This window comes from Sphingomonas koreensis (genome assembly GCF_002797435.1).
Classification (GTDB): Bacteria; Pseudomonadota; Alphaproteobacteria; order Sphingomonadales; family Sphingomonadaceae; genus Sphingomonas; species Sphingomonas koreensis.
In genome coordinates this window covers 1182501-1297843 of sequence record NZ_PGEN01000001.1, presented here as the reverse complement: position 1 = coordinate 1297843, position 115343 = coordinate 1182501, and the positions used below count along the sequence as shown (strand labels likewise).

General features: G+C 64.2%; 76 protein-coding genes and 5 pseudogenes (2 of these 81 cut by a window edge). 52 read left to right on the top strand and 29 right to left on the bottom strand.

Translation table 11 applies throughout. From position 1 onward, the window contains the following. A protein-coding gene (locus tag BDW16_RS06080) for a response regulator (RefSeq protein WP_231733310.1) crosses the window boundary here: on the bottom strand, positions 1-3023 show its 5' portion. 301 nt of this gene lie to the left of the window's left edge; only the first 3023 of its 3324 coding nucleotides appear in the window; its start codon is at positions 3021-3023; the stop codon falls past the left edge of the window. Between the two features lie 372 nt (positions 3024-3395). On the opposite strand from BDW16_RS06080, the gene BDW16_RS06075 reads away from it, so the two are divergent. From BDW16_RS06075 to BDW16_RS06050, 7 genes are all read left to right on the top strand, one after another. Next, a protein-coding gene (locus tag BDW16_RS06075; RefSeq protein ID WP_100362716.1) for an IS3 family transposase occupies positions 3396-4567 on the top strand; the annotation gives its coding sequence in 2 pieces (ribosomal slippage) (positions 3396-3648 and positions 3648-4567; 1173 coding nt in all). Between the two features lie 420 nt (positions 4568-4987). Further along, positions 4988-7252, top strand: coding sequence for a catalase (locus BDW16_RS06070; RefSeq protein ID WP_081799113.1), 2265 nt, complete (start codon positions 4988-4990; stop codon positions 7250-7252). A gap of 41 nt (positions 7253-7293) precedes the next feature. Further along, positions 7294-7734 carry a BLUF domain-containing protein gene (locus tag BDW16_RS06065; protein WP_157926329.1) on the top strand — a complete coding sequence of 147 codons (441 nt, stop codon included), beginning with the start codon at positions 7294-7296 and terminating at the stop codon, positions 7732-7734. Positions 7735-7763: 29 nt separating this feature from the next. Beyond that, positions 7764-9476 (top strand): FAD/NAD(P)-binding protein, encoded by a 1713-nt coding sequence (locus BDW16_RS06060; RefSeq protein WP_051586985.1) that lies wholly within the window; start codon positions 7764-7766, stop codon positions 9474-9476. Positions 9477-9908: 432 nt separating this feature from the next. Beyond that, positions 9909-10205, top strand: coding sequence for a hypothetical protein (locus BDW16_RS21055; protein ID WP_125958876.1), 297 nt, complete (start codon positions 9909-9911; stop codon positions 10203-10205). A gap of 103 nt (positions 10206-10308) precedes the next feature. After that, the gene (locus tag BDW16_RS06055) at positions 10309-11214 is read left to right on the top strand and encodes an alpha/beta fold hydrolase (protein WP_066581753.1); all 906 of its coding nucleotides are present in this window, start codon (positions 10309-10311) and stop codon (positions 11212-11214) included. After that, entirely contained in the window at positions 11211-11705 is a 495-nt protein-coding gene (locus BDW16_RS06050; protein ID WP_083954475.1) for a hotdog fold thioesterase, read from the top strand. The genes BDW16_RS06055 and BDW16_RS06050 overlap by 4 nt, the downstream gene beginning before the upstream one ends. Here the strand turns inward: BDW16_RS06050 and BDW16_RS06045 are convergent. The 3 genes from BDW16_RS06045 to BDW16_RS06035 are packed head-to-tail and all read right to left on the bottom strand — an operon-like array spanning position 11635 to position 15801. Continuing rightward, positions 11635-13095: an efflux transporter outer membrane subunit gene (locus tag BDW16_RS06045; RefSeq protein WP_083954476.1), complete on the bottom strand. Its 1461-nt coding sequence runs from the start codon at positions 13093-13095 to the stop codon at positions 11635-11637. The two genes, BDW16_RS06050 and BDW16_RS06045, sit on opposite strands and share 71 nt — an antisense overlap. A gap of 10 nt (positions 13096-13105) precedes the next feature. Next, complete coding sequence (locus tag BDW16_RS06040) at positions 13106-14677, bottom strand: MDR family MFS transporter (protein ID WP_066581762.1); 1572 nt, start codon at positions 14675-14677, stop codon at positions 13106-13108. After that, positions 14674-15801, bottom strand: a complete 1128-nt coding sequence (locus BDW16_RS06035) for an HlyD family secretion protein (protein ID WP_066581770.1) — start codon at positions 15799-15801, stop codon at positions 14674-14676. Before BDW16_RS06035 ends, BDW16_RS06040 begins: the two co-directional genes overlap by 4 nt. 125 nt (positions 15802-15926) lie before the next feature. Between BDW16_RS06035 and BDW16_RS06030 the strand changes: the two genes are divergently transcribed. The 4 genes from BDW16_RS06030 to istB all read left to right on the top strand — a co-directional run bounded on the left by BDW16_RS06030 (position 15927) and on the right by istB (position 20767). Continuing rightward, complete coding sequence (locus BDW16_RS06030) at positions 15927-16418, top strand: MarR family winged helix-turn-helix transcriptional regulator (protein WP_066581776.1); 492 nt, start codon at positions 15927-15929, stop codon at positions 16416-16418. Between the two features lie 4 nt (positions 16419-16422). After that, positions 16423-18009, top strand: a complete 1587-nt coding sequence (locus BDW16_RS06025; protein WP_066581778.1) for an ABC1 kinase family protein — start codon at positions 16423-16425, stop codon at positions 18007-18009. Between the two features lie 431 nt (positions 18010-18440). After that, positions 18441-19940, top strand: a complete 1500-nt coding sequence (gene istA / locus BDW16_RS06020) for an IS21 family transposase (RefSeq protein ID WP_066582067.1) — start codon at positions 18441-18443, stop codon at positions 19938-19940. Next, complete coding sequence (gene istB, locus BDW16_RS06015) at positions 19937-20767, top strand: IS21-like element helper ATPase IstB (RefSeq protein ID WP_174532086.1); 831 nt, start codon at positions 19937-19939, stop codon at positions 20765-20767. The genes istA and istB overlap by 4 nt, the downstream gene beginning before the upstream one ends. 69 nt (positions 20768-20836) lie before the next feature. On the opposite strand, the gene BDW16_RS21265 is transcribed toward istB, so the two are convergent. The 6 genes from BDW16_RS21265 to BDW16_RS21260 form a co-directional block, all read right to left on the bottom strand. Continuing rightward, the gene (locus BDW16_RS21265) at positions 20837-20992 is read right to left on the bottom strand and encodes a hypothetical protein (protein ID WP_157926328.1); all 156 of its coding nucleotides are present in this window, start codon (positions 20990-20992) and stop codon (positions 20837-20839) included. Positions 20993-21113: 121 nt separating this feature from the next. After that, entirely contained in the window at positions 21114-21740 is a 627-nt protein-coding gene (locus BDW16_RS06010; RefSeq protein ID WP_066582060.1) for a hypothetical protein, read from the bottom strand. Between the two features lie 2 nt (positions 21741-21742). After that, positions 21743-22264, bottom strand: a complete 522-nt coding sequence (locus BDW16_RS06005) for a hypothetical protein (RefSeq protein ID WP_066582061.1) — start codon at positions 22262-22264, stop codon at positions 21743-21745. Between the two features lie 139 nt (positions 22265-22403). Then, on the bottom strand, positions 22404-24215 hold the full coding sequence (locus BDW16_RS06000) for a MobA/MobL family protein (protein ID WP_157926327.1): 1812 nt from the start codon (positions 24213-24215) through the stop codon (positions 22404-22406). A 191-nt stretch (positions 24216-24406) separates the two neighbouring features. Beyond that, entirely contained in the window at positions 24407-25444 is a 1038-nt protein-coding gene (locus tag BDW16_RS05995; RefSeq protein WP_066582065.1) for a ParB/RepB/Spo0J family partition protein, read from the bottom strand. Positions 25445-25542: 98 nt separating this feature from the next. Continuing rightward, complete coding sequence (locus BDW16_RS21260; protein ID WP_157926326.1) at positions 25543-25686, bottom strand: hypothetical protein; 144 nt, start codon at positions 25684-25686, stop codon at positions 25543-25545. Positions 25687-26354: 668 nt separating this feature from the next. On the opposite strand from BDW16_RS21260, the gene BDW16_RS05990 reads away from it, so the two are divergent. Next, positions 26355-27725: an IS1380 family transposase gene (locus BDW16_RS05990; protein ID WP_066582092.1), complete on the top strand. Its 1371-nt coding sequence runs from the start codon at positions 26355-26357 to the stop codon at positions 27723-27725. Positions 27726-27854: 129 nt separating this feature from the next. On the opposite strand, the gene BDW16_RS21050 is transcribed toward BDW16_RS05990, so the two are convergent. Then, entirely contained in the window at positions 27855-28352 is a 498-nt protein-coding gene (locus BDW16_RS21050; RefSeq protein ID WP_125958872.1) for a hypothetical protein, read from the bottom strand. Between the two features lie 368 nt (positions 28353-28720). On the opposite strand from BDW16_RS21050, the gene BDW16_RS05985 reads away from it, so the two are divergent. From BDW16_RS05985 to BDW16_RS21045, 9 genes are all read left to right on the top strand, one after another. Next, a complete protein-coding gene (locus BDW16_RS05985) occupies positions 28721-29104 on the top strand; it encodes a hypothetical protein (protein ID WP_066581333.1) in 384 nt (127 codons plus the stop codon). A 66-nt stretch (positions 29105-29170) separates the two neighbouring features. After that, positions 29171-30409 (top strand): TolC family protein, encoded by a 1239-nt coding sequence (locus BDW16_RS05980; RefSeq protein WP_066581335.1) that lies wholly within the window; start codon positions 29171-29173, stop codon positions 30407-30409. Beyond that, a complete protein-coding gene (locus BDW16_RS05975; RefSeq protein ID WP_066581336.1) occupies positions 30409-31659 on the top strand; it encodes an efflux RND transporter periplasmic adaptor subunit in 1251 nt (416 codons plus the stop codon). Before BDW16_RS05980 ends, BDW16_RS05975 begins: the two co-directional genes overlap by 1 nt. 11 nt (positions 31660-31670) lie before the next feature. Further along, positions 31671-34838, top strand: coding sequence for an efflux RND transporter permease subunit (locus tag BDW16_RS05970; RefSeq protein WP_066581338.1), 3168 nt, complete (start codon positions 31671-31673; stop codon positions 34836-34838). 148 nt (positions 34839-34986) lie between these two features. Beyond that, positions 34987-35631, top strand: coding sequence for a HupE/UreJ family protein (locus BDW16_RS05965; protein WP_241230610.1), 645 nt, complete (start codon positions 34987-34989; stop codon positions 35629-35631). Positions 35632-35655: 24 nt separating this feature from the next. After that, a complete protein-coding gene (locus tag BDW16_RS05960; protein WP_066581342.1) occupies positions 35656-36288 on the top strand; it encodes a transmembrane anchor protein in 633 nt (210 codons plus the stop codon). Further along, positions 36281-37447, top strand: coding sequence for an acyltransferase family protein (locus tag BDW16_RS05955; RefSeq protein ID WP_125958871.1), 1167 nt, complete (start codon positions 36281-36283; stop codon positions 37445-37447). The genes BDW16_RS05960 and BDW16_RS05955 overlap by 8 nt, the downstream gene beginning before the upstream one ends. 4 nt (positions 37448-37451) lie before the next feature. Then, the gene (locus tag BDW16_RS05950) at positions 37452-38783 is read left to right on the top strand and encodes an MFS transporter (RefSeq protein WP_066581344.1); all 1332 of its coding nucleotides are present in this window, start codon (positions 37452-37454) and stop codon (positions 38781-38783) included. A 4-nt stretch (positions 38784-38787) separates the two neighbouring features. Next, the gene (locus BDW16_RS21045; RefSeq protein WP_125958870.1) at positions 38788-39171 is read left to right on the top strand and encodes a hypothetical protein; all 384 of its coding nucleotides are present in this window, start codon (positions 38788-38790) and stop codon (positions 39169-39171) included. A gap of 12 nt (positions 39172-39183) precedes the next feature. On the opposite strand, the gene BDW16_RS05945 is transcribed toward BDW16_RS21045, so the two are convergent. The 3 genes from BDW16_RS05945 to BDW16_RS05935 are packed head-to-tail and all read right to left on the bottom strand — an operon-like array spanning position 39184 to position 42091. Further along, complete coding sequence (locus tag BDW16_RS05945; RefSeq protein WP_083954451.1) at positions 39184-39870, bottom strand: superoxide dismutase; 687 nt, start codon at positions 39868-39870, stop codon at positions 39184-39186. Continuing rightward, positions 39870-41258 (bottom strand): chromate efflux transporter, encoded by a 1389-nt coding sequence (gene chrA / locus BDW16_RS05940; RefSeq protein ID WP_066581370.1) that lies wholly within the window; start codon positions 41256-41258, stop codon positions 39870-39872. The genes BDW16_RS05945 and chrA overlap by 1 nt, the downstream gene beginning before the upstream one ends. A gap of 11 nt (positions 41259-41269) precedes the next feature. Continuing rightward, a complete protein-coding gene (locus BDW16_RS05935) occupies positions 41270-42091 on the bottom strand; it encodes a chromate resistance protein ChrB domain-containing protein (protein WP_066581345.1) in 822 nt (273 codons plus the stop codon). A 416-nt stretch (positions 42092-42507) separates the two neighbouring features. Between BDW16_RS05935 and BDW16_RS05930 the strand changes: the two genes are divergently transcribed. After that, a complete protein-coding gene (locus BDW16_RS05930) occupies positions 42508-43725 on the top strand; it encodes a tyrosine-type recombinase/integrase (RefSeq protein WP_066581347.1) in 1218 nt (405 codons plus the stop codon). A 270-nt stretch (positions 43726-43995) separates the two neighbouring features. Next, positions 43996-54786: an autotransporter-associated beta strand repeat-containing protein gene (locus BDW16_RS05925; protein WP_066581348.1), complete on the top strand. Its 10791-nt coding sequence runs from the start codon at positions 43996-43998 to the stop codon at positions 54784-54786. Positions 54787-54849: 63 nt separating this feature from the next. Here BDW16_RS05925 and BDW16_RS05920 read toward each other — a convergent pair whose 3' ends face one another. Together BDW16_RS05920 and BDW16_RS05915 are read right to left on the bottom strand one after the other, a co-directional pair. Continuing rightward, the gene (locus tag BDW16_RS05920) at positions 54850-56028 is read right to left on the bottom strand and encodes a winged helix-turn-helix domain-containing protein (RefSeq protein ID WP_066581350.1); all 1179 of its coding nucleotides are present in this window, start codon (positions 56026-56028) and stop codon (positions 54850-54852) included. A 33-nt stretch (positions 56029-56061) separates the two neighbouring features. After that, on the bottom strand, positions 56062-56259 hold the full coding sequence (locus BDW16_RS05915; protein WP_066581351.1) for a hypothetical protein: 198 nt from the start codon (positions 56257-56259) through the stop codon (positions 56062-56064). A gap of 932 nt (positions 56260-57191) precedes the next feature. On the opposite strand from BDW16_RS05915, the gene BDW16_RS05910 reads away from it, so the two are divergent. Further along, a complete protein-coding gene (locus BDW16_RS05910; RefSeq protein WP_066581352.1) occupies positions 57192-57518 on the top strand; it encodes a hypothetical protein in 327 nt (108 codons plus the stop codon). 61 nt (positions 57519-57579) lie between these two features. Here the strand turns inward: BDW16_RS05910 and BDW16_RS05905 are convergent. Continuing rightward, a pseudogene (locus BDW16_RS05905) lies at positions 57580-57975 on the bottom strand (MerR family transcriptional regulator). Between the two features lie 73 nt (positions 57976-58048). On the opposite strand from BDW16_RS05905, the gene BDW16_RS05900 reads away from it, so the two are divergent. Further along, positions 58049-58708 (top strand): cation efflux transmembrane domain-containing protein, encoded by a 660-nt coding sequence (locus BDW16_RS05900; RefSeq protein WP_066581353.1) that lies wholly within the window; start codon positions 58049-58051, stop codon positions 58706-58708. Here BDW16_RS05900 and BDW16_RS21600 read toward each other — a convergent pair. From BDW16_RS21600 to BDW16_RS05885, 4 genes are all read right to left on the bottom strand, one after another. Next, entirely contained in the window at positions 58671-59420 is a 750-nt protein-coding gene (locus BDW16_RS21600; RefSeq protein WP_241230608.1) for a TonB-dependent receptor, read from the bottom strand. The two genes, BDW16_RS05900 and BDW16_RS21600, sit on opposite strands and share 38 nt — an antisense overlap. Before the next feature lie 125 nt (positions 59421-59545). Beyond that, positions 59546-60568, bottom strand: coding sequence for a TonB-dependent receptor plug domain-containing protein (locus BDW16_RS21595; protein ID WP_066581355.1), 1023 nt, complete (start codon positions 60566-60568; stop codon positions 59546-59548). A 336-nt stretch (positions 60569-60904) separates the two neighbouring features. Then, the gene (locus tag BDW16_RS05890) at positions 60905-61834 is read right to left on the bottom strand and encodes a hypothetical protein (protein ID WP_174532081.1); all 930 of its coding nucleotides are present in this window, start codon (positions 61832-61834) and stop codon (positions 60905-60907) included. An 84-nt stretch (positions 61835-61918) separates the two neighbouring features. Then, positions 61919-63163 carry a S8 family serine peptidase gene (locus BDW16_RS05885; protein ID WP_241230607.1) on the bottom strand — a complete coding sequence of 415 codons (1245 nt, stop codon included), beginning with the start codon at positions 63161-63163 and terminating at the stop codon, positions 61919-61921. Between the two features lie 113 nt (positions 63164-63276). Here BDW16_RS05885 and BDW16_RS05880 point away from each other — a divergent pair, with 113 nt between their 5' ends. After that, positions 63277-63759 carry an RNA polymerase sigma factor gene (locus BDW16_RS05880; RefSeq protein WP_066581362.1) on the top strand — a complete coding sequence of 161 codons (483 nt, stop codon included), beginning with the start codon at positions 63277-63279 and terminating at the stop codon, positions 63757-63759. After that, a complete protein-coding gene (locus tag BDW16_RS05875) occupies positions 63756-64454 on the top strand; it encodes an anti-sigma factor family protein (RefSeq protein ID WP_066581363.1) in 699 nt (232 codons plus the stop codon). The genes BDW16_RS05880 and BDW16_RS05875 overlap by 4 nt, the downstream gene beginning before the upstream one ends. A gap of 111 nt (positions 64455-64565) precedes the next feature. Here BDW16_RS05875 and BDW16_RS21590 read toward each other — a convergent pair. Next, positions 64566-64705 (bottom strand): annotated as a pseudogene (locus BDW16_RS21590) (integrase); the annotation flags it as partial. Beyond that, positions 64706-65662 (bottom strand): helix-turn-helix domain-containing protein, encoded by a 957-nt coding sequence (locus BDW16_RS05870; protein WP_066581364.1) that lies wholly within the window; start codon positions 65660-65662, stop codon positions 64706-64708. It abuts the pseudogene before it with no gap. A gap of 578 nt (positions 65663-66240) precedes the next feature. Between BDW16_RS05870 and BDW16_RS05865 the strand changes: the two genes are divergently transcribed. From BDW16_RS05865 to BDW16_RS21920, 13 genes and pseudogenes are all read left to right on the top strand, one after another. After that, complete coding sequence (locus tag BDW16_RS05865; protein ID WP_066581365.1) at positions 66241-70212, top strand: autotransporter domain-containing protein; 3972 nt, start codon at positions 66241-66243, stop codon at positions 70210-70212. Positions 70213-70392: 180 nt separating this feature from the next. Continuing rightward, positions 70393-71427 carry a helix-turn-helix domain-containing protein gene (locus tag BDW16_RS05860; protein ID WP_066581367.1) on the top strand — a complete coding sequence of 345 codons (1035 nt, stop codon included), beginning with the start codon at positions 70393-70395 and terminating at the stop codon, positions 71425-71427. A 741-nt stretch (positions 71428-72168) separates the two neighbouring features. After that, positions 72169-73122, top strand: a complete 954-nt coding sequence (locus BDW16_RS05855) for an ArdC family protein (RefSeq protein WP_100362714.1) — start codon at positions 72169-72171, stop codon at positions 73120-73122. Continuing rightward, positions 73119-73547 carry a DUF2958 domain-containing protein gene (locus BDW16_RS05850; RefSeq protein WP_066581215.1) on the top strand — a complete coding sequence of 143 codons (429 nt, stop codon included), beginning with the start codon at positions 73119-73121 and terminating at the stop codon, positions 73545-73547. Before BDW16_RS05855 ends, BDW16_RS05850 begins: the two co-directional genes overlap by 4 nt. 72 nt (positions 73548-73619) lie before the next feature. Next, on the top strand, positions 73620-74669 hold the full coding sequence (locus tag BDW16_RS21870) for a ParB/RepB/Spo0J family partition protein (RefSeq protein ID WP_307695854.1): 1050 nt from the start codon (positions 73620-73622) through the stop codon (positions 74667-74669). Further along, positions 74602-75270: a hypothetical protein gene (locus tag BDW16_RS21865; protein WP_307695856.1), complete on the top strand. Its 669-nt coding sequence runs from the start codon at positions 74602-74604 to the stop codon at positions 75268-75270. The genes BDW16_RS21870 and BDW16_RS21865 overlap by 68 nt, the downstream gene beginning before the upstream one ends. A gap of 317 nt (positions 75271-75587) precedes the next feature. Beyond that, positions 75588-75941, top strand: coding sequence for a hypothetical protein (locus BDW16_RS05840; protein WP_174532080.1), 354 nt, complete (start codon positions 75588-75590; stop codon positions 75939-75941). A gap of 208 nt (positions 75942-76149) precedes the next feature. Then, positions 76150-78233 (top strand): annotated as a pseudogene (gene rlxS / locus BDW16_RS21925) (relaxase/mobilization nuclease RlxS). Positions 78234-78500: 267 nt separating this feature from the next. Further along, complete coding sequence (locus BDW16_RS05830) at positions 78501-88724, top strand: HYD1 signature containing ADP-ribosyltransferase family protein (protein WP_066581219.1); 10224 nt, start codon at positions 78501-78503, stop codon at positions 88722-88724. Further along, positions 88721-88999 (top strand): DUF6881 domain-containing protein, encoded by a 279-nt coding sequence (locus BDW16_RS05825; protein ID WP_066581221.1) that lies wholly within the window; start codon positions 88721-88723, stop codon positions 88997-88999. The genes BDW16_RS05830 and BDW16_RS05825 overlap by 4 nt, the downstream gene beginning before the upstream one ends. 5 nt (positions 89000-89004) lie before the next feature. Further along, positions 89005-89352 carry a sigma factor-like helix-turn-helix DNA-binding protein gene (locus BDW16_RS05820; protein WP_066581222.1) on the top strand — a complete coding sequence of 116 codons (348 nt, stop codon included), beginning with the start codon at positions 89005-89007 and terminating at the stop codon, positions 89350-89352. A 10-nt stretch (positions 89353-89362) separates the two neighbouring features. Next, a complete protein-coding gene (locus BDW16_RS05815) occupies positions 89363-89704 on the top strand; it encodes a hypothetical protein (RefSeq protein ID WP_066581223.1) in 342 nt (113 codons plus the stop codon). 17 nt (positions 89705-89721) lie between these two features. Beyond that, entirely contained in the window at positions 89722-89976 is a 255-nt protein-coding gene (locus BDW16_RS21920; protein ID WP_371836735.1) for a DUF6118 family protein, read from the top strand. Positions 89977-90188: 212 nt separating this feature from the next. Here the strand turns inward: BDW16_RS21920 and BDW16_RS05805 are convergent, their stop codons facing one another. Further along, entirely contained in the window at positions 90189-91649 is a 1461-nt protein-coding gene (locus BDW16_RS05805; protein WP_066581225.1) for a serine hydrolase domain-containing protein, read from the bottom strand. Between the two features lie 274 nt (positions 91650-91923). Between BDW16_RS05805 and BDW16_RS05800 the strand changes: the two are divergent. The 6 genes and pseudogenes from BDW16_RS05800 to BDW16_RS05775 all read left to right on the top strand — a co-directional run. Then, a pseudogene (locus BDW16_RS05800) lies at positions 91924-92103 on the top strand (transposase); the annotation flags it as partial. 315 nt (positions 92104-92418) lie between these two features. After that, positions 92419-93198 carry a hypothetical protein gene (locus BDW16_RS05795; protein ID WP_125958873.1) on the top strand — a complete coding sequence of 260 codons (780 nt, stop codon included), beginning with the start codon at positions 92419-92421 and terminating at the stop codon, positions 93196-93198. 109 nt (positions 93199-93307) lie between these two features. Further along, positions 93308-94624: a metal-dependent hydrolase family protein gene (locus BDW16_RS05790; RefSeq protein WP_241230616.1), complete on the top strand. Its 1317-nt coding sequence runs from the start codon at positions 93308-93310 to the stop codon at positions 94622-94624. Between the two features lie 95 nt (positions 94625-94719). Further along, entirely contained in the window at positions 94720-95235 is a 516-nt protein-coding gene (locus BDW16_RS05785) for a DUF308 domain-containing protein (protein WP_157926325.1), read from the top strand. 7 nt (positions 95236-95242) lie between these two features. After that, on the top strand, positions 95243-96313 hold the full coding sequence (locus BDW16_RS05780) for a linear amide C-N hydrolase (protein ID WP_083954440.1): 1071 nt from the start codon (positions 95243-95245) through the stop codon (positions 96311-96313). 526 nt (positions 96314-96839) lie between these two features. Further along, positions 96840-97605: pseudogene (locus BDW16_RS05775) on the top strand (IS5 family transposase). A gap of 208 nt (positions 97606-97813) precedes the next feature. Here BDW16_RS05775 and BDW16_RS05770 read toward each other — a convergent pair. Continuing rightward, positions 97814-98917 carry a LacI family DNA-binding transcriptional regulator gene (locus tag BDW16_RS05770; RefSeq protein WP_083954441.1) on the bottom strand — a complete coding sequence of 368 codons (1104 nt, stop codon included), beginning with the start codon at positions 98915-98917 and terminating at the stop codon, positions 97814-97816. Between the two features lie 147 nt (positions 98918-99064). Between BDW16_RS05770 and BDW16_RS05765 the strand changes: the two genes are divergently transcribed. From BDW16_RS05765 to BDW16_RS05755, 3 genes are all read left to right on the top strand, one after another. Next, the gene (locus BDW16_RS05765; RefSeq protein ID WP_241230614.1) at positions 99065-101494 is read left to right on the top strand and encodes a glycoside hydrolase family 3 protein; all 2430 of its coding nucleotides are present in this window, start codon (positions 99065-99067) and stop codon (positions 101492-101494) included. A gap of 19 nt (positions 101495-101513) precedes the next feature. Continuing rightward, complete coding sequence (locus tag BDW16_RS05760; protein ID WP_066581236.1) at positions 101514-104126, top strand: TonB-dependent receptor; 2613 nt, start codon at positions 101514-101516, stop codon at positions 104124-104126. Between the two features lie 89 nt (positions 104127-104215). Beyond that, on the top strand, positions 104216-105445 hold the full coding sequence (locus BDW16_RS05755; protein ID WP_083954442.1) for a glycoside hydrolase family 6 protein: 1230 nt from the start codon (positions 104216-104218) through the stop codon (positions 105443-105445). A 104-nt stretch (positions 105446-105549) separates the two neighbouring features. On the opposite strand, the gene BDW16_RS05750 is transcribed toward BDW16_RS05755, so the two are convergent. Beyond that, positions 105550-105747: a heavy-metal-associated domain-containing protein gene (locus tag BDW16_RS05750; protein WP_066581238.1), complete on the bottom strand. Its 198-nt coding sequence runs from the start codon at positions 105745-105747 to the stop codon at positions 105550-105552. 152 nt (positions 105748-105899) lie between these two features. Here BDW16_RS05750 and BDW16_RS05745 point away from each other — a divergent pair, with 152 nt between their 5' ends. Both BDW16_RS05745 and cueR read left to right on the top strand, forming a co-directional pair. Then, positions 105900-108434: a heavy metal translocating P-type ATPase gene (locus tag BDW16_RS05745; RefSeq protein ID WP_066581239.1), complete on the top strand. Its 2535-nt coding sequence runs from the start codon at positions 105900-105902 to the stop codon at positions 108432-108434. Next, positions 108431-108928, top strand: a complete 498-nt coding sequence (gene cueR / locus BDW16_RS05740) for a Cu(I)-responsive transcriptional regulator (protein ID WP_066581240.1) — start codon at positions 108431-108433, stop codon at positions 108926-108928. Before BDW16_RS05745 ends, cueR begins: the two co-directional genes overlap by 4 nt. Positions 108929-108946: 18 nt before the next feature. Here cueR and BDW16_RS05735 read toward each other — a convergent pair whose 3' ends face one another. Further along, positions 108947-109390 carry an Lrp/AsnC family transcriptional regulator gene (locus BDW16_RS05735; protein ID WP_066581241.1) on the bottom strand — a complete coding sequence of 148 codons (444 nt, stop codon included), beginning with the start codon at positions 109388-109390 and terminating at the stop codon, positions 108947-108949. Beyond that, positions 109390-111309: an isoaspartyl peptidase/L-asparaginase gene (locus BDW16_RS05730; protein WP_066581242.1), complete on the bottom strand. Its 1920-nt coding sequence runs from the start codon at positions 111307-111309 to the stop codon at positions 109390-109392. The genes BDW16_RS05735 and BDW16_RS05730 overlap by 1 nt, the downstream gene beginning before the upstream one ends. 153 nt (positions 111310-111462) lie before the next feature. Between BDW16_RS05730 and BDW16_RS05725 the strand changes: the two genes are divergently transcribed. Continuing rightward, positions 111463-114198, top strand: a complete 2736-nt coding sequence (locus BDW16_RS05725; protein ID WP_198585771.1) for a TonB-dependent receptor domain-containing protein — start codon at positions 111463-111465, stop codon at positions 114196-114198. A 42-nt stretch (positions 114199-114240) separates the two neighbouring features. Here BDW16_RS05725 and BDW16_RS05720 read toward each other — a convergent pair whose 3' ends face one another. Beyond that, a protein-coding gene (locus tag BDW16_RS05720) for a serine hydrolase domain-containing protein (RefSeq protein ID WP_198585770.1) crosses the window boundary here: on the bottom strand, positions 114241-115343 show its 3' portion. Its footprint extends 136 nt past the window's final position; the window shows 1103 of its 1239 coding nt (coding positions 137-1239); its start codon lies beyond the right edge, outside the window; it ends in the stop codon at positions 114241-114243.

Below are 115343 nucleotides of genomic sequence, written 5' to 3'. Positions count from 1 at the left end.
GTCAGTGCGCCGCGGGGCTCCAGAACGCTGGTGAGCGAGTAGACGTTGCGCACGTCATCCTCGACGATGAGGATGCGGCGGCCTTCGAGCGCCGCATCACGGTGACGCGCTTTCTCGATCATCTGGCGCTGTTCGGCAGGCAAGTCGGAAACGACCTGGTGCAGGAACAGCGAAACCTCGTCCAGCAGGCGCTCGGGCGACTTGGCGCCCTTGATGATGATGGAACTGGAATAACGACGCAGGCGCTGCTCCTCGTCGGCCGAAAGGTCCCGCCCGGTGTAGACGATTACCGGAGGAAGCGGACCCTCGCCTTCCTCGCTTAGCGTCTCGAGCAGGGAAAAGCCGGTGGCATCGGGCAGCGCGAGGTCGAGGACCATGCAATCGTACTGGCCGCCGCGCAGTTCCTCCAGACATTCGGCGACCGTGCCGACGCCGACAGTCTCGACATCCTGCGATCCGAGCAGCTGACTGACCGCCTCACGCTGGACCGCGTCGTCCTCGACGATGAGCACACGCCGAACGCGCGATGCCAGTTTCTGCTGCAGCATGGCCAGCACCTCTGCCAGCCGTTCGCGGGGGGCGGGCTTTTCAAGGAAGCCGATCGCACCCAATGCCATCGCTGTCTGGGCCTGGTCCGAACCGGAGATAACGTGGATCGGTATGTGCCGTGTCCTGTCTTCATGCTTGAGCCGGTCCAGAACGGTAAGGCCCGACTGATCGGGCAGACCGATGTCGAGCACGATGGCGCTGGGCCGGTACTCGCGGGCAAGGTCGATCGCTTCCTGCGCGGTGCCGGCCACGAGGCATTCGAAACCCATTTCGCGTGACAGGTCGCACACGATACCGGCAAATCTGCTGTCGTCCTCGATCACGAGCAATACGCGCTTGTCACCGGACAGGACCGCCCGGTCGTCGTCGATGACCGGCCCCTTGGGTGTCGTATTGGTCCGGCCCTTCGGCCTGGTCGCGGCTTGTACAGTTGCCGGGGCTGTTGCCGGCGGTTCCTTACCCGCCGGCGCGGCAGCGCGCGGCGCGACGGTGGCGGGATCGTAAGTGGCAGGCACGTCCACGATGAACGTGCTTCCCTTGCCTTCTTCGCTCGTGACCCGGATCGTTCCGCCCAGCAGGCGGACCAGTTCGCGCGAAATCGAGAGGCCGAGCCCGGTGCCGCCGAACTTGCGGCTGATTGTGCCGTCGGCCTGGCGGAAGGCGTCGAATATCGCGTCGCGCTGCTCCGGTGCGATGCCGATCCCGGTGTCGGCGACCGCGAATTCGATCTGGTCGTCATCCTTGCTGGAGATCGACAGGGTAACGCTGCCCCGTTCGGTGAACTTGATCGCGTTCGAAAGCAGGTTCTTGAGTACCTGTTCCAGCCGCTGTCGATCGGTCTCGATGGAACGCGGCGCATCGTCGGCAAGCGCGATGTCGAGTTCCAGCCCACGCTGCTGCGCCAGCGGCTCGAACATCTTTCGCAGGTCCGAAGCGAGCCGCTCCGTGGAGACCTGGGTCGCCTGGATCTCGACGTGACCCGCCTCGATTTTCGACAGATCGAGGATGTCGTTGATAAGGGTCAGGAGGTCGTTGCCCGAAGATTCGATCGTGCGGGCAAACTTGACCTGTTCGGCCGAAAGGTTGCCGTCGGCATTGTCGCCCAGCAGCTTGGAAAGGATCAGCAGCGAATTGAGCGGCGTGCGCAGCTCGTGGCTCATGTTGGCAAGGAAGTCAGACTTGTACTGGCTGGCCTGCTCAAGCTCGCGAGCCTTAAGCTGCAGCGAGGCAGCGGCGCGCGAAAGCTCGTCACGCTGGCCCTCCAGAGCCTGCGCTTGTTCTTCAAGCTGGCTGTTGGTCTGTTCCAGTTCGACCTGCTGCAGTTCCAGCCGGGCTTGCGTTTCCTTCAACGCATTCCCCTGCTCCTCCAGTTCCTCGTTGGAGACCCGCAATTCCTCGCTTTGCGCCTGCAGTTCGCTAGCCTGGCGCTGCGTTTCCTCCAGCGCGTCCTGCAGGCGCTCGCGGAAACGCGCCGAGCGCAGGGCGACGCCGATCGAGCCTGAAACGGTATCGAGCAGTTCTCGTACCCGGTCATCCACCGCATCGAAAAATCCGAGTTCGATGACGGCATTGACCGAACCTTCATTGAAAGCCGGGGCGACCACGAGATGGCGCGGCGTATCGCTGCCAAGTGCGGAACCGATCTTGAGATAACCGTCCGGGATATCCGCAAGCTCGGTCGGGTGTCCGTCTGCCGCCACCTTGCCGAGCAAGCCTTCGTTGAAGGCAAACGTTTCGGGCACCGCTGCCGCGTCGGTCACCCCGAGCATGGCTGCACGGTTGAACGTGCCTCCTTCTCCCTTGAAGATCGCGCCTGCGTTAGCCCCGGTCCTCTCGGCGAGGAAGGCAAGCACCGCGGCGCCCAGCTGCGGGACAGTCTTCTCGCCGCGCATCGCTTCGCTAAGCTCCACCTGCGCGGTTTGCAGCCAACGCTGACGTTCGCGCAGGCGGTTTCCGCGCATGAGCAGCAGGAATATCGCGATGGTCAAGGCGATGCCAATAAGGCTAGTGACCATGGCGCTGACGAGCGTTGCACTGGACGCCGCAGCCAGTTCGGCGATGCGCTGCTGGCGCTCTGTCGTCTCCGCGCGGTTTCTCTGCGCCATCTCCAAACGGATCGCATCCATCGCGATCTTGCCCTGGTCGCTGTCGATCATCGCGATCGCCGGATCGAAGCCCTGATCGCGACGAGTCTCGATGGCCAACCGGGAGAAACGGAGTTTTTCGTCGATCAGGGTCCGGAGCCGGTCGAGGTCCTCATCCTCGGCGGCATTGTCATTTGCAAAAGCTTCCAACTTCCCCAGGTTTTGTCGCGCGCTGGCAGCTCCGGTTCGATAAGCTTCAAGATATTGGTCTTTGCCGGTCAGGACATAGCCTCTGCTACCAGTTTCCACGCCGAGCACCGCTATCATGAGCTCATCGAGCGACGTCAGCACCTCGTGCGTAACGCGGATCCGTTCCTCGTTCTCGCGCATGCTGAGGACGTTCGAATACGAAAGGATCGCGCTGACCAGGAAGAAGCCGATCCCGGCAACGAGGCCGACGATAGACCACCAGGAATTCGTGTCGCGGAATTTCCGCTTGGAGGCAGCATCTTGCAAGAGTTTGAAATCCTTTAGTCGTGCCAAGGCCATAACGGCGGACGATAATTCGAAGCAACCTCTTCCTCAGTCTCTAATGGCATGTAGCGTCAGTTTGCACCTTTTTGATGAGCGTCGCGATTGTATCGAGCCTCTGGATGCCGAGCCGTGATCAGATCGCTGTGTGCCGCCCTTGGAATAGTGACGTGACCCCCGATTTTCCTCCACGCTGGATTAGAGTCCGCCCCTGAGAGAAGGACGGACGAGATGAAGCGAACGAGGTTTTCTGAAGAGCAGATCATTGGCGTGCTGAAGGAAGCGGAGGCGGGGGCGAAGACCGCGGACCTGGCCCGCCGACACGGTGTGTCGGAAGCGACGATCTACAACTGGAAGGCGAAGTACGGCGGACTGGAGGTGTCCGAGGCAAAGCGGCTGCGCTCGCTCGAGGATGAGAACGGCAGGCTCAAGCGCTTGTTGGCCGATGCGATGCTGAACAACGCTGCGCTGAAGGATCTTCTGACAAAAAAGTTCTGACGCCCGCCGCGAAGCGGGAAGCTGTTGCTCATCTCCAGGATTGTCACGGGATGAGCGAGCGGCGGGCGTGTCATGTGATCGGAGCCGACCGTAAGAGCGTGCGATATCGCTCCCAGCGGGCTGACGATGCCGAGCTTCGCGAGAAGCTGCGCGAGCTGGCGAACCAGCGACGCCGGTTCGGCTATCGTCGCCTGCATATCCTGCTGCGCCGGGAGGGGGTGATGATCAACCGCAAGAAAACCCAGCGTCTTTACCGTGAGGAGGGATTGGCGGTCAGGCGACGCCGGAGCCGCAAGCGTGCTGTTGGAACACGGGCGCCTGCTCCGGTGCTGGCCCTACCGAACCAGCGCTGGAGCCTCGACTTCGTGCACGACCAAATGGCGTCAGGACGACGGTTCCGCGTGCTGAACGTGGTCGATGACGTGACCCGGGAGTGCCTTGCGGCGGTGCCCGACACATCGATCTCAGGCGGCCGTGTCGTGCGCGAGTTGACGGAGCTGATCGCACAGCGCGGCAAACCGGGGATGATCGTCAGCGACAACGGGACCGAACTCACGAGCAATGCGGTGCTGGCATGGTGCGGGGAGATCGGCGTTGAGCGGCACTACATCGCGCCGGGCAAGCCGGTGCAGAACGGCTACGTCGAGAGCTTCAACGGCCGCATGCGCGACGAACTGCTCAACGAGACGCTGTTCCTCAGCCTTGCCCACGCCCGGGTCGAGATCGCCGCCTGGGTCGAGGACTACAATCGGGAGAGACCACACTCATCCCTTGGATACGCAACACCGGCGGCGTTCGCCGCCGAACTGGATAAGCAATGGACTGATTCGCTACGCCCTCCGGGCTCCGCTACGCAGCCCATTGCTTCAACCGCGCTCAAGCGCAAAACAACCGCGCGGCTCTAATCCCAGTTGGGGGAAAGCCGGGGGTCACGTCACGAACTGCCAGACAATTGACAGCGCTAACTAACAGATAATTCCGACTGCGGCACCTTTTCCTATCCGCCGAAAGCAAAGGCTCGAGATCGGTCGCTAGGAAACCGAATAGCAAGGAGCCGGGAAGGCCTTCTACAATGCGACATTCCAATTCCCTCGCGATGGCAAGTTTGGCGTCACCGCATGGAGCGGGAGCGTTCTGATCGGCGGGCGGTATGGCATCGCACTCCTTTTTTCCGTTATGGCCGAAAAGATGAGTCGCTCCATGTGCGAAGGCCGCTAAGATCTTTGCAGCTAGCGTATCTTGATCGACGATCGCTGGATATCGGGACCCCTGCGGGCACTTTATCGATGTTGCCCCGACCCGGGGCAAAAATTAGAGGATGAACGATGGCTAAAAAAGTTCAGACGACCGCCCATGACATCAACCCCGACCCGATCATCGTGAAGCCAGTTCCCAACGTGGACAAAACCGGTCCTTTCGGTGGCCGCGCGATCGACAAGGGGGAGCGGCCACGCGGCCCGGCGGGCGACAATTCGCTGCACCACCACAACCCGGGTCTGGGCGAGACCGATTTCGACACCGAGCTGGGCAATGCTGGCGAAGTGCATCAGCAGGTGCCCGATAGCGGCGATCATAGCGATACGGTGGCGCATCTCACCGACAACCACGGCCATCGCATTGCGGACAACCAGAACAGCCTCAAAGCCGGCGCGCGCGGGCCGACACTGCTGGAAGACTTCGTTCTGCGCGAGAAGATCTTTCACTTCGATCACGAACGTATCCCCGAGCGTATCGTCCACGCCCGCGGTTCCGGCGCGCACGGCGTGTTCGAAGTCACCAAGGCGATCCCCGAACTGACCAAGGCCAAGCTATTCTCCAAGGCCGGCAACAGCTGCCCCGTGTTCACCCGTTTCTCCACCGTCGCGGGCGGCGCTGGATCGGTCGACACCCCGCGCGACGTGCGCGGCTTTGCGGTCAAGCTCTACACCGAAGACGGCAACTGGGACCTGGTCGGCAACAACATCCCGGTGTTCTTCATCCAGGACGCGATCAAGTTCCCCGACCTCGTCCATTCGGTGAAGATGGAGGCCGATCGCGGCTATCCGCAAGCGGCCAGCGCGCATGACACGTTCTGGGATTTCATCAGCCTGATGCCCGAGTCCATGCACATGATCATGTGGGCGATGTCCGACCGCGCGATCCCGCGCACGCTGCGCAACATGGAAGGGTTCGGCGTCCACACCTTCCGGCTCGTCAATGCCGAGGGCAAGGGCAGCTTCGTCAAGTTCCACTGGAAGCCGGTGCTGGGCCTTGCCTCCACCACTTGGGATGAGGCAGTGAAGCTGGCCGGGGCCGACCCCGATTTCCACCGCCGCGATCTCCACGAAGCGATCGATGGCGGGCACTATCCGGCATGGGACCTGGGCATCCAGGTGTTCGACGAGGCGTGGGCCGCCAAGCAGCCCTATGACGTGCTCGATGCGACCAAGCTGATTCCCGAAGAGGAAATCCCGGTCGACATCATCGGGCGCATGACGCTGAACCGTAATGTCGACAATTTCTTTGCCGAGACCGAGCAGGTCGCCTTCCTGCCCACCAATGTGGTGCCGGGGATCGATTTCTCGAACGATCCGCTGCTGCAAGGGCGGCTGTTCAGCTATCTCGACACGCAGAAATCGCGGCTGGGCACGACCAATTTCCACCAGATCCCGATCAACGCGCCCAAGTGCCCGTTCCACAATTTCCAGCGCGACGGGATGATGCAGACGCTGGTGCCCACGGGCCGCGCCAATTACGAGCCCAACAGCCTTGCCGAAGCGGGCGAGGACGGCGGCCCGCGCGAATGCCCGGAAACCGGCTTCACCAGCTTTGCCGCCAATGACGAACGCAACGATGGCGGCGAGAAGCTGCGCATCCGTGCGGAAACCTTCGCCGACCACTACAGCCAGGCACGGCTGTTCTATCGTTCGCAGACCGATAACGAACAGGCGCACATCTGCTCGGCTATCGTGTTCGAGCTGTCGAAGGTGACGCTGGAGCATGTCCGCAACCGGGTGATGAGCCGTCTTCGCAATATCGACGAGGATCTGGCCAAGCGCGTGGCCGCCGGTCTGGCGATGGACCTCCCGGAAAAGGCCAAGGCCGCGAAGGAACCGATCGATATGGCGCTGTCCGATGCACTGTCGATCCAGAAGCAGGAAAAGCCCGTGTTCGAGGGCCGCTGCGTGGGCATTCTCTACGCCGAGGGTTCGGACAAGGCGATGATCGACGAGATCAAGGCGGGCGTCGAAAAGGACGGCGGTACGGTTAAGCTGGTCGCGCCCAAGGTGGGCGAGATCAAGGTCAAGGGCGGCACACTCAAGGCCGATGGCCAGCTCGCGGGCACGCCTTCGGTGGTGTTCGATGCGGTGGTCGCCATCCTGATGCCCGACCAGGCGCAGGAACTGGCCAAGGATGTGGGCGCGGTCGCCTGGTTTGCCGACGCCTGGTATCACTGCAAGACCATCGGCGCCTGTGGCGGCACGCGCGAGCATATCCTGCCCAAGGCGAATATCGAGCCTGACGCGGGCGTGCCCAAGCCGGAGGACTTCCTCAAGGTCGGCACCAAGCGCCACTGGGATCGCGAACCCAAAGTCCGCGACCTGGCCTGACCCACGCGCGGTGCCGGATCATGGAGGACAACGATCCCGTCATGGCCGGCACCGCCGATGTCTGCACGCTGTCCGAGGCACCGCTGCGCGTGCTGATCTATCTCAGCACCGCCGGCGCGCAGGAAAACGCGCAGGCCGACACCGCGCTTGCGCTCGCTCACGAAGTGCAGGCGGGCAATCGGCGCAAGGGCCTCACCGGCCTGCTGCTGGGCAACGGCAATAGCTACATGCAGGTGCTCGAAGGCAGCCCGGAGGCGGTTGGCCAGATGTTTGCCACGGTCAACCGCGATCCGCGTCACCGCGCGCTCGATGTCGTGCTTGATCAACCTGCGACGGAGCGGACATTCCCCGACACCGCCATGCTCGGGCTCGATCTCGACGCCAGCCCGCTGGACCGCCGCGCCGCGATCGAGGCGCTGATCCCGGCCGGGGCGGATCGCGATGTGCGCGAAAAGCTGCTCGCCTTCAGCGTGTTCGATTGAGGAATACGAACAAGCCAACGCGGCCGCGCGTGGCGATCATCGGGGCCGGGCCGAGCGCGGTCTATGCCCTGAAGCGGTTGATCACGTCAGAGGCACCGCTGGCGATATTGATCTTTGAATCCGGGGCGCGGCCCGGTGTGGGTACGCCCTACGATCGCCAGCAGAACTCACCGGCCATGCTGTCCAACATCGCCAGCATCGAACTGCCGCCGGTGTGCGAGACCCTGCTCGACTGGTTGCAGCGGATCCCGCCCGAAACCCGCCATGGCTGGGGCATCGGGGATGCCGACCTGCACGAACGACACTTTTTTCCGCGCGTGGTTCTGGGCGATTATTACGCCGACCAGTTTGGCGCGCTGGTGAATGAAGGCGCGGCGCGCGGCCACCGCATCACGCTGCACACGCGCACCCGCGTCAGCGATATTGTCGCGCATGAGGGCGGGGTCTGGGTGACGAGCGATGCTGTCACTCAGCAGGCCGCGCTCGCGTTCGATCATGCGATTCTGGCCACCGGGCACTCGGTGCCCAAGACACACGGGGCCGACCCGGCGGCCCTGGGGCGCAGCGTCGAGCCAAATCTTTCGGCGGACGCGATTCGGCTCGGTATCCTTGGCACCTCTCTGAGCGGAATCGACGTGGCGATCGATCATGCAATGCGGATCGGCCGTTTCAAGTCCGTGGACGGGCGCCTGACCTTTGCGCCGACCGACCAATGCGACCGGGCGCAGGGTCCGCTCATCACCATGATGTCGCGCGGCGGGCTGCTGCCCGAAGCCGATTTCTTCTGCCCGATCCCCTATCAGCCGCTGGATCTGTTTACCGACGACCGGCTGGCTGCAATCGTCATGGGCAAGGATGGCGATCTGGACCGGGCATTCGGCCTCTTCCTCGACCAGCTCGAGCGGCTCGACCCGGCGTTCCTACGATCGCTCGGGCCGGGATGCACGACGCCGGAGGGCTTTTCCAAGTGCTATGCGCAGCGCCGCAGCGACTTCGATCCGTTGGAATGGGCGCGCGGCAATCTGCTGGAAGTGCACTACAACGCGCGGCATCACCGCACCGTGCCTTGGCGTTATGCGCTGCTGCGCATGCACGAGCCGTTCGGCGCCATTGTGAAGGACTTGTCGGACGGCGACCGCGCCCGCTTCAACCGCTCGCTGAAGCGCGTGTTCGTGGACAATTATGCGGCTGTTCCGCCGCTCTCGATCGAACGGCTGATCGCGTTGCACGATGCCGGTATCCTTGCAATCCATGCGCTCGGTTCCGACTATACGATGGAGCGGGACGACAAAGGCGCCGGCTGGCACATCGCTGCGCGCGGAGTGACGCACCACTTCGATTCCATCGTCGACGCACGCGGGCAGGCCGTTCTGGGGCAGGAGGAATTTCCCTTTCCAACGCTGCGCATGCAGATCCGCGCCCTGGCCATCGCGCGGTCGGCAAGCCTCGATGAAATCGTCACCGGGAAGGGCTTCAAGCTCGGGCAACCCGGCAACCCGCTGGAACGCGTGCATTGCCTGTCGTTGCCATTTCTGCTGGGGCGCAACCCCTTCGTACAGGGGCTGACCGCTGCAGAGGAGCTGGGAACCGCGGCTGCGCATGCCATCCTGAGCGCGCTCGCCGCGAACAGCGAGCGGGGCCTGCCGATTGATATCGAAGGGGCCCTGGCATCGCTTGGCGGGCATGTGGTTTACCTGTTCGCAAGCCAAGGCCAAGCTGTCCTCGAAGCGCCGCGCAGTTAGTTGCCTTGGTGTGCTATGTAGAAAGCTGGCTCCATCGATTGAAAAACTAGCCGGCTTACCTGTCAACGAAAAATTCAATAAATCTTGCAGTAAGAGCTTAGGCCTGAAAAGGATAAGGGCCATTTAATTGCACGAAAATTCGTGACAGGTGTGCGCATACTGCCCTATGCTTATTATAGTGCGGCATTCCTACAGGTTTTTTCGCGTGAATAAGGCCGTCTGTGGGCCAGAAACACGAACGGCTGATTGCGGCGCGCAACGATGCCATGTTGGCCCGCCAGAAAGTGTGGCTGATTGAGCTAATCGATGGAACGCGCAGACAGTCGGCAAGCAAGCTATGAACCGCGCCGCCTCGTTTTGATGCGCGAACGAATGGCGGCTTTCGGTTTAAATCCGAAGGGTTCGGAATGACCGATATTAGGGCGTATTGTGTTGAAAAAGTCAAAGCTGACGACCCAGCGGCCAGTTTTTGGCAATAATGATTCAGGTCAGTCTCGCCGCTTGAATCATTGCTGCGTCGAACGGCCCGTCAAGATTCGATTATTGCTGACCAAAACGCGCGGCAGACTTTTTCAACACAATAAGGGCGCAAAGCTGACCGGCTGGAAGTGGGCCGGAAGCGGAAAGGCAGCTTTTATATCTTTGAGCGGATTAAGCGGACAGCGACTGCTGACCGAATCGCAAGCCGGTGCATTAGAGCATGGTCTGGAGAAACCCCTCTTGGCATAGACTTTTGCCGTCGTTGAAACGCCCTGCAGGACAGCCAACACGGAGCCGAGAGCCACAAACTAAATCGGTTTACTATTTAGCGCGCCTTTCCTACCATCCAGAGATGGCGAGAGAAACCTTTACGATTGAGGGCGCAGGCGCGATTTCTCTTACAGCCGAGGCTGAGGGGGATGCCTACGCTAAACCCGTCCTTCTTGCGCACGGCGGCGGGCAGACACGGCGCGCGTGGAGAAGGGTGGTCAGCGAGCTGGCTCAAGCCGGCTTTCGCGCAATCGCCTTCGACATGCGCGGTCACGGAGACAGCGATTGGTCGCCATGCGGAGCTTATGAAATGCGCGACTTCGCGGCGGATCTGGTCGCTGCAGCGTCGCGCCTGGACCAGAAGCCAGCGCTGGTCGGCGCTTCACTGGGCGGGCTCGCTGGACTGATTGCCGCTGGGGAGCTTGCTCCAGGTAGCTTTGCTTCACTCACATTGGTCGACATTGCCCCGCGCATGGAGCCCAGCGGTGTGATGCGCGTGGTTGGTTTCATGGAAGAGCATGTCGATAGCGGCTTCGCCTCACCAGAGGAGGCGGCCGACGTGATCGCTCGCTACATGCCGCATCGTCCCAAGCGGGGCGCGAGCGATGGTCTGAAAAACTATCTGCGGCAGAAGTCGGATGGGCGCTTCTATTGGCACTGGGACCCGGTGTTTATCCGTAATATAATGTCAGCCAGACAAGGCGACCCAGACAGCCAAGAACGTCAATCGGCAATGCTGAGCCAAGCTGCGGCGAATCTCACGCTTCCGCTTCACCTCATCCGAGGCGGCTCTAGCGATCTTGTTTCCGAAGAGGCCGTTTTGCATCTGCGACAACTCGCCCCCCATGCAGAATACACCGATATTGCCGATGCCACGCACATGGTCGTGGGCGATGCGAACGATGCCTTCTCCGCCGCTATCGTCGATTTCCTAGGGCGCCATCACTCATCCGATACGGCTCAGCCACAGGGGACGAGGGAGCTATGATCGATCGAGAGCGCTTGCAGGAAATGCTGCATATCGCGCCGTTTCACCGATGGCTTGGGCTGGAGATTGCGACATGCTCCGACCAGTCAATCGCGATCACCATGCCATGGCGCGAAGAGATCGTGTCGAACCCTATGATTGGGTCGGCGCATGGAGGGATCCTGGCTTCACTGGTCGACCTCACCGGGCTTTATACTCTGCTTGCCGGGGGCGTCGCGGCGAGAGCGAAGGCCGATCTGCATGTCGATTACCACCGTCCTGCAACCTCAGGACCTCTCACTGCTCACGGACAGATCGTGAAGATCGGGCGACAGATTTCGGTGGCCGAAACCCGGGTTCTCGAGCCCGACGACAAGTTGGTCGCCAGCGGCAGGGGCGCCTACTTCTCGTCAACCGGATCAATTGATCAGCGCGGCGGGACTATTGATCTCGAACAGGCTCTTGCCACCCAAGGCCCAGCGACTTCTGCAGCGCAATCCACGACAGGGTAAGGGCGCCTCTTGCCCGGACGAGGTCTCCTGAGGCCTGCTGCTGTTCTCGCAGGGCCCGGTTGAGGTCAGCCTTCGAGATCGCTCCTGCGGCAAAACGTTGGCGGTTCAGGTCCGCCGCGTCGTCAGCCTGCTTCTTGATTTGCATACTGGCAGCGAGCGCAACACGCTGCTGGCCGAAGCGAGCCAAGGCACGTTCGGCGTCTTGCAGTGCCAGAAGCACCGTCTGCTGGTAATTGGCGACTGCTTCGTTGCGCGCGGCCCCGGCTTGGTCGATCGCAGCGTCTACCCTGCCGAAATCCAGAAAATTCCACTGGAGGCGCGGGATCGCGAGTGCGGAGAATTCGCCGACATCGACAACGTCGTCCAACGAGGATCCGCCGAGGCCCAGGATCCCTGTGAAGGACAATTTCGGGAACCGCGCCGCCTCGGCCACCCCGATCCGCGCCGTCGACGCGGCAAGAGACCGTTCGGCCGCCCTTATGTCAGGCCGACGCGCCACCAGGCTTGCCGGATCGCCGATCGCGACCTGCTCTGGCGGCATGGGAATGGAGCGCGCAGTCGTGAGCGCTGCATCAACTGATCCCGGCACCTGTCCGGTCAGTATAGCGAGCGCATCAGACAGGACTGCGATATCCGCTTCAGCTTCGGCAAGTTGTGACTTGAGCATCTCCAGTTCGGCATTCGCGGTGCTTACCGGGAAAAGCGGCAATGCACCGCGCTGATAGCGTTGGTATGTCAGCGCCAGGATCTCTTCCTGCAACGAAATCTGCGCCTCAAATTGCTCTGCGCGGAATTGGGCCTCCCGCAAATTGACGTAGGTGCTGGCCACTTGGGCAGTCAACTGGACCTTTGCGTCCTCTGCGTTGGCCACCGTTGCAGCAGCTTGGGCATTGCTGGCCTCAATGCGCCTGCGCGAGCCACCGGCGAACTCCAGCTCCCAGTTCGCGTTAAGGCCCACATTGTAAAAGCTGAGCGAGTCATCGGTTTCTGCGTCGGAATTGGTTTGCTCTGACGGGGGGGGCGCCCCGCCTTGAAGGTCGAGACCAGGAAGCCGGCCCTGCACGGTGGTGGCCTGTGCCCCAAGCGATGGCATTCGACCCGCACGGTCTTGCCTGATGGATGCCCGTGCCTGGGCAATGCGCGCCTGCGCTGCGGCGAGCGAGGGGTTGCCGGACAGCGCAGCCTCCACCAGCCGCGTCAACTCGGGATCGCCAAGCAGCAGCCACCATTGAGCGACAACCGGATCAGATGCGCTCACATCACTGCCAGCGCGCACAAAGCGAGTGCCCGTGTCTGCTGACACAACTTCCGGGGGGCCTGCATAATCGGGCCCTGCCGTGCATCCAGCTAGCAAGGCGATAGTGACAAGCAGAGGTAGCAAGTGGCGCATCGTGTAGGGCTCAGTGCATCGAAAGGGAGACATTTTTTGGAAGCGGCCTCAGGAAGAGGACCAGCGGAACCGTCGCGAGGGTCAGAATCCCCATAACCAGGAACACGTCATTGTAGGTCATTATGAACGCCTCGCGTTGGAGGGTGCGGCTCAGGACGGCCATCGCCCCCTCCATGCCGCCGAAGTTTCGCGCCAGCCCTTCGAGATAGTCCTGTAGCGAAACGCTGTTCGCATTCAGGGTCTCTTCCATCCGCCGGCTATGATGCCAGATCCGCTGGTCCTGGAACGAAGCGAGGGCCGAGAGGGCGAATGATCCGCCAAGATTGCGGGCCGCGTTGAAAATGCCCGAGGCATCGCCCGCGTCTTCCTTGGCCACCGAAGCCACCGTTGCCTGATTCAGGAACATCATCGCAAGGATCATTCCGGCCCCGCGGATAAGCTGACCTTCAGTGAAGACAGCGCCGCCGGATTCGGCGGTCAGACTCGTGCTGACAAAGCAGCTGATCGCCATCAGCAGCATTCCGGTGCCGACGGCAATGCGGATGTCCACCTTGCGGATCATCAGAGGCAGAACCGGCATCAGGAGAAAGGCCGGGACACCCATCCAGAAGATGACCACTCCCGTCTGAAAAGCATTATAGTCAGAAATGATCGCGAGGAACTGCGGAATGACATAGGTCGAACCATACATCACCATGCCCAGGGCGAGCGCCATGATCGCGACGCTGGCGAACTGTCGATTGAACAGGAGCTGCAACTTCAAGACCGGCTTGCGTGCTTTCACTTGTCCGTAAATCAAACAGGCAAAGCCGATAATGGTCACCACCGTTAGCCAGCGAATGAGTGAGGACTCGAACCATTCCTCACGGTGCCCTTCCTCGAGTACAACAGTCAGACCGCCCAGTCCGAGGATCAGCCCGAGAATGCCAGCCCAATCGGCGTCCGTGAGATATTCCCACTTGGGCTTCTCGTGAGGCAGCCCGATAAACAGCAGGAGCAGCAGGATTGCGCAGACTGGCACATTGACGAAAAAGGCATAGTGCCAGCTCAGGTTCTCGGTCAGCCAGCCGCCGATCAATGGCCCCATCACGGGGCCAAGAACCACAGTCATGCCGAACAGCGCCATTCCGATTGGCTGTTGGTGCGGCGGCAATCGTTTAGCCACAATAGTCATTGCGGTCGGAATGAGGACTCCGCCCATGAAGCCCTGGCCCGTGCGGCCGATGATCATGGTCGTAAGGTCGGTGGCTACACCGCATAGCACAGAAAATGCGGTGAACGCGCTGACCGCGATGATGAGGAGGGTTCGCAGACCGAACAGCCGTTCGAGCCAAGCGCTCAGTGGAATGACGACAATCTCAGCAACGAGAAATGACGTAGCAATCCAGGTGCCTTCGGCGCCTGTGGCACCGATCTCGCCCTGAATGACGGGGAGTGCGGAATTGACGATTGATATGTCCAGCGTCGCGAGCATGGCGCCGAGCGCGCCCGCGGCCACAGCGACCCAGGCAGTAACGTCTGCGTTCTTTCGGCTCCCGGCCGGCCCGATCGAAGTGTCCTGCGCTGCCAGTATCTCGGTCATTGAGTCCGACTCGAGATCTCTTCCAATTCGCCGGCAGCATTCCGGGTGTCGACCGTAGCCACTACCGACATGCCGGGAACGAGCAGACGCCGCACTTCAGGGGGAGCATCGATAGCGATGCGGACGGGTATCCGTTGAACGATCTTGGTAAAGTTGCCGGTGGCATTTTCGGGGGGGAGGATGGAAAATTCCGCGCCCGTTCCCGGCGATATGCTGACCACTCGTCCCGCGATCTCAAGGTCGGGCAGGGCGTCAACTTCGAGCCTGACGCTCTGGCCGGCCCGGATCAGGCCGACCTGCGTTTCCTTGAAGTTTGCCGTCACGTAGATCGCCCTCACCGGAACCACCGTCATCAAACGTTGACCCGGTTGCACGAACTGGCCCACCCTCACCGAGAGATCGCCGACGCGGCCGGCCTTGCTGGCGCGCAGCAAGGTCGATTCAACCGTAAGGTCGGCTGTTTCCAGCTGAGCGCGAGCAGCGTCCGCCTGCGCCTGGGTCTGGCTGATCTGCTCGAACAGGGTCCCCCGGCGAGCGGTCGCGGCAGCGACCGCCGCCTGCGCAGCGGCGAGTTCGGCCCGCGCCTGCCGCGCCTGCGCCTCATACTGATCGAGCTTTTCCCGCGGTTCGGCTCCTGTCGCGGCAAGGGGCCGATATCGCGCCACCTGGTCGTTCGCGAGGTCGAGTGCTGCGCGCGCGGCGGCGAGTTGGCCCCGCGCCTGGCGAATGGCTGCATCCTGTTCAGCTACCTGAGAACGGATTGTGTCGGCACCGGCCAGGGTCGCAGCGATCTGTGCGCGCGCCTGTTGCGCTTGCGCCTGATAATCCCGCAGATCCAGTTGTACGAGGGCTCCGCCGAGAGCAACCTGCTCGTTCTCCCCCACGAAGACCTCTTCGACGTATCCCGCTACCTTGGAAGAGATAACGACGCTGTCGACAGCGACATAGGCGTTATCGGTCGACTGCATGTATTGTCCGTAGCTTACGTGCCGGTAGTACCACCAGATCCCGCCAAGCAGCACGGCAAGACCAACGAGGATTAGCACGATGCGCAAGCCACGCCGCGATTGCGGTTTCGTTGGGGTTGTGCCCTCCTGCTCCGGTTGGTTGGAGTTATCGGTCATCTGACTCTTTCGGCAGCCTCAGTAAAAGGTGAACGCGTCTCGCGCCCTATGAGCCGTGAGCCAGATAGTAAAGGCATTTAGCAGTTTGCATTTGGGCATCCGAGGCTATCCGACTACACAGCGCTATGGATGAAAAACCAGATACCATGTCACGGTCTCAGCGTCGGCAGAAGGTCATCACCGATGATGACCGCATTCTCTATCTTATGGACGAGATCAGTCGCGGCGCGCGCAGAGTGTACGATGCGAGGGTCGCCAGGATCGGTCTCAATCAGACACAGTGGAGGATCATCGGACAACTTCTTCGCGATCCTGCCCTTACGCAGGCTGAAATCGCCAAGAAACTGGAACTGGAATCGGCGACCATCGGCCAGGCGGTTGCAGGTCTTTGCGCACGCGGGCTGATGAAAAGGCTTCGAGCTGAGACGGATCGGCGAGCGTGGCAGCTCATCCTCACGGAGCAGCTTGACGATCTGCTGCCCGAACTGAGAGGCTCCGCGGATAGGCTTCATGGTCTGCTTTGGCGCGACATTGCCGCCGACGAGAAGCAAACGTTGCAGCAGATTCTTGCAAGGGTATCAGAAAATCTGGACCAACTCCGGGCCGAGGCTGAGTAAAATCATGGCATCGCCCCCGGAAAAGCCTATCAGCAGCATCGCTCGCGCCGCGGAGATCGGCCAAATCCTATTGAGGCACGGTGCGAAGAATCTTGCCGGAGCCCTCGGATTTATTCCCTCTTCGAGCAATGTCATCGATCCTCGCGAATTTCGTCCGGCCGCAGTTGTGGCGTTCCTCCGTGACATCGGGCCAGTTGGTATAAAGCTGGGGCAGCTCCTCGCCACACGAAGCGATCTGTTTACCGAACACTGGATCACGGCATTCTCAACCCTGCACGATCAGGTGTCGCCAGTACCCTTCGCAGATATCGAGCCCGTACTTGCTTCAAGCTGGGGTGAGGACTGGCGGAACGACTTTGCGCAGTTCGACGAACAGCCTTTGGCGTCCGCCTCGATTGCACAGACCTATTCCGCCAAGCTACGGGACGGTAGCGAGGTCATCGTGAAGGTTCGCCGCCCGGGCACCGCCGCGCGCATGGAAGCCGATGTGCGCCTGCTTGTGCGTCTTGCCGAGATCGCAGAAGCACGCTCGCCTGACATCGCGCGTTACCGGCCAGTCGAGTTTCTGCGGACCTTCGGCCGCAATCTTGCCTGGGAGATGGACCTCGCTGCGGAATCCCGAGCCTGCGAGCGGATCGGCGCATATCTCGATACCATCGGCGTCAGGACCCCGGCCATCCATTGGGAACTGACCGGGCTGCGGGTGAACGTTCAGGAACGCCTGTACGGCAGGCCCGCGTCTTCGCTGGGCAGCCCATCCGGCGACCCGCGGGTGGCGGCTTTCGCTAAAAGCTATGCCAACGCTGTCCTGCGCATGATCATCCTGAACGGCGAATTCCACGGCGACCCTCATCCCGGCAATGTTTTCCTGATCGGCGAGCAGGATGTCGGCTTCATCGACTTCGGATCAGTCGGGACGCTCACCAAGACGAGGCGCGACGAGATCGTTCGGCTCGTGCTTGCGATCGCTGGCGAGGAAACGAGCGAAGTCGCGGATGTCCTGCTCGCATGGGCGGGGGCGCCGAAGGTGGATCGCGATGCGCTCGCGGTGGATCTCGATCATTTGATCGGAGAGTTCAGGGGGACCGTGCTTTCTGGAATCGAGTTCTCGCAAATTTTCTCCCGCGTTTTCGATCTTTTGCGGGATTATCAACTGGTCCTGCCACCCGATCTGGCTATCCTTCTGCGTACCTTGCTTACGGCAGAGGGTGTCGTCCGATCACTGGCACCCGACTATAACATTGCCGAGGACACCCGGCCGATCATGACGGAGCTTCTCGCCGAGCGGTTCTCGCTCGGCAGCGCTCGGTCGGGTTTGAAGAAACTTCGCGGTCAGCTGCTGGGGTTGTCGGCGTCCTTGCCCGACATACTTGCCACTGCGAACTCGATCGCAAAGTCTGGATATGTGCCGGTTCAGCTCGATCCCCTCAGTATCGAGCAGCTCGCTGGACTTCGCAATGAGCGTCAGTCCTTGAAAGGCCCTCTAGCTGCCGCATTGATCGTGGCTAGCGCGTTGCTTGTCGATCAATCCTGGCCTCTGGCTGGCGGCGCGCTTGCGATTGCTGGGGTGGTGCTCGTCCGAAAATCATAATGACGGCGCAACTTAATTCGTGCACGGTCACGTTACGGCAAAGCCGAACTTAACGAGGATTTCATACGCCTCACTTCAGCGACCAAGACGCATCGCGAAGAAAATTTTTCGACCTATTGCGATTGAAGGCTCATTTTCCTCAATCAGACGAAACTTTGGAACGGCAGCTTTCAGGCTTGTCCTCGCCTGACTTTATGGCCGCTATTGGGGCGCATTGCTGCCTTAGCCCAGCGCAATAGGCCTGTCGCAGCGAGCTTAATGACTGAATGGCACCTCCCCACAAACCAATCCTGAGCGGACCCTTGTTACTGGACAAAGTGATCTGTGCAGGGCGGTGACAAACCAGGCCACTGGAGCGCCGGTGATTTGCTGAGCGCGGCGGTGTAAAAGCCGGCCATTGGATAAGGTTGCTCCTTTTGGAGCGGCCAGGGATGTTTGCCGTGGAGGTCTACGCAGCGGTTCGTCGTTTTGTGTTCGTGGAAGGGAACAGCCAACGGGAAGCGGCGAAAGTGTTCGGCCTGAGCCGTGAAACGATTTCGAAGATGTGCCGGTTTTCGCTGCCGCCGGGCTACACGCGCACGAAGCCCGTGGCGAAGCCGAAGCTGGGATCGTTGTTGCCGGTGATCGACCGGATCCTGGCGGAAGACCGGACGGCGCCGATGAAGCAGCGGCACACGGCCAAGCGGATTTTCGAGCGCCTGCGCGACGAGCATGGCTACGGTGGCGGCTACACGGTGGTGAAGGATTATGTCCGGCAATGCCGGGCGCGCGGCCGCGAGACGTTCGTACCGCTGGCGCATCCACCGGGCCACGCGCAGGTGGATTTTGGCGAGGCGGTGGGCGTGATCGGCGGCGTCCGGCAGAAGGTGCATTTCTTCTGCATGGACCTGCCACAATCGGACGCCTGCTTCGTGAAGGCCTATCCGGCGGAGACGACCGAGGCGTTTCTCGACGGGCACGTGTCGGCGTTCGCTTTCTTCGGCGCTGTGCCGCGCTCGATCCTGTACGATAATACCACGATCGCGGTCGCGAAGATTTGCGGCGACGGTAAGCGCGAGCGCACCCGTGCGTTTACCGGTCTGGTCAGCCATTACCTGTTCACGGATCGCTTCGGTCGCCCCGGCAAGGGCAACGACAAGGGGAAAGTCGAAGGGCTGGTGAAGCACGCCCGAACGCACTTCATGGTGCCGATCCCGCACGCGGCGAGCTACGATGCCTTCAATGCCGAACTGGAACGCCGCTGCCGCGCCCGGCAGGAAGAGCGGGCTGGGCGGCACAGCCAGACGATCGGCGAACGGCTCGTGGCCGATCTCGCGGCAATGTGTCCTGTGCCGGTCGGGACGTTCGAGCCGTGTGAAACCAGGGCTGCGCGCGTCTCCTCGACCGCGCTGGTGCGCTACCGGACCAACGACTACTCGGTTCCGACCCGCTACGGCTTCCAGGACGTGGTGGTGAAGGGCTTCGTCGATCAGGTCGTCATCTTGTGCGGCGGCGAGGAGATCGCCCGCCATCCGCGCTGCTATGGCGAAGCCATGTTCGTGGCGAACCCACTGCATTACCTGGCGCTGATCGAGAGCAAGCCTGGAGCCCTTGACCAGGCCGCCGCACTTCAGGGCTGGGATCTGCCCGAGGTGTTCCAGCATCTGCGCCATCTTCTGGAGGCGCGGATGGGCAACAAGGGCAAGCGCGAGTTCATCCAGGTGCTGCGCCTTCTGGAAGCGCTCCCGATGGAGGTGGTCACCTTCGCGGTGAACGAGGCGATCCATATCGGTGCGATCGGCTTCGATGCGATCAAGCAGATCGCGCTTGCGCGCATCGAGCGTCGGCCTGCCCGGCTCGATCTAACCGCCTATCCGCACCTGCCCAGGATGGAGGTGAAGACGACGCGCGCCGCCGACTACGCCGCTCTCCTGCCGGAGCTGGCGGCATGAGCCGGGCGGCGGACGACAAGATGCCGCCCGGTACGACGGCGGGCACGCCGCAGGTTCTGCTGGCGCATCACCTCAAGCAGCTCAAGCTGCCCACGGTCCTGCGCGAGTATGAGAAGCTGGCCCGGGAATGTGCGCGCGATGGCGTTGATCACACCCGCTACCTGCTGCGTCTCATCGAACTGGAGCTGATCGACCGGGAGCGCCGCACGGTCGAGCGCCGGATCCGTGCTGCCCGGTTCCCGGCGGTGAAGAGCCTCGATACCTTCGACTTCACGGCCATCCCCAGCCTCAACAAGATGCTCGTGCTGGAACTGGCACGCTGCGAGTACATCTTGCGCCGGGAAAACATCATCGCGCTTGGCAACAGTGGCACGGGCAAAACGCACGCCGCGCTCGCCCTGGGACTGGCCGCCTGCCAGAAGGGCTTCACGGTCGCGTTCACCACCGCCGCAGCGCTGGTGAACCAGTTGCTGGAAGCCCGCGACGAAAAGCGGCTGCTCAAGATGCAACGCGAGCTTGCCGCCGTGAAGCTGCTGATCGTCGATGAACTGGGCTACGTTCCGCTCTCCCCCACGGGCGCGGAACTGTTGTTCGAGACCTTCTCACAGCGTTACGAGCGCGGATCGACCATCGTCACCTCCAACCTGCCGTTCGAGGACTGGACGCAGGTCCTCGGGTCCGAGCGGCTCACCGGAGCGCTGCTCGACAGGCTCACTCACCACGTCAGCATCCTGACCATGAACGGCGACAGCTACCGCCTGAAGCAATCCGCCCACCGTCGCCGCGCTGCCAGGGCGGAGCAAAACCAGGCCACCCCCGCCGACTGACCCGCCGCAAAACGGCAAATATGCAAAGGGCCCCGATCGGGGCCCTTTGCATATAGTCCGCGTTCATCCTCAATGGCCTGCTTTTACTCCGCCATGCTGGCCTGAAATCCGACCGCCGTTGACATCAGCCGCGACGATCGAGGCGCGCTGCGCGCATGCGGCCGGCATCACGCAGGGAACCATGGCGCTGACGGTTTCGAGCGTCTCGTTAACTAAGATGGTCATGTAACAATATCCTTGATTGAGTTGGTCCACGCGCCCCTGGTTTTCTCTCCAGTCCCAGGGACACAGCCCCTTCCGTCCTCATGAATTTCCGGGCTGGCTGCGCGGCAGCCAGCCCGCCCCGTCAGGCTCCGATACTGACGAGGGCGTCCCGAACCTTGCGCCAATCGGTCTCGAACGCTCGGTGCATTTGCGCTGGTGAGTCATCGAATATTGAGTGCACTTCGCCAAAGCCTGACAGACGATGCGTTCGGGCGAGCGTCAGTACATGAACGTGCGGGGCACGGACGGATCGAGCATCACTCGGCATATGCTGCACTATGATGCTGCTGAGCCGCTTGGGCTGCAGGGACATGGCGGCATACATATATGCCGCATGCATCATGGCGTGGCGCGGGAGGTCGGCGTCGAAGCGCAAGGTCTGAACGATCGCGAGCAGGTTTTGACCTCCCTCCGCGCGATCGTAAGCCTCGGTCAGTTCTCGCGCGCTTATGTCCGGCACCCCCCTCGCAAGAACAAGGCGATAGTCGCATGCGGTGGTTGGCCACCCCGCAGTCTGCGAGGCCAGAGCGTTCGTACCAGGTTTGCATGGTTGAAGTTTGGCGCGGGCAAGGTCAGCGACACTGTGATCGCGCCCCTTCCCATCGCTCGCCCACAGGATCGCAAAGCCGAAGTCGCTGTCGGAACCCACGCGTGCCGGATCATCGAAAACCATGTTCATCGCTGCGCTGGGGCTGATCCACTTGGCCATCGTCAGCCCTCCACCGCAGTGTCGATGAGCAGACGCGCTTCGGCTAGCCCGCGCCGACGGTCGCCCTCATCATGATAGGGCCGCGGGACCGCGTTGAGCCGACCGCCTCCCAGCCGAAACGAAGGCGCGAGGAGCGATGCAACATCGGGAATGAGCCACAGGTCATCTCCTTCGCCAAGCCACGGAAGGAACGGCCCAAACCAAAGCACCTGGCGCGACGACCAGATTGCAAGGTCAGCGGAAGCCTGTCGCTCGCCATCACGGCTCTTGCGGATGGTGATCACCATCGCGTCACTGCGGGCCTCCTGCACGGCTCGCGTAACGGGGAATCGTGCGCCGACGCTCGCATTGATGCTGGGCACCAGCAGCAGCTCGGGTTCGGGAAGGTAAAGGTAATTCCAGAAGCTGGGGGCTAACGATACCTGCGCGTTCTTCTGGATGGTCCATCCCGCGTGCTTCACGAGAGCAAGGCTCGCTCCGATCACTTCGGCTTCGGACAGCCGTTGGGCATAATTCTGATTCATGTGGTTCTCATTTGGCCCTTTCGCCGTCGACTGCAGACGAGGAGGAGGGCAGGAAAAATTTCACCTTTCGGCACAGCCGCAGGCAATTCCCAATTCCCTTCGATCCATGATCGTGGCGCCGTAGCGCGCCGGCACGGCCCTAACGTTCGGCGCCGTCCGGGCGTTTGGTCGGATATTCATGGTGTTGCGGGCGCAACACCTGGCATTCCATGGCTTCGGTTGGCGGTTCCATGACGCTGCTCACAGGCAGTGACGTCAGTTCGGCCTTCTGGCGGCGCTCGCGTGCCCGCCACTCGGTCCAGAACAGCCGCACACGCTCGATCATCGCAACGAAGTCGGCATCTTGAAGCATCAATGCAATTGCGCGTTGCAAATACTCGTCTCGCGCCCCAAAGTCCTTCATGAACAGATCTTGATCCGGCGCGAGCGGCGTATTGCGACCCCGGGTGATCATCGTCTCGGCGGTATCGATAGACTGGCGCCGGGCGGCGGCAAATGCGGTCTGAATTTGGTCGTCATCCTCAAAAGGTGCGACCGCGTTGAACAGGTCGCTTCGGCGATCGAACCGATCCAGTGGTTCCAACCTGTAACGGGGGGCGCCCCCATCCACACTTGGGTCGCCTTGGATGAGTGGCAGATGGCGCTCAGCACCCAAGCGAGCCACAAGATCGGAGATCGTCTGCATGCGGGCGGGATCTTGGCGATGATCAGGCATCACGTACGGGTAGGTTGGCAACCCATCCGACGGGGCGCGAGGTCCCTTTGCGATGCTGGCTACCGAGCGGCTCGGGACCTGTCGATCAATCCGAACTCGTTCCTTGCGCGCGAGATGGTTGGCCTCCTGCACGAAGTCTCGCACAGGCCACGATGCGATGCGTCCGGTCAGGGCAAGCAACCGCGCGAATTCGGATCGCAGGCTGGCCATGTAATCGCGCTCGGCGCGCATGAGCGCGAGATCGCGTTTCTTGCGTTCGAATGCCTTCTTGCCCGGACCCGATTTACCTTCCGCTTTCGTCATTGCCGGCAGGCCACGCGCGGCTTTGCTCAGGTGCGTGAAACGCCGTGAATGACCCGCACTGGCCATCGAGCGATTGAGGATCGCCGCGATCTCCTCGCGCATCTGGCCGATGAAGCTGGCATCGTTGAGATCACTATGTTTTTCGGCCGAGAAGGCGAAGGCACCCATACCACGCACCTCGATCGGACGCATCGAGAAGAGCAGATGTGCATGGAAGTTACGCTGGTCGCCCTCGGCGTCCGGTGCATGCAGCACGCCGACGTGACCGAGATCGTGACGGGCAAGGATGGCGCAAATGTCGCGCAGCACCTGTTCGCGCTCGGACGAGGTAAGTTCGTGAGGCAGGCTGATGACGGCCGACATATAGACCATCGCGTTCGAGCGGTCGTTGCGTTCGAAATCCTCGATCGCTTGGAAGAATCCGGCGAGCAACTCCGGGTCGTCGCTAATATTGCTGACGAGGCCGCCTTCCGGGATTTCGCGCGCGGCCGCGCGGACAATGTAGCGCAAGCATTTCACGGTTTCGCCAGCACGGAAGATATGGGCGCGGTTCTGGCGACGCTCGCCGAATCCGCGCGAACGGACCTTGAAGTGGAAGCTGCTCAGCCCGTCGCCGCGCTTCACCGAAGCACGCGTAAAGGTCAGCCCCAGCAACGCCTCGAACTGCCGGTCGCGGCTCTTCGAGTCGCGACCGGGCAACGGCTGGACAGCCGCACGGATGGTCTTTCGAAACTGCCGCTCCTGTTCGCGCACTGCGCGACGGATGGCGGCGCCGACCTTGCGGTGATCCGCCTCGGCCTTGAAGCGCGCCTGCATCTGCTCGCGCAACACCCTGGCGCGCTTTTTCTTCTCCGCCCGTTTTTCAGCGAGCGCGAATGCGATGTCGGCCGACGATACCTCGCGGCCTTTTGAATACCATCGAGGCTTTCCCATGCTGCATCCTGTCCCGCGCGAAGCAAGAGAAGTGTGGGCCCGAAGCATTTGAGATCGGCAATCGCCAGATCACAAATACGTTATCGCGCGGCCCACACTTAACCCTCTACCTCTCGCTCTAATCTCTGGTGTTGAAGGGGTTTCGTGCCAATCGGACACGAAAATGGGGTTGCGCCCGCAACCCCCGCCGATCAGTTGACGAACAGGCGTACCAGCGCCGCAGTGATGGCGGCGCCAACGGCATCGACCGGAAACTGGTCCACCGCCTCGACCGTGATGATCAGCGCACCGGTAGTCGTGCGTTTGGCTTCGCCGATGATCTCGCCTTCCTCATCTTCGAGCACGATATCGACGATGCGCGGACCGGCTTCGAGCTTGCGCTCGACGCGCGACGCACGGCGCACATCGGCATCAACGTTACCGTCATGCCGATCGATATCATCGTTGTCGTCGTCTTCGTCGCCCAGCTGTTCGCGGACGACCGTCTGCAGGGCGGCGAGCGCGGCACCCACTGCATCGGCGGTGCCGTCGGCAACCACGCCGGGTTCAGCCGCGACCTCCTCGCCCGACAGAGCAAGAGCCTCGATGCAGCTTTCAAACAAGGCCGCTGCTGCGATCTTCTCGCCCCGGACCAGCAACTCGGCGAGGTGCCTCGCGAGGATCATGCGCTGCGGCGACGCCCATGCCTTGTTGAACAGGCGAGCGGGCTCCGCTTCGATCGCGTGCCGATCGGCGACGAGTTCCAAGAATGGTCTCGGAAGCGCGGTGACGTTCCGCGTTCGGCCAACCGTGCTTTTGTTGAGTTCCAGCTGGCGCGCGATTTCACTGTTCGACATGTCGGCCGCGAGCCGGTCGAACAGCTCGGCGCGTTCCCACTGCGACCAATCCCGCGTACGGGTCTGTTCGGCTGCGATCATCAGATCGCCGAGCACGAGCTCGCCTTCCATCAGAATCGCAGAAAGGTGCACGTCGTGGCCCTCAAGACGCAGCTGATGAATGGCTGCGGCACGGCACGCGCCGAAGATGGTGTACAGCTTATCGGGTTCAGGGACCGCGAGCAGGATCGCAGGCACCAACTGGCCCGATGCCAAAATCGATGCCTTGAGGCCTTCAATGTGTTCCGCAGCGTGCGCAAGATCGCGGCGATTGGCAGGGTGCGGTGTGCAATGCGCGGGGTCGATCTGAATGACTTTCGCTTCTTTGAAGCGGGTCAGATCATGGTAGGTCATGTTGGTCCTCCGTGTTGAGGACCGCTCCACTAGGCAGCACAGCCGAGCCGATTGGAGCATAGCAAGCGCCAGCGTCGTGCCGGCGTTTGCCTGGAAGCTTAATTTCTCTTCTTCGAAAAGCGGCGAAGCAGCTTTTCCTCGGCTAGGCGCCGCTCAGAAATCTTGGCGTGCCGAGGCAATCCATCGCCGAGATCGCGGATGGCTTCCACCGCTTGATCTTCATCGTGCTTTTGTTGCGTCATGGCTTCCTCCTCGTGGGTTAGCTATTGTTGCAAGCACGCGAACGGTAATTGGAGCAGAGCAATTGATACCAGGAGACTGATATGACGAAGAGGAATTTATTCCCAGAGATAATAACGCCTGTTGATAACCGGATTGATAGCCTTAGGAAGACTGAGCAAGAACGCCTGAAGCACGCTCAGCTTAGCAGATCCAAAAATTTTAGAGACAATTTCCGAAAGCGTTGACACTTCGAAGCGAATACTGCCGAGCGGCAAGCTGGCGCGACTTAGTCCGACCGGCTCGGGCCAGCGAGCTTGGTTCAAGAGGAAGACATCTGCTGAACCGGCACGGCCGCTGTAGGCGCAATCCGCGGAAGCGGACCGGCGGGATTCGGCGCGGCTGGTGAGAGACCCACAACTTCAGGAACTGGGCGGGATGCAGTCGGACAGCTTGAGATAGCGCGCACTGCCAAAGCTGACCCACCACCTCAGCTTCGGGCAATAGCGATAGCCAAGTTATCGGGGGCCAAATTGGAAAGCTATGCCGGCAGTTTTGCGCTCGGTTCCCTCGCTTGAACTAGCCTGAATTATTCACCGCGGTGGGGGTGAAGGGTTGGCGGGAGTGGCGTAAGCGTTTGCTTTGCAGTAGGAAAATGGGTGTCTAGACCAGTCCTGCAGCGAGGCAAAAAATGCCACAGGCCACACCCGCCGAGAGCGAGGATAACGCGCTTGGATTTTCGTTTCCAGCCATTGGCGGCAAAAAGCTCACAGCCGCGTTCGACGGTGGCCGGCTGACCTCGGATGGCGGTGTGCTGCTGCTGGCGCAGGCCGAGCGCGCGATGGGGATCTGCCGTCGGCTTGCGGCTTGCATTGCCGACCCGCGCGATCCTGCGCGGGTGATCCATCGCCTCGATGACATCCTGCGTGCCCGCACGTTCGCGATCGCCTGCGGCTATGAGGATGCCGATGATCTCGATGCCCTGCGCGACGATCCAGGCTTCCGCCTGGCGCTGGGCAAGTTGCCGGGATCAGGTGCCGGGCTTGCGAGCCAACCGACGATGAGCAGGTGGGAGAATGCACCGACCACGCGTGAGTTGGCCAGGATGATGGGTGCGATGATCGACATCTACTGCGCCAGCTATCCCGCCCCGCCGGCGGCGGTGACGCTGGACATCGATGATACCTGCGATGTCGTCCACGGCTACCAGCAGTTGTCGTTCTGGAATGGTCATCACGGTGAGCGCTGCTTCCTGCCGATCCACGTCTACGACACTGCGACCGGCCGCCCGGTGGCGATGCTGCTGCGGACCGGCAAGACGCCGTCGGGCGCCGAAGCTGCCGGCCACATCCGGCGCCTGGTGCGCCATATCCGCCGGCACTGGCCCGATACCCACATCACCATCCGTGGTGACGGGCACTATGGGCGGCCCGAGGTCATGGCGTTCTGCGAGGCGCACCGCGTCGATTACGTGTTCGGCTTGCCAACCAACGCCGCGCTGCGTGCCGATCCGGTCATCGTCGCGGCCGCCGATGCCTGCGCGGTCAAGCGCGCTCAGCGCCAATACCCCGTCCTGCGCAACTATGCCGAGACCCGCTACGGCGCCAAAAGCTGGAAGTGTCGGCGCCGCGTCGTCGCCCGGATCGAGGCCAGCACGCTGGGTATGGACATCCGCTATGTCGTTACCTCGCTTCAGGACGGATCGGCCGAGCATATCTACGACACGCTCTACTGCGCGCGCGGCCAGGCCGAGAACCTGATCAAGCGCCACAAGTCGCAGCTCGCCAGCGATCGCACTTCGTGCCGCTCAGCCAATGCCAACCAGATGCGCCTCATTCTGCACACCGCCGCCTACTGGCTGATGTGGCGCATCCAGCAGGCCATTCCCAAGGCCACCGCGCTGGCCGCTGCCGAGTTCGCGACCCTGCGCCTGCGGCTGCTCAAGGTCGCTGCCCGCGTCATCGAAAGCGCCTCGCGTATCCGCATTGCCTTCGCTTCAGCCTGCCCGGATGCCAGCGTGTTCAAAGACATCGCCACCAGCTTCCGGCCAACTCCTACATAGCCAGCGCGGCAGCGCCGCCCAGACCCCGAGCCCTCGTCCTTCAACCCTGAAAAGCCCATCGCTCCTGACACGGTGAAAAACACCGCCGATGGCGCTCGCCCAGGTCAAACCGCTATCGGCTGAACACAATCAGAACAGCCCAAAATCCCGGCCTCGTGAATAGGAGAGGCTAGATGCTTCAGGCACGAGTATCTCAATGCCTTCGAAGCATGTTGGCGGAACAACGCCGAAATAGAGCCACCACGTTCTAGCCTTGCGAGGAGTCGCGCCTGCAGATTGCTCTAGGATATCTGGATACCCCGGCTCGCAGTGCTTGCGTGACCATGAGCGCCAATGCTTAAGTTTTGGATCTGATGATGGGATTTTTATCCTGATCCGTGCCTCGCGCTTGTTCGCATAAACTGTTCCGGGCGGGACAATGAAGCCCTTCGACGCCAACAAGGCAGATTCTTCCGCAGTAACTATGCGTCCTCCCATGTCGAGTCCGTGACCGGAAGGGTCAGGGTCTGTCGTCAGGTTGATTGCGCGTGCAACGCGCGTGTGACTAAGCGGCGCCTCGCCTTGCGTCAGACCTTGCTCGAGGATCGATCTTATGGCGCTGCGTGTGGTGTAGTGGTAAAAAATCATTCGTAGCTCCCCCACATCCACGTGCAGGTAGATTGCTTTAAATTGAGTTTCCTACTTTGCACGGGACATGGTCGCCGGTCGGCTTTGACGAGGCTGAACGCACGGGCACGATCCACTATCGCCAGGCGTGTTCATCTTTGTCCTTGATGGGCGCCATTCTCCGGATCTCGCAGAAAAGCGCGAGTTTCTGCGAGCCCATAAAGGACTATCTGAGCACCGGGGCCGATCGACCGGCAGCAAAGCGCCCTAATAGCCGCCATTCATGATCAAGGTTCGGGCGAGCCCAAAAGCTGTCATACGCAGATCTCGGCATAATGAAACTATGTATCATCTTGCCGCTAGGTAACGGACCTGCTAACGACCGCCACATGGGGCGCATCCTGTCAGCCTTGCTCATTCTCGTCCTGGCGTTCTCGCATGGGCCGATGAGCGCGGCTGTGCCCCATCTCGATGGTTCCCTGCATGAGCATGTTCGTATGGTCGATGCGGATCATCATGATGATCATGCGTTGAATCACGGAAGCGGCGACTCGCAGTTCGCGAGCGCCGACGACGCGAACGCCAAGCCGGATGATTTCGGCAAGGCGACGCATGGTCTGGGCCATCACACCCACGTCGCCACTGATGGCGTGCCGAGCAGCTGCGTGAGCCTAACCGCGCGCTCGTTCGACCGGGACCGCATGTTGCCGGGCGACGACGCACGCCTGCGTTCGGCTGCGCTCGAACCGCTACCCGAGCCGCCTTCAGCCTGATCCTCGCCGTCTTGGCGTGCGCCTGATTGCGCGCGCCGTTGACCGTTCAGGATCAGGAGATTTTCAATGTATTCCCCGTTCAGGGCCGCGCTTGTCGTGGCCGTCTGCCTGCCATCGGCGGCGCTTGCCCAAGCGCAGCCGCTGACGGTTGAGGACGCGATCCGGCGCACGCTCGCCGCCGCGCCGCAAACCGCCTCCACCGCCGCCCGGATCGAGGCACAGACCGCTGCACGCACTGCCGCCGGTCTGCGCCCGCAGCCGAGCATCGACGTTCAAGTCGAGAACTTCGGCATCCCCACCGGCAATCTTTACGATCAGTTCCAGATTACCGGCATGTATAGCCAACGGATCGAGCGTGGCGGCAAACGCGAGGCGCGCGTTGCGCTCGCCGATCGCGAAATGGATGTGACACGCGCCGAGGCAATCGTCACCCGGCTCGACGTCATCGCGCAGGTCCAACGCCTCTATGTCGAGGTGCAGGCGACCGAGGCGCAGATCGGCATCGCGAAGCAGCGCCTTACGCTCGCACGCATGGTCGAAGCCGAGGTAAAGCGCCGCGTTGCCTCCGCGAAAGACCCGCTGTTCGCCGGGATGCGCGCGACGACGAGCGTGTCTGAGGCGAAGGTCGATCTGGAACTTGCGACGCATGCGCGAGATGCCGCGTTCAAGCGGCTGACCGCGATGTGGGGCGGGACGCCGGCCGACCTGAGCGTGCCCGCCGCCGACTTTCTGAGGTTCAAGGAAGAACCGGTCGGGCCGTCCGCGCCGTCGCCCGCCGACCTCGCGGTGTATACGGCGCGCGGCGCACGCGCAGACGCGACGGTCAATCTGCAAACCGCCAATGCCAAGCGTGATCCGACCTTGTCTGCGGGGCCGCGTTTCATCGGCACCGGCGATGTCGCATTGGTTGCCGGCGTATCGCTGCCGCTGGGTGGCCGGCGACTGTCCGACGCGCGGATTGCCGAGGCGCAGGCCGAACGTCGCCGGGTAGATGCTGATCTTGCTGTTGAGCGCTTCACCCGCGAACGCGCCATCGCGCTGCTGGTCGAGAAGGTCGAGGAAACCGCGCACGAGGCCGAGGCAATCCGCGATCAGGTGATTCCGAACGCTGATCTCACGCTGATGGAAGTCCGCGTCGGCTATAATCGCGGCTTCTTCAGCTACACCGACGTTTCGGCGGCGCAGACGACGCTCGCCAATGCGCGCGCGCGGATGGTCGATGCCGTGCGCCGCCACCACGAGGCCAGGGTCGAACTCGACCGCCTGACTGGCCGCTTTACCGAACTCGCACAGGGGGATTTTTGATGGCCCGCATTCACGCTGCGCTTGCCGCGGCGCTCATCCTGCCGTTGCCGCTGATCGCGTGCGGCAGCGACTCCGTTACTGAAAACGCCGCGTCCGAAGAAAACGAAACCGCCGCCGGCGATTATGAGCGCGGCCCGCACAATGGCCGCATGCTGCGCGACGGCAATTTTGCGATTGAGGTGACGGTATTCGAAGACGGTGTTCCGCCCGAATATCGGCTCTACGCCTATCGCGACGACAAACCTGTCGCACCCGGCGAGGTCCAGGCGAGCATCACGATCCGCCGACTCGACGGTGAAGTCACGACGTTCAGCTTCAAGCCGGAAGAAGATTATCTGCGCGGCAATGCGACGCTGGTTGAGCCGCACAGCTTCGATGTCGAGGCGAATGCGACGGAAGGTGGCCGCAAGCACCAGTGGAAGTTCCCATCATATGAAGGACGGGTCTCGATGCCGGCTGCCGCAGCGCGTGCGGCGGGGCTCGAATTTGAGAAGGCTGGACCTGCGGAGATTGGCGAGGCGCTCGAGCTGGTTGGGCGTGTCGAACTCGATCCGGCAGCGACGGCGGAAGTCGGGGCGAAATTTCCCGGCCGCGTCGTCTCGGCGACGCTCAACGTCGGTGATCGCGTAAGGCGCGGGCAGGTCATGGCGCGGGTCGAAAGCAACGAGAGCATGCAGACCTATTCGGTCACCGCGCCGATCAGCGGCGTCGTCACCGAGCGGCGCACCAATCCCGGCGATGTGGCAGGCACTGAGCCGATTTACATCATCGCCGATCCATCGCGAACGGTGGCGGCGTTCCCGGTGTTCCCGCGCGATATGGAGCGGGTGCGTTCGGGCGCGCCGGTTCAGCTTGGGCTGCTGGAGGGCAACCGCACGGTCGCTTCGACCATTCGCAATTTTAATCCGGTCGCCGATCCCAATACGGGCGCGCTGGTTGCGCGCGCGCCGCTCGCCAATCCCGACGGCTTCTGGCGACCGGGGATGAACGTCAAAGGCACGCTGACCGTCGATCAGCGGCAGGTGCCGCTCGCGGTCAAGACCGAGGGGCTGCAAGTCTTCCGCGACTTCACGGTGGTCTTTGCCAAAGTCGGCGACACCTATGAAGTGCGGATGCTCGAACTCGGCACGCGCGGCCCTGTGTGGACCGAGGTCAAGTCAGGCATCAAGCCCGGCCAGACCTATGTCGCCAAGGGCAGCTACGTCATCAAGGCGGACATCGAAAAGTCCGGCGCCAGCCACGATCACTGAGGATAGCAGCCATGCTTGAACGCATCATAAGGCTGTCGATCCGACAGCGCTGGGCCGTGCTGATCGCAGCGTTGCTGCTGGTCGCGGTCGGAATCTACTCGTTCGGACGGCTCAAGATCGACGCCGTGCCCGACATCACCAACGTCCAAGTGCAGGTGAACACCTCAGCGCCCGGCTTCTCGCCGATGGAGGCGGAACAACGCATCACCTATCCGGTGGAGACGGCGCTGGCCGGCTTGCCGGGACTGGAGTTCACTCGATCGGTCTCGCGTGCGGGACTGAGCCAGGTCACTGTCGTCTTTAAGGACGGGACCAACATCTATTTCGCCCGCCAACTGGTCAACGAACGGCTTCAGGGCGCGCGTGATGCACTCCCGCCGGGCCTCGAACCGGCGATGGGGCCGATCGCTACCGGGCTCGGCGAGATCTTCATGTATACGCTGGAGGCCAAGCAAGGCGCGGTGAAGGCGGACGGTTCGCGCTACACCGCCGAGGATTTGCGCACGCTCCACGACTGGGTGGTGCGACCTCAGCTTCGCAACGTGCCGGGGGTGACCGAGGTCAACTCGATTGGCGGCTATCGCAAGCAGTTCGTCATCGCTCCGATCCCCGCGCGGCTCGCCGCCTATGGGCTGAGCGTCACCGACCTGACCGCTGCGCTGGAGAAAAATAACAGCAACGTCGGCGCCGGCTATATCGAACGGTCGGGGTCGCAATCGATCATCCGTGTGCCGGGCCAGGCAAGCGGGCAGATGGATCTCTCGGGGATCATCGTCGCTTATCGCCAGGGGACACCGGTGCGCGTGGTTGACGTCGCCGATGTGTCGATCGGATCGGAGATACGGCAGGGCGCGGCGACAAAGGACGGGCGCGAGGTGGTGCTGGGCACGATCTATATGCTGGTCGGCGAGAATGCCCGCGAGGTCAGCGTCGCGGTCGCCGAGCGGCTGGAGGTGGTCAATAAATCGCTTCCCGCCGGTGTGCGTGCGGTAACGATGTATGACCGCTCGAAACTGGTCGAAGCCACCATCGGCACGGTCGAGAAGAACCTCGCCGAGGGTGCATTGCTCGTCATCGTTGTGCTGTTCCTGCTGCTCGGCAACATTCGCGCAGCGCTGATCACAGCGGCGGTAATCCCGGTCACTTTCCTGATGACCATCACCGGCATGGTGGCATGGGACATTTCGGGCAATCTGATGAGCCTCGGGGCGCTCGACTTCGGCCTGATCGTCGATGGCGCAGTGATCATCGTCGAAAACTGCCTGCGCAGGTTCGGCGAGGCACAGCACCGGCTCGACCGGATGCTGACGAAGGAGGAGCGGTTCGACATCGCCGCATCGGCTTCGGCCGAGGTGGTGAAGCCAAGCCTGTTCGGCATCGCGATCATCACGATCGTCTACCTGCCGATCTTTGCACTGACCGGTGTCGAGGGGAAGACGTTCCACCCGATGGCGATCACCGTCGTGCTGGCGCTGACCGCGGCGGCAATCCTCTCGCTCACCTTCGTGCCGGCAGCTGTGGCGACGTTCGTCACTGGCAAGGTCAATGAGAAGGAAAGCGCCGCGATCAGGGCCGCGAAGCGCTGGTATTCGCCATTGATCGACTGGGTACTCAAGGCACGGGTCGCGGTACTCGCCGGCGCGGTGGTGCTGGTGGCGCTCAGCGGCGTTGCGGCGACACGGCTGGGTTCGGAATTCATTCCGCAACTCGACGAGGGCGACATCGCTCTCCATGCGCTGCGAATTCCCGGCACCAGCCTGACGCAGGCCGTGCAGATGCAATCCGCTCTGGAAAACCGCATCAAGCGCTTCCCGGAGGTGAAGGATGTGTTCGCGAAGATCGGCACCGCCGACGTCGCGACCGATCCGGTGCCGCCATCAGTTGCCGACACATTTGTCATTATGAAGCCGCGGTCGGAATGGCCGAACCCGCGCAAGCCCAAGGCGCAGTTGGTCGCGGAGATGAACGCGGCGATCCAGCGCGATGTGCCGGGTTCGCGCTACGAGTTCATCCAGCCGATCCAGATGCGCTTCAACGAGCTGATCGCGGGCGTGCGTTCGGACGTAGCGATCAAGATCGTCGGCGATGATCTCGACCAACTTGCGGCCGCAGCCGAGCGCGTGGTCGGCATCGTCGCCGGGATCGAGGGCGCGCAGGATGTGCAAGCGGAGCAGGTAACTGGCCTGCCGTTCGTTGAGATCATCCCGGACCGACTTCGGTTAAGCCAGCTCGGTCTCAACGTGGCCGACGTGCAGTCGGTGGTGTCGGCGGCAACCGCCGGTGCCGGCGCGGGACAAATCTTCGAGGGTGACCGGCGGTTCGACATCGTTGTCCGCTTGCCCGAGGCGATGCGTCAGGATCGTTCGATCCTCGATCGACTGCCGGTGCCGCTGCCCGGTGAGGGCGGCGCGGTGCGCGGCAGCGTGCCGCTCTCAGAAGTAGCGACGATCCGCGAGACGACCGGTCCAAACCAGATCAGCCGCGAAGACGGCAAGCGGCGTGCGGTGGTTACGACCAATGTGCGGGGCCGCGATCTCGGCTCGTTCATCGCGGAAGTGCAGCAGAAGGTGGCGGCGCAAGCCGAGCTGCCAGAGGGCTACTGGGTCGATTATGGCGGCACATTCGAGCAGCTTCAGTCTGCCTCGCAACGCCTCCAGATCGTCGTCCCGCTGACGCTGTTGCTGATCTTCGGACTGCTGTTTCTGCTGTTCGGCTCGTTCAAGGATGCGGGGATCGTGTTCTCGGGCGTGCCGCTGGCACTGACCGGCGGCGTCGCGGCGCTGCTGTTGCGCGGTATCCCCTTCTCGATCTCGGCAGGCGTGGGCTTCATCGCGTTGTCGGGCGTGGCGGTGCTCAACGGCGTGGTGATGCTGAGCTTTATCCGCCAGCTCCGCGAGGAAGGAATGAGCCTCGAAGATGCGATCCGCGAGGGCGCGCTGACGCGATTGCGGCCGGTGCTCATGACCGCTTTGGTCGCCTCGCTCGGCTTCGTGCCGATGGCGCTCAATGTCGGCATCGGCTCGGACGTGCAGCGGCCGCTGGCGACGGTGGTGATCGGCGGGATCATCTCCTCGACAATCCTGACGCTGGTCGTGCTGCCCGCGCTCTACCGCATCGTCCACGGCCGTAAGGCCAAGGATCAGAACCCGACAACCGAACCGGCTCCGGCCAGCGCCTGAGCCTCAGCCACTCCCACGCCCTTGCCCCTTGGGCGTGGGAGACCGGCCACATGGAGATTTGAAGATGCCACTCAACGGATTGCTTTCACCGCCCGGCGCGAAACGCCGGCCCGTCCTGCTCATCACCGCATTCGCGCTCGCCGTGTTCATGGGCTTCGATGCGTGGGCGCACAACGTCGCCGAGGGCGACAAGGGCTATATCCAGGAGAGCAGCGGCGTGCTGTTCTTGCCGTTCATCTATCTCGGCGCCAAGCACATGGTCACAGGCTACGACCATCTGCTGTTCCTGTTCGGCGTGATCTTCTTCCTCTACCGGATGAAGGACATCGGCCTTTATGTGACGCTGTTCGCGGTCGGCCATTCGACCACGATGCTGCTCGGCGTTCTTTTCAACATCAGCGCCAGCGCCTATCTGATCGACGCGATCATCGGCCTGTCCGTGGTCTATAAGTCGCTCGACAACCTTGGCGCATTCCAGCGCTGGTTCGGCGTTCAGCCCAACACCAAAGTGGCCACGCTGATCTTCGGCTTTTTCCACGGCTTTGGCCTCGCGACCAAGATCATCGACTTCCAGATTGCCTCGGACGGACTGCTCGCCAACCTCATCGCTTTCAACATCGGTGTTGAGATCGGCCAGCTGCTCGCGCTCGCCGGCATCCTGATCCTCATGGGCTTCTGGCGCCGCACGCCGAGCTTCATGCGCCACGCCTTCGCCGCCAACACCGTGGTGATGTGTGCCGGCTTCATCCTTGTCGGCATGCAACTCGCCGGCTTCTTCACCAGCGCCGCCTGACCCCCTTTTCCCGGAGATAGTCCCATGTTCAATTCGCAACGTCCCCGCCCCGAAGACCTGCCGAGCAACGCGCAGCTCCTGAAGGCGACGCTTGGTGCCGCCGCTGTCGCCGGCGCGATCCTCGTGACCGTCGTGCTCCCGTCAGAATATGCGATCGACCCAACCGGCATCGGCCGTGCGCTCGGCCTGACCGAAATGGGTGAGATCAAGCAGCAACTCGCCGAAGAAGCCGCCGCCGATGCGGCGATGGAGGCCCGCGCCAAGCCCGAGGCGGCAGCGACGGTCGCGGCAGCGGCTGCGGCAGGCGTCCAGCCTGGCGCCGCCACACCGGCGTCCGCCGGTCGAAGCGATACCACCCGCGTAATCCTCGCGCCCGGCGAAGGCGCCGAGGTCAAAGTCGCCGCCGGCAAGGACGTGAGGATCGTGTTCGACTGGTCGGTCGAGGGCGGTGTCGTCAATTACGACACGCACGCTGACGCGCCCGGCATTTCCTATCACGGCTATGGCAAGGGCAGGGGATCAGCGCGCGAACAAGGCACGCTGGTCGCCGCATTCGACGGCAAGCACGGCTGGTTCTGGCGCAACCGCGGCGCAGCACCGGTCACGGTGGTCCTGAAGACGCAGGGTGCCTACAGCGAGATCAAGCGCGTTGTCTGATCCGGCCGCCTTGGCATCGGAAAAGGTCGTCCCGGCCGGCGCGCTCGCCGCGTCGCCGGGCGCCTACTTCTATATGGACGCGATGCGCGCCGTGCTCGCGCTTGTGGTGGCGTTCGGCCATGTTTGGGCACTGCTGATCCGGGACTATCGACCAGCGGACGAGCTGATCGCGGAGGCGGGCTACTTCGTCGCCGGGTTCGGGCATCAGGCGGTCATCCTGTTCTTCGTGCTGAGCGGCTTCTGGATCACGCGCAGCGTCGTCCGTCATGCCGACCGAGGCTGGTCGTGGCGCGGTTATCTGATCGAACGCATGTCGCGGCTGATGATCGTGCTGGTGCCAACGTTGGTTCTTGGCGGCACTCTCGACGCGATCGGCGTGTTCGGCCTGCAATCGCCGACGCATTTGGGGCAGACCGACACCTATGTGCTTCGGAAAGATGTGGTTCTCGCGCTTTCACCGACCGCATTCCTCGGCAACCTCACGTTCCTGCAAATCTTCGTGCCGCCGTTCGGAACCAACGGCCCGCTGTGGAGCCTGTCCTACGAATTCTGGTTCTACATCTGGTTCGCAGCGCTCTGGCTGCTTGTCCGACAACGGCGGCTGTCGATCGGCCTGCTGACACTGGCGTTCGGCTGGTTCGTGCCTACGCTCGCGCTCGCGTTCCTTAGCTGGCTGTGCGGTTCGGCGCTCTATGGGATCACGCGGGTCTGGCGGCGTCCCGCGTCGTTGACGCCGATGGCGGCATGGGGCGTGCTCGGGATAACCGGCGCTGGGCTGGCGCTCTTCCTCGTCTTTGCACGCTTCGGCGCCGATACGTGGAAGGATCCAGTGCTTGCGCTGGTTTTTGCGCTGTTCCTGCTCGCGTTGATCGCCGCCGATCCCAAGCCCCTACAGCTGTTGCGGCCGGTTGCGATCTACGGATCGAATGCGAGCTTCTCGCTCTACGCGATCCACTTTCCCGTAATGGCGCTTGCCACCGCGCTCGTGATCAATGCGGATCGACTGGAGCCGACGTTGCAAGCCATCGGCGGCGTGGCCGCCATCATGATCGGCACCATCAGCCTCGCCGGGGTCTTCTCGCGCCAGACTGAAGCGCGCACTCCGCAGCTTCGCGCCTATCTACACCGCCGCCTTTCAACCCCAGCCAGATCGAGTTGAAGCCATGCTCGCTGTTCTCGCCAACCGCACCTACCGCAACCTGTTCCTTGCGCAGATCATCGCGCTCATCGGCACGGGTCTTGCCACCGTCGCACTCGGCCTGCTCGCCTACGACATTGCCGGGAGTAACGGCGGCGCGGTGCTGGGCACGGCGATGGCGATCAAGATGATCGCGTATATCGGTGTCGCGCCGGTGGTCGGCGCCTATGCCTCACGCCTGCCGCGCCGCGCCTTCCTGATCGCGATGGACGTGATCCGTATGGGTGTCGCGCTCGTCCTGCCGTTCGTTGATCAGGTGTGGCAGGTCTATGCCCTGATCTTCGTCCTGCAATCGGCCTCGGCGGGCTTCACCCCGACGTTCCAGGCGACCATTCCTGACGTGCTGCCGGAGGAAAAGGACTATACCCGCGCGCTGTCGCTCTCCCGGCTCGCCTATGACATGGAAAGCCTGACCAGCCCGATGCTGGCGGCTGCTCTGCTCACCGTCATCAACTTCCACTGGCTGTTCGCCGGCACGGCGGTCGGGTTCGCGGCGTCGGCGCTATTAGTTCTTGCCACCGTCCTGCCCGCCGCCACCGTCAAGCCGCGCAGCGGGGGCGTTTGGACGAACACGACCCGCGGCGCACGCATCTATCTCGCGACGCCACGATTGCGAGGATTGCTTGCAGTCACACTGGCAGCCGCAGCCGCGAGCGCGATGGTGATCGTCAACACTGCCGTTCTGGTTCGCTCAGGATTGGGCCTCGGTCAAAGTGATGTCGCGATCACGCTGGCCGCATTCGGCGGTGGATCGATGGTCGCCGCATTGCTCTTGCCCAAGCTGCTCGATCGGATCGCGGATCGCACGGTGATGCTCGCAGCGGCGGCTGCAATGACGATCCTGCTCGGCGCGCTCGCATTTGGCTGGCCATGGCGCGAAGCTCCCGGCTTTTGGAACGCGCTGCTGGCCGGCTGGGCGCTGCTCGGCATGGCCTATGCTGCCAGCATCACGCCGGGCGGGCGACTGCTACGGCGCTCGTCCAGCGCCGACGATCGCACCGCGCTGTTCGCCGCCCAGTTTGCGCTCAGCCATGTCTGCTGGCTGATCGCCTACCCGCTTGCGGGGCAGATCGGCGCGCGCTGGGGGTTTGGCGCGGCGTTCGTAGCGACCGCACTGCTGGCGGCGGTCGGTAGCGTCATCGCGCTGGTGATCTGGCCGACCGACGACCCCGAAGTCGTGCCGCACGTTCATGACGATCTGCCGCCTGACCATCCGCATCTCACCGAAGCGCATAGGGATGGACAGGCAGAGCACCCTTTCCAGATCGATGATCTCCACCCCCAATGGCCGAGGTGAGGCGATGAAATTTCTGACTGTCTGTGTGTCTGGCGCTCTCGCAATGCTGCTGCTGAGCCCTGCCGCTATCGCGCATACATTTATGGTAGAGGCGCCAAAGGATCGTTCGCCCGTTACGATATATTGGGTGAAGAGCAAGCAACAACCGGACGGCCTTGTAGTGACGGGGAAGGTGCGACTTCGCGACGGCTCCGGCACGCCGCTCTCGGCCCATCTCCATTCATCTGTCACGTTAAACGACCGCAATGTCGTCACGAGCCGGGCACGCTGGCGTGCACCGCTTACGCGCCGCCATCGCAGCTCCGATTTTGGGATGCTGCTGAGGTTCCCCTCGAATCAGTCGTGGTCGGATTTGCGGGTCTGGTATCACGACGATCAGCACGATTGATGGTTATGTCGGCTAGGCGATGGCCCGTTTCAACCGACGCGCCGCCTCGTTCCAGTCGATCACCTTCATATGGGCATCGACATAGGCCGCGACCTTAGCGCCATAATCCATGGCGTAGGCATGCTCATACATGTCCAGCGCAAGCAGCGGCACGCTGTCCGCAAGCGTCATGCTGTGATCGGCGGCCCATTGATTGACGAGCCGCTGATCTCGGTTGCTCCAGGTCAGCAGCACCCAGCCCGAACCGCCGCCGAGCGCTTTGCCCATCCCGGTGAACTCGGCTGTCCAGCGGTCGAAGCTCCCGAAGCTACGCTCGATCTGCTGTGCCAAGGCGACTGGCGGGGCCGCAGCGCGGCCGAATCCGGCAAAGTAGAGCTCATGCAGGATCATGGAGTTCCATGCGATGAGCTCTTCGCGCTTCAAGCCATTCAGCGTGAAGACAGGCGCCTTTGCTGGATCAAGCGCCGCGAACTCTGCGGTGATCGCGCCAAGGCGCTTGACCGCGCCAACATAGTTGTTCGCGTGATGGCCGATGAGCAACTTTTCCGACAAGCTGGGGACCGCTGTCGGATCGAATGGCAGCTCTTTGGCCTTGAAGTCTGCTTTGACAAAGCCGGGCTGTGCTAAAGTCGTCCCCGTCAGCGAAACGGTGCCGGCGGCCAAGCCGATGGATAGCGCGGTACGTCGATCGATGGCCATCAGATTGCTCCGAGAAAGTAAAGCGCGAGGCTGGCTGCCGAAGTGGCGAGGAGCGTCGTGATGACACCCGCCCGCATCTCGAAGATGGCATAGCCGGCGCCGAGCGACAGAACGAAGGCGGCGGGGTCGATGCTCGACAGCAACGGCGCATCGAACCGGATAGGCCCGAACGACACAGGCATCGTCGAGCTGAACAGCGTGTGCAGCGCGAACCAAAGCGCAAGGTTGAGCACGACGCCGACGACGGCGGCAGTGATAGCCGTTAGCGCACCCGCGACGGCTGCGTTGCCCCGCAACCGCTCGATGAACGGCGCGCCAAGGAAGATCCACAGGAAGCACGGCGTGAACGTGACCCATGTCGCCAGCAATCCGCCGAGCGTCGCTGCAACCAAAGGATCAAGCCCACCGGCCTCGCGATAGGCGCCGAGAAACCCGACGAACTGCAAGACCATGATCAGTGGGCCCGGCGTCGTTTCCGCCAGACCGAGTCCATCGAGCATTTCGGTGGGCTGTAGCCATCCATAGCTCTCGACCGCCTGTTGCGCGACATACGCCAGGACAGCATATGCCCCGCCAAACGTCACCATGGCCATGGTCGAGAAGAAGGTGGCAATGCGGCTGAACACATTGTCGGGTCCAAGAACGATCAGGATTGCGGCGACCGGAACCAGCCACAGAGCAAGCCACACGACGGCGGTGCGCAGCGTCTCGCGCCAGCTTGGCCGGGCGTGTTCGGGCAGTTCCTCGCCCAGCAGCGTGTCCGCATCGGCAACATGCTCGCCCTTGGAAGCGCCGTGCCCGCCGCCGCCTGCAAACGCAGTCGAGCCGGCGCGGCTGGCCAGCCAGCCGATAATGCCGGCTGCGAGGACGATGATCGGGAACGGCACGCCCATGAAGAAGATGAGCACGAAGGCGGCGGCCGCGAGTAACCGCGAGGCGTTGGTCCGCAGCGCCCGGCCGCCGATCCGCACTACAGCCTGGAGCACGACGGCCAGCACTGCCGCCTTGAGACCGAAGAACAGTGCCGAGACGATGCCCAACTTGCCGTAGAGGACATAAATCCAGCTGAGCGCCATGATCGAAATCGCGCCGGGAAGCACGAACAGCACCCCCGCGACGATGCCGCCTTTCGTCTTGTGCAGCAGCCACCCGATATAGGTGGCAAGCTGTTGCGCTTCGGGTCCGGGCAGAAGCATGCAGTAGTTGAGTGCATGGAGGAATCGCTGCTCGCCGATCCAGCGCTTCTCCTCGACCAGGATGCGATGCATCACGGCGATCTGGCCGGCAGGGCCGCCGAACGACAGCATCGCTATGTGCAGCCAGACCCAGAATGCTTGAGCGAGGGTCACCGGGGCTGGGCGGGCGGCGGCGGCGGGCTGGCTGCCCATCGCCGCGCTGCTCACGACCGCGCCTCCCGCGGCGAGTGCGATGCCCAGTCATGCGATTCATTCCGCGCATCGCGGCACCAGCGGTAGAGCGCGTCGTAGACAAGCATGCCCGCTTCCAGCTGCTCGAGATCGTCGCCATACATGCGCGAGAGGCCCAACGACACAGCAAGCAGCCCGGCCGCTTCCGGCACCAGATCGGGCTTGCCGGTGTCGGCCCCCCGCACGATCGACGATAGATATTCGAGGCCGGGGAAGGCCGTGAGTCCGAACTCCGTCACCATCAGATCGAACGTGCAGTTGTCGCCGCGATGGCTCCAGAACACATTGTGATCGGCGACGTCGAAGGGCGTGGCGCCGGCATCGCGCGCGACGGTCAGGACGTCGGCGGCCGGCACGAACAGAAAGCGCGCCTTCGGATCGATGAACCGGCGGATCAGCCAGGGACAGGCGATGCGATCGACCTTGGGTCGCGAGCGCGTCACCCAGACGGTGCGGCCCTGACCATCGCGCCTCGGCAGCTTGTCAGCGTCAAGCATCGGCAGATCAGCTTTGCGCCATGCGGCAATGCCGCCTTCGAGCACGTCGGCAGCGACACCCTCGGTGCGTAGCCAGGCTGCGGCGGCCTGCGCGGACGACGAGCCGTCCTCGTCGATAATGATCGCCGAGCCCGCGATCTTGTCTGACCAGCTCTCCACAGCATCGGCCGCAAGATGGATCGAACCCGGAACCAGCCCGGCATCTGCGGCTGATCGGACATCGATGATGGTCGGCGCGGTTGACGTGCCGATGAGGCGCGCGAGCTTATCGGGTGCGATATGATTGAACGAGGGCATGTAGCGTCCTTGAGTAACAGCAATAGGACGCGATTCTTCGGCTGACGCCTCGTGGGGTGACCGCAGGCCCCATCATGGTAGATAAGCAGCGCGAGGTGCCTCCTGTCAACGCTAGTTGAAATGCCCAACCAAAGCTGGGCTATTGCGACGGGCGGCTGCAGCCCTCAATTATCTAGCGCCTAACTCTGCCAGCCGTATTCAACCGCGAACGATCGAAATTTCCCAATGATCTGAGTGCCCAGTTTTGTCCTCTGTGGGGCACCAGTACATATTGAGAACATGGTAGAAAACCGCAGAAATCTGCGGTATATTGCCTCCTGTCGGTCCGACAATGTCCCACTTTGTTCCGCCGTGGTCCACTCAAAGTGGACCACGAATCGGTGGACCACGAACAGTGACAGGAGGCGTGGTCCACCATGCTTACGACGGTTCAGATTCGTTCGCTCAAGCCTGAGCAGCGGCCGTACAAGGTTGCAGACTCGGACGGCTTGTTCCTGCTGGTGCAGCCTACAGGCGCTTTGCTGTGGCGATTTCGGTACAAAGTGTTCGGGCAGGAGCGGAAACTCTCCCTCGGCGCTTTTCCCGATCTATCGCTTCAGCAGGGGAGGCGTAAGCGCGACGAGGCGCGCGCTCAACTCATCGACGGCATCGATCCAGTCGAAGAGAAGCGCCAGCGACGGCTGGAGGCTGAACTGGCCGCGAAGACCACTTTCCAGTTGGTCGCCGAGGAATACATCCAGAAGATGCAGCGGGAAGGAAAGTCGCCCGCGACCATCAAAAAGGCACGCTGGTTTCTCGAACTCCTGGCCGGGATCGCGAAGCGGTCCATCGCGTCTGTCACGCCGCACGAGCTGCTGGACGTGCTCAAGCGCATCGAGCGACGCGGCCATCATGAGACCGCCATCCGCCTGCGTGCCTTCGCGGGCCGAGTGTTCCGGTATGGGTTTGCGACGCTGCGTACCGATTGCAACCCAGCCGACATTCTCCGCGGCGCGCTGACCGTGCCGCGCGTGAAACACCATGCGGAGATCGTCGAGCCGAAGAAGGTTGGCGAATTGCTTCGCCCAATCGATGGCTATCACGGCCGACCCGAGACCCTTCACGCATTGAGGATCGCGCCCCACGTGTTTCTCCGACCGGGTGAGCTGAGGCAGGCGAAATGGAGCGAGATCGATTTCGCAGAGAAGGTTTGGCGCGTGCCGGCTGAACGGATGAAGATGAAACAGGCGCACGCAGTGCCGCTGTCTAGACAGGTGCTGTACCTTCTTCAAGATCTTCGGTCGCTTGCTCGGGAAAGCGAGTTTCTATTCCCGGCGCTTCACACCACCAAGCGGCCCCTTTCGGACAATACTTTGAATGTCGCGCTCCGGCGCCTCGGATACGAACATGACGAAATGACAAGTCATGGCTTCCGTGCAATGGCCAGCACTCTCCTCAATGAGTCAGGTCTTTGGCATCCCGATGCCATTGAGCGCGCCTTGGCCCATGGTGAGAAGGACAAGGTTCGTGCAGCGTACCATCGCGGCGCTCATTGGGCGGAGAGGGTTCGCATGGCGCAGTGGTGGTCAGATTACCTCGATCAGCTTCGCACGGGAGGCACGGTTCTCAAGGGCAAGTTTCGGAAACGAGCGTGACCGCAATGGCTTAAACTGGGCCGTTAGCGGTCAGGCGGCTTCGGGCGCCGGGTGACGGAAAGCTGTCATCAGGCAGTGAACTCCTCGACGACAGGTATTCATGTTCTTGATCGCGAGCGCAGGCATATCCTGGTTTAGATACGAAGCGTTTTTAGTCTATTCGAACGCGTCCGGCAGATTTCACGAAGCATTTGAAATAGCTTCGCCCGCATATCGTATATTGACTTATTCTCGGTGTGCGTGTGTCGCTCCCTGAAGGGGGAGGTTGACATGGGCCGGAATACCGCTTCGTTCGTGATACTGAGGGACGGCCAGCGCAAGGCGCGACGGACCAACTCTTATCGGACCCGAACCGCACTGGCCAGCGGCCTGGCCGCGACGGTCTTGCTTGCCACCTCTGCCGCGGCGCAGGACACACGCGGTGGCGATGGCGGTCTTGGCAACGTAATGCCGGGACCGCCGGGCGGCGCGAGCAGCACCACCGGCACGGGTGGCGCCGGGGGTAACGCCACTGAAAGCTATGAAGGCGGCGCCGGGGGAGGCGCGGGTCGGGTCGGCGGCCAGGGCGGCAACACCTCGACCGGCATCACGGGCGGCGCCGGCGGCGCGACCCCGGGGGCGCATGGCGCGAACGGCACCGGTGGCGGAACGGGCAGTCGGGCAACCGGCGGCGGCGGCGGAGCCCATGGCGCAGTGCTGAACTCCATGGCGTTTCTCGGCGGCGCGATCAGCGGTGGCAATGGAGGCAACGGCGGAACCTCAAACGACGGCGATGGCGGCGGCGGCGGCGCGGGCGGCTATGGGGTGGTGATCGACGCCAATGTCGCCGGCACCTTCAGTTTCAGCGTCGCGATAGCCGGCGGGGATGGCGGGCTGGGTGGCAATGGCTATTTCTGGGGCGGTGGTGGTGGCGACGGCGGGCACGGTCTGGTTTTCGCCACGGCCGCTTCGGCTGAGCTAAACGCGCCGGTCAGTGGCGGCAATGCCGGCTTTGGCGGAACCTTCTTGGCCGGCGGCTGCTGCAACCGGGGCAACAATGGCGCCGGCGGCATTGGCGTCGTGGGGCGCGACGCGACGCTCACGATAAATGCCGCGGTGAGCGGCGGGCTGAACGGCGACGGCGTGACCCGTGCGCTGGCGCTGAGCCTTGGAGGCACTTCCCGGCTCAGCCTTGGCAGCGGCTGGAGCCTTAGCGGCGACATCCGCATCGTCGACGGCAGGCTCAACTTCCGTCAAGACAGCGACCTGACGCTCGGCAACGCCATTTCAGGCGGCGGCATGCTCATCAAGAGCGGCACGGGCATCCTCACGCTAAGCGGCACCAACAGCTATACGGGCGGAACGCGCGTCGAGGCCGGCACGCTGTCGATGGGAAGCGCTGCCGCGCTCGGTTCGGGCGGCGTCGATCTGGCCGGCGGAACGCTCGATTTGCGCAGCAACAGCTTCGATTTGGCGCGCGGGATCACTGGCACCGGCACCCTCATCGCATCGAGCGGCGGCAGCATCACGGTCAGCGGCACCAATAGTTTCGGCAGCAGCGGCGGCGGGATCACCAGCAACCTCGCGATCGCTGTCGGCAGCGGCAGGACGCTAACGCTGCTCGGCAACAATGACCTGACCGGGGGGATCACCCTGGCCGGCAGGCTGGTGATCGGCCAAACGGGCGCGGCAGGCGGGTCGGGCAACACGATCACAACCACCGGCTCGGTGATCAGCTACGCCAACGGCACCAACAACACAGCGAACATCAACATTGCGTCGAACAGCACACAGCTTGAAGTTCAGGCCGGCGCTGTCGCTACGCAAAGCGGCGTGATTTCTCAGGACGCATCGCCGCGCGGCTTCGAGAAGATCGGAAACGGTACGCTGATCCTCAGCGCAGCCAACAGCTATACCGGCACGACCGTCGTCTCCGCCGGTATTCTCGGTCTTGGTGTCGATGGTGCGGCCGGCACCGGCACGATCATGCTGGCCGATACCACCAGACTGCTCAACGCTTCATGTGGTTGTGTCCCAGTGACGCTGACCAACGCGATCCAGATCGCGCTGGGCGGCACCGCGACGATCGATGCCGGCGGCTATCAGACGGTGCTGACCGGCGCGATCAGCGGCGGCAACCTGGTCCTCGCCGATACCTTTGGCGGCGGCATCACAACGCTCACCGGCTCCAACAGCTATGGCAACACAACGGTAGCGGCCGGCGCCACGCTGCAGGTCGGCGACGGCGGCACCACCGGCACGCTCGGCACCGGCTCGATTACCACCGACGGCATGCTCGCCTTCAACCGGTCGGACGACGTCACGCTCGCCACCGCGATCGGCGGCAGCGGCCTGCTCGGGCAGTTCGGCCCCGGCAAGCTGATCCTCACCGCGAACAACAGCTATTCCGGCGGCACGCTGATCCTCAATCCCGACGGCACGATTCAGGTGGGCGATGGCGGCACCACCGGCGCACTCGGCACCGGCCAGATCGTCATCGGCGGCGGCACGCTGATCTTCAACCGCTCGGACGACATCACCGTCGCGGACAGCATCGCGGGCGACGGCCTGATCACCAAGCTCGGCGCGGGCACGCTGACGCTGAGCGGCGACAATCTCAACGGGATGACCGGCCCCTATGTCGGCAACATCTCGGTTCAGGCCGGCACGCTTGCTGTCGGCCAGTTCGGGCTCGGCGCCAGCCAGCGTGTCGAGATCGACAATGGCGCGACGTTGAAGGCGCTTGAGGACAGCTATTCCGGCGACATGGCGATCCTGTCGGGCGGCGGCACGATCGACACCGGTAGCTACACCCTCGAGATGATCGGCGCGCTCGATCTTCAGGGCGAGCTGACCAAGGTCGGATCGGGCACGCTGCTGCTCGACGATCTCAACGAGGAAGGGGCCGGCAGCGGCGGGATCAACGTCACCGCGGGCACGCTTGGCCTGGGGAGCGATTTCGCGGCCGGCACCGGGCTGATCAAGCTGGCGAACGGCACCACCCTGCTCAACGCCGCCTGCGGCTGCGCGCGCCTGAATATCGACAACGCCATCCAGATCGCGCCGGGCGGCACCGCGACCTTCGATGGCGGCGGCAACAACACCGACCTCAACGCCGCGATCAGCGGCGGCGATATCCACTTCACGACCAGCATCTCGGCGCCCTTCGCCGGCAGCATCTTCCGGCTCAACGGTGCGAACAGCTACGGCCATACGCGGATCGGTCCGAACGTCGCGCTGATCGTCTATGACGGCACGCTCGGCACCGGCAACGTCACCTTCGACGCCGCGGCGTCGGACCCGACCACGCCGGCCGCGCTCGTCTTCCAGACCGCCGCCGACTACAGCTTCAGCGGCAGGATCATCGGCAACGGTATCGTCAGCATCGAGACGGAACCCGCGAATACTGTCACGCTGACGGGATCGAACACCAGCACGGAAAAGTTCACCGGATCGGTCGACGTGATCAGCGGCAGGCTGGTGATCAACGGCAACTTTGGCGACGTGGTGGGCAACACCGCGCGCATGACGCTGAATGGCGGATCTCTGGCCGGCAGCGGGATATTCCATGGCAGCATCGACCTTGGCAATGCCGCGCTCAACCCCGGCAACAGCCCGGGCACGCTCAACATCGCCGGCAACCTCAACCTGGGCGCGGGCACGATCCTCAACTTCGAACTGGGCGCGCCCGGCGTGGTGGGCGGAGCCAGCAACGATCTGGTCAATGTCGGCGGCAACCTGACGCTCGACGGGACGCTCAACACCATCGGCTGGGGCACGGGCTATGGCCCCGGCTATTACCGCTTGATCAACTATGGCGGTACGCTCACCGACAATGGCCTCGCCATCGGCTCGATCACAGGCGGGCTGGGTGCCCAGGTACTTACCGACATCAACGGCCAGGTGAATCTCCGCCTCGGCGGCGCGCAGGCGATCCAATATTGGGATGGCGGCGATCTGACCGGCAGCTCGGCTGCCACCGGCGGCAATGGCGGCGCCGGCATCTGGAGCACCACTAGCACCAACTGGACCGGCCCGACCGGCTACGCGGTCAACGGTGCCTGGGAGAATCAGGTCGGGGTGTTCGCCGGCGTGGCCGGCAGCACTATCTCGGTCGACGGCAACCACGCTTTCCAGGAGCTTCGGTTCGAAACGGACGGCTATGTGCTGCGTCCCTTCGACCCCGTGCTGGGCGCGACGTTGCAGACGACCGGCGGCTTCTCGATCATCGATGTGAGCGCGGGCGTCACCGCCGATATCGGTGTTGTCATTCAGGGCGGGGCGGGCCTCGACAAGACCGGCACCGGCACCCTCGTCCTTTCCGCCGCCAACACCTATAGCGGCGCGACCGATATCGCGGCGGGCACGCTGCGGCTGGGCACCAACAATGCGATCGGCAATCAGTCGGCGCTCAACGTCCAGTCGGGCGCCCTCTTCGATCTGGCCGGCTTCACCACTCGGGCCGGCTCGCTCGAAGGCGCGGGCGGCATCACGCTGAACAATGGCCGGCTGGAGGTCGGCTACAACAACGCCTCCACGATGTTCAGCGGCACGATCACCGGCCCCGATGGCGGCACTTCCGACTTCACCAAGAATGGCAGCGGCACGCTGACCCTGAGCGGCACGATCAATGTCGGCCACAACCCCACGCTCGAGGCGATCGCCCAGGTCAATGGCGGCACGCTCCGGATCACCGGCACCGGCAGCCTCAGTGCCGACCTGATCCAGAATTTCTCGACGATCGAGAACAGCGGCACGATCAACGGGCCCGTCCAGACCTTTGCCAGCTTCACCAGCACCGGCATCATCAACGGATCGCTCAGCAACTTCAGCACCGCGCAGATCCAGAACCAGGTCAATGGCGAGCTGGCCAATGCGCAGAGCGGCGCAATCGTGACGCTGACCGGCACGGCGACCGGCATCACCAATTATAACAGCGTGCAGGGCGCGCTGCTCGATCTGGCCGGCTTCAACGCCACGGTAGGCGCGCTCAACGGCGCCGGCGGCGACATCCGGTTCGGCGGCGCAACCCTGACCGTCGACATGAGCAGCATCCCCTTCGCCGACTATAGCGGCGCGATCACCGGCCCCGGACTGCTGGTGAAGACCGGATCGGGCGAGCAGGTGTTGCGCGGCACCAGCATCAGTGCCCCGACCATCCACGTCGATGCGGGCACCCTCACCCTCGCCGACACCAGCGCATTCAACACCGACGTTACGGTCGCGACCGGCGCCACCTTCAACCTCAACGGCGCGCTCGGCGGCTATGTCACCAATAGCGGCACGCTCAACCTCGCCGGAACGGGTTCGATCAACTCGGTCCTGTTGCTGGCGCTGATCAACAACAGCGGCGGCGTCACCCACGCAGCCGGGACGCTCAATGCCGGCGTCCAGAATGCCGGGGCCTTCTTCGTCGATAGTCCATTGACCGGTGCTACCAGTTTCGATCAGGCTGCCGGGGGCCAGCTCACCCTCAACACCGATTTCGCGGTGGGCATGCTGACCGGATCGGGCGGCATCGACACCGGATTCTCCACCCTGAGCGTCACCGGCAACGGGGGTTCGTACTTCGACGGGGTGATCTCGGGCAATGGCGGGCTGACCAAGGCCGGCACCGGCATTCTGACGCTCAACGCCGACAACAGCTATGCCGGCCCGACCACGGTCAGCGACGGCACGCTCATCGTGGGGGTCTTCGGCGCGGTCACCGGCCAGGTGATCAACAACGCCACCTTCGAGAGCGCCGGTACGCTGCGCGGCGGCCTGTACAACGATGCCGGCGCCACGGCGCGGTTGCGGGGCCAAGCCGATGGGCTGATCGAGAACCACGGCACCGTGACGCTGACCGGATCAGTCTTCGGGAACGGCATGTTCGAGCAGGCAGCCAGCGGCACATTCAACCTGGCCGGCTTCACCGCCAGCTTCGGCGCGCTGGCCGGTGCGGGCTCGGTCGACCTGGGCGCTGGCGGTCTCTTCGTCGGCGCCGGGAACAGCGACGCCAGCTTTGCCGGCACGATCATCGGCAGCGGCAACTTTACCAAGACCGGCACGGGCACGCTCACCCTGACCGGTGTCAGCACCTATGGCGGCCCCACCCAGATCCTCGGCGGCACGTTGCGGCTGGCGGACGGCGGTTCGATCGGCGCGGGCAACGTCCATAACGACGCGACGCTGGCGTTCGACGCCGCGGTCGACCGGAGCTTCGGCAACACGATCTCGGGCAATGGCGGCGTCACCAAGTCGGGCACTGGTCTGACGACCCTGACCGGCACCAACAGCTATTGGGGCGGCACCGCGGTACTGGGCGGATCGCTCGGCTTCGACAACGGGCAGGCGCTGGGGAACGGCGCGGTGACGCTGGCGGACGGTACGCGCCTGCGCAACGTCCAGGGCGTGTCTCCGATCACGATCGGCAACGCCATTCGGGTCGACGGCAACGGCATGGCGACGCTGCAGGGTGTCGATGGTTCGAGCACGACCTTCAACGGCGCGATCAGTGGCGGCACCGTGCACTTCGGCCTGTCGGGCGGCGGCGCCACCGCCTTCACGCTCGGCGTGGCCAACAGCTATGGCGATACGCGGATCGGCGGCGGAGTCGCGCTGACCATGGGCAACGGAACGCTCGGTTCCGGCAACGTCCTGTTCGAGGCTTCGGGAAGCCCGTCCTCGCTCACCTTCGCCAATGGCCTCGACTATAGGTATGGCGGCACGATCTCCGGCGCAGGCAGCGTCATCGTCGACACCGCCGCAAGCAACGTCGCGGTCACGCTGGCTGGCTCGAACACCGTCGCCGACAATTTCACCGGCACCGTCACGGTCGCTACCGGCCGGCTGGTTCTCGACGGCAATTTCGGCGACGTGGTGAACAACAGCGCGAGCATGACGCTGAATGGCGGCTCGCTGAGCGGCAGCGGCACCTTCCACGGCGACCTCACCTTCGGCAGTGCCGAGCTCAATCCCGGCAACAGCCCGGGTACGCTCAACATCGCCGGCAACCTCACCCTCGGCGCGGGCACGATCCTCAATTTCGAACTGGGCGAGGCGGGCACGCCCGGCGGAGCCAATAACGACCTGGTCAATGTCGGCGGCAACCTGACGCTCGACGGCACGCTCAACGTCATCGCTCAGCCGAGCTTCGGCGAGGGCTATTACCGGCTGTTCAACTATGGCGGGTCGCTGACCGATAGCGGGCTGCTGTTCGGCTCGCTGCCCGGCGGCTACACGCCCACCCTGCTCACCAACATCGCCGGGCAGGTGAACCTGCTCTTCGCCAGCAGCCCCCAGGCGATCCAATATTGGGATGGCGGCGATCTGGCTGGCAGTTCGGCGGCGGCCGGCGGTGATGGCGGCAGTGGCGTGTGGAGTGGGGCCAGCACCAACTGGACCGCGCCGACCGGATACGCCGTCAATGACGGCTGGCGCGGGCAGGTTGCGGTGTTCGGCGGCGCGTCGGGCGGCAATATCGCCGTGCAGGGTACGCAGGCGTTCCAGGAACTGCGCTTCAGCACCGGTGGCTACACGATCGCCGGCACGACCGCGGCGGACGGGCTGGCGACGACCGGCGGCTTCTCGGTGGTCGACGTGTTCAACGGCGTCGATGCCACGATCAACACCCGGATCTCGGGCAGCGGCGGGCTGACCAAGACCGGGGACGGCACGCTCAACCTGGGCGGCGCGAACAGCTATGCCGGTGTCACGACGGTGTCGGGCGGCACGCTGAACCTGACGGCTGGCGGATCGCTTGCGGGAGCCGTCGTTAACGACAGCATGTTCAACAACGCCGGCACGATCGCCGGGCTGGTGACCAACAATGCGGTGATGACTTCCACCGGCACGCTGGACGGCGGGCTGAACAATCGCGCCACCGCTTCGGTCTCCGGTGTGTTGAACGGCATGGTGACGAACAGCGGCACGATCACGCTGACCGGTGTCACCACCGGCATCGGCGCGGTGACGCAGAGCGGCACGGGCCGATTCGAACTGAACGGCCACGACACCGGCTTCGGCAGCCTGGCCGGCGCCGGCACCGTGACGCTGGGCGGCGCGACGCTTACTCTGGGCAGCAATAACGCCTCGACCAGCTTTGGCGGCGTGATCGGCGGCAGTGGCAATGTGACCAAGATCGGTACCGGCACGCTCACGCTGACCGGCGCCAGCGGCTATACCGGGATCACCACGATCAGCGCGGGCACGCTCATGCTCGCCAGCACCGGCGAACTTCAGGGCGCGGTGCACAACAACGCGAATTTCGAGAATGCCGGACGGGTGAACGGCCTGGTGACCAACACCGGCGATCTCTACAGTACCGGCACGCTGGCGGGCGGGCTGAGCAATAGCGGAACCGCCGCGATCGCGGGCACACTGACCGGTGCGGTGACCAACAACGGCGTCATGGGCCTGGTCGGCAGCACCAGCGGTATCGGAACGGTGACCCAGACGGCCGGCAGCAGCTTCTACCTGAATGGCTTCAGCACGAGCATCGGCAGCCTTACCGGGGCGGGCACGGTCCTTACGGGCGGGGCGACGCTCACGCTGAACGGCGGCGGTATATCCAGCTTCGGCGGCAGCATCACCGGTAGCGGCGGCCTGATCAAGGCCGGCACGGGCAGCGTCACGCTGACCGGCGCAAACAGCCATACCGGCACCACGACGGTGGCGGGCGGCACGCTGGCAGTGAGCGCGACCGGCAGCCTCGCGGGCGCGGTGCTCAATCAGGCGAACTTCACCAATGCCGGCACCGTGGCCGGCATGGTGCGGAACGACGCTATGCTCACCAGCACCGGCACGCTTGCTGGCGGACTGCTCAACAACGGCACTGCGTCGCTGGCCGGCACGATCGGCAACGGCATGATCAACAACGGCGCGGCGACTTTCACCGGCGCCGCAACGATCGCCGCGCTGCAACAGGACGGGACGGGGACCCTTGATCTTGCCGGCTTCGGCGTATCGCTGGAGACGCTCAGCGGAGCGGGCGCGATCAATCTGGGTACCGGTGCGCTGACGATCGGCAACGGCAACGGCAATTCGTCCTATGGCGGTACTGTCTCCGGGACCGGCAGCCTGACCAAGACCGGCACCGGCACGCTGGTGCTGACCGGCACGGCGACTCACAGCGGCGGCACGACCATCTCGGGCGGCGCGCTGCAGATCGGGACCGGCGGCGCCGCCGGCTCGCTTGCCGGCGCGATCATCAACAACGGCCTGCTGGTGGTCAGCCGCAGCGACGCGGTGACGCTCTCTAACGCCGTGTCGGGCACCGGCGGCTTCGTCCAGGCGGGCGCCGGGACAACCACATTGACCGGCGCGAACAGCTATACCGGTGGCACACTCGTCTCGACCGGGCGCCTGCGCGGCGACACCGCCTCGCTTCAGGGCGCGATCCAGATCAACAGCACGCTGGAGTTCGCCCAGACCAGCACCGGCGCCTATGGCGGCAGCCTTTCGGGCGCGGGCGCGTTCGAGAAGACCGGCGCTGGCATGCTCAACTTGGTCGGCAACAGCGCGACCTTCACGGGCCCGACGAACGTGATCGGCGGCGGGCTGGCGCTCAACGGCCTGCTCTCGCGCTCTGTCATCACAGTGAGCAACGGCGCGACATTGAGCGGCACCGGCACGGCCGGCGGCCTCGTCGCCCAGAGCGGCGGCACGATCGCGCCGGGTAACAGCGTCGGCACCCTCAATGTCACCGGCAATGTCCTGTTCCAGACGGGCTCGCTGTTCGCGGCCGAGGTTCACGCCAGCGGCAGCGACCGCATCCAGGCAACGGGAACGGCGGCACTGGGCGGCACGCTGCAAATCATCAATCTGGGCGGCACCTATGCGTTCAACAGCACCTATGTGCTGCTCCGCGCCGATGCCGGGGTGAGCGGCACGTTCACCGTCGCAAACCTCAGCAGCTTCGGCCTCATCTACCGTCCAAAGATCATCTACACGGCCAACGAGGTGCAGTTGTTCCTTGCGCCGAACCAGCTCTCGGCGGTGCTCGGCACCGGTGTGCCGCTCACCTATAATCAGGCGAGCACGATTGGGCGCATCGATGCGGCGGTGATGACCGGCGGCTATGATCCGACCCCGCTGAGCGCGCTGTACAGTCTGTCGCCGGCCGCAATTCCGGCGGCGCTCGATCAGCTCTCCGGCGAAATCTATGCCGATGCCACGCGCGCCGCGCTTGAGGACGAGCGCGTGGTGCGCGAAGCGGTGGTGAGCCGGCTGGGCGACGCCGCGGCCATGGGGCTTTCGGGCAACAGCGCCTGGGGACAGGCGATCGGCAGCTGGGGCAACGTGAGCAGCGATGGCAACGCCGCCGGCTATGACATCGACCGCAAGGGCTTCCTGATGGGCATCGATACCGGCGATGCGACCGCGGAGGGCTCATGGCGTGCCGGGGTACTGGGCCAATATACCAGCATCACCGTGCCCGCCCCGGCGCGTGGCAGCCACGCGACGATCGAGTGGACGGGCGGCGGCGTCTATGCCGGTGCCGTAATCGGCGGCTGGCGGGTCCGTACCGCCGCGACGGTCTCGGTGCTCGACCTCAAGGCAGAGCGCACGATCGTGGTGCCCGGGCTCATCACCAGCGTGCGCGGCAAGGCCCGGGGGGTGATGCTCCAGACCCTCAGCGAGCTCAGCTACCGGTTCGAGACCGGCGCGAACAGCTTTGTCGAACACTATCTGGCCGGCAGCGCAAGCCGGGTGACCTTCGGTCGCTTTGTGGAGCGTGGCGGGCCGGCGACGCTGATGGTGGGCACGCAGAAAAGCGTGCTCGGCATCGGCGAATTGGGCCTGCGTGGCGAGGTGCCGCTGGTCCGCGGAGAAACGAGCGACATCCGACTGGGCGGGAATGTCGGGCTACGCGCTGCCTTTGGCGACCGCGCACCGAGCCCGGCGATCGCACTGGCAGCGGCCCCAAGCCAGGCGTTCGACATACGCTCTGCAACGATCGATCGCTTTGCCGCTGTAGCGAACGTGAATGTCACCGCCGATGTCACCGAGAAGCTCAGCCTGCGTATCGGCTATAGCGGCCTTCTGGGCAGCGGTGCACGCGAGCATGGGGCACGCGTCGCACTCAGTCTGGCCTTCTGAAATTCGCCAACGCTGGCGACTTCGGGACGGCGCCCGGCCGGCCCGCGGTCGGCTATCTTGAGCTCAGGATAACTGAACAATCTCGCGAACTCGAACGCCAGCGAGTCCAAGCCATGTAGCGAGCCGGTCCAGTTCGACATTCAGTCGCTCAATGGTCTCGGCAGGCGCGCCGGGCTCAAGGGTCACGCGACGCGCGAGCAGTATTCCGGCCTGGCGATCGGCCTTGAGATCTGCGCGCGCGACGAGCGCCTCGTTCATGAGAAAGGGCAGGACATAGTAGCCGTAGGTGCGCTTGTCCGGCGGCACATAGATTTCGAGGCGGTAGCGAAATCCGAATAGGCGTTCGGTGCGACTGCGCTCCCAGATCAAGGGATCGAATGGGGCAAGCAATGACCCGGCACGCACGCTGCGAGGTAGGCGGGCTTTGTGGTGCAGCCACGCCTTCTGACTCCAGCCCTGGACGCGGGCCGGGATTAGCGTTCCCGCTTCCACCTCGGCCGCGATGGCGTGATCAGCCTCTTCGGGCTTGAGCCGATAATAGTCGCGCAAGTCTGCAGCGGTTGCGACGCCCAGCGCTCGGGCGCCGCGTTCGATCAATGAACGCTGCGCGCTTGCCGCATCCGGGGTCGGCAGATCGAGAATGGCCCTGGGCAGCACACGCTCGGGCAGGTCATAGACCCGCGCGAAGCTCCCGCGGCGCGTGGCGGTCGTGATCTTGCCCGCCCAGAACAGCCATTCCAATGCGTGCTTGGTGTGGCTCCATTCCCACCATCCGCTCTTGCTTGACCCGTCTTCAAAGTCCGCGGCGGCCATTGGTCCCTCCGCGGTTATGCGATCGAGTACCGCCTGCGCTTCGGCTCTCCGTTCGACCGCAAACCGCCGCAATCCCTGGTAACCGATCTCGCCACGTTCGGCGCGGGCCATCCGCCAGCGCAGCAGGGGATGCAGGTCGAGCGGGAGCAGGGAGGCTTCGTGCGCCCAATATTCAAACATACGCCGCTGGCGCTTCGGGCCCCAAGCGTCACGCTCGATCATCGCATGATCGTAACATCCCAGCCGTGAGAAGGCCGGCAGATAGTGCGCCCTGGTCAGCACGTTCACGCTGTCGATCTGAAAGAGCCCGAGGCGATCGAGTGTCCTTCGCACATGGTTCGCGATTGGCTGTTCGGAGCGCCGGATGCCGAACCCCTGCGCTGCAAGAGCAATGCGTCGTGCTTCTTCGAGTGAAAGGCATGTTGTCACATTGCCCTGCTTGACCGCTCGCCGCGAACCGCGTCAAGGATGCGCTGTCACGTCGAGGCGGTAGGTTTCGCGTAGCAGGTAGGAACGCTTTTCCTGCACCTGTTCCTCGCGCGTTTGCCGCGATCTGCCCCAAGACCAGATTTCAGGCTCGTGCTCGCGGAGATGATCGACGATCACACGATGATAGGTTAGCGGCTCGAGCGCCGGTACGGATTGAGATTCGTCCCCCATTCGCCCGATCCTAGCGGCGCTTTGCTTTCGGTCCAGAGCCGTCCAACGTTCGTCCGGCCGCAATATCGAAGATCACCAATGTCAGGTGATATGACCTCCGACGCGGTCGAGGGTGCGGATGTTGTCGGCCGATGAAAGCAGGCGGGCCTGACTCAAGCGAGCCATGCGAAGCGACAGCTGTCTGTTGGTCGAGAGCTAGTGAGGGCGAGGAACATCCGTGGTCTGCTTCGATGCGTCGGAGTTGCTTCGTCGGTGCTAAACGAAAGACCGCTTTCAGGCTTTCACGGGACCGAACTGAATGGCAGCAATGAGGGCGCATAATTGCCATGCGCCCAACAATCGAGACTTAAGGCGCTATAACGCGCCTCTCGTCCACATGATAAACCCCGCGAGCATTTTGACGGGCGCGAGAACCCCTGCACAATGCCTCAGGGCCATCGAAACAGGCCCGCCTGCCACGAAACGAAGCACGATTGTGCGCTGACGGCGGTAACCACCCCATCCGGGGCAGGTAGAGCCGACTGAGTGTTGAACGTGGGTGGGTTTGTTTATGCTATCTCAAGCGATACCATTCATGCTGGCGGGCGGCGTGCTGTTGACGGCCTGGCGAGCTTGGTCACAGCTTGGTTCAACGGGCGCGCGAAGCTCATTAGAGCGACGCGGGGTGACCCTGAACTACCTGATCGGGAGTCCGCCGCGCCAAGTGTTCTTCAATCTCTTCTGAGGGACCGGCGGAATGCCGAATAGGTCACGACCATTCGAGTCGGGCACTCGGAAAACCACAAGAGGTCGCACTTCCACAAAAGTGAGATCGGGATTCCCAGCCCAGTCTGCACGCGAGACAATAGGGCCGCGCCCATGCTCGAATCACTCGATTTTTGAGCGCCGATACTGGCGGTGCACGGGAGGGTGATGGTTGTGGAGCGAGCGCGATGATCGAATGGCTGATCGTTCTGCCTTGGCTGGTGGTTTCGCCGTGGCTGATCAGGAAAGGCACACTGGAAGGCATTGCCGCTGTGATCCGCGAAGCTGCCAATGGTTATGCGACCGTCCTGAAAGCGCAGTCAGACCGCAAGCTTGCTGATCGGCGGTCCGCCATGTCAGGACGATTGTCGAACCGCGCAGCGGATGGGGAGGTGGATGACAAGGATCAAATTGATGCGTTCAAGCGCGAGGGGCGCATACCGCAGCAAACCAGCCAGCTGTTCGTCGAGGTAGAGCAAGGCCTCCGAGCCAACTTCGATTCTCAACCAGAGTAGGCTGATTGAACGTCAGCTCGCGGGGCCTTCAGTCGTCGGTGAAATGACCGCTATGAGGGCGCTAAGCAGCCCTTGGACCAAGCGCCTCAACGATCCGGCACTCAGCGATCATACCACCGTCGCAGGAATCAATCACGGCCTTGAGCTCGCGCCGCAGCGCCTTGAGGTCGGCGAGCTTGCGGTCGACCTCCAGCAGATGCGCCTCGGCGATCCGGTCGATCCCGGCACAATCATGGCTCCTGTCGTCGGACAGCCTGAGCAGCGCCCGCACCTGATCAAGTGAAAACCCGAGGTCACGGGCGCGGCCGATGAACGACAGTCGCCCAAGCTCGGCTTGGCCATAATCCCACTAGTTTCCGCCGGTACGCGGGGGCTTGGGCAGCAGACCGATCTTCTCATAATAGCGCACTGTCTCGACCTTGGTACCGGTCGCCTTGGCCAGATCGCCGATCGTCAATGCGATGGTCTTGACCCTATAGTTACTACAGCCTCCATATAGCTGTCCGTCCGTTGATTTCGAGGGTTACGACATGGCTGGCGGTTGCTGCGGTGGAGGTGAGGCTTCGGTTGGCCAGGCTGAAGATCGCGCCTGGCGCCGCGTGCTGTGGACCGCACTGGCGATCAACGCGGCGATGTTCGCGGTCGAGATCGTCGCAGGCGTCGCCGCGCACTCGGCAGCGCTCAAGGCCGACGCGCTCGACTTTCTTGGCGACGCGGCCAACTACGCGATCAGCCTCGGGGTCTCCGGCCTCGCGCTCCGCTGGCGCGCCCGTGCGGCACTGGCCAAGGGCGGGTCGCTGCTGCTGCTTGGCGGCTGGGTACTCGCAAGCACGGTTTGGATGGCGATGAACAACACCCTACCCGGCGCCGAGACGATGGGCATCATCGGGGTGGTCGCGCTAGTCGCCAACCTCGTCTGCGCGCTGATGCTCTGGCGCCATCGCGAGGGCGACGCCAATCGCCGCTCGGTCTGGATCTGCTCGCGCAACGACGCCATCGGCAACATTGCCGTGGTAGCCGCGGCATTCGGCGTGTTCGGCACCGGCACGGCCTGGCCCGACATCGCGGTCGCGCTGGTGCTAGCCGGTCTCGGCATCTCGGGCGGGTGGCAGATCATCCGTCAGGCGCTCGCCGAGCTGCGCTCGGGTCAGGTCACGCCCCGCCGAAGCGGAACCGTATCCCCCCGTTGATCACTCGTCCGTCGCTCGGCGCCCATGCGTCGACCGTCCAGCTGCCGACCGGCGCGCGCTGCGGGAGCAGCACCGTGTCCCAGCGCGTCTGGCGCACATCGAGCAGATTCTCGGCGTTGACGAACAGGCTCACCTTGCCCAGCACCAGCTCACCCATCAGCCCCAACTCGACATAGGGCCGGCTGCGCGTGCGCCGGGGATTGTCGTCGATCGACTGGATGCCGGTGTAATAGGCTTCGACCCCGATCCGCCCCTTGCCGTGTTTCTCCCACATCGCCACCAGCCCGGCGGTGTTGCGCGGGGTCAGCGGCACGCGACGGCGCCCCGCCGCATCGGGATCGGCCTCGGTCGCATCGATATGGACATAGCTGCCGGTCAGCGTGAACGCTTCCCAGCGATAGCGCAGCAGTACCTCCACCCCGCGGGTTTTGGTCAGCCCGTCGGCATTGGCCAGCGTGACGCGGGTCGCGCTCAGTTCGCGCAGTTGCACCGCGCGGTCGATGTTCGACGCGAACAGGCTGACATTCGCCTCGATCGGCCCGTTCGCATATCCGAAGTCGACCGACGCGGTATTGGCGGTCTCGGCCTTGAGCTTCGCATAGGGTGCCACGCGCGACAGCCCGTTCGCCTCGATCTCCTCGACCAGCGGCGTCGGCGCGTAGAAGCCGCGCCCGACTGATGCGCGGATCGTCCACGGGCCGGGCCGGTACAGCGCCGACAGCCGCGGGCTGACGCGCGAACCATATTCGCTGTGCGCGTCCCAGCGCGCTCGCCGCCAGCGTCAGCGCCTCGGCGACCTCGTTCTCGCCCTGCACGAACAGCGCGGGCGCGGCATAGCTATAGTCGAACGCCGGCAGCGCGCGATCGATAGCCATCGGCCTGGAATGCCGCGCCGACCAGCCAGTTCGCCTTCCCAGCTTCGCCCCCCAGCGAGACCTCGGCAAACCCCGTTCGGTGCCGGTCGCGCTCGGTCGCCGCGCCAAACTGGTGCCGGTGCGACTGGGTCACCCCCGACGCGCGCAGATACAGCGTGCCGACACCCTCCAGCGGCGTCTGCGCGGTGAGCCCGAGGTCGAAGCGCTCGCTGTGCTGCGCCTGGACGAAAGGCGCGCCGTCGGGCGCTGTGCGGCCGGGCACCGTACCGCCCTCGCGCTGCTCGGTCATCGCGCCAAAGGTCAGCAGCGCCTTCGTCCCCGTTGCGCCCTCCCAGAACAGCCGCGGGCGCGCGGTCCAGCGTGCATAGCCTGGCATCTCTGCCCAGCCGTCGCCGTTCAGATCCTGCTGCGACTGACGGCTATACACCGCGGTCAGCGATGCACTCATCCCGTCGCCCAGCGGCGTCGCGGCATAGCCGGTGACATCCTGTCCGTCGCGCGTGGTGGCGTTGAGCAGCAGCTCGCCCTGCGCTGCATTGCCCGGACGGCGTGAGACGAGGTTAATTACCCCGCCCAGCGCCGACGGCCCGTACAGCGCCGATGCCGCGCCCTTGATCACCTCGACCTGTCCCAGATCGGTCGGTGGAATCTGCAACAGCCCGATCGACGGCGTCTGCCCGCCATAGAGCGGCAGCCCATCGGCGAGGATCTGGGTGTAGCGGCCCTTCAGCCCCTGCATCCGCACATTCGACGCGCCCAATGCGGGCGAGGTTACCTGCACCCGCACCCCCGGCGTCTCGCTCACCAGCATCGCGATGTTGCCGGGCGTCATGAGGAGCTTTTCCTCGATCTCCTCGCGATTGATCACGTCGACGCGGATCGGCTCGTCCTGCACCCGCCGCCCGGTGCGCGTCGCCTGGACGACGATTTCCTCGCCCTCCTCGGCTTCCTCGCCATGATGCTCCTGCGCCTCTGCCCCCGCCATCCCGGCCTGAAGCGGAACCAGCGCGACCAGCGTCAGCGGCGCGGCGCGGCGCGAAGCGAAAGCGATTGAAACAGCACGATGAACCCCGGACTGATGGCTCCCGCGCCCCCGAGGGGAACGCGGTATCGGCCGCCGCCATAAAGGTTGGAGCGACTACAGGGTCAAGACCGGAATGACTGCTTTTGGGGTTGTGTTCGCTCGTCTTGAACGGCGGCTATGAGGGCGCTTAGCCGTCGTCGAATACGACGCCGAAGCCGCTTCCAGGCTAGCCACGTACAAATTGGACGGCAAAGGCGACGCCCGGCCGGCATGCCGCCGGGCGCCCACCGGTGCCGGTCACTCTGCGCGCGCGGCGTCCTTCACCTCACCCTTGCTCATCGCCGAGACGAGCACGTCACCGCTAGCGCTGAAGTTGCTCGCGGACAGGGTCGCCACCTTGGGACCGACCGCAACGTCGAGCGATTCGATCCGGCCGCGTGCGTCGCGGTTGACGCGCTGGAGCTTGCCGATCAGGCGCCCGCGGGCATCCTCGACTCGCGCGCCGGGCTCAAGCGCCGAGGCGGTATTGCCTGCGGCCGAAAGCGTGCCCGCGCCTTCCGCTGAAGCAGAGCCCGAGGCGCTGCCGCCACCGACCGAGCCGCCCGTGGCCCCGCTGCCTGAGCCGCTGCTGGCAGCCGAGCCGCCAAGACCGCCCGCCGCGTTGCCAAGCGTATCGCGGGCCCGGCCTACGACGCCGCGCGTGCGTTCGGCCGCCCCCGCGGCGGTGCCGCGCGCGGTCGTCACGGTGTTGCCCGCGCGATCGCGAAGCTGGCGGGTGAAGCCACGGACCTCGTCGGTACCGACCAGGTCGGCCGATGCGCCGCCCGATGCCCCACCCGACGCGTCGCCGCTCCCCGACAGGCCGACGCTGCGGCCGAGCGCGCTGGTCTGGTTGTCGAGCGTGCCGCCGATGCCGCCATCGGCACGGCTGCTGGCGGCCGCCTTACCGCTGCGGCGGTCAAGGCTGCGTTCGACCTCGGCCGAGCCGCGCGCGCGCTTGGCGGTGCGGGTGGTAGTCTCGACCGGCGCGTCGAGCTGATCGAGCGGCACGCGGGGACGGCTGATCGTGCGATCGAGCGTGCCGCCAATCGGACGGGCGATCGTGCCGCCCAGCGAGCCGCCGAGTCCGCCGGTCAGTCCGCCACCGTCGCCCAGCAGCTGCGCCGAGGCGGGAGCCGCAACGATAACGGCCGCAACCGCAGCAGCCGAAAGAAACAGGGTCTTCATCGCTTCCTCCTTCATCCGCACGCCTGGCTTTGCGGCGCGCTTCATCGGGGAACGAATGCGAGTAGAGGTTTAATCCCAAGAATTTCAGCGCGGGCGGGTTGCGCAATCGCCGCAGACCAGCCCGCGGCCGAACTGCCCGTCGGGACCACGCTTGCCCATGTCGCGCGCTTCGCGGTCGAGCGCGCGGATCGCGGCGTCGATGCCGCCGCTGCCGAGATGCGCCGACAGCCGCGCTGCGACGAAGGGAACGGCATAGGACGTGCCGCGCAACCGCTTCGCCCGGCCCGTTGCATCCGCCGCGAGCAGGTCTGCAGCGGGGGCGGCATAGTCGATCTTGCGCGCGCGTCCCGCCTCGATCAGGGGCCGACCCCGCGCATCGACGCCGGTCACCGCGATCGCCTGTGGGTAGGAAGCCGGGTAGGCGGGTGGTGCGGCCGGGCCGTCATTTCCCACCGCGGCGACGACCACCGTGCCCAGCCGCCGTGCCGCGCCGACGACACGCTCGAGCAGCGGGTTGTGCGGCCCGGTCAGGCTCACCACCACAACCGGTACGCGCTGGCGCACCATCCAGGCGAGCGCTTGGCCGATCGCCGCGGCGTTACCGCCCGCCGGATCGCCGCCATAGATGTCGGCGACATAGAGCCGTGCACCGGGCGCGCTCGCGCGGATTCCGTTGCCGCCCGCGAGCAGCGAGGCAATCGCCGCGGCATGATCGTTCGCACGCGGGGCGCCGCTGGCGAACCCTTGCTGCGCGGCAAGGCCGGCCGTGCCCGGCCGCACGCCGCCGTCGATGATGCCGATCCGCCCGGCTGCGGCAGCTTGCGGCGGTACGGGGGCGAGGGGCGGGGCAGGCGTCGCGCCGCTCCCGCTCGCGAAATAGAGCGCATCGGCGCTGACCTCGCGCCCACCGGCGAGCTTGTGCAGCCTGCGCCGCGCCTGGCCGATCGCCATTCCGCGCGGCGTCTCGAACCGCGCATAGCCGATGCCCAGTTCACCGAGCTCGACCTGCTCGATCAGGCGGAAACCCGCCGCGGCGGCCGCGTCGATCGCCGCCCGGTCCGCGTCCAGCATCACCAGTTCGCGCGCGCGGACCGCATTGCCCTCGGGGTCGAGCGCGATGCGGTCGGGATGGCGGCGGACGAGATCGCGCGTCCGCGCGACTTGCGCTCGCACCAGCGAGCTGGCGTCGTCGAGCGTCCGCTCGAGGTCCCCGGCCGTTCCGGTCACGCGATCCACCACGCCGCCCACCGGCAGCGGCAATTGCGGCAGCAGCTGCGCGCCGCCGGGCACCGCGAACAGCAATGTGCCCGCGGCGCCGATTGTCGCCATGCGCGCGCTCCAGCCCATGCCCCGCATCCTAGACTTGCGATTTTTCTGCGTCATGCTGGATGAAACGCATGGCGGCGTCCGTTTCATCCCCGCAAGCGAGAGGCTTTCACGGATTGCGTTTCGAGGACGAATTGCTGCTTCACCTGCCGCGGCTGCGCCGCTTCGCGCACGCGCTCGCCCGCAGCTCGGCAGATGCGGACGACCTCCTGCAGGCATCGGTCGAGCGCGCACTTCTCAAACGCGATCAATGGGTACCGGGAACGCGACTGGACAGCTGGATGTACCGACTGATGCGCAACCTCTGGATCGACACCATCCGCGCCGAAACGCGCCGCTGCGAGACCTTCGTCGCACCGCAGACCGGCGAGATCGTCGGCGCGGACGGCGGGCAGGAAATGACGGTGGAGCTGGGCAACGTCGCGAGGGCGATGCGCGCGCTGCCGCCCGAGCAGCGCGAGGCGGTGGCGCTCGTGGTGATCGAGGGGTTTGCCTACAAGGAGGCGGCCGCGATCCTCGAGATCCCGATGGGCACGCTCACCTCGCGTCTGGTGCGCGGGCGCGAGGCGCTGATGGCGCGGCTGGGAGAAACGGCATGACGATCGATCCCGAGACGCTGATGGCCTATGCCGATGGCGAACTCGATCCCATCGCGGCCAAGCGCGTCGAGCAGGCGATCGCCGCCCACCCGGGCCTCGCGGCGCAGGTCGAGCAGCACCGCAAGCTTACCGCATCGCTCCGTGCGGCATTCGATCCCATCGCCGCCGTGCCGATTCCGTCCGTGGTCGAGACCGCGCTGCGCGATTCTGCCAGGGTCGTGCTGCTCCCTTCCCGACCTGCTCGGCGCGAGCGGTCGCTCTGGCTCGGCGCGGTGGCGGCGAGCCTGATCGCGGGCTTTCTCGCCGGACCGCTGGTGCTGCCGCGCGACACGGGCGGCATCGCGATGCATGGCGGCACCGCGATCGCGAGCGGCGAGGTCGCGCGCGCACTCGATACGCAGCTCGCCTCGGCGCCGACGCCCGAGGCGGCCGTCCGCGTGGGCGTCACCTTCCGCGACCGCGCGCAGCGCTATTGCCGCACCTTCGAATCCGGGGCGACCGGCGGCATCGCCTGCGCCAACGGCAAGGCTTGGCGGATCGAGCGGCTGTATGGCGGTATGTCGCGGCAGGAGGGCGCCTATCGCCAGGCCAGCTCCCCGGCCGCGGCGATGATGGCCGACGCACAGGCGATGATGGCAGGCGATCCATTCGGTCCTGCAGCGGAGCGCGCCGCTCGGGATGCGGGCTGGCGCTAACTGAACGACCGCTTTAGGACCGCAGATGATACGCTGAACGACCAAAATTGGGGCGCATGCCCGTTCGATATTGGAGCGGCCCATCTCGGGCTCAGATGGGCCGCTCCAGCGTCAAATCTCAGTTCGCTCTACGAGGATTAGGGCATCTTCGATATCGACGCCGAGATATGGGACCGTATATTCGATCTTCGTGTGACCCAGAGAATCCGGATCGCGCGCAGGTTGCCGGTCGGCTTGTAGATCATCGACGCTCAGCTGGAGATGCTGCGCTGCACCCAGCGTCGATGTTGCAAGGAAACGAGCGACCGGCTGTTTGCGGTTGAAACTTGAGCCACCTGAGCCTGGGATAGCGCCATGATTTGCGCCAGCCGCGGCGTCAGAGCCGCGGTGAGCATCATCTCCCCGCCTTCTCGGGCCGCCCTGGGGCCGAAATCGCGCAGCAAATGTTGTCGAACCACCTCTGCTACGTCGTCGTCGTGGACGAACTCGGGCCGTTGCATCAAACTCGCGGCATGGGCGTCATCGGCGGCTCCATTTCCCGAGAGATCCCCAACCCGCTCGAAGATGATCGAATAGGCGGAGGGTATGCGCAGAGAGCTGCTGGCCGCGATCAAAATTCCGTCCATCAGAACGATCTTGGGCATGGGTACGACGTTCAGTATGAGAAAGGAGGGTACTTGGCGCACGCTATCGCTCGCGATGGCGAACACCTGCCCTTCCACGGGGGACATCGACCCCCCGTAGCGAATGCCGTCCGCGCCGAGTTCGAAGTGCAACTCGTCGTCTTCGATACGAATGATCCCGTGTTGCTGGCAGAAGCGCCCGGGTTGAAACACCGAGGCGTGCGTGGTGCGCCAGAAGCCCTCATAAGCGGTCAAATCCGAATCAACTGCGTTGCGCACCATGGCTCGCAGCGCTCCGGAAAGGCCTGCGCCGTGTCCTGCTTTGGCCTCGACCGCGGCAGCCACGCCAAACAGCGTGGCGAACTCGGGCAAGCTGCGATCCCAGTCCAGCAGTGTCAGGCCTGGCTGCTTCTTCGCCAGGAAATGCGTCAGCCGCTCCAGATTATGAGATGACGGCCGCACGCTGCCCGATGCCCATCGTCCGACCAGCGACTTGTCGACGCCCATTTCCGAGGCCAGTCTGCCGCGGCTCATCGAAAGAGCCTTCAGCGCCAAAGTCAGCCGTTGTGCGAAGTCGTCAGACATCCGTCTCAAACTCGGCGATCATACAGCGCAGGAGTTGGACGTTGAGCAAAAGGATAGCGTCCCTTGCGCCTGAGGTGGCGGAGTGATTGCGGCCCGGCCAGCTGGCCTTCGTAATCTTGGAGCCGACTGGACGCCCCCTATGCAAGCATCCCGCCCGCGATCGCGGAGGATGTATCACTGAGTGCAAAGAACGTATCAACTGTGCCGAGGAAGGGGCCAACTTGCGTGGGGTTGCACGCATCGTCGGAATGCTCACCTCATCGGAAAAGCACGTCCGAATCCGGCTCTTTCCGCATCGCAGAGCAACTATGCGGACCCACGACTGCACGAAAATGGTGCCGGGCATCGTGCAACGGTTGCATGGAAACAGCGACGTTCGGTGACGGTCGGTGCAACTCTACGTGGAACGGCGATTGCCTAAACATGAGCCGCGTCCGCCGTAGCGCCGTGTTCGTGGGAATTTTCGAACCTGATCGCGCCGGGGCGGCGCCCCCAATCAGGAACGAAAGATCACCACTATGGCTTCGCTGCTTACTCATTCGCTTCCCCCTGAATCGCGCCGCCGGCGTGCTTCGACTTTGCATCGCACCGTGTCCGGCCTTGCGCTGATGGTCGGCTCGATGAGCCTCGTGGGCTTGGCTTCTCCCGCCAAGGCCCAGTGCGTCGAGAATCCGGCAAATGTTTTCACCTGCTCGGGATCGCTGGACTCGACCCAGACGATAAATCGACCGACCGTTTCGATCACGACCACACCCGGTTTCACGGTCGACACCATCTCGAACGGGGGTGGATCCAGCTTCGAGGTGAACGGCCAGGATACCGTCAGCTACATCGATATCGAGGGTTCGCGTCTGGCTGGCGGCGGCGCATATTTCTCCTCGGACTTGGGCGACCTGATCATCGTCTCGAACGGCGAGATCGATTCCGATCTCGGGTTGCAGGGCCTAGGCCTCGCGACGGCGAATGGCGGCGACATCAACGTCACCTGGAACGGCCATATCGACAACTCGAGCGGCGACGGCGTCCGGGTCATCGGCACGGGCGACGTCAACCTCCTGCTATCGTCGGTCCGAGCGCAGGACAGGGGCATCGAGATCGACCAGAACGGTCCGGGCGGCGTGAGTTTGAAAGTGACCGGCGACGTGACCAGCGTCAGCACGCGCGGCGTTTCGGTCACGGCTGGCCCGGACTCGACAGGCGACGTCTCTCTCGATCTGAAAAGCGTCACCGCCACCGGCCGCGGCGTCAACGTCATCAACGGAGGAACCGGCGACACCTTCATCCGGGCGACGGGCCCCATCTCGGGCATTCTTGGCGTCCGGGTCACCAACGAAGTCGGCTCCGGCGCGCTGTTCGTCGATGTTGCGGACCTCTACGGGGTGGACCCCGCCTTCTTCGGCAACAACTACGGGACGTCTGACACCTTCATTCGGACCCGCGACGTCTACTCACAGAGCACTGGCCTGCAGACGCACAATGCCACGACGGCGAGAGACATCGCCGTCATCACCCGCAATGTCATGGCCGGCAGCACCGGCATCTCGGTCGCAAACGAGGGAACGGGTAACACCTCGATTACGGTTGAGGGAAGCATGGTCGCAGGAGGGAGCGGCGTGAGCGCCTTCAACGACGTTCTCGCCGGGAACATCTCGATCTGGACCCAGGACGTTCGAGCCGACAACGGCAGCGGCATCGGTGCTTCCCAGGAGGGCAATGGGTCTGTCTACGTTCGTGCCGACGGAACAGTCGTCAGCCAAGAGGGCTCCGGAATCTCGGTACGGACCGGCGTTCAGGCGACGAACGTCAGTGTGACCGCTGCTCAAGACGTCATAGGCCGCGATTGGGGCTTGAAGGTCGATCACTCCGGTACGGGCGGGATCGTGGTAGCGGCCGCCGGCGACGTCGTTGGCCAGGAGGAGGACGGCGTCTGGGTCGAGGCGGGACCGTCGTCTGGTTACGTCACTGTGGATCTGCAAGCGGTCATGGGCAATGACTATGGTGTCCGCATCGACAATTCTGGGCTCGGCGGAACGGTGCTCCGCGCTGCGGGTCCGATCCTTTCCAACGAGATCGGCATTCGTACTGAGAACGAAACGGGCTCAGGCGAACTGCTCATCGACGTCGCCGATGTCTCGGGCGTCGATGCGGCGATCATCGCGATCAACAACGGCGGTTCCAACACCTTCATCCGGACGGGCGATCTGGTTTCCGAAGGCACGGCCCTGAGCGTCGACAACGGCGCGTCCGCTGGCGGCCTGACGGTTTTCACCGGCAATGTTCAGGCAAACGGGGCGGGCATCAGCGTCGACAACGGAGGAACTGGCGAGACCCTGGTGGTCGCCGAAGGCGTTGTGACCACGGTTCAGGGCGATGGCGTCAGCGTCTCGAGCAGCCAACTCGGCCAGAGCCTGCGCATCGATGTCGATACGGTGATGGCCGGCGACAACGGGGTCTCGGCCAGCCATACCGGAACCGGCGTCGCCACGGTCAACACGTCGGCGTCGGTGATCGGCGCCGGGGGGGATGGCATCCGCGTCTACGCCGGCGCCCAGAGCACGGGGACGACGGTAAACGCTTCGGCCGTGACCGGCGGTCAGAACGGTATTGCGGTCAACAATTTCGGCGGCGGCGACACGGCCGTCCGTTCGACTGGCTGGGTGGTCGGCAATCAGCAGGACGGCGTCGCCGTCAATAACGGCCAGGACACGGGCGACCTCGTCATCGAGACCATGCACGCTGTCGGCGCCGCGAACGGCATCTCTGCCCTGAACCAGGGCGCGGGTCTGACCAGCATCACCACACACGGGCTGGTTCAAGGCGCTGACGCCGGCATCAATGTCTCCTCGTTGACCGGCGGTGATATCATCATGGGCAACTTCGGCAGCATCCGCGGAGATCAGGATCTGCCAACATCCCGGGCGGTGCGCGCTTCGGGCGGCGCGATCACGCTTGAGAACGCGGGCGTGCTGCTTGGTACGGTAGAGCTATGGGGCGACAGCGCCCGGCTGCGCAACGCCGACGTCTGGAACACCAGCAACGGCGAGAGCCTGTTCTCGGGCGCCGGCGACCAGGTGATAAACCTCGCGGGTGGCCTGATCTTTGCGGCCGGCGACGCCTTCACGGCGGAAACCACGCGTTGGACCGGCCTTGAGCGCTTCGACAATGGGGGTTCGCTCTGGCTGATCGACGGCGGCGCGGGCGACACGCTGCTGACCTCGGCGGCCTCGGTGTTCCAGGCGGGTTCGACGCTCGGCGTAGACTTCGGCGGCGTGGCCTCCGATGTCTTCCTCACCGAAGGGGCGCTGGAGATTCAGACCGGCTCCAAACTGGCGCTCAACCAGGTCGGCGCGCTGACGCTTCATCATCGCTATGTTGTCGCTGAGGCGCAGCAGGGTGTCACCGGCCGTTTTGACTTCGACGACGTCTACCTGACCGCGTTTGCGGGCTTGCGCGACGGCTATACGGCGACCCAGGCCTATGTGGAGTTCGGTCAGCTCCGATCGCTGGCCGAGGCGGGGCTGACGCCGAACCAGAAGGCTGCCGCCGGCGGCGCCGACAGCCTCCAGGCTGGCAATCCGCTCAAGGATGCCTTGTTGATGTTGGCCTCGGACGAGGTCGCTAGGGGCGCCTTCGATCAACTGTCCGGGGAGGTCCATGCGACCGTCCGCACGGCCTTGGTGGAGGACAGCCGTGTTCCGCGCGAAGCGGTGCTGGACCGGTTGGCCGACGCCGACAGTTCGGGCTCGATCTGGGCCCGTGCGTTCGAAGGCGGCGGCGTCAGCGACGGAAACTTCAACGCCGCCCGCGGTGACCGTGATGGACGCGGCATGATGGTGGGCCTGGACCGCTCGGTCGGCGGAGCGGCGACGATCGGCGCCGCCCTGGGGGTCATGAAGACCGAGGTTGAGGTCGATCGTCGCGCCAGCCGAGGCGAAGTCGAGAGCATCCACGGCGTGGTCTATGGCGGTGTGTATCTCGGCGCCTGGCGGGTTTCGGCCGGCCTGGGTTATGCCCGGACAGTGACGCAGACCAAGCGCTCCATCGCCTTCCCGGGATTCCAGGACGCGGTCGAAGCGAAGTACGATGGGTCGGTGCTGCAAGGCTTCCTTGAGGCCGGCTATCGCGTGCCCGTGAGCGGGGGTTGGGTCGAACCCTTCGCCAGTGTGGCGGCGGTCCGCGCGCAGAGCGACGCCTTCGTTGAGAAGGGCGGGGACGCCGCCCTGTCCGGCGAGAAGATCAACGAGGAAGCGGTGATCTCGACCTTGGGTATCCGGTTCGAGACAGCCCAGAGCGGTTCCTTCTCGGTCCGCGGCATGGCCGGCTGGCAGCGGAACTGGGGCGATGTCGATCCGGTCGGGCGTCACCGGTTCGAAGGCGGCGACGTCTTCGAAGTCCTGGGCGCCGCTCAGTCGGAGAACGCTGCGGTGGCCAGGCTGGAGGCGCGCTGGCGACTGACGCCCCGCATCGGGTTCGGCGTGGGTTATGGCGGCGTTCTCGGCAGCGACGGCGTCGATCACGCTGTCACCGGAGTCTTCAGGGTCGCCTTCTGACGGCCTGACTTCGGCGGTCGGGCCCTCGTTCCTGAGCCCGACCGGGCCCTCCGGGCGGCCATGCGCCGTCCGGAGGGTTTGATGTATTTTGATATCCTTGGCTGGATAGGAGCTGGCGCGCTAGAATTCGGGCCAGCGCCGTCCAGGCTTCGGCTGGATCAGCGACGGGGAGGCGAGGCTATGACGGACGTTCATCCAGCAGGTCACTCAATTCCCCACAGCCTGTTCGACAGCACCAGCCTCGCAAGCCAAGCGGCGCTGGCGATCTGGAAGGACAGCATGGATGCGATCTATGACGTTCGTCTCTGCGTCGATCATGCTGCGTTTCAGGCTCGCGCCGAAGCCTACCATTTCGGCGAGGTGGTGGTTACCGCCTATCGCTGCCTTGCACAGACTTTCGATCGGTCTCGGGCGCGGATCGGGCGGGACGGAATCGACCATTACACCCTGCAGTTCTGCCTATCCGGCAGGCATGGTTCTCGCGACGGAGCTGGAGGCGCGGAGGCCGGCCCGGGCGACTTGCTCATCGCTGACCTCGCGCAACCCCATGCGACCTGCACAAGCGATTTTGACAGCCTCAACCTGACGGTTCCGCGGCGGTTGCTCGCACCGCTCCTCAGGGCTCCGGACGAACAGAATCTTAGGCTCATCTCCGGCTCGGCGCCCCTGGTCGCGCTGTTCCGCAATCACCTGATCGGCCTGTTCGCCGCCGCCCCGGTGATGAGCGTCAGTGAGGCGGAATCGCTCGTCGCTCCCACATTGGCGATGGCGGCGGCGGTCCTCAATACGGACGCGCCCGAGAGAAGCCTCCATGTCGTAGACCCCCTTCTGACTGCCCAGATTCATCGTCTGATATCTGATCGGGCGGTTGATCCGGAGCTATCGGCCGAGGGCGTCGCGGAACGCCTCGGCATATCGCGCCGCAAGCTTTACTATCTCATGGAACCGAATGGCGGTTTTACAGCCTGTGTCCGCGAGCGCCGTCTGCACCTCGCTCACGCCATGCTGCGGGATCCCACGCAGCATGGAAGAAGCGTTGCAGATATCGCGCAGAGTTGTGGATTCTCGTGGCGGACCAATTTTGCGCGGACCTTCCGGTCCCGTTTTGGGGTGACGCCCCGGGAAGCTCGGGCTCTCGCAGGTCAGTACGCGCCGTCGCCGGCTGAGGACCTGATGAAACAGCACATGTGGGAATGGATACAGCAGTTGCGCTGAGCCGCTCCGGGAAGTGGATGCTGCTGGGGTGAGTTTTCGGCGGCTATAATTGCCGAAGTTCGGATTCTAGTCTCGCTGGCGAGATGGATTGCGTGATCAGTCAAGTCTCTGAGCTGATGAACCAGGGTGTGTCCTCGACGATCATGCCAGGATTTCGACGCCAGGGTCGGGCGATCGACACCGTCGAGCTTCTCTACGAACTCCAGCGGTCGGGGGGCCGCCTGGGCCTCGTCACGATGTGTATCGGGGAGGGCAGGGCATCGCGCTGGTCATCAAGCGACTGGACTGAGCTCGGCACCCGTCCGCTCCCACGCGGGATCTGCTCCTGATGGCTCCGGGCGTGATCGCGTCTCCGACCCGCTGACACGTTGAGCGTATCTGAACTGCCCGGCGCCCCGTCCGGGGCCGGACGGCCGCGTGCTATGGCGCGTCTGCGCCTTGCCACCGAGCCCCCTAGGGGTCTCGGCCATGCGGTAACGCCCGCTGGCGCATATGCCCTGCGGGCCAGCGGTCGCCGCTCGCGCGGCGGCGTTGTTGGCGGCCCGCCGGCAGCGGGGATGGGCGACCGCTCGCAGCAAAGGCCGGTTCGGGCCGCCGGCAAGCCGGGCCTTGCCCGGCTGCTCCTCTTCGTTCCGCCCCTTCGGGTGCCGGCGCCCCTTTGGGAACCGGCCTCCTTGCTCGCTCGCCGCCCACCCCCGCTGCCGGGGGCCATGCTGGTTTTGGGGCGGCGAGGAGGAGACGATGCCGCATCACCGTCAGCGCCATCCCGAAGACGCGCCGCGCGCCAGCCTCTATGACGAGGTCACGCAGCGCATCGTCGCCGAACTCGAACAGGGCTGCTTCCCTTGGGTTCAGCCTTGGGATAGTGCCGCCGCCGCGCCTTCGCTGCCGCGCAATGCACTCACCGCGCGCTGCTATTCGGGCGTCAATATCCTCATCCTCTGGGCGGCGGGCGTCGCGGGCGGCTATTCCTCGCAAAGCTGGCTGACCTTCCGTCAGGCCCAGCAGGCCGGAGGCTGCGTGCGCAAGGCCGAGCGCGGCACCTGCGTCGTCTTCGCAGACCGGTTCGTTCCCCAGTCCGAGCTGGAACGCGCCGCCCGCGATGGCGAGGCCGCCAAGGCCGTGCCGTTCCTCAAGCGCTTCACCGTGTTCAACATCGCGCAATGCGACGGGCTGCGCCCCGGTCTCGCCGACGACCCCGCGCCGCTGCGGCGCTGCGGCATCGCGCCCGCCGCCGAGGCGATTATCGACGCGTCGTGCGCCGACTTTCGTATCGGCGGCGCGCACGCCTTCTACGCGCCGGGCGAGGATTATGTGCAGGTACCGCCGCACAGCGCGTTCCGCGACCCGATCAACTGGTATCGCACCGCGCTTCATGAACTCACCCACTGGACCGGACACGGGTCGCGCCTCGCGCGCGACCTTTCCGGGCCGTTAGGCTCGGCCAAATACGCCCGCGAGGAACTGGTCGCCGAGATGGGCGCGGCGTTTCTCTGCGCGGCGCTCGGTATTCATCCGACCGTGCGCCATGCCGACTATCTCGGTGCGTGGCTCGCCGTGCTGCGCGCCGACAATCGCGCCATCTTCCGCGCCGCCGCCGCTGCCTCGCGTGCCGCAGACCATCTGCTCGCGCTGCGCGGCGAGGCGAAGGCGGCGGCGCTCGAGGCTCCGCAAGCGGAAAGGATCGCGGCATGATCCTGCTCCCGCCCGACCTGCGCGCGGCGCTGCACGCCAATGCCCGCGCCACCGCCGCCGACCCGCGCCTCGACCCCAAGCCGCTCGTCAAATTCTTCAACCCCTTGGGCGCCGCGACATGGCTCGCGAGCGAACTCGACACCGATGGCGACACGCTGTTCGGCCTTGCCGATCTCGGCTTTGGCTGCCCCGAACTCGGCAGCTTCAGCCTCGCCGAGATCGCCAGCGTCAAGCTCCCCTATGGTCTCGCCATCGAGCGCGACATCGCCTTCGCGACCCGGTTCGGCCTGTCGGTCTGGACCGACTGGTCGCGCCGCGCCGGGTCGATCCTCTGGGCGGAAACCCTCTTGAACCGGGTCGCGCTGACATTGCCGCCCGATGCCGAGCTTCCGCCGCCGGACCGCGACAGGTCCAGCGGCGGCTGACGCGGGCGGCCGTTCGCCGCCGAACATGAAGCCGGTCCCGGCAAGGCCGGGACCGGCTCAAGGAGGAGACCGATGAAACTCGACTTCATTCCACTCGACAAGTTGACGGTCAGCCCGCTCAACATGCGGCATGGCAAGAAGCCACCCGACGTATCGGATATCCTGCCGACCTTGCTCAAGCGCGGCATTATTATGCCGCTCGCGGTGCGGCCCGAGGGCGAGGAGGGATGTTATGGCGTCGTCGCCGGTGCGCGGCGGTTCCGCGCCGCGCAGCTTGCTGCCGAACAGACCGGCCATGCCGATCCGCTGCCCTGTGCGATCCTTGAAGACGGCGACGACGCCGATGCGATCGAGGCCTCGCTGATCGAGAATGTCGTGCGCCGCGACCCCGACGAGGTCAGCCAATGGGAAAGCTTCGTCAAGCTGGTCAGGCAAGGTCGCGACCCCGCCGATCTCGGCGCGACCTTCGGTACTCCCGAAGACGGGGTGCGGCTCATCCTCGCGCTCGGCAATCTGCTGCCGCGCATCCGCACCCTCTACCGCGCCGAAGAAATCGACCCCGCCACCATCCGCCATCTGACCATGGCGTCCAAGAAGCAGCAGGCGGCATGGCTCGCGCTGCGCGACGATCCGCAGGCCTATGCCCCGGTCGGCCACCAGCTGAAGGCATGGCTGTTCGGCGGCCAGTCGATCCCGGCGCGCCACGCATTGTTCGACCTCGACGCCTACAAGGGCGTGTTGATCGCCGACCTGTTCGGCGAGGACCGCTATTTTGCCGATGCCGATGCCTTCTGGGCAGCCCAGAACGACGCTATCGCCGCGCGCCGCGACGCCTATCTCGCCGAGGGCTGGAGCGATGTCGTGGTGCTCGCGGTCGGCGACTATTTCCAGGGCTGGGAATATGCGCGCGCGGCCAAGCGCAAGGGTGGGCGCGTCTATGTCGAGCTGCGCAGCAATGGCGAAGTCCTGTTCCACGAGGGCTATCAGACCCGCAAGGAAGCTCGCGCGCGCGCGCGCGGCGCTCACCGCCCAGCCCGGCATCGCGCTGCGCCTCATGGTCGCGCACGCCATTGCGGGGTCGCCGCTGTGGCGCGTCGATCCCGAGCCGCAGGCGACGCGTAACCCGGCGATCGCGGCGAGCATCGCCGCAAGTCCGGCCGAGGCCGTGTTCGCCGAGCGCCGCCGCGCGGTGCTCGATCTGCTCGGGTTTGATGCGGACTGCGCTTCGCTCGTGCAGCGGTTCGGCGACGGCGAGGCGCTGACCGCGCTGTTCCTGCGTCTGCTCGATCTCCCCGATGCCGCCTTGCTCGATTGCGTCGCGGTGGTGATGGGCGAGAGCTTGGCGGCAGGAAGCGATGCGGTCGAGGCGGCGGGCGCACGGATCGGCATCGACATGGCCGACTGGTGGCAAGCCGACGATACGCTGTTCGACCTCATCCGCGACCGCGAGGTGGCGCAGGCGCTGGTCGACGAGGTCGCGGGCGAACTGGTCGCGCGCGCCAATACCAGCGAGAAGACCGCCATCATGAAACGCATCGTCCGCGACCATCTCGACGGCGCGGGCGGCCGCACGAAAGTGGAGCGCTGGGTGCCGCGCTGGATGGCGTTCCCGCCCGCCGCCTATACCGCGCGCGGCGGTGTCGGCAGCGTCGCGGCGCACGCGCGGCTCGCCGCCGTCGAGGTAGCGCGAAGCGAAACCGGGACGGCACGCCTCGCCGCCTGAGTGCGTCTTGAGCGGCGCGGTCGGGCAGGGCCGCGCCGCTCGTTCCTGATGTCGTCGAGACCCGCATTGGCGGCGAACCGATCCCCGGATCGGCAGGAAACCGGCGCCGTCCCGACCTGTTCAGGATCACGGCAGGCAACCCTATCCGTTACTTCGCCACGGACCATCCGGGGTTCGAAAGCGCCTGGCTGGCAGCGCCGCGAGCCTGCGAAACCATCGCCCCGGCTAGCCGGCGCGGCCCTGACAGCCGCCGCGCCGCCCGCCCTCGAAGCGATGTCCTCAAGATGAGGACATGAAGTGTGGAGGTTCCCATGGGCATGTTCGAGCAAGTTGGATGCGTATCGGATCGCGTGATGGAGACGCTGGTTGCGGGGCTCGAAATCGAGTTCGGGCGTGGCGCGGGCGGGGCTCTGGCGCAGCGATTTCTGGCAGCGGAAGCGGTCGAATTCTGCTGGGAAGCACGCCTCGCGGAGCGCTGGCTCGGCTATTACGGAACGAGCGAAAGCGAACCTGAGGTCGAGCTCGATCGCGTGCGGATCATCGGGTTTTTGAACGGCAGATGGTTCGTCGCGACGATGATCGTCGATGGCGATGGGGCCGCGCACGGCATGACCGGACGGCGCGACCTGGCTGGCGAGGCGGACGCGCGATCGGCTCTTGCCGATGCATGACCCGGCAGGGGCGAGGGGACGGTGCTCGAGCGGGCGCCGTCTCCTTTTCTGTGCCTTGGCTTGAGGGGAGAGGGTGAGGGCGGGTAAGGCAAGATGAAGCAATGGTGCCAACTCTGCGAGCCGGCACCATAAGCGGTTGTCTGCACATCGTTATTCTCGAGTCTGACGCTCGATTTCCGGCACCTCTCTGGTGGAGGTGGTGCCAGGCATGGCGCAAGGCGGCTCCAATCCTGACGAAATTTGGCACCGGTTTTCCTGGGCGCCGGTGACGCGCACACTGGCGTTCGGATGGATTCCGAGTGAGCCGGCCATGAGTGACGACGACGAACTCGAGCCTCGATTGAGGCGTATGCGAGCCAGCGGGAAGGGGCAGGGCCGGAAGTTCCTTCATCGCGTCCTCGCCGCGGCAAATCTCGCACAGGCTGGCAGCGCGACGGGCGGACGGAGTAACCGTTTCGACGGCAGTCGGATCGGACGTGGCGCGGGCGTTGGCTGCGTGCTCGCCAGCCGCGATGTCTATGGGGCCTTTCGCCAGCGCCGGGTCATCGCCAAATCCCGCATCGTCAAACTGGCAGGCAAGGGCAGGGCGGCGGCGCGCGCCCATCTCCGCTATATCGAGCGTGACGGCACGACCCGCGATTGTGGACGAGGACAGCTCTACGGGGCCGAGGCGGATCAAGTCGACGGGATGGCTTTTCTCGATCGGCAGACGGGCGATCGCCACCAGTTCCGTTTCATCGTCTCGGCGGAGGATGGCGCCGAATATGATGATCTGAAGCCGCTGACGCGACGGCTGATGGAGCGAGTGGAACAGGATCTCGGCACCAGGCTGGATTGGGTCGCGGTCGATCACTTCAACACCGGCCACCCGCACAGCCGTATCATCGTGCGGGGGAAGGACGATCGCGACAAGGATTTGATCATCGCCCGCGAATATATGACCGAGGGTATGCGAGAGCGCGCCGCCGAACTGGTCGACCTCGATCTTGGCCCGCGCTCCACCGACGCGATCCGGGCAAGGCTGCGCACCGAAGTCGAGCAGGAACGGCTGACCAGTATCGATCGGGCGTTGCTGCGCGAAGCGGATGCGGACGTGCTCGTCAGCACCGCGGGGCGCGACGCCTTCGACCAGGCGGTCCGAATGGGGCGTCTGCGCAAGCTTGAGCGGATGGGGTTGGCGGAGCGGGTCGGCGGGGCGCATTGGCGGCTTGCACCCGATACCGCCGAAACCCTCCGCCGCATGGGTGAGCGCGGCGATATCATCCGGACCATGCAGCGAGCCTTTGCCGCGCGAGGCCAGGTGCGGGCGCTCACCAATCAGGCCATCTATGATCCAGCGGTTGAGGGCGTGCGCCCGATTGTCGGGAGAATCGTCGAACGGGCTTGTCCGACGAGCTCAACGATCGCCACTATCTGCTGGTCGATGCGACTGACGGTCGCACCCATTATGTCGAGGTCGGAAAGGGCGAATATCTCGAGGTGCATTCCGCCGGCGCGATCGTGCGCGTCGAGCCTATGGCATTCGGCGTGCGCGATTCTGATCGCGTCGTCGCCGAGATCGCTGCGGCCAATGACGGCCACTACGATGTCGATCTGCACCTGCGACACGACCCTTCTGCGACCGAGGCGTTTGCCGAGGCGCATGTTCGTCACCTGGAAGCGATCCGCCGACTGACGGACGGCGTCACGCGCGAGGCCGATGGGACATGGATCATCGCGCCCGATCATCTGGCCCGTGCTGCGGCCTATGAGACGGCGTGCGCGAAAGATCGGCCGGTGATCGTGGAGACGCTGTCGCCGCAGCCCTTGGAGCAACTTGTCCCCGTCGATGCCGCGAGCTGGCTCGATCGCGAAATGATCTCTGCCGAACCTATGCCGTTGCGCGGCGCCGGTTTCGGTCATGACGTGCGTGAAGCGCAGGGACGCCGTCGGCAATGGCTAGTCGCACAGGGGCTGGCACAGGAATCCGGCGGGGGCGTAAGCTATCGACCCGATATGATCGAGACGTTACGGCGGCTTGAGTTGATGCGCGTGGGTGCCCAGTTGTCGAAGGGGCTCGGCATTCCCTTCGCCGAGACCGAGACGGGCGGGCAGGTGACGGGCATTTATCGACGACATATCGACATGCTCAGCGGTCGATATGCGCTGATCGAAAAATCGCGTGAGTTTACGCTCGTGCCATGGTGGCCGGTGCTCGAACGTCAGGCCGGCAAGACCGTATCCGGGATTGTTCGCGGCAACGGCATCAGCTGGAGCTTCGGACGGGGACGGGGCGGCCCGAGCATTTCATGACGGAAGTTCTGCTGAGTTTTTCGACCATGTGCTCGTTAACTCCCTACCGGCAGATTCTGGGCCGATGGCGGACTGGCGGCTCTCGGTTGAGGCTACCGCGTAAGCAGACATTGGAGTCTCAGCCGGGCAACACCGATGATCGGAGATCGCCACGGATGGTTTGCGCCGGCGAGACGCCGTGAAGTATTTTCCTAAACTCTGTCCGGATTCCTTCGATCTCCTCTCTGAAAGGCCGGTTTTGCGGCCGACGCGGTTGGGGGATTTGCGATGGTTGCCATTTTCACCGGAGCCGGGACGGGGTTCGAGCGCGGATCGGGGAACGTCATTGGCGGGGGCGGGCTACTGGGCTCGGCAGCACAAGGGCGCGGCGGTGACAATATCTTTCTCAATGCCGCCAACGGCAATTTGCTGATCAGCCGCCAGGACGAGTTCCTCTCCGGCCGCGGTCCCGATATCGGCATCAACCGCACTTATAACAGCCTCGGCAACTTCAGCGACGACAATGGCGACAATTGGCGCCAGAGCATGGACCGGCGCGTGTTCGGGTTCACGGGAACCGTCAATACCGCCGGCAGCTATGTGATGCGCCGCGGTGCGGACGGCGCCGAGGTAAAGTATAGCTGGAACGGCTCGGCCTATGTCGCGACCGATGGGTCGGGCAGCTACGACACGCTCACCTATAACGGCAACTGGACCTGGACCGACGGCGACAGCCGGGTCACCGAGGTCTATACCTCCCTCAATGGCGTGGACTGGCAGATCGTCTCGCAGACCGACGTAGCCGGCAACAGCCTCACCTTCACCTACACCGGCGATAAACTGACCCAGGTGACCACCGCCGATGGCGGCTACACCCAGCTTACCTGGTCGGGCAGCAACATCACCAGCCTGGTCACCTATAGCCACGGCATCGGCCTCACCCGCACCCGCTACAGCTATGACGGGTACAACCGCCTCTCGACTGTCACCGTCGATCTCACGCCCAACGACGCCAGCGTCGGCGACGGCAACGCCTATACGACGACCTACAGCTATCACGGCACGTCCAAGCTGGTCGCGAGCATCAGCCAGACCGATGGCTCCCATGTCGCCTTCACCTATGACGGGTCCGGCCGGGTCGATTCCATCACCCAGACCGTGGCGAGCGGCATCACCCGCACCACCACCATCGCCTATGGCGCGGGCTATACGACGGTCGCCGATCCGATGGGGCAGGCTGTCACGCTATACTATGATGGCGCGGGCCAGCTCACCCAGATCGCCTCGCCGCCCGCTTATGCCGGCGCAGCGGCCCAGATTGTCCAGTTCGGCTATAACGGCAACGGCGATCTCACCAGCGTCACCGACGCAGCCGGCCTGGCATCGACCTACACCTATGACGGCAACGGCAACGTCCTCACCGCCATCGACCGGACCGGAAACACCATCACCCGCACCTACAACGCGGCCAATCAGGTGTTGACCGAAACGCGCATGGGCTCCGACCGGGATTCAGCGAACGCCAGCCACACCACCCGCTACGTCTACGACGCAGCCAACCTGCTCAAGCATGTCGTGAGCGCCGAAGGACTCGTGACGAGCTACTGGTATAATAGCTATGGCGAGCGCTACTGGTCGGAAAACTATTCCGAATATCACTATGATGTGAGCGGCCTTTCGTCCGATACGGCCCTTTCGCTCGCGCAGCTCACCAGCTGGTGGAACGCGAACCCGGACAAGACAAAGATGCAGAACGTCCAGGTCGATTATTTCGACGCTCGCGGCAACCTGCACCAACGGATCCATTATGGCGCGACGTATGCGGATGGAAACGCATCGACCGCAGATGGCTACACGCACAAATACTACACCTACGACCAGGCCGGACAGCTGCTGAACCGCGTTACCGCGACGCAGAACACCGAGCATTTCGTCTATGATGGTCTCGGGCGACTGACCTCGTCGACCGATCTCAACGGCGGCGTCACCAGCATCTACTTCAACGACGCGGCGACGCAGACCACGGTGACGCTGGCGGGCGGACTGGTGCAGGTCTCGACCTACAGCAAGGCCGGCGAGCTGCTGAGCGTCACCGAGAGCGGCGCCTATGCCACCGACAGCACCGCCAACAATGCCTATGACGCGAACGGCCGCCTGCGCTCCGCGACCGATGCGTCGGGCGTCGCCCATTACTATCTCTACGACAAGCTCGGCCGGAAGACCGCCGAGGTCAACGAAAATGGCAACCTGATCGAGTATCGCTACGACGCGCGCAATCGCCTCGTCGCAACCGCGCGCTTCGCTCTCAACGTGAGCAGTACGCACCTCGCCTTGGTCGCTGACCCCAATTCGACGATCGACGTGGCGACGATCCGCCCCGCGGTACACGCCTATGATATCTGGACCTGGCACGTTTACGATGCTGAAGGCCGCGTGCTCCAGGCGATCGACGGCGACGGTTCGACCACCAGCTACGACTATGACGCGTCGGGCCAGCTGATCCGCACGACCGGCTATGTCAACAAGCTGACCGCTGCGCAGCTCGCCGCCTTCCAGGCCACCACGCCGACTACGGTCGTGCTGCCGCCGGCGCACGCCAATGATGCCGTCGCGCGGGTCTTCTACGACAAGGATGGTCGCACCATCGGTGCACTCGACGGCATGGGCTATCTGACGCGCGTGGCCTATGACCGGGCTGGCCGTAAGGTGAAGGAGGTCGCCTACGCCAAGGCGACCGATTCCGCGCTGCGCGCGAGCGGTACCTTCCAGCAGCTGATCAACAGCACGGGTCCCAACCCCGACCCCGCCAACCGCCAGATGGACTATGTCTATGACGGTCAGGGCCTACTGCGGTATCAGATCGACGGGCTCGGCCAGGTCACCGAATATGGCTATGAATCCGATGTCGCCTGGGGCTCGATCGGGCTGGCGCGCAAGGTCACGACCTATGCGACCGCGATCAGCTTCCCTTCGGGTCTGACCTTTGCAGCGGTCAAGGCGGCGATCGCGTCGTCGGGCGCCGCCAGCAACACCGCCAACCGCACCAGCTGGGCGGTCTACGACACCGCCGGGCGCGTCGCCTATGCGATCGACGCTGGTGGCGCGGTCACCGGCTTCAGCTACGACACCAGCGGCCGCGTCACCAAGCAGGTCCAGTATGCGACGCTGCGCGCCACCACGTCGCTGCCGAGCCAGGCCGACATGGACAGCTGGGCCTCGGCAAACCCGACGGCCGTCGACCGCGTCACCCGCAACTATTACGACGCCCGGGGACAGCTGCGCTTCGCCATCGACGCTGAAGGCTATCTCACGCGCACCGACTATGATGCCGAGGGGCGTGTTACTCAGACGGTACGATACGACACCGCGGTATCAGCCGCCGATAGCTGGACCATCGCCGATGTGTTCAACGCCTGGAGCGGCACCTATGTCACCAATCTCTTCTACTACGACCCGGCCGGTCGCCTGACACTGGAGTATGATGGCGAGTTCAACCGGAAGGACTATGTCTACTATGCGACCGGTAAGCTCGCCTATGTATATACGGGCTACGGCACCGCGGATCAGACCTGGACCATCTATGTCTATGATGCCGCCGGCCGGAAGACGCATCATTATGATGCCTATGACACGCCCGAGCAGGCGCTGACCCAGTTCGTCTATGACGGCCTTGGCAATCTCATTCTGGTCTCGGACCCGCTCCACCGTACCACGACCTACACGCACGATAGTCTTGGCCGCGTCCTGACGCAGACCGATGCCGCGTCGGGTACGGTCAGCTACCAGTATAACGCATTCGGCGATGTCGTGCGCACCACCGACCAGCGCGGCAACTCGACTTATAACTACTACGACAGCTACGGCCGTGTTCTCTCGTCGCGCGATGCCGAAAATTATGTCACCGAGACCCGCTACACCGCGTTCGGCGAGATCGCGAACATCACGCGGCGCTTCAGCAAGGCGACCGGCACCCCCAGCGTCGATACGCTGCCTTCCTATGATGCGCACGCCAGCGACGCCACCACGACCTTCGCCTATGACAAGCTTGGACGGGTCACCAGCACCACCGATGCCGAAGGCAAGGTCGAGTATCGCTGGTACGACGCGTTCGGTAATCTTACGCAGACACAGAACAAGCTCGGCGGGGTCATCCAATACAGCTATGATCGACGCGGGCTTCAGCGCTGGCAGACGACCTATGCGCCAGTCCATGACAGCTCGGGCAACCAGGTTGCCGACCAGTCCTATAATGTGCGTTCTTATGATTCTCGCGGCAACCTCGTTCATTTGATCGAGGCATGGGGGCAGCCCGAGCAGCGCGACACGGCATTCGCCTACGATAGGGCGAACCGGCTGATCTCGAAGACAGGGGGCGACGTCAAAGTCGGCCTGTCGGGGGTCATGAATACCCCGGTGGAGACCTATGCCTATGACAAGCGCGGCAACCTGATCCAGACCAAGGATGCGACGAATGGTCGCCCGCTATTCTATTATTACTACGACGATCTCGACCGGAAGGTGGCGCAGATCGATGCGACCGGCGCGGTCACGCAGTATATCTACGACGCAGCGGGCAACCTCAAGCAGACCCGCGCTTTCGACACGCTGGTCACGCTGCCGGCGACACCCGGCGGCACCCTCGCCCTGCCTGGCGGCACCGCGCGCGACACCTACTATAATTACGACAACCTCAATCGCCTGACCTCGAGCTACAAGGATGCCGGGCGCACGGGCTATTGGAACGGCCTGGCGTTCGTCACCCAGACTGGCTCCGCCTTCACCTATTACGAGTATGACGCCGCCGGGAACGTCATCAAGACCACCGATCCCAACGGCGCCACCATTTTCTCCTATTACGACAAGCTCGGCCGCAAGACGCACGAGGTCGATCGCGAGAACTTCCTGACCAAATGGGAGTATGACGCGGAGGGCAATGTCCTGACCGAGCGCCGCTATGCGATCCAGGGCAGCACGCCGACCACCGCCGCGCCGCCGGTGATCGGCGAGACCGCGAGCGACCGCGTCACGCTGTTCAGCTACGACAAGCTCGGTCGCCGCCTCACCGAAACCCGCCATGGGGTCGAGGCGTGGTCGATCGATACCGGAACCGGCACGCTCACCGCTGACAATCGCAACGCGACGATCACCTACACCTATAATGCCCTCGGCCAGGTGCTCACCAAGACCGAGGCGAATGGCGACGTCACCACCTACACCTACGACAATGCCGGCCGCCTGATCAAAGAAACGCGTGCGTCCTACTACGACTATACCGGGGCGCTGGTCGCGCCGGAGCTGCGCTATTTCTACAACGGACTCGACCAGCTTACCTTCACCCGCCAAGTGGGTAGCTCCCTCTTCCACCGCACCACCTCGAACACCTATGAGGACGGGCGGCTGACCTCGACCACCGATGCGTCGGGGTTCACGCGCAACTATCATTATGACTCGATGGGCCGGCTGGTCGCCGAAAGCTATGACCGCCAGCTGTCGAACGGGACGACTGTCAGGGAAGCGATCTTCTACGTCCACGACGCCGCGGGCCGCGTGGTCACGCAGAGCTTCGCGCGCTTCGAGAACGGCAGCTGGACCCATACCGACGCGAGCGGTCAATATTACGACGCCACGCGGATGCGCTACAACGCGCATGGCGAGCTCACCGGCCGCGGCATCACCGCGGGCCCCTGGGCGACGGCCGCCTATCAGGAATATTACGACTATGACGCCAGCGGCCGCGTGCTGCGCAGCAATGCCGGCGACGGCGTGGTCAAATATTTCGCCTATGACAAGGCCGGCAACCAGACCCTCACCCTGACGTCGGAAGGCTCGGTCGATCTCACCGCGATCAACTATACCGACCTGATCGACGCGATCGACGGCAACGCCGACACAGCCCATTCCGGCATCGCCGCAACGCTGGCCGTCTATGATCGCCGCGGCATGGTCACCCAGACCCGCGCGCCCGGCCGCAATCTCTCGACGACCAGTTCCACCACTACCGACATCATCGCCTCGCGCAGCTACAACGCGTTCGGCGAAGTCCTCTCGGAGACCGACGCGCGCGGCTACACCACCAGCTTCACATACAACAACATGGGCCGGCTGCTGACCAGGGTATCGCCGCAGGTCAGCGTTACCAGCGAGAGCGGCGTCGTCTCCACCGTCAACCCGACCGAGCATTATCGCTACGACATCTCGGGTCGTCTGATCGGCTCGGTCGATGCCAATGGCAACCTCACCACTCGCCTGCTCCTGGCCGGCACCGGCCATGGCGGCAGCGAAGCGCTGACCGCGAAGGAATTCCACGCCGATGGCGGCGTGCTCCAGACCTTCTACGACGGCTATGGCGACGCGCGCATCCTGCGCAACGAGCTCGGCAAGGACGAGCAGCACAGCTATGACGGCATGGGCCGGGTCACCCAGATCATCCGCCGCGACAATCCCGGCTGGGGCCAGCTTACCGAGTATTTCGCCTATGACGGGCTTGGCCAGCGCATCCAGCAATGGAACTCGTTCCAGGGCTCGGGCAACAAGGCTTTGACCGACTATGACGCGCAGGGCCGCGTCATCTCATCGGTCGCGATCGGCGGCGACACCACCTCCACCAGCTACCAGTGGAGCTACACCCTCGCCACCAGCGGCCTCGGCACATTCGGCGGGTGGACAACCACCACTACCTATCACAACGGCAAGACCAGCATCGAGAAGGCCGACATGTTCGGCCACACCGTCCAGACCACCGACATGGGCGGCAATGTCGCCAACATGACCTTTGATCGCGCGGGCCGAATGGCGAGCCGGGTGACCGGCAACGAAACCACGACCTATGGCTGGCTCAACAGCAACCTGATCGGCACGATCACCACGGGCTATGGCGACCCCGTCAGCGCCCCGCACAGCCCGGGCCACAACTTCGCGTTCACCGTCCAGACCTCCGCCTATGACGCCAACGGGAACAAGGTCAGCGAGGTGTCCAGCAAGCAACGTGGCGATTGGGATCTGCAGTTCATCAACGGCGAATATTACGAGTGGTACTATCCCAGCGGACAGACGCTCCAGAACGCCAGCGCGACCTATGACGCGCTCAATCGCCTGACCAACTGGGTCGAGGCCGGGACGACCACCGCGGCGGAGGCAAGCACCGCCCACGCCTATGACGCCAACGGCAATATCCGCCGCACCACCGCCAGCTTCCGGCACCTCGACCCCTATGGCGCGCCCTATGGCACCGTCACCACCACCGATCACTGGTATCGCTATGACAGCATGAACCGCGTGGTCACCGCCAAGGGTGTGCAGACCGGCAGCGGCATCGCCCGCGGCACCCAAGGTGTCGATATTCTCTACGATGCCGCTGGTAATCGCGTCCAATCACTGCGCACGGTGACGGCGTGGGGCCAAGCCTGGGCCGAGATTTATGGCTGGCCTGAATCCACTTGGCAGTATGTTGAGGCCCCCTATCAGGCGGATCTGCGCGAAGACTATACCTATTGGTCCGGCGGCCAGCTGCGCGAGGTGCGGATCGCCAAGACGGGCTATATCGACAACGGCGATGGCACGGTCAGGCCGGATGGGCCGCTGCCCGGCGCCGGCGCGCTCAAGGCCAGCTACTGGTACGATCAGCTCGGCCGGCTCACCCATCAGGTCGATTGGTCGATCGAGCCAACCGACCCGAATAACGATCCCAACGCACTGGGGCAGGCGATTTACGACCGGACCCTCATCTACAACGACAAGGGCCAGGTCAGCTCAGAGACCGTCGTCCAACGCGACGGCGGCATCGCTCAGACCAGCACGACCACCAACTACTACGACAGCGACTATAACGACGCGACCCTCGGCGACTATGCGCTGGGTGCCGTGGTGCGCAGCTTCACCAGCGTATCGCGCACCAACACCCCGTGGTCGAGCTCGACCGTCAACAACTATTATGAGTGGCGCGACGGCGCAGTGCTCGCCTCGACCACGCTCAGCGGCACCACCAGCGGCACCACCACCTACCACCGCAATGGGTCGGGCGTGCTCGACAGGGCAGAGATCGTCGACGGCCGCCAGCGCAAGGTGACCTACCATAACGATGTCAACGGCCAGGTGCTCCGCCGCAACGAGCAGGACTATGCCGCCACCGGGGACCCGCAGGAGATCTGGTACCGTTTCAACGGCAAGCAGATGGGCTATGTCGGCAACAACGGCACGCTCAACACCGACTACCAGTCCTCGGTCGACGGGCGCGAGCTGACGCAAGGGTCGGGCGCGTTCCACAACGGGGCGAGCTACGGCAGCTCCTACGCCGATTTCGACCAGTTCTACGAGGGCATCACCAGCCACAGCCAGGGCGGCGCGGGCGGGAGCTACACCGTGCGTGGCGGCGAGACGCTCGAGGGCCTCGCCGCACAGATGTGGGGCGATTCCAGCCTGTGGTACAAGCTGGCCGAGGCCAACGGCCTGTCCGCCGGCACCAGCCTGGTCACGGGCCAGACACTCCACATCCCCTCCGGTGTCAGCCGCTCGCAGCATAATGCGACGACCTTCACCCCCTACGACCCCGCCGAAACCCTCGGCGACACCAACCCCACCACCCCAACCCCGCAAAAGCCCAAGAAGGGCAACAAATGCGGCGTGTTCGGGCAAATCCTGATGGTGGCAATCGCCGTGGCGGTGACGGTCGCATTGCGTGTCCCAGCGGCCAAGCTGTTCGCCAACCTCGGCCTGGGGTCTGCTGTGGGTTCGGGCACTGCTATAGCCACGGCGGGGGCCGGGCTTTCGATCGGCGCAACGAGCGCGGCCGGTATCGCGGGCACGATTGGCGCGGCTGCCGTTGGCAGCGTGGCGAGTCAGGCATTTGGACTGGCGACCGGCATCCAGCAGGGCGGGTTCAACTGGAAGGGGGTTGGGCTATCCGCGATCGGAGCAGGGATCGGTAGCGGGCTGGGCGCGATTTCGGCGCTCAAGGACATCGCAGGTAGCCCGTTCCTGAGCGGCGCGGTGCGCGGGGCACTCGGCAACGCACTGACTCAGGGCGTTGGGATCGCTACCGGCCTTCAGAGCAAGTTCGACTTTGCCGGCGTCGCGGTCGGTGCGGCGGTCGGCGGCGTGGTCGGTGGCCTCGGCAAGACGCTCGGGGTCGATTGGGATGGCGGCATCAATGCTGCCAACATGAGCAAGCAGTTAGTCGCCAGTACCGCGGGCGCAATCGCGGGTTCGGCGGCACGTAGCCTGCTCACTGGTAGCAGCTTCGGAGACAACATTCTGGCTGCGCTTCCCGATGTCATCGGCTCAACTATCGGCGGCGCCGTGGCGGGTGAGTTGCGGGGGGCGCCAGAGCTGGTGAGCCGCGGCGGCGACGGACAAAACTCCGGCTATGAGATTGGGCTGGCCGGTAAGCTACGCCTCAAGGCGGCCAGCTTCCCCGGAAGTGAAATCTTTTCCCGTAGCTCATTCGCAGCCCATGCTTCCGAAAGCTGGGGAGACTGGGTCACTGGTACGATCAAGACGTGGGTTGTCGATCCGGTCACGGGCGCGAGGGACTGGGCGGGTCAACAGCTCGATGCGGACGGAAACGGCTCGTTTGACGGGCAGGATATCGTCATCACGGGGCGGCGGGTTGCGAGCAACATATCGCGTATCGCGAGCTTTGATACGAACAGATATGTTCGGGAATTCCTGTCGAGCAAAATATCCAGCGCGATCAACTCGGCGAACCAGGTCAACATCAACGCACAGCGTAGTGGGACAATATCAAGAATTCTGGAAGCCAGTGGCATGCCGCGAGCTGCGGCGGTGGTTCGCGGTGTCACCGGAGCACGGGGACAATTTCTTATCAAGTCGTTGGGCGGCACAGCCAACTTCGCTGTGAACACGCTGTTTGGATCCCACGGGTCGATTGCCAACAATATTATGGCTCAAGTCGTCGCAACGGGCCAGTACGCCGTGAACGGTATGGTGAGCGATATCAAAACGCATTTCAGCGGTGCCCTCTCGGACGTGACCAGCGGCAACGTGGCGCAGATCGAACGTGGTACCCGTAACTTCTCGGTCGCAGGTCTTGAGGTTGCTACCGTCTTTGCTCCGGCCACCAAAGCCGGCGCGATTGGCCGGCTTCGCTCACCTGGCATTGCTGGCGATGTGGTCGTTGCCGCAGAGACAGCAGGCGTTGGCGGCAGCGGCGGGCGGCAAGTCCTGTATCACTACACCAACGAGGCGGGCGCAGCGGGCATCGCCGAGAGCGGCTCGCTCAATCCGTCCCTGTGGCGTGTCGGCACGAAGGATGTCCGATACGGTAACGGGCAGTATGTCTCTGACATCATCCCCGGCACGAAGACACCCGCCCAGTTGTCGAGGGAGTTCCTCGGCCAGCCATTCCAAGGTAATCGTTTCACGCACTATGTTGAGATTGACGCGACGGGGCTAGGAGCGGTGCAGGGCCGCGCTGGCGTCTATGTTATTCCCAACGAAGTGCCGCTTGATCTCACGGGCAGGCTGATCAGCAGTGGAAGGGTTCCAGTGAAATGAAATACGTCAAGGTGAAGTGGCTGCACTCCTTGGATGACACCCCGGTGCTGCTCTACAGCGAACTCAATCCCGAGCTGTGGGAGGTCCGCAAGGTCGAGGTCTATGCCGATGGCCGGATGGACTTTGCAGATCGCGAGGGACGCTCCGGTAGCACGAAGCTCGGCATAGAACCATTGCCCCCGTTGGACGAGATCGCGGCTGATCCCGAGTTCGAGCCGATGACCATCTCTGCCGCCGAGTTCGAGACGGTGTGGGAGCAGGCGAAGGCCGAGTAAGCGCCGTGGCCCAGCGGGCGCATGACCGCCTGCCCGATGCCGAGTTGACCCCGGAGCTGATCGGTGCCCGGCTCGACGCGATGCCGGAGCTGCCGCGATCGGTGTTCCTGTTGCGTCACCTGGACGGGCTGGAGGTGGCGGCGATCGGCGCGCAGCTCGGCATGTCGATCGAGGCCGTGGAGCGCGAGCTGGCGCGTGCGATCGACGTGCTGATCTGGGGTGTCGCGCAGGCCGAGTCGTTGATCCGCAAACGGCTCCCCGAGCTTGGAATCCGTGCACGCGAGGGTGCTTCGATATCCCACAGCATCCAGGACTGGCTCGGCCTCTCGCGCGGCCGCGGGCTGGGCCGATAGACCACGTCACATGGATCAGAACAGCGCCCCTAGCATCGATACTAGCCTCGCCGCTCACGCGTCTGGCGAGCTTCGCGCCGAGATCAGCCTGCTTCGCCGGGCGGTCGAACGCTTGACCGACGAATGGACCTCGCAGCCGGATTATGCGCCGAGTTTGGAGGGGATCAGCAAGCGGCTGGAGGATGTCTGCGTATGGGCGCAGCGTGTGTCCGAGAAGCCTGCGTTGAAGCTGACGCCCGAAAGCCTCGGCAATGAGATCGCCACCGCGGCGGCGGGCAGTCGCGCAGACGATCCGCGTTTGCTGGAAAGAGCTACGGCCGCCATAGATGCAAGCGCCAGCCGCATGCCTTAGTTGCGCGGTCGCGCTCAATCGCCGAGCAGGACCGCGAGTTATTCAGGAACCGTATCGCGTTCGGGGTTGCCGGCATGGTGACGTTCGCCATTCTCCCGGGTGCTGTTGCGCGGTCCTTGCCAGTGCGTTGGGCTGTGCTCGAGCGGATTGCAGCCCGCATGCTGGGGACTGACATGTGGCGTGCCGGACAGGGCATGATGGCGAAGGCAGATCCGGATCGATGGAATCAGATCGTTGACCGGGAGCAGGCTAAGGCGCCGTTCGGGAAATAGCGTCAGCTACGCGCCCCAATAGCCGCGATTCAAGACGAACGGACATAACCCCGAGATCAGTCATTCCGGTCTTGCCCCGGTAGTCGCTCAAACCTTTATGGCGGCCGCCGATACCGCGTTCCCGTTGGGGACGCGGCAACCAAACTCCCTCGGTGAGACCGCCGGGTCCGGGCAGCGCTCCTAAGGATGCCGCCCTTCCCCCTCCCCCTGGATCAGTCGGGTTTGCGAACGAAGCGAACCGGCGCCGTCCCGTCCATCTCGAGCGCGAATCCATCGATGCGGGTGCCCGATTTGCTGAGTTGCAGCTGGAACATCGGCGAGACGATCCGGTCGCCGCCGATCTGGAACAGCGGCAGCCCCATCGCGGCAAAGTCGAACGGCGTGCGGCGCGGACCGGCCTCGATCACCAGCGACGCGCCATTGCGGCGGATCACATAGTCGGCATCGATCTGATCGCTGCGATAGCGGCCAGCGATTGCATCCAGCAGTGCGGGCGAAATCGGCACCGCGCCATCGGGCAGCTTCATGTCATCGTCGCTGCCCGGCGCGCGCGGCGGCTCCGTGAACTCAGCGGCCAGGAACAGATCGGCGATCTGGTTGGCTCGGGCCGCCGGATCGGCGGAATCGACGTTGCACAGCACCGACACACCGAAACGCTGTTTGGGAAAGCGGACCAGATCGGCGACATAGCCCGCCCAGGACCCGCCGTGACGCACCACGTCCAGCCCGCGATGACGGCCAAGCCCAACCCCGCCCGCATAGATCGTACCGGAGCCGGTCGCCACCGGCTTGCCGTTCGGGAAATGGGCGACGCGCAGCATTTCGGCCTTCACCGCCGGGGTCCAGACGGCCCCCCGGTCGAAATCCGCATCCCATTTCTGAAGATCGCCGACGGTGGTGAAGACCGCGCCATCGCCCGGTACTTCGAGGTTGCTGCCGCCCACGGTCAGCCCCTTCTTCTCATCGGCATGATAGCCGTAGGCGCGCCTGGGCACGATCCGGCCGGCATCGTCATGGACATGGGTGTTGGCCATGCCCAGCGGCTTGAAGATGCGTTCATCGGAAAAGGCGGCAAGGGACTTGCCCGAAGCGCGGGCGACGATTTCCCCCAACAGGACATAGCCGGTATTGCTGTAGCTGAAGCCCGTGCCCGGCGCGAACATCAGCGCATCCTGACGCGCCATCAGATCGAAAATCTCGGGCAACGAGATCCCGTCACGCTCTTTCTGCCCGCGCAGGAACATGAGGTTCAGGAAATCGGGAATCCCGCTGCTGTGATGGATCAGATGGCGGACCGTGATCTTGCTGCCATAATCGCGCAGTTCGGGCATGAAGCGGCGAATATCGTCGTCGAGCGAGATCTTGCCGTCTTGGGCCAGCAGGATCGCCGCCATCGCGGTGAACTGCTTCGACACCGACCCGATATCGAACACCGTCGCATCCGTGATCGGCACGCGAAGTTCGACATTCGCCAGACCATAGCCACGCGCGGCGAGCAGCTTGCCGTCGCGATAGACCCCGATGGCGCAGCCCGGGGCGTCCGCGCCGATATCCTTGAAGATCGCATCGAGGCGCGCGCTCGTTGCGGAAGGAAGCGCCGGCGCGGACTGCGCCGTGGCAGCGCCCGCCGTCAGGGCGCTACAAGCGGCAGCGGCGAGCAAGAACTGTTTCATTCAAATCATCTCCCGGAATATTCTGTCGGTTCGCACTAGGTCGCGAACTCATAAATCGATAGGGGGGCGGCAGATTGATGCCGCAAGGACAGTCGCTAAAGCGGGGCGATGCTTTCCCTTGATGATCCTCGTTGGGGCGATCTTCAGCATGCCTACGGAAGTGCCGTTGATGTGTCGGACCTGCTGCGGATGCTAGGGTCAGGACGCATTGATGTGAGAGGCGCGATCTGATTCAGGCTTTGCGAGGAGACCGATTGTGAGCGACCTGCACTAGCTGACGGTCGAGCAAATGGCGCCGCTCGAGCCGCATTTTCCGAAGAGCCATGGCAGGCCGAGGATTGACGATCATCGGCGCGTGTTGAGCGGGATCAGCTTCGTTAATCGTACCGGCCTGCGCTGGCGGGATGCGCCGAAGGATTGCGGCCCGCACAAGACGCTCTACAATCGTTGGAAGCACTAGGGTCAGATGAGCGTCTTCACCTGGACAATGGAAGGCTCTCTGCTGGCGCTTAGTGCAAGGGATGATGCAGTAACGGATCTATTCGTTCGAAATGGTTCACACCTTGCAAACCTATTTTTGCTCAAGAATCGAAGCGATTGCGATTGACAAACGTTGAGTTGAAAATAGAAATTTATCAAAGCTGAAGTTTTCCGTTGCCGGTTAGTGAAGGCGACTTGGGTCCGGATAGGCGTTGAGCTAGTCGCGGCCGCCGTTTGGCCGAGCCTGGTTTTAGATCGCCTCGCGAACGGGTTGGCAGGGGCAAAGCAGATGGTGGAGCGATCCGGGCTTGAGCGTGCAGCCGCGGCCATGGTGTTGGTGCTCTCGGCACTCTCCTCTCCAGCGCTGGCGCAAACCGAGCCTGACGACAGCCGAACAACCATCCAGGTCACGCCCTATGTCTGGGCTTCCGGTTTCGGTGGAACACTCCGCCCCGGCGCGGTTGCGCCGACCGTGACGGTCGACAAAAGCTTCGGTGAACTCCTGGAGGATCTCGATGCCGCCTTTTTCATCAGCGGTCTCGTGAGACACGAGCGGCTGGTAGTGCTGGCCGACCTCACCCATTCTTCTTCCTCGCGAGAGGGGCTGGTGCCGACGGGTAATCCGACGGTTCCGGTCTTGCCTGCCGGGGGAAGCCTGCGCCAGACGTCGGCGACCGCCCTTGTCGGTTATCGGGCGATCGAACAGGGGCGCGCATCGCTCGATGTACTTGTTGGCGGTCGCGCTTGGTGGATCCGCCCCAAAGCGTCCGTGCCCGCGCTCAATCTGACGGCAAGCGCCAAGGCCAGTTTCGTCGACCCGGTATTCGCAACCCGCCTCAACATCAAGGCGTCGTCGCGCTTCTCGCTGCTGCTCTATGGCGATATCGGAGGCTTCGGCGCTGCTTCGGAGGTCACCGGGCAAGCCGTCGCGACCGCGAACGTGAAGGTCGCCCGGAATATCTGGCTCTCGGGCGGCTATCGCTATCTTTACGTCGATTACAAGAGCGGGCGCGTGCGGACGACCGCGGCGCTTGCGGGTCCGCTGCTTGGCGCCACCGTCGCTTTTTGACGCGGGTGCAGAGTGTCCAGATCAGAGTTGGAAAAGACAGGGCGATCATAGCGAAACGGACAGGGGACAGGCAATGAAGCGATTTTCTCGTCGAAGCTCCAAACTGGCTGTGACTCTCCTGATCTCGTCACTTGCCGTAGCGGCGGCGACGGCGCAGGCGCCGAAAGCGGCATCTCCCGAAACGCTGTTCCGCAACGTCCGCGTCCTCGACGTCGTCAAGGGCCAGCTCGGCGCCCCGACCAATGTTCTGGTTGCTGATGGCCGGATCGTGCGGATCGGCGGCGACGTGACGGCACGTGGACAGGCGAGGATCATCGAAGGCCGCGGCCGCACGCTGATGCCTGGCATGATCGACATGCACGTCCATCTGACCTTCAGTGCCCTCACCATGCCCCAGATGATGTCGCCTGACCTCACTCCCGAGAAGGCCGAAGCCGCAGCGGGGCAGCAAGCGCATGATATGCTGCTGCGCGGATTCACCGCGGTGCGCGATGCCGGCGGACCTGTCTTTGGATTGAAACGCCGCATCGATGCGGGCGAACTTGCCGGACCGCGCGTCTGGCCGTCTGGTGCGGTGATTTCACAGACGAGTGGGCACGGCGATTTCCGGATGCCTAATGAGCGGTCACGCAAATTCGGCGGCGGCGTTTCGCGGTCGGAACTGTTCGGCGCCAATTTCATCGCCGACGGGACGAGCGAGGTGCTGACCGCGACGCGCGAGAATCTGCGCTTCGGAGCAAGCCAGATCAAGCTGATGGCGGGCGGCGGGACCTCCAGTGATTACGACCCGATCGACGTTACCCAATATACATTCGAAGAAATGAAGGCCGCCGTCGATGCGGCAGAGGACTGGAACAGCTATGTGATGGTCCACGCCTATACGCCCCGCGCGGTGCGGCGTGCGATCGAGGCGGGGGTGAAGTGCATCGAACATGGCCAGCTTCTCGACGAAGCGACGCTCCGCCTGATGGCTGACAAGGGTATCTGGCTGTCGACCCAGACGCTCTCCGACGACAGCCCGAATGTCGACCCCGCGCGTCGCGAAAAAAGGCGCGAAATTCTCGCGAACAATTCGGCGCTCTGGCAGAATGCGAAGAAGCTCGGAGTGAAACTCGCCTGGGGCACCGATTTCCTGTTCGACCCCGCGCTCAATGCCGAGCAGAATGATTATCTGGTGCGGTTGAAGAGCTGGTTCACGCCCGCGGAGATCGTCAAGATGGTGACTTACGACAACGCCCAGCTCCTTGCCTTGTCGGGGCCGCGGTCGCCCTATCGTGGTGCGCTTGGTGTGGTGGAGGAAGGGGCGCTTGCCGACCTGCTCCTCGTCGACGGCAATCCGCTCGCACAAATCGATCTGCTGGGCGATCCGAAGGCGAATTTCGACGTCATCATGAAGGGCGGGAGATTATACAAGGGCGTCGATTGAGCGACTTCGCTGGTCGGGTGCAGCGCGACTGTTTTGAGCCTGGGATTGGGTAGGGATTGAGGGAGGATGGTGAGCCTATGCCCGTAGTTTCGACGATGCTGCGGTTCGCGGGCGGCGTTTCGCTGCTCTGTGGCGTGCTCGCGATCCTCAACCCGCTCGCGACGACGATGGCGGCGGTAACGCTCGCCGCCCTAGCCTTGGTGCTTTCGGGTGCGATCCAGTTCGTCAGTGGTTTTTCCGAACCCGACTGGCACGCCCGCGCGCCATCGCTGCTCGTCGCCGCGGCGGCGCTGGCGCTCGGCCTTTCGATCCTTTTTCACCCAGTAGCCGGGGCGCGAGCGCTGACGATTTTGATGGGTCTGCTACTTCTGCTGTCGGGCCTTGCCAAGCTTGGCTGGAGCGTCGCACACCGGATGGATTCCAGCTTCTGGCCGCTCCTGATTTCGGGGCTGATCTCGCTCCTGCTCGCGCTGCTGGTCTACCGCCACATCGCTAGCGGGCGGTCGGCGATCATCGGAATATTTCTCGGCGTCGAACTCATGCTGAATGGCTTGGCGCTGCTCGCCGTCGCCGCACTGGGACGCCGGTTTCTTTCGGGCGCGAGGGAGTGAGGACGCCATGGTTTTCGATATTCGATTCTTCAAAGCCGCGGCGATGGTCTGCGCGTTCGCGTTGGCCGGCACGCCGCAGACCACCCAGGCCTGCTCGCGCCTCGTTTATCTGGGTGACAAGGGACATGTCATCACGGCGCGCTCGATGGACTGGAAATATGATATCGGAACGAACCTCTATATCCTGCCGCGGGGCATCGCGCGCAGCGGCGAGGCGGGGCCCAATTCCTTCCGCTGGACAGCCAAGTACGGATCGGTCGTCGCGACGGGTTACGATGTTTCGACAACCGATGGTGCCAATGAGGCTGGGCTAGTCGCCAATGTCCTGTGGCTCACCGAGTCCGAATACCCCAAGTTCGAGAAAGGGAGTAAGCCGGGGCTGACCATTGCCGCCTGGGCCCAATATGTTCTTGACAGCTTTCCGACGGTCGAGGCCGCGGTTGCAGAACTGCGAAAAGAGCCCTTCACGATCGTGACCGACAATGTTCCGGGGCAGGACCGGCTGACCACCCTCCATTTGTCGCTTTCGGATGCGACGGGGGATAGCGCCATCATCGAGTATATCGACGGCAAGCAGGTCATTCATCACGGCCGACAGTATCAGGTGATGACCAATTCGCCGACCTATGACCAGCAACTTGCGCTCAACGCCTATTGGCAGTCGATCGGGGGAACCACCGTTCTTCCCGGTACCAATCGTGCGGCGGATCGCTTCGCGCGTGCGTCCTTCTACGTGAACGCCATCCCGAAAACCGGCGATCCGAACAGGTTGCTGGCAAGTGTCTTTGGCGTCATCCGCAACGTCTCGGTTCCGCTTGGCATAGCGTCGCCCGACCAGCCCGAAATTTCGTCGACGCGGTGGCGCACCATATTCGATCATAAGCGAAGACTTTATTTCTTTGAATCGGCGACGACACCGAACACCTTCTGGGTCGATTTGAACAAGATCGATTTCACGAAGGAGACAGGAAGGATCCGCAGGCTCGACCTCGGCGTCGATCAGGCAAATGTCTTTTCAGGCGACGTCGGCAGAGAATTCATCGAGGCGCCGGCCTTCCATTTCCAGGGGATCGGATGAGGGATCGAAGCCCCGGGCAAACAATGCAGTATTCCACGTTCCTTGAGTCCTCCGACGTGCGGCGGATCAACAGCGAAAATCTGGGACGATAGTTCAATCACATTTCGTCCGCTTTTGGTTAGGCCGTGAACCCATAAACGGGCTGATCAGGCGGCCCTGATCTCAGCGACGATGTCGTCGAATAGATCGAAATACTGACGTTCAAGCTCCTCAGATGTCAGTGAGAAGCAGCAGTGGCGTGAGGAAGCCCGAGTTCGTGCGCGGCGGACTGTCCATCAACCAAGAAGGTCGGCGGCGGTCGTAAGATCGCCCGCATTGCGCATTCCGTAGTCCGCAGCTCATACGCAGTAGATCAGTCGCGCACGCGGGGTGAGAGAGGAATAGCCTTTGGCGGCCTTCTGCTCGATGATCTGATCGCCCTCGTCCAGCAGCCAGGTTTCATGAGCATCATCCAGCATCGCTCATCCTCCGCGAAGGCCACGCTTATCTGCTTTCGTTGGCTCCGAAAACGTGATTCAGGCTTTGCATGAGCCGATACGACCTGACCGACTTCGAGTGGCGCGTGATCGAGCCGCTGCTCCCCAACAAGCCCCGCGGTGTACCACGCGTCGATGATCGCCGCGTGCTGAACGGCATCTTCTGGGTGCTACGTTCCGGTGCGCCGTGGCGCGATCTGCCGGAACGCTATGGCCCGCGAACCACCTGCTACAACCGCTTTGTACGGTGGCGAAAATCCGGTGTGTGGGATCGGATGATGGACGCCATCACCGCCGCTCACGACGGCGACATCCAGATGATCGACAGCACTGCCGTTCGCGCCCACCAGCATGCCGCGACGGCAAAAAGGGGGATCGAGATCATTGTCTCGGTCTTTCCCGAGGCGGGCTCACGACGAGAATCCATGCGGTCGTCGATGGGCAAGGCCTCCCAATCCGGCTGAGCCTGACCGCAGGGCAAAGCCATGATGGGCAAGCCGCTGACGCCTTGCTCGATCATGTTGGTGCCGGAACGATCGTGGTGGCGGACAAGGCATATGACGCTGATCGCATCCGGGCGTCCCTCCGCGAAAGGGAGCCTTTGCGAACATCCCGCCGAAGTCCAATCGACGGTCGAAACCGTACTTCAGCACGTGGCTCTATCGCGAGCGTAACCTGATCGAGCGCTTCTTCTCCAAGCTGAAGCACTTCCACCGCGTCGTCACCCGCTACGACAAGCTGGCCGAGAACTTCCTCGCGATGGTCCAGATGGCTTCAATGCGGATTTGGCTCCGCGTTTATGAGTCTACGGCCTAGTCACTGGCCCAAAAGTTGCAACTTGGCCGCCAACAGGGAGCTCAAGTTGCTCAGGCCATGATCGCGGGTCGTATCTGGCACAGCATGTAGTCTGCGCGGAGAGCCGGCTATCCGCTGCAGGAAGCATCCCGCGGTGATCCTGGCCCGATCAAGGTCCGCGAAGGGTTGCAATGGTTGCGCTAGCCGTGCCGGTACGCAGAACAAGCCGCTATCGTTTCGGCGGGGCTGACGATGCGCGAACCAGGATCTCGTGGGGGTAGTCCCGCCGGCGAACGGGCGACAAGTTCGCAGATTCATCGATCTGGGCCACCAACCGATCCGTCGCATCCCAGGCCATTTGCTGGACGGGCTGGCGAATGGTGGTCAGCTGTGGCCACGCGGTTCGCGATATCTCGGAATCATCGAACCCGACGACCGAGATGTCGGCGGGTACCGACAACCCCGCATCGCGGGCGGCCGCCATTGCCGCGACGGCCATGTCGTCATTCTGCGCGAGAATGGCGGTGGGCGGCGGCGTGCGCTGCAAGAGGTGCGAGGCGACGCTGTAGCCGAGCTCGTAGGTGAAATCGCCCGTGACGACCCAATTGTCGTCCACCGGCACGCCGGCTTCCGCAAATGCCCGCCGGTACCCCTGCATGCGCGCGGCGCTCGCCGCATGGGACGGATCGCCCATGACAATTCCGATACGCCGATGACCGAGCTGCAGGAGATGGGCGGCGATCGCGTGCGCGGCGGCGGCCTCATCCATTACGACAACCAGGCCGCGAGCCAGATCCTGGTGCGGCGTGATGCGGGCATAGGCCAGCTTATGCCGCTCCAGCATATCGAGAAGTTCCGGCTGGTCGCAGGAGGGCGGGGCGAGCAGCACGCCATCCAGACCGGCACGGACAAGCAGGCTCCCCAGCTCGGCCGGACGCCTGGCGACCTCCGAGAAGGGGAGGACAAGCAACCGGTAGCGCGTATTCTCCAGGCGGCTGAGCGCCCCATTCTGCAGCTCCACCACATAGGAGGGGCTTGGCCGTTCATAGGTTAGGCCGATCAGAAAGCTGCGCCGGGCGATCAGGCTCTGGGCGGCGATATTGGGATGATAATCCAGCGCCGCCGCCGCTTCTTTGACCCTTTTGCGCACCGCCGCGCTGACATGCGGCGCATCATTCAGCGCGCGGGATGCGGTCTTCACCGAAACGCCTGCGACCTCAGCCACATCAACGATGGTCGTTCGCTTGGAAATGCGCGGCTCCAGATCAATGCGGCGGCGACAAACCCGATAGGTCCCGCCGGCTGGAAGCACGCCTAGCGAGTTGGTTGACATCTGTCGAGCGCTGTCGGTAAACGTTGTCAGAGAATCGGTAAACGTTGTCAGTCAACGATATGGGGAGAGGAAATGGTGCCTACGGGTAAGCCCAAGCTTATGTTCAGGCTTCTTTCGTCGGCGATGCTGGCGAGCTTGCCCGTCGTCATGGCTGCAACGGCGTCCGCGCGGGACGATGCGGCGCAGGCGCATCCGGCAATGTGGCCCGAGCGTCGCCCGACGGTTCCGCTCGACCCCGCGGTCGAATTGCGGGTCGCCGATCTGCTCGCGAAGATGTCGCTTGAGCAGAAGGTGGGGCAGATCATCCAGGCGGATATCGCGAGCGTCACGCCCGCCGATGTCCATCGCTACCATCTGGGTTCCGTGCTGAATGGCGGCAATTCGGATCCGGGCGGGCGCTACAACGCCCCGCCCAGGGATTGGCTGGCCGCAGCCGATGCCTTCTATGCCGCGTCGATGCAGCCCAATGGCGCACTGCCGCGCATCCCGGTCATCTGGGGCAGCGATGCGGTGCACGGGCACAACAATGTCGTCGGCGCCACGCTGTTTCCGCACAATATCGGGCTCGGCGCTGCGCGTAATCCCGATCTGATCCGCCGTATCGGTGAAGCGACCGCGATCGAGATGCGGGTCACCGGACTCGACTGGACCTTCGCACCCACATTGGCGGTGGTCCGCGACGACCGATGGGGCCGCACCTATGAAGGGTTCGGCGAAACACCCGAAATCGCGACGGCATATGCGGCGCCCCTCATCGAAGGGCTGCAAGGGAAGATCGGCGACAAGGACTGGCTGCGCGGCCCGCATATCATCGCCACGGCGAAGCATTTCCTGGGCGACGGCGGAACCAGGAACGGCAAGGATCAGGGCGATACGGAAATCGGCGAGGCGGGGCTGCGCGACCTGTTCAGCCCGCCCTATCTGCCCGCGCTCGATGCAGGCGTCCAATCGGTCATGGTCAGCTTCTCTGGCTGGAACGGCGCCAAGATGCACGGCAACAAGTCGCTGCTCACCGGGGTCGTCAAACAGCGCTGGAACTTCGACGGCTTTCTGGTCGGCGACTGGAACGGGCACGGTCAGGTCGCGGGATGCACGGCGACGAATTGCCCGCAATCGGCGATCGCCGGGCTCGACATGTACATGGCTCCCGACAGTTGGAAGGCGCTGTACGAGGCGACGCTGGGCCAGGCGCGCGACGGCACCTTGCCGATCGACCGGCTCGACGACGCGGTCCGGCGCATCCTGCGGGTCAAGATCCGCGCTGGCCTGTTCGAGGCAGGCAAGCCTTCGTCGCGTCCCTATGCGGGCCGTTATGAGCTTCTCGGCAGTGCCGAACATCGCGCGCTGGCGCGCGAAGCGGTGCGGCAGTCGCTGGTGCTGCTCAAGAACGCCAATGGCCTGCTCCCGCTCAAGCCGGGCGGCCGCATCCTGGTCGCCGGCGACGGTGCCGACAATCTGACCAAGCAGACCGGCGGCTGGACGCTGAGCTGGCAGGGTACGGGAACGCAGCGATCCGATTTCCCCAATGCCCAGTCGATCTGGGAAGGCATCGAAGCGACGGTCAAGGCCGCGGGCGGCACCGCAACGCTTTCCGTCGAGGGCGGCTATTCAGCCAAGCCCGATGCCGCGATCGTCGTGTTTGGCGAGGAGCCCTATGCGGAGTTCCAGGGGGATCGCCCCGACGTCGGCTATGACGATGCGAAGACCCTGGCCTTGTTGCGCACCCTGAAGACCGCGGGCGTTCCCACCGTCGCGGTGTTCCTCTCGGGGCGGGCGATGTGGGTCAATCCCTTTCTCAATGCCTCGGACGCCTTCGTCGCGGCATGGCTCCCCGGTTCGGAGGGCGGCGGGGTGGCGGATGTCCTGTTCGGCAAGTCCGATTTCAGCGGCAAGCTCGGCTATAGCTGGCCGCGATCGAGCGACCAGACCACCGTCAATATCGGCGACAGCAACTATGATCCGCTGTTCCCCTACGGCTTCGGGCTGAAGGTCGCGGACCGTGGCGACCTCGCCGCGCTGCCCGAGACGCGCGCGACCGCTGCGGCGGCCGAAACAGGCATCCTGTTCACCGCCGGCAAACCGGGCGGAGGTCGGCGCCTGCTCCTCGGGCGGCCGGGCGAGCTCGCGGCCAATCCCGGACCCGAGCTGATCGATGCGCGCCCCGCCGATCGTTCGGCGCAGGAGGATTCGTTGCGGATCCGCTGGACCGGGGCCGGCCAGGCCGTCGCCGCCATCGTGCAGGACGTGCCAGTCGATCTTTCCCGCCAGGCCAATGGTGATCTGGCGCTCGAACTCGAGCTGAAGGTCAATGCCGCGCCGTCTGCCGAGGTGAGCCTGTTGATGCGCTGCGGGACGGATTGCGCGGGCGGATTCCCGGTGCGCGGCATTCTCGGCGAAGCGGCGAAGACCGGGAAGTGGACACGCGTGGCCGTACCGCTTCGCTGCTTCGAGAAGGCGGGCGTCGACATGACGCGCGTCGAGACGCCGCTGTCCATCGCGACCGCGGGGAGCCTCGACCTCACTCTGTCCTCGGCGCGCATCACATCGCCTTCGGGCCCGCAACTCGCATGCAAATGAATCGAAAAGGGAGGATGACATGAACAGGGGAATTTTCACGCGCTCGGCGCTGCTGATGCTGCTTTCCAGCGCGGCGGCGATGCCCGCCTATGCGCAGGACCGGCCAGCCGCCGGGCCGGCGGTCGAGGAAAGCGACGAGACCGTCGTCGTCACGGCCAATCGCCGCGAGGAGAATCTGCAGGACGTCTCGGGCGTCGTACAGGCGTTCAGCGCCGACCAGCTGCGCCAGGACGGCATCGCCGAGCTCCGCCAGCTCCAGGCCGCGGTGCCGGGCCTCAGCATCGCCAACCAGGAAGGCAATGTCGAAATCTTCATTCGCGGCGTGGGATCGGCGAACAGCACCGAGCTCGGCGATCCGGGTGCCGCACCGCATCTCAACGGCACCTATATCCCGCGGCCGCGCGGCCTCGGCCTGATGTTCTACGATCTCGAACGGGTCGAGGTGAACAAGGGGCCCCAGGGCACCCTCTACGGGCGCAACGCGCTCGCCGGCACGCTCAACATCATCACCGCGAAGCCGCGCCTCGGCCAATATGGCGGCTATGCGCAGGCCGAGGTCTCCAACCGGTCCTCCTATGCGGCGGAAGGCGCGATCAACATCCCGCTCGGCGAGACGTTCGCGCTGCGTGCGGCGGGCTATTACGTCAACCGCGACTATGGCTTCAAGAATGTCTCGACCGGCGCGCCCGCAAAGGATCTCAAGCCCGCCGGGCTCGAGGAGAATTACGCCGGCCGCCTCTCGCTGCTGTGGGAGCCGAGCGATCGCCTGACGGTCTCGATCGTCGGCGATTATGGCAAGGAAACCGGGACCGGCTATCCCGGCGCGAACATCTTCAGCGCCGTGATGGGAAGCGGCCTGCGCCCCGATCAGCTCGATCTCAAGCGCGTCGTCTATCGCGGCCTGCAGGGTGAGATGGAGAATGAGCTGTGGGGCGTGCAGGGCAAGATCAGCTACGATTTCGGTAGCTTCTCGGCCGAAGTGACGGGCAGCTACCGCTCGGTCGATTTCTACCAGGTCAACGCCAGCAGCGACGGCATCGACTATCCGGGACGCGATCTCTCCGCCGTCCAGTACGACAATTTCTCCGGCAATTTCTGGCAGACCCGTTCGAAGAGCCAGGTCTATGAGGCGCGCCTGTTCGCCGATGAGGACCAGCGCCTGCGCTGGAACGTCGGCGGCTTCTACTTCAAGGAAGACCAGGCGGTCGGCTATCTCGCGCTCGCCGATCGCGGCTATTGCTGCTATTCGGGCACCGAGTTCACCATGCCCGATGTGGATGGTGAGAGCTTCGCCTTCTACGCCGACGGCACCTTCGACGTGACCGCGCGGCTGCGTGTCCTTGCCGGTATCCGCTATACCGAGGAAAAGAAGTCGCGTTACGGCATCGGCGGCAACTGGGCGTTGACGCTGGGCGGGGCAGGGGACGCCTGCTGCTTCGCGACGCGCATCGGCACCGAGGGTTTCCGTCCGGCCTTGCTCGACCGGCCCAATTTCAACGTCAGCGGCATCACCACCCGGCAGGGCATGGCGCAGTTCCTGATCGAGGGGGTCAAGACACCCGGCCTGCGCGACACGCTGATCGCCCAGATCGGTTCGATCGCGAACGGCACGAACCCCAATGGAACCTGCATCGACCGGCCGGATATCGACAATGGCTTCGTCGACTGCCCCGCCAGCGGGAGCTTCAGCTACGCCAATCTGACGATCCCCGGCCAGCAGTCCGGCAGCTCGAAGTTCGATTTCATCGACTGGCGCGCGGGTGTCGAATTCGACATCACCGACGACAACATGGTCTATGCGAAGGTCTCGACCGCGCATAAATCGGGCGGGTTCAACGACAGCTTCAACGCATCGCCGATCCCTGAGACCTTCAGCCCGGAAAAGCTGCTCGTCTATGAGGTCGGCAGCCGCAACAGCTTCGACCTGTTCGGGCGGCGATCGGTCTTCAACCTCACCGGTTTCTACTATGATTACACCAATCAGGTCTTCCAGGACCTGACCTGCATCAATCTCGACAGCACTCAGACGCCGCCGGTCTGCAACGGCTATTCGCTGGTCAACCGCAATATCGGCGCATCGCGCATCTACGGGGCCGAGGCCGAGCTTCGCCTCAAGCTGCCGGGGCATTTCGGGCTCGATCTCAATGCCGCCTATCTCGATACCAGGATCACCCGCGGCACGGTGGCGGATGCGCGCGCACAGGATCACAGCGCCGGTGGAAACTCGCCGCTGATCAGCCTGGTGGGCAATCGCCTGCCGCTCGCGTCGAAGATGAACCTCAGCGCCCGGCTGTCGCAGTGGTTCGATGCGGGGCCGGGCCGTCTCGATTGGCAGGCGCTGATCAACTACCGCTCGTCCTATTATCTCAGCCAGTTCAACGAGGACGACATCGTCTTCCTCAACGGCGCGCGCCAGACGGCGATGCAGGCCGGCTTCCCCGACCGGCAAAAGGGGTACACCACGGTCAATCTCGGGATCGGCTACACGATCGACAATTTCCGGCTCGAGGCCTGGGCGAGCAACTTCCTCGACGAGGAGGTGTCGCAAAAGGCGCTGGTCGGTTCGTCGCTCAACATCCGCTTCCTCAACGATGCGCGCAGCTACGGCCTGCGGGCGCGGATCACATTCTGATAAGGGGGCGCCTGCGCCGGTTCGCCGGCGCAGGCGGTTGTCCGGGTTTGTCCGGCAGCCTGTCGAAGGCGGAATGAGAGGAGAAATCCATGGCCGAAGCGCGCGTCCACCGCGACCTGCCAGGTATTGCGCGATCCGCCATTGCCATTGTCGCGGCGCTTGGGCTCATATCCCCGGTTACGGCGCAGGAGGCGAGGCTTTTCGTCGATTCGCGCAGCACCACCATCGATGCGGCTGCGCGCCTGGAAGGGGAGGCGCGGCGCGACGCGCTGCTGCTTGCCAGGTTCCCGTCCGCGACCTGGTTCACCGGCGGAACGCCGGCCGCGGTCGAGGCGAAGGTGCGCGAACTCGTCGATCGCGCCGCGGCCGAAGGAAAGCTGCCCGTGCTCGTCGCGTACAATATCCCCTTCCGCGATTGCGCGCTCTATTCCGCAGGGGGCGCGGCGAACAGCGCGGCCTATCTCGACTGGATCCGCGGCTTTGCTGCCGGCATCGGTGAGCGCGACGCCATCGTCATCCTCGAACCCGATGGCCTGGGCGTCATCCCATGGCATCGCACGCTGTCGGGGGAACTCGAGGCCTGCCGGCCCGCGGGCAGGGAGAAGGACGGCGCGACCGCGGAGCGCTTTGCCCAGTTGCGCGGTGCGGTCGACATCCTGTCCTCGCGGCCCCGCGCGCGCGTCTATCTCGACGGGACGACCAGCAGCTGGCTTTCGCCTGCCGAGGCGGCCAGCCGGTTGGTGCAGGCGGACGTCAACAAGACCGCAGGCTTCTTCCTCAATGTCTCCAACTATGAAGACGACAGGCGTCTCTCGCACTACGCGCGCTGGATCAGCGACTGTATCGCGCTCGTGACTCGCGCCAGGCTCGATCCGCGGCAATGCCCCAGCCAGTATCATCCGGCTCGTTTCGACGATGTCTCAAGCTGGCGGCGGACCGACCGGGTCTATGACCGGTTGTTCGATGCCGCGAGGTTGCGGCGGGACCCTTCGGCCCAGAAACATGCGGTGATCGACACCAGCCGCAACGGTCTCGGTTCATGGCAGCCCAAGGCGGGCCGGTATCGCGATGCGGAGGTGTGGTGCAATCCCCCCGGCCGCGGGCTGGGCCGGCGTCCGACGCTCGATACCGGCAATGCCTATGTGGATGCGTTCCTGTGGATCAAGGTGCCGGGCGAATCCGATGGTCAATGCCATCGCGGTACCGGCGGCCCCGGTGATCCGGAGCGCGGCGTCGTGGCGCCCGCGGCGGGCGGCTGGTTCGCCCAGCAGGCGCGCGAGTTGATCGAATTGGCGATGCCGCCGCTACGACCGGATTGAGCGAACCGGCTGCGAACGCCGGTCAGCCGCGAACCCCGTACGCCGCATTGCTGTTCACCGCACCGATCGATCGCTGCCGGAAGGCGCGATGTGCCGCCTCTCGGTCAGGCGTACCGGACCTCATAGCCCGCTTCGCGGATCGCCTTGGCGAGCGTGTCGCGGTCGGCATGCGTCTCCACGCTCATGCTCTTTTCCGCGATATTGGCCTCGACACGGGCGTCCGCATCGACGTCCTGAATGGCGTTGGTGATCGAACGCGCGCAGCCGCCGCATGTCATCCCGGGGATGTTCAAACGGATCATCTTGGAACCTCCTGATCTTGGTGGAGGCGTGGAGATGGGGCTTGCCATCATGGTAAGGTCAACCGCCTGGCGCGCGTTGTCTTGCCCCTTGACCTTCCCATGATGGGAAGCCCCACATTCCGGTCGAACAAGGAAAGCCGGAGTGTGCTGCGATGTCCAACGTCATGGAATTGAACAGGAAGTCGGTCGCTCCCGCGAGCGGGACGGCGCCGATGAGCGTCGCCGTCGCCGGCATGACCTGTGCCTCGTGCGTCGGTCACATCGAAAAGGCGGTCGCTCGCCTGCCCGGGGTCGTCGCCGTCAGCGTCAATCTGGCGACGGAAAGGGCCGACGTCACCTTTGCGGGCGCGCCGGATCCGCAGGCGGTGATTCAGGCGATCGAACATGCCGGATATCAGGTGCCGGAGATCGAGACCGAACTCGGCGTCGAGGGGATGACCTGCGCGTCGTGCGTTGGCCATGTCGAAAAGGCGCTTGCCGGCGTACCGGGGGTCACGGCGGCAAGCGTCAACCTGGCGACCGAACGCGCCAGCATCCGCTATCGCAGCGGGATTGCCACGCTCGGGGATCTGGAGGCCGCGGTCCGTCGTGCGGGCTACACGCCACGGCGCCTCGAAACCGATCGTACAGCGCCCGATCGCGAAGCTGCTGCGCGCGATGCCGAGCTGCGGGGCCTTCGCGGCTCGCTCGTCCTGGCGGCGGCGCTGGCCTTGCCGGTGTTCGTGCTCGAAATGGGGTCGCACCTCATCCCCGGGGTTCATGATTGGGTGATGGCGACGATCGGGATGCAGGCGAGCTGGCTGATCCAGTTCGTGCTCACCACGCTCGTGCTGTTCGGGCCGGGATTGCGCTTCTTCCGCAAGGGCGTTCCCGCGATCCTGCGCGGCACGCCCGACATGAATTCGCTCGTCGCGCTCGGCACCAGCGCCGCCTGGGGCTATTCGCTCGTCGCCACCTTCGCCCCGGGGGTTCTGCCGGCCGGTACCGCCAATGTCTATTATGAGGCGGCGGCGGTGATCGTCGCCCTGATCCTGCTCGGCCGCTATCTCGAGGCCAGGGCAAAGGGGCGGACGTCGGAGGCGATCAAGCGTCTTGCCGGGCTCCAGGCCAAGACCGCGCGCGTCGTGCGCGACGGCGCGGTTCTCGACGTCGCGCTGGCCGATGTCGTTGCGGGCGATGCGGTCGAGGTGCGTCCGGGCGAGCGCGTGCCGGTCGATGGCGACGTCGTCGAGGGCAGCTCCTATGTCGATGAATCGATGATCACCGGCGAACCGGTTCCGGTCGCCAAGGCGGCGGGCGCTGCCGTGGTCGGCGGCACGATCAACACCACCGGCGCCTTCACCTTCCGCGCGACAAAGGTCGGCGCGGATACGGTTCTCGCTCAGATCATCCGCATGGTCGAACAGGCGCAGGGGTCGAAGCTTCCGATCCAGGCGATGGTCGACAAGGTCACCGCCTGGTTCGTGCCCGTGGTGATGGGTGTCGCGGCGCTGACCTTTGCGATCTGGCTCGTCTTCGGTCCCGATCCGGCGCTGACCTTCGCGCTGGTCAATGCGGTCGCGGTTCTCATCATCGCCTGCCCGTGCGCCATGGGGCTCGCGACGCCCACATCGATCATGGTCGGAACCGGGCGTGCGGCGGAACTCGGCGTCTTGTTCCGCAAGGGCGAGGCGCTGCAGACGCTGCGCGACGTCAGCGTCGTCGCGCTCGACAAGACCGGAACCCTGACCAAGGGGCGTCCGGAGCTGACCGACCTCGAGCCTGCCGAGGGGTTCGAGCGCGATACGGCGCTCGCGCTGGTCGCCGCGGTCGAAGCGCGGTCCGAGCACCCCATTGCCGGGGCGATCGTCGCTGCGGCGAGGGCGCGCGGTCTTGCGGTGCCGCCGGCCGAGGCGTTCGAGGCGACACCCGGATATGGCGTGTCGGCGCAGGTCGGGGGACGGGCGGTGCAGGTCGGCGCCGATCGCTTCATGGCGAAGCTCGGTCATGACGTGTCCGCCTTCGCTGGCAAGGCAGCCGAACTGGGCGCGCTGGGGCGGACGCCGCTCTATGCGGCGATCGACGGCAGCCTCGCGGCGATCATCGCGGTCGCCGACCCGATCAGGGAGACGACGCCCGAGGCGATTCGGGCGCTGCACGATCTCGGGCTCAAGGTCGCGATGATCACGGGCGACAATCAGGCGACGGCCGATGCCGTGGCGCGCACGCTCGGGATCGACGAGGTGATCGGCGAGGTTCTTCCCGGCGGCAAGGTCGCCGCGCTCCACCGCCTGCGCGCCGCCGACCGCAAAATCGCCTTCGTCGGAGACGGCATCAACGACGCGCCGGCGCTCGCTTCGGCTGATGTCGGGCTTGCGATCGGTACCGGTACCGATGTCGCGATCGAGTCCGCCGATGTCGTGCTGATGTCCGGGGACCTCAGGGGCGTGGTCAATGCGATCGCCCTGTCCAAGGCGACGATCCGCAACATCAGGGAGAACCTGTTCTGGGCCTTCGGATACAATGTGGCGCTGATCCCGGTCGCCGCGGGTGCGCTCTATCCGCTCAACGGCGCACTCCTGTCACCGATCTTCGCGGCGGGCGCGATGGCGCTTTCGAGCATCTTCGTGCTAACCAACGCGCTCCGGCTGAAGGCCTTCCGGCCGGCGATCGCCGCCAGCCGGCATGATCAAGGAGAAGCGCGTTGAACATCGGCCGCGCCGCTAAACTGTCGGGCGTCTCGGCCAAGATGATCCGCTATTACGAGCAAACCGGGCTCATCCCCCAGCCGTTGCGCCAGGAGTCGGGGTATCGCGACTATGACGATGCTGACGTGCATCGATTGCGATTCATCCGACGCGCGCGCGACCTGGGCTTTGCGGTCGAGCAGATCGGTGACCTCCTCGGGCTGTGGTCGGACCGCAGCCGGGCCAGCGCCGACGTGAAAGCGATCGCGCTTGAGCATGTCGAGCGGCTCAAGGACAAGGTTACGGAAATCGAGGCGATGGTTCGCACGCTCGAGACGCTGGCGAATCACTGCCACGGGGACGACCGCCCCGATTGCCCGATCATCGAAGGGCTGGCGGAGGGCGAGTGCGGCTTGCCGGACCTGCAACCCCGGGAACCTCATCGCTTCGGCGATCCCGGCGAGCAATCCGCCCGACGGAAAGGCCCTCAGCCGCGCAAGGCGTCCGCGCATTGACGGCAACGCACACTCATTTCACCGTTCGAGCTTGGTCGCCAGAATGACCGAACTGCGCGTGAACTCGACACCGTCCAGCATCCCGATCTCGTCGACGAGCCGGTTCAGTTCCACCCCGTCCTCGGCTTCCAGCATCGCGATATAATCGAACTCACCGCTGATCGCATGGATCGCCGAGACCTGGACGATCTCCGAAAGAAGCGATTCGAGCTCGCGGCGGAAGCGCGGCGCGGTCTTGATCATGACATGCGCGCGCAGGCGGCTGCGGGCAAAGGCGTCGCCAAGCCTGACGGTATATCCGTCGACGACTCCGCTCTCCTCAAGGCGGGCGAGGCGCGAGTAGAGCTGGCCGCGGGAAATGCCGAGTTCCTTGGCAAGCTGGGCGATCGGCTGGCGCGCATCGTCGCGCAACAGGCCGAGGAGCCGGACGTCGACCTCGTCGAGGTTCGGCTGGCCCGACATCAGCGTTCCGGGAAACGCTCGTCGGCGAAGATCGCCGTTTGCGGCTCGCTCCCCGGCCCGATCCGGCCGCGATACATGCCGAGATCATTGATCGCGAACGCCGGCTTGCCATTCGAACCCATTGCGATCAGCCCTCCGTCGCCTCCGATCGATCCTACCGCCATGATCGTCGCCTGCGCGGCGTTTGCAAGGGTCTCGCCGTTCCAGGCGACGCGATCGCAGACCTGGCGCGCCGCGCTCTCACGAATGAAATACTCCCCGGACCCGGTCGCCGATACCGCGCACTGGCCATTCTTCGCATACGTACCGGCGCCGATGATCGGGGAATCGCCGACCCGGCCCCAGCGCTTTCCGGTCATGCCGCCGGTCGAAGTGGCGGCGGCGAGGTTACCGTCGGCGTCGAGCGCCACCGCGCCTACTGTTCCGAACAAATGGGATCGATCGACCGCGCCCGCCTGCTTGTTGCGCCACGCCTGCAATTGCTGCCAGCGCTCTTCGGTCCGGAACCATTCGGGGGCGACCTGCTCGAGACCCTGTTCGATCGAGAAGCGATCGGCGCCGTCTCTGGCCAGCATCACATGGCGGGTCTTGTCCATCACTGCCCGGGCAAGGTCGATCGGATGCCGCGTTCGGGTGACTCCGGCGACGGCACCCGCCTTTTGCGTGGCACCGTCCATGATCGCCGCGTCGAGTTCGTTGCGGCCCTCCGCGGTGAACACCGCGCCGCGACCGGCATTGAACAGGGGATTGTCCTCCAGGATGCGGACAGCCGCGGCGACCGCATCGAGCGCCGGGCCGCCGCGATCGAGGACCGCACCGCCGGCGCGCAGCGCTTCGGCAAGGCCGGCCCGATAGGCGGCTTCCTTTGCCGGGGTCAGCGTGCCGCGCTCGATGACGCCGGCACCGCCATGGATCGCGAGCGACCAGCGCGGCATTTCCGAAATCTCGCCGCCGGCCGCCGCATAGCGGCGCACAGAGGCGGGATTATCGACCCGGCCCGAGGGCAGATGGAGGACGGATGCGGTGTTCATGACCGTGACCTTGATCCGATCCGCGACGAGCACGCCGCGAGACGGCGCCACGCGCAGCGCCGATCCATCGACGATCCAGGCGCCGCCATCGGGCTCGATCGCATAGACGCGTCCGCGGCCGTCGGCCTCGACCGCGACTGCGGCGCTTTCATCCACTCCGACGCCGATCATCGCCGGCGAGTCCGACGGGCGCCCAAGCTGGGCCTTGGCGACAAAGGCGAAGAGGCGGCCGAGCCGGTCGCGCTCCTTGAAATGCGTATCGGTCACCACGCCCTTGAGCAGTGCGATGTCGAGGAAGTCGCGTTCGATGGTGTTCGCCGGGCCGAACGGATCGGCGAGTGCCTCGGGCGACTTGATGCTGCCGCCGTCGCTTGCCCCGTAGAGCGCTTCGCCCAGCATCGCGAGACCCGCGCTGGTGCCGGCGAGCGGCTTGCCTGCCGCGACATGCGCGGTGAGCAGGCGCGCGACCTCCGTACCCTTCCAGTAGCGCACATAATTTGCCTGATCGCCGCCGGCGAGGAAGATGCCGTCGGCGCGGCGAAGCGCCGCCAGGATCCGGGGATCGGAGGCGGCGGCGCGATCGTGGAAAACAAAGGTCTCGGCCGAGGCGACCCCGCCGATCTCCTTCACGAACTCCTTACCGATCTCGCCCGCATAGGAGGCGCGCAGGATGACGATATGGCCGTTCCCGGCCTTGGCGAAGAACCAGCGCATGGCGTCGTGATTGCGGTCGCCGCCACCCATCAGGAGCAGCCCGCCCGAGCGCTGTCCTGGCGTCGGCGCGGAAAGCTTGCCCTCGACATAGCGGTCGAACGTCTTGGTCTTGGCGCCTGCCGCAGCGGGGACAAATCCGAGGGTCGCGATAACCAGAAGAAGCAATACCCGCATTGAAAACGGCTCCGTTGAACAGATTGTACGCAGTTTGATACAGTTTAGAGGCCGTATGCAATAATTTGATTGCCAATTTCGACGATATGTTGAACTTTCCGATCCGTCATCTCGACGGGTGAAGGTCGGCTGGCGTGCAAGAGGGGGAGCGACATGACATATTCGATGCGCCGCGCGTTTCGGGTTCATCTGGCCATCGGCTGCTGTGCGAGCGCGCTTGCCGCGCCGGCCTTTGCGCAGGACGCTCCCGCCGAGGAACAGCCCCGCGAAGTGGTCGTGATCGGATCGCGCATTCCCACGATCAAGGAAGGTCCGGCCCCGGTCACCGTCATCGATGCCGATACGATCCGGTCGAACGGCTATACCAGCGTTCCCGAAATGCTGGCCGCCCTGCCGCAGAACAGCGGCGAGACGCAAAGCCCGCAGTCGGGCAGCAGTTCCGATTTCACCCCGGGCGCACAACAGGTCGATCTGCGCGGGCTGGGGCCGAACCATACGCTGGTGCTGATCAACGGCCGTCGGATCGCCGATTTCCCGCTTCCCTATATCGGGCGGAGCAACTTCACCGATATCTCGAACATCCCGGTCAGCCTGATCGAGCGCGTCGAGGTGCTGAGCGGCGCGGCCTCCGCAATCTATGGCTCGGATGCGATCGCCGGCGTCATCAACTTCAAGATGAAGGAGAAGCTCGACGGCATCACGCTCGACTATCGCCATGGCCGCACCGAGCATGGCGGCGGGCTGTCGCATCGGATCACCGCGACGGGCGGCTGGTCGTCCGGCCGTTTCAGCATTGCGGGCGGCATCGAATATCTCGACCAGCGGCCGCTCTGGGCGTTCGATCGCGACATCCAGGACAGCACCCTGGACAGCCCGGTGAACACGCTGGCGCGGCGGACTTTCTATCGCGCCAACGAGGATGTCGATTATCTTACGCCGCCGGCGGGCGCTTGCGCCGCACTGGCGGGACTCAACCGGGGCAGCATCCGCCAGTATAATCGTCCGCGCTATGGCGATTTCTGCGGCAGCCAGGACTCGATCGCATATGGAACGATCGTGTCCGGCCGCAAGGGATTCAACAGCTTCGGCACGATGTCGTACGAGTTGTCGGACAATGCCAAGCTGTTCGCTGACTTCCAGCTGGGGATCAGCAAAGTACGCCTGATGTACGACGTGACGAAATGGTCGTTCGAACAGGTGTCGAGCAGCGCCGACAACAACTTCTACAACAGCTTCACCGACCAGATTGAGGATTGGGGGCGCCAGTTCACGCCGGAGGAAACCGGCGGCTTCCAGATGCAGCGGATCAAGCAGACCACCTACAGCATCACGCCGGGGATCCGCGGCACCGTCGGCGGCACCTGGAATTACGAGCTGTCGTTCAACTACAGCCGCTATCAATCGATCGTGCGCTGGCCGCAGATCATCAACAGCAAGGCGCAGAAGCTGTTCCTGGGCGATCGGCTCGGCATCGACGCGGATAGCGGCTATCCGATCTACAATGCCAATCCGGCACGGCTCTACACGGCGCTGACCCCCGCCGAATATGCGGGTATCTCCGCCGATACCGTCTATCGCCCCTATAGCTGGACCAGCAATGCGCAGGCGACGCTGACCAACGGTGAACTGTTCCGGTTGCCCGCGGGTCCGGTCGGGTTCGCGGCGGTCGCCGAATATGGCAAGCAGGGCTATAATCTGCGCCCTGATCCGCTGGCGCTGACCGACTATTATTTCAGCTGGAAGGACAGCGACGGCTCGGGCAGCCGCAGCCATGCGGCTATCGGCGGCGAATTGCGTGTCCCGGTGCTCAACTTCCTCACGCTGACCGGCGCGGGGCGCTACGACACGTTCGGCTTTGCCGACCGCAATGTCGGCAAGTTCACCTATAACGGCGGAATCGAGGTTCGGCCGACCAACAGCCTGTTGTTCCGTGCCGCCTATGGCACCGCCTTCCGCGCGCCCGACCTCCATTACGTGTTCACCGGGCCGGGCAATGTCGAAGGCAATGTAATCGATTATGCCACCTGTCGGCAGGATATCCCCGGGGCAGGGGTCAGCGACTGCGAGGACTATGAGACCGGCATCGTCGTCAACCGCACGGGTAGCCGCAACCTGAAGCCCGAAACGGGCAAGTCGCTGACCGCTGGCATGGTGTTCTCGCCATCGCGCCGGCTGCATATCTCGGTCGATTATTTCCGCGTCACGCTCGACAATCAGGTCACCGACCTGAGTGTCGATCAGATCACCCGCGACGAGGCGGATTGCCGCCCCGATGTTGGAGGTAAGCTCGACCCCAATTCACCGACCTGCGTGGACGCGCTCGCACGGATCCGGCGTTTTGCGAGCGGCGGTTCCGCGGGCAAGATCGAAGCGATCCGCGTCAACCCGATCAATATCTCGCGCGAAAAGACCAGCGGGATCGACGTCTCTTTCCGCGGCACGCTGCCCACCAGCTTCGGCGACTTCACCCTGTCGCTGGCGCACAGCCACGTGTTCAAGCACACCTATCAGCAATATCCGGGCGATCCGATCGAGAACAAGCTGGCGTATGACAGCGGCTTCTACATGCCGCGCGACAAGTCTAGCGGCAGCATCAGCTGGGACCATGACGGGCTGAAGCTCACCGTTTCCGGCACGCGGCTGGGCAAGCTGCCCAATTATGACGAGGACGCGTTCCTCAAGGCCAGCACCCTGTTCAACGCGACCGTCCAGTACGACTTCACCGATCACCTGCGCGGATCGCTGACGGTGCGCAACCTGTTCGATACCAAGCCGGTCAAGGACGACACCTGGTCGAGCTATCCCTATTACAACACCGCCTGGTTCGACAGCGTCGGCCGCAGCGTCTTCATGCAGTTGACCTACAAGATCGGAGGCAAACCGCTGTAAGCCGGCGGCGAATGATCGGACGCGGGGTCGCGACCGCGCCGATCAGACCAGCGACTTCAACCGGTCGATCCCCGTTGCCTCGCGAACGATCCGGGCCGCGAGCGCATTCCCGTTCGCGGCGTTGGTGAAGACGATGATCGCCCGCCCGCGCCGGGCATCGCCGACGCCCAGCGTCTTGAAGATGCCGTAGTTGCTGCCGCTATGCTGGAACAGCGGGCCGGGCGGGCCCTGCTCGATCTCCCAGCCCAGCGCCCGCGAAATATCGCGCCCGCGTATCTCGAGCCGGGGGGCGAGCATCGCCTGCCGGGAAGCATCGCCGATCTCCCACGCCGCCCGGTTCGGCCGGTCCATCATGAGGACCATGAACTTCGCATAGTCGGACGCGGTCGTCAGCAGCCCGCCCGCAGTATTGACCAGCAGGCCGTGAGTCGATGGCGGCGTCTTCGGATCCGTCTCGCGCATCGCTGCGACCGAATCCTCATAGGTCCAGGACGCGATCGGCTTGCGCCACTTCGCCGCGAGCGGAAGCAGCCGGTCGCCCATCTCGCGCGTGGGCTGGCGCGGGAGTTTCTGTTCGCCCTCCGGGGGTTCGGAATGGCCGAAGACCAGCGCATTTGCGATTCCTTCGTCCCAGCCGAAGCTGCTGCGGGACATTCCGGCCGGGTCGAACAGCTTCGCCTGCATCACGCTGCCAAGGCTCGCGCCCATGATCTTCTCGACGACCATCTGGAGCCAGACGAATGCTTCGCCCGAATAGGTGAAGCCCGATCCGGGGGGCTGGCTGGTGACGAGCGGCTCGGAGGACCAGTTGGGCAGGCCGGTCGAATGCTCCAGCACGTGCCGGGCGGTAATGCGCTCAAGATTGGGATCGTTGCCGGGACTGGCCGGCGGGCGGTAGGCGGCGAGCGGCTTGTCGAGGTCGAGCCGCTTCTCGTCGACCAGCCGCATGACGACATAGGCGAAGACCGGCTTGGTCATCGATGCGGCTTCGAACAGCGTATCCTCGCGCACCGGGTCGCGGGTGAGCATGTTCTTCACGCCGAAGCTGCCGCTCCAGGCAGGTTTCGCGCGGTCGACGACCGCGATCGCGACACCGGGTACGCCCGCGATCCGCATCAGGCGCGGAAGTTCCCGGAGCAGCGCTT

Coding starts and splice junctions, on each gene's coding strand:
- BDW16_RS21265 (WP_157926328.1), bottom strand. CDS start 20,992: ATGACCATCTTAGTTAACGAGACGCTCGAAACCGTCAGCGCCATGGTT.
- BDW16_RS05925 (WP_066581348.1), top strand. CDS start 43,996: ATGGGCCGGAATACCGCTTCGTTCGTGATACTGAGGGACGGCCAGCGC.
- BDW16_RS05965 (WP_241230610.1), top strand. CDS start 34,987: ATGGGCTTCGATGCGTGGGCGCACAACGTCGCCGAGGGCGACAAGGGC.
- BDW16_RS05910 (WP_066581352.1), top strand. CDS start 57,192: ATGATCGAATGGCTGATCGTTCTGCCTTGGCTGGTGGTTTCGCCGTGG.
- BDW16_RS05915 (WP_066581351.1), bottom strand. CDS start 56,259: ATGGGGGACGAATCTCAATCCGTACCGGCGCTCGAGCCGCTAACCTAT.
- BDW16_RS05980 (WP_066581335.1), top strand. CDS start 29,171: ATGTATTCCCCGTTCAGGGCCGCGCTTGTCGTGGCCGTCTGCCTGCCA.
- BDW16_RS05900 (WP_066581353.1), top strand. CDS start 58,049: ATGGCTGGCGGTTGCTGCGGTGGAGGTGAGGCTTCGGTTGGCCAGGCT.
- BDW16_RS05945 (WP_083954451.1), bottom strand. CDS start 39,870: ATGGCCATCGATCGACGTACCGCGCTATCCATCGGCTTGGCCGCCGGC.
- BDW16_RS21050 (WP_125958872.1), bottom strand. CDS start 28,352: ATGATTTTTTACCACTACACCACACGCAGCGCCATAAGATCGATCCTC.
- istB (WP_174532086.1), top strand. CDS start 19,937: ATGAGCCGGGCGGCGGACGACAAGATGCCGCCCGGTACGACGGCGGGC.
- BDW16_RS05935 (WP_066581345.1), bottom strand. CDS start 42,091: ATGCCCTCGTTCAATCATATCGCACCCGATAAGCTCGCGCGCCTCATC.
- BDW16_RS21870 (WP_307695854.1), top strand. CDS start 73,620: ATGAAACTCGACTTCATTCCACTCGACAAGTTGACGGTCAGCCCGCTC.
- BDW16_RS05875 (WP_066581363.1), top strand. CDS start 63,756: ATGACGATCGATCCCGAGACGCTGATGGCCTATGCCGATGGCGAACTC.
- BDW16_RS06000 (WP_157926327.1), bottom strand. CDS start 24,215: ATGGGAAAGCCTCGATGGTATTCAAAAGGCCGCGAGGTATCGTCGGCC.
- BDW16_RS06070 (WP_081799113.1), top strand. CDS start 4,988: ATGGCTAAAAAAGTTCAGACGACCGCCCATGACATCAACCCCGACCCG.
- BDW16_RS06010 (WP_066582060.1), bottom strand. CDS start 21,740: ATGGCCAAGTGGATCAGCCCCAGCGCAGCGATGAACATGGTTTTCGAT.
- istA (WP_066582067.1), top strand. CDS start 18,441: ATGTTTGCCGTGGAGGTCTACGCAGCGGTTCGTCGTTTTGTGTTCGTG.
- BDW16_RS05805 (WP_066581225.1), bottom strand. CDS start 91,649: ATGAAACAGTTCTTGCTCGCCGCTGCCGCTTGTAGCGCCCTGACGGCG.
- BDW16_RS05755 (WP_083954442.1), top strand. CDS start 104,216: ATGGCCGAAGCGCGCGTCCACCGCGACCTGCCAGGTATTGCGCGATCC.
- BDW16_RS21045 (WP_125958870.1), top strand. CDS start 38,788: ATGAAATTTCTGACTGTCTGTGTGTCTGGCGCTCTCGCAATGCTGCTG.
- BDW16_RS21865 (WP_307695856.1), top strand. CDS start 74,602: ATGGTCGCGCACGCCATTGCGGGGTCGCCGCTGTGGCGCGTCGATCCC.
- BDW16_RS05730 (WP_066581242.1), bottom strand. CDS start 111,309: ATGCGGGTATTGCTTCTTCTGGTTATCGCGACCCTCGGATTTGTCCCC.
- BDW16_RS21260 (WP_157926326.1), bottom strand. CDS start 25,686: ATGACGCAACAAAAGCACGATGAAGATCAAGCGGTGGAAGCCATCCGC.
- BDW16_RS05780 (WP_083954440.1), top strand. CDS start 95,243: ATGGTTTTCGATATTCGATTCTTCAAAGCCGCGGCGATGGTCTGCGCG.
- BDW16_RS05870 (WP_066581364.1), bottom strand. CDS start 65,662: ATGTCTGACGACTTCGCACAACGGCTGACTTTGGCGCTGAAGGCTCTT.
- BDW16_RS05950 (WP_066581344.1), top strand. CDS start 37,452: ATGCTCGCTGTTCTCGCCAACCGCACCTACCGCAACCTGTTCCTTGCG.
- BDW16_RS05960 (WP_066581342.1), top strand. CDS start 35,656: ATGTTCAATTCGCAACGTCCCCGCCCCGAAGACCTGCCGAGCAACGCG.
- BDW16_RS05855 (WP_100362714.1), top strand. CDS start 72,169: ATGCCGCATCACCGTCAGCGCCATCCCGAAGACGCGCCGCGCGCCAGC.
- BDW16_RS05765 (WP_241230614.1), top strand. CDS start 99,065: ATGGCTGCAACGGCGTCCGCGCGGGACGATGCGGCGCAGGCGCATCCG.
- BDW16_RS05860 (WP_066581367.1), top strand. CDS start 70,393: ATGACGGACGTTCATCCAGCAGGTCACTCAATTCCCCACAGCCTGTTC.
- BDW16_RS05995 (WP_066582065.1), bottom strand. CDS start 25,444: ATGACCTACCATGATCTGACCCGCTTCAAAGAAGCGAAAGTCATTCAG.
- BDW16_RS05750 (WP_066581238.1), bottom strand. CDS start 105,747: ATGATCCGTTTGAACATCCCCGGGATGACATGCGGCGGCTGCGCGCGT.
- BDW16_RS05990 (WP_066582092.1), top strand. CDS start 26,355: ATGCCACAGGCCACACCCGCCGAGAGCGAGGATAACGCGCTTGGATTT.
- BDW16_RS05770 (WP_083954441.1), bottom strand. CDS start 98,917: ATGTCAACCAACTCGCTAGGCGTGCTTCCAGCCGGCGGGACCTATCGG.
- BDW16_RS05890 (WP_174532081.1), bottom strand. CDS start 61,834: ATGAAGACCCTGTTTCTTTCGGCTGCTGCGGTTGCGGCCGTTATCGTT.
- BDW16_RS21595 (WP_066581355.1), bottom strand. CDS start 60,568: ATGGCGGGGGCAGAGGCGCAGGAGCATCATGGCGAGGAAGCCGAGGAG.
- BDW16_RS06045 (WP_083954476.1), bottom strand. CDS start 13,095: ATGCGCCACTTGCTACCTCTGCTTGTCACTATCGCCTTGCTAGCTGGA.
- chrA (WP_066581370.1), bottom strand. CDS start 41,258: ATGGGCAGCCAGCCCGCCGCCGCCGCCCGCCCAGCCCCGGTGACCCTC.
- BDW16_RS05970 (WP_066581338.1), top strand. CDS start 31,671: ATGCTTGAACGCATCATAAGGCTGTCGATCCGACAGCGCTGGGCCGTG.
- BDW16_RS05760 (WP_066581236.1), top strand. CDS start 101,514: ATGAACAGGGGAATTTTCACGCGCTCGGCGCTGCTGATGCTGCTTTCC.
- BDW16_RS06005 (WP_066582061.1), bottom strand. CDS start 22,264: ATGAATCAGAATTATGCCCAACGGCTGTCCGAAGCCGAAGTGATCGGA.
- BDW16_RS05850 (WP_066581215.1), top strand. CDS start 73,119: ATGATCCTGCTCCCGCCCGACCTGCGCGCGGCGCTGCACGCCAATGCC.
- BDW16_RS05745 (WP_066581239.1), top strand. CDS start 105,900: ATGTCCAACGTCATGGAATTGAACAGGAAGTCGGTCGCTCCCGCGAGC.
- BDW16_RS05930 (WP_066581347.1), top strand. CDS start 42,508: ATGCTTACGACGGTTCAGATTCGTTCGCTCAAGCCTGAGCAGCGGCCG.
- BDW16_RS05735 (WP_066581241.1), bottom strand. CDS start 109,390: ATGTCGGGCCAGCCGAACCTCGACGAGGTCGACGTCCGGCTCCTCGGC.
- BDW16_RS05795 (WP_125958873.1), top strand. CDS start 92,419: ATGGTGGAGCGATCCGGGCTTGAGCGTGCAGCCGCGGCCATGGTGTTG.
- BDW16_RS06055 (WP_066581753.1), top strand. CDS start 10,309: ATGGCGAGAGAAACCTTTACGATTGAGGGCGCAGGCGCGATTTCTCTT.
- BDW16_RS06030 (WP_066581776.1), top strand. CDS start 15,927: ATGGATGAAAAACCAGATACCATGTCACGGTCTCAGCGTCGGCAGAAG.
- BDW16_RS05985 (WP_066581333.1), top strand. CDS start 28,721: ATGGGGCGCATCCTGTCAGCCTTGCTCATTCTCGTCCTGGCGTTCTCG.
- BDW16_RS06065 (WP_157926329.1), top strand. CDS start 7,294: ATGGCCGGCACCGCCGATGTCTGCACGCTGTCCGAGGCACCGCTGCGC.
- BDW16_RS05725 (WP_198585771.1), top strand. CDS start 111,463: ATGACATATTCGATGCGCCGCGCGTTTCGGGTTCATCTGGCCATCGGC.
- BDW16_RS05885 (WP_241230607.1), bottom strand. CDS start 63,163: ATGGCGACAATCGGCGCCGCGGGCACATTGCTGTTCGCGGTGCCCGGC.
- BDW16_RS05825 (WP_066581221.1), top strand. CDS start 88,721: ATGAAATACGTCAAGGTGAAGTGGCTGCACTCCTTGGATGACACCCCG.
- BDW16_RS06040 (WP_066581762.1), bottom strand. CDS start 14,677: ATGACCGAGATACTGGCAGCGCAGGACACTTCGATCGGGCCGGCCGGG.
- BDW16_RS06025 (WP_066581778.1), top strand. CDS start 16,423: ATGGCATCGCCCCCGGAAAAGCCTATCAGCAGCATCGCTCGCGCCGCG.
- BDW16_RS06050 (WP_083954475.1), top strand. CDS start 11,211: ATGATCGATCGAGAGCGCTTGCAGGAAATGCTGCATATCGCGCCGTTT.
- BDW16_RS05975 (WP_066581336.1), top strand. CDS start 30,409: ATGGCCCGCATTCACGCTGCGCTTGCCGCGGCGCTCATCCTGCCGTTG.
- BDW16_RS05840 (WP_174532080.1), top strand. CDS start 75,588: ATGTTCGAGCAAGTTGGATGCGTATCGGATCGCGTGATGGAGACGCTG.
- BDW16_RS06035 (WP_066581770.1), bottom strand. CDS start 15,801: ATGACCGATAACTCCAACCAACCGGAGCAGGAGGGCACAACCCCAACG.
- BDW16_RS05785 (WP_157926325.1), top strand. CDS start 94,720: ATGCTGCGGTTCGCGGGCGGCGTTTCGCTGCTCTGTGGCGTGCTCGCG.
- BDW16_RS05815 (WP_066581223.1), top strand. CDS start 89,363: ATGGATCAGAACAGCGCCCCTAGCATCGATACTAGCCTCGCCGCTCAC.
- BDW16_RS05830 (WP_066581219.1), top strand. CDS start 78,501: ATGGTTGCCATTTTCACCGGAGCCGGGACGGGGTTCGAGCGCGGATCG.